The 109,367-nt window shown below is 62.3% G+C and carries 104 protein-coding genes and 1 tRNA gene; 31 read left to right on the top strand and 74 right to left on the bottom strand.

Annotation, left to right across the window (positions count from 1 at the left end; all coding sequences use genetic code 11):
- Positions 1 to 27 precede the first annotated feature (27 nt).
- The 11 genes from NKI61_RS06025 to NKI61_RS05975 form a co-directional block, all read right to left on the bottom strand.
- Entirely contained in the window at positions 28 to 1,620 is a 1,593-nt protein-coding gene (locus NKI61_RS06025) for a peptide ABC transporter substrate-binding protein (RefSeq protein ID WP_352839009.1), read from the bottom strand.
- A gap of 448 nt (positions 1,621 to 2,068) precedes the next feature.
- The gene (bglA, locus tag NKI61_RS06020) at positions 2,069 to 3,715 is read right to left on the bottom strand and encodes a beta-galactosidase BglA (protein ID WP_023732064.1); all 1,647 of its coding nucleotides are present in this window, start codon (positions 3,713 to 3,715) and stop codon (positions 2,069 to 2,071) included.
- A complete protein-coding gene (gene glgX, locus NKI61_RS06015) occupies positions 3,715 to 5,715 on the bottom strand; it encodes a glycogen debranching protein GlgX (RefSeq protein WP_023732065.1) in 2,001 nt (666 codons plus the stop codon). Before glgX ends, bglA begins: the two co-directional genes overlap by 1 nt.
- Before the next feature lie 157 nt (positions 5,716 to 5,872).
- Positions 5,873 to 7,501, bottom strand: coding sequence for an alpha-D-glucose phosphate-specific phosphoglucomutase (locus NKI61_RS06010; protein WP_023732066.1), 1,629 nt, complete (start codon positions 7,499 to 7,501; stop codon positions 5,873 to 5,875).
- 3 nt (positions 7,502 to 7,504) lie between these two features.
- On the bottom strand, positions 7,505 to 8,950 hold the full coding sequence (glgA, locus tag NKI61_RS06005) for a glycogen synthase GlgA (protein ID WP_352839008.1): 1,446 nt from the start codon (positions 8,948 to 8,950) through the stop codon (positions 7,505 to 7,507).
- A 19-nt stretch (positions 8,951 to 8,969) separates the two neighbouring features.
- The gene (gene glgC / locus NKI61_RS06000; RefSeq protein ID WP_023670729.1) at positions 8,970 to 10,235 is read right to left on the bottom strand and encodes a glucose-1-phosphate adenylyltransferase; all 1,266 of its coding nucleotides are present in this window, start codon (positions 10,233 to 10,235) and stop codon (positions 8,970 to 8,972) included.
- Positions 10,236 to 10,318: 83 nt separating this feature from the next.
- Positions 10,319 to 12,532, bottom strand: a complete 2,214-nt coding sequence (gene glgB, locus NKI61_RS05995; protein WP_023715697.1) for a 1,4-alpha-glucan branching protein GlgB — start codon at positions 12,530 to 12,532, stop codon at positions 10,319 to 10,321.
- A gap of 71 nt (positions 12,533 to 12,603) precedes the next feature.
- The gene (locus NKI61_RS05990) at positions 12,604 to 15,066 is read right to left on the bottom strand and encodes a glycogen/starch/alpha-glucan phosphorylase (protein WP_352824255.1); all 2,463 of its coding nucleotides are present in this window, start codon (positions 15,064 to 15,066) and stop codon (positions 12,604 to 12,606) included.
- A gap of 140 nt (positions 15,067 to 15,206) precedes the next feature.
- Positions 15,207 to 15,989 (bottom strand): ATP-binding cassette domain-containing protein, encoded by a 783-nt coding sequence (locus NKI61_RS05985; RefSeq protein ID WP_023670726.1) that lies wholly within the window; start codon positions 15,987 to 15,989, stop codon positions 15,207 to 15,209.
- Positions 15,986 to 17,047: an ABC transporter permease gene (locus tag NKI61_RS05980; RefSeq protein ID WP_023670725.1), complete on the bottom strand. Its 1,062-nt coding sequence runs from the start codon at positions 17,045 to 17,047 to the stop codon at positions 15,986 to 15,988. The genes NKI61_RS05985 and NKI61_RS05980 overlap by 4 nt, the downstream gene beginning before the upstream one ends.
- Before the next feature lie 150 nt (positions 17,048 to 17,197).
- Positions 17,198 to 18,175 carry a sugar ABC transporter substrate-binding protein gene (locus NKI61_RS05975; protein ID WP_081725578.1) on the bottom strand — a complete coding sequence of 326 codons (978 nt, stop codon included), beginning with the start codon at positions 18,173 to 18,175 and terminating at the stop codon, positions 17,198 to 17,200.
- A 264-nt stretch (positions 18,176 to 18,439) separates the two neighbouring features.
- Between NKI61_RS05975 and NKI61_RS05970 the strand changes: the two genes are divergently transcribed.
- The 4 genes from NKI61_RS05970 to NKI61_RS05955 all read left to right on the top strand — a co-directional run bounded on the left by NKI61_RS05970 (position 18,440) and on the right by NKI61_RS05955 (position 22,473).
- Positions 18,440 to 19,666, top strand: coding sequence for an ROK family transcriptional regulator (locus NKI61_RS05970; protein ID WP_023742688.1), 1,227 nt, complete (start codon positions 18,440 to 18,442; stop codon positions 19,664 to 19,666).
- A complete protein-coding gene (locus NKI61_RS05965) occupies positions 19,667 to 20,113 on the top strand; it encodes an RbsD/FucU family protein (RefSeq protein WP_023684581.1) in 447 nt (148 codons plus the stop codon).
- Positions 20,110 to 21,033, top strand: coding sequence for a carbohydrate kinase family protein (locus tag NKI61_RS05960; protein ID WP_023684582.1), 924 nt, complete (start codon positions 20,110 to 20,112; stop codon positions 21,031 to 21,033). The genes NKI61_RS05965 and NKI61_RS05960 overlap by 4 nt, the downstream gene beginning before the upstream one ends.
- Before the next feature lie 297 nt (positions 21,034 to 21,330).
- Complete coding sequence (locus NKI61_RS05955) at positions 21,331 to 22,473, top strand: DegT/DnrJ/EryC1/StrS family aminotransferase (RefSeq protein ID WP_352839007.1); 1,143 nt, start codon at positions 21,331 to 21,333, stop codon at positions 22,471 to 22,473.
- 1 nt (position 22,474) lies between these two features.
- Here NKI61_RS05955 and cysQ read toward each other — a convergent pair whose 3' ends face one another.
- From cysQ to cysD, 3 genes are read right to left on the bottom strand one after another with little or no spacing between them, the layout of a single operon-like run.
- The gene (gene cysQ, locus NKI61_RS05950) at positions 22,475 to 23,263 is read right to left on the bottom strand and encodes a 3'(2'),5'-bisphosphate nucleotidase CysQ (protein ID WP_352535856.1); all 789 of its coding nucleotides are present in this window, start codon (positions 23,261 to 23,263) and stop codon (positions 22,475 to 22,477) included.
- 10 nt (positions 23,264 to 23,273) lie between these two features.
- On the bottom strand, positions 23,274 to 25,211 hold the full coding sequence (gene cysN, locus NKI61_RS05945) for a sulfate adenylyltransferase subunit CysN (RefSeq protein ID WP_023687192.1): 1,938 nt from the start codon (positions 25,209 to 25,211) through the stop codon (positions 23,274 to 23,276).
- 2 nt (positions 25,212 to 25,213) lie between these two features.
- Positions 25,214 to 26,119, bottom strand: a complete 906-nt coding sequence (gene cysD, locus NKI61_RS05940) for a sulfate adenylyltransferase subunit CysD (protein WP_023670717.1) — start codon at positions 26,117 to 26,119, stop codon at positions 25,214 to 25,216.
- Positions 26,120 to 26,534: 415 nt separating this feature from the next.
- Here cysD and NKI61_RS05935 point away from each other — a divergent pair, with 415 nt between their 5' ends.
- Both NKI61_RS05935 and NKI61_RS05930 read left to right on the top strand, forming a co-directional pair.
- Complete coding sequence (locus NKI61_RS05935) at positions 26,535 to 27,821, top strand: O-antigen ligase family protein (protein WP_352839006.1); 1,287 nt, start codon at positions 26,535 to 26,537, stop codon at positions 27,819 to 27,821.
- On the top strand, positions 27,818 to 28,753 hold the full coding sequence (locus tag NKI61_RS05930) for an NAD-dependent epimerase/dehydratase family protein (protein ID WP_352839005.1): 936 nt from the start codon (positions 27,818 to 27,820) through the stop codon (positions 28,751 to 28,753). The genes NKI61_RS05935 and NKI61_RS05930 overlap by 4 nt, the downstream gene beginning before the upstream one ends.
- Here NKI61_RS05930 and NKI61_RS05925 read toward each other — a convergent pair.
- From NKI61_RS05925 to NKI61_RS05915, 3 genes are all read right to left on the bottom strand, one after another.
- Complete coding sequence (locus NKI61_RS05925) at positions 28,741 to 29,280, bottom strand: sugar transferase (protein WP_023752781.1); 540 nt, start codon at positions 29,278 to 29,280, stop codon at positions 28,741 to 28,743. The genes NKI61_RS05930 and NKI61_RS05925 overlap by 13 nt on opposite strands.
- Before the next feature lie 17 nt (positions 29,281 to 29,297).
- Positions 29,298 to 30,230, bottom strand: coding sequence for a glycosyltransferase family 2 protein (locus NKI61_RS05920; protein WP_023705481.1), 933 nt, complete (start codon positions 30,228 to 30,230; stop codon positions 29,298 to 29,300).
- 138 nt (positions 30,231 to 30,368) lie between these two features.
- Positions 30,369 to 32,378 (bottom strand): UDP-N-acetylglucosamine 4,6-dehydratase, encoded by a 2,010-nt coding sequence (locus NKI61_RS05915; protein WP_352839004.1) that lies wholly within the window; start codon positions 32,376 to 32,378, stop codon positions 30,369 to 30,371.
- A gap of 460 nt (positions 32,379 to 32,838) precedes the next feature.
- Here NKI61_RS05915 and NKI61_RS05910 point away from each other — a divergent pair, with 460 nt between their 5' ends.
- Positions 32,839 to 33,693: an ABC transporter permease gene (locus tag NKI61_RS05910; RefSeq protein WP_245259960.1), complete on the top strand. Its 855-nt coding sequence runs from the start codon at positions 32,839 to 32,841 to the stop codon at positions 33,691 to 33,693.
- A 37-nt stretch (positions 33,694 to 33,730) separates the two neighbouring features.
- A complete protein-coding gene (locus tag NKI61_RS05905; protein ID WP_245270990.1) occupies positions 33,731 to 34,456 on the top strand; it encodes an ABC transporter ATP-binding protein in 726 nt (241 codons plus the stop codon).
- Positions 34,457 to 34,541: 85 nt separating this feature from the next.
- On the opposite strand, the gene NKI61_RS05900 is transcribed toward NKI61_RS05905, so the two are convergent.
- The 12 genes from NKI61_RS05900 to NKI61_RS05845 all read right to left on the bottom strand — a co-directional run bounded on the left by NKI61_RS05900 (position 34,542) and on the right by NKI61_RS05845 (position 46,760).
- A complete protein-coding gene (locus NKI61_RS05900; RefSeq protein WP_023742698.1) occupies positions 34,542 to 35,456 on the bottom strand; it encodes a lysylphosphatidylglycerol synthase transmembrane domain-containing protein in 915 nt (304 codons plus the stop codon).
- Positions 35,443 to 36,432 carry a glycosyltransferase family 2 protein gene (locus tag NKI61_RS05895; protein ID WP_031244211.1) on the bottom strand — a complete coding sequence of 330 codons (990 nt, stop codon included), beginning with the start codon at positions 36,430 to 36,432 and terminating at the stop codon, positions 35,443 to 35,445. Before NKI61_RS05895 ends, NKI61_RS05900 begins: the two co-directional genes overlap by 14 nt.
- Position 36,433: 1 nt before the next feature.
- Complete coding sequence (locus NKI61_RS05890) at positions 36,434 to 37,132, bottom strand: O-methyltransferase (RefSeq protein WP_352839003.1); 699 nt, start codon at positions 37,130 to 37,132, stop codon at positions 36,434 to 36,436.
- Positions 37,129 to 38,865 (bottom strand): hypothetical protein, encoded by a 1,737-nt coding sequence (locus tag NKI61_RS05885; protein ID WP_352839002.1) that lies wholly within the window; start codon positions 38,863 to 38,865, stop codon positions 37,129 to 37,131. The genes NKI61_RS05890 and NKI61_RS05885 overlap by 4 nt, the downstream gene beginning before the upstream one ends.
- A gap of 168 nt (positions 38,866 to 39,033) precedes the next feature.
- Positions 39,034 to 40,026: a class I SAM-dependent methyltransferase gene (locus NKI61_RS05880; protein WP_352839001.1), complete on the bottom strand. Its 993-nt coding sequence runs from the start codon at positions 40,024 to 40,026 to the stop codon at positions 39,034 to 39,036.
- 200 nt (positions 40,027 to 40,226) lie between these two features.
- Positions 40,227 to 41,327, bottom strand: coding sequence for a rhamnan synthesis F family protein (locus tag NKI61_RS05875; protein WP_023752788.1), 1,101 nt, complete (start codon positions 41,325 to 41,327; stop codon positions 40,227 to 40,229).
- A 76-nt stretch (positions 41,328 to 41,403) separates the two neighbouring features.
- Complete coding sequence (locus tag NKI61_RS05870) at positions 41,404 to 42,402, bottom strand: class I SAM-dependent methyltransferase (RefSeq protein ID WP_023752789.1); 999 nt, start codon at positions 42,400 to 42,402, stop codon at positions 41,404 to 41,406.
- Positions 42,399 to 43,340: a dTDP-4-dehydrorhamnose reductase gene (gene rfbD, locus NKI61_RS05865; RefSeq protein ID WP_352839000.1), complete on the bottom strand. Its 942-nt coding sequence runs from the start codon at positions 43,338 to 43,340 to the stop codon at positions 42,399 to 42,401. Before rfbD ends, NKI61_RS05870 begins: the two co-directional genes overlap by 4 nt.
- Entirely contained in the window at positions 43,337 to 44,431 is a 1,095-nt protein-coding gene (gene rfbB / locus NKI61_RS05860; RefSeq protein ID WP_352838999.1) for a dTDP-glucose 4,6-dehydratase, read from the bottom strand. The genes rfbD and rfbB overlap by 4 nt, the downstream gene beginning before the upstream one ends.
- Positions 44,432 to 44,456: 25 nt before the next feature.
- A complete protein-coding gene (gene rfbC, locus NKI61_RS05855; protein WP_023698136.1) occupies positions 44,457 to 45,011 on the bottom strand; it encodes a dTDP-4-dehydrorhamnose 3,5-epimerase in 555 nt (184 codons plus the stop codon).
- A 1-nt stretch (position 45,012) separates the two neighbouring features.
- On the bottom strand, positions 45,013 to 45,894 hold the full coding sequence (gene rfbA, locus NKI61_RS05850; protein WP_023698135.1) for a glucose-1-phosphate thymidylyltransferase RfbA: 882 nt from the start codon (positions 45,892 to 45,894) through the stop codon (positions 45,013 to 45,015).
- A 272-nt stretch (positions 45,895 to 46,166) separates the two neighbouring features.
- Positions 46,167 to 46,760, bottom strand: coding sequence for a biotin transporter BioY (locus NKI61_RS05845; protein ID WP_352512872.1), 594 nt, complete (start codon positions 46,758 to 46,760; stop codon positions 46,167 to 46,169).
- Between the two features lie 117 nt (positions 46,761 to 46,877).
- Between NKI61_RS05845 and NKI61_RS05840 the strand changes: the two genes are divergently transcribed.
- Complete coding sequence (locus NKI61_RS05840; protein ID WP_352838998.1) at positions 46,878 to 47,786, top strand: MBL fold metallo-hydrolase; 909 nt, start codon at positions 46,878 to 46,880, stop codon at positions 47,784 to 47,786.
- A 4-nt stretch (positions 47,787 to 47,790) separates the two neighbouring features.
- On the opposite strand, the gene NKI61_RS05835 is transcribed toward NKI61_RS05840, so the two are convergent.
- Together NKI61_RS05835 and NKI61_RS05830 are read right to left on the bottom strand one after the other, a co-directional pair.
- Positions 47,791 to 48,573: a DUF1499 domain-containing protein gene (locus NKI61_RS05835; RefSeq protein WP_023684603.1), complete on the bottom strand. Its 783-nt coding sequence runs from the start codon at positions 48,571 to 48,573 to the stop codon at positions 47,791 to 47,793.
- A gap of 122 nt (positions 48,574 to 48,695) precedes the next feature.
- Complete coding sequence (locus NKI61_RS05830; protein WP_352838997.1) at positions 48,696 to 50,324, bottom strand: fatty-acid--CoA ligase; 1,629 nt, start codon at positions 50,322 to 50,324, stop codon at positions 48,696 to 48,698.
- 297 nt (positions 50,325 to 50,621) lie between these two features.
- On the opposite strand from NKI61_RS05830, the gene NKI61_RS05825 reads away from it, so the two are divergent.
- Complete coding sequence (locus tag NKI61_RS05825) at positions 50,622 to 50,981, top strand: hypothetical protein (protein ID WP_023670697.1); 360 nt, start codon at positions 50,622 to 50,624, stop codon at positions 50,979 to 50,981.
- A gap of 159 nt (positions 50,982 to 51,140) precedes the next feature.
- Positions 51,141 to 51,530 carry a DUF427 domain-containing protein gene (locus tag NKI61_RS05820; RefSeq protein ID WP_023731365.1) on the top strand — a complete coding sequence of 130 codons (390 nt, stop codon included), beginning with the start codon at positions 51,141 to 51,143 and terminating at the stop codon, positions 51,528 to 51,530.
- 165 nt (positions 51,531 to 51,695) lie between these two features.
- On the opposite strand, the gene NKI61_RS05815 is transcribed toward NKI61_RS05820, so the two are convergent.
- The 3 genes from NKI61_RS05815 to ppdK form a co-directional block, all read right to left on the bottom strand.
- On the bottom strand, positions 51,696 to 52,466 hold the full coding sequence (locus NKI61_RS05815; protein ID WP_050588131.1) for a polysaccharide deacetylase family protein: 771 nt from the start codon (positions 52,464 to 52,466) through the stop codon (positions 51,696 to 51,698).
- A gap of 89 nt (positions 52,467 to 52,555) precedes the next feature.
- Complete coding sequence (locus NKI61_RS05810) at positions 52,556 to 53,656, bottom strand: glycosyltransferase family 9 protein (protein WP_023747534.1); 1,101 nt, start codon at positions 53,654 to 53,656, stop codon at positions 52,556 to 52,558.
- A gap of 174 nt (positions 53,657 to 53,830) precedes the next feature.
- Entirely contained in the window at positions 53,831 to 56,536 is a 2,706-nt protein-coding gene (gene ppdK, locus NKI61_RS05805) for a pyruvate, phosphate dikinase (RefSeq protein ID WP_352838996.1), read from the bottom strand.
- A 218-nt stretch (positions 56,537 to 56,754) separates the two neighbouring features.
- On the opposite strand from ppdK, the gene NKI61_RS05800 reads away from it, so the two are divergent.
- Both NKI61_RS05800 and NKI61_RS05795 read left to right on the top strand, forming a co-directional pair.
- Positions 56,755 to 57,099, top strand: a complete 345-nt coding sequence (locus NKI61_RS05800) for a VOC family protein (RefSeq protein ID WP_352838995.1) — start codon at positions 56,755 to 56,757, stop codon at positions 57,097 to 57,099.
- A 108-nt stretch (positions 57,100 to 57,207) separates the two neighbouring features.
- Positions 57,208 to 57,282: transfer RNA gene (locus tag NKI61_RS05795), tRNA-Gln, on the top strand.
- Positions 57,283 to 57,400: 118 nt separating this feature from the next.
- Here NKI61_RS05795 and NKI61_RS05790 read toward each other — a convergent pair.
- The 4 genes from NKI61_RS05790 to NKI61_RS05775 all read right to left on the bottom strand — a co-directional run bounded on the left by NKI61_RS05790 (position 57,401) and on the right by NKI61_RS05775 (position 63,864).
- Positions 57,401 to 57,709 (bottom strand): hypothetical protein, encoded by a 309-nt coding sequence (locus NKI61_RS05790; protein WP_352838994.1) that lies wholly within the window; start codon positions 57,707 to 57,709, stop codon positions 57,401 to 57,403.
- A gap of 1,224 nt (positions 57,710 to 58,933) precedes the next feature.
- On the bottom strand, positions 58,934 to 62,392 hold the full coding sequence (gene smc / locus NKI61_RS05785) for a chromosome segregation protein SMC (RefSeq protein WP_352838993.1): 3,459 nt from the start codon (positions 62,390 to 62,392) through the stop codon (positions 58,934 to 58,936).
- Positions 62,393 to 62,461: 69 nt separating this feature from the next.
- A complete protein-coding gene (locus tag NKI61_RS05780) occupies positions 62,462 to 63,190 on the bottom strand; it encodes a DsbA family protein (protein WP_023692056.1) in 729 nt (242 codons plus the stop codon).
- Positions 63,191 to 63,357: 167 nt separating this feature from the next.
- On the bottom strand, positions 63,358 to 63,864 hold the full coding sequence (locus NKI61_RS05775; protein WP_023687168.1) for a DUF721 domain-containing protein: 507 nt from the start codon (positions 63,862 to 63,864) through the stop codon (positions 63,358 to 63,360).
- Positions 63,865 to 63,914: 50 nt separating this feature from the next.
- Between NKI61_RS05775 and mutY the strand changes: the two genes are divergently transcribed.
- Together mutY and NKI61_RS05765 are read left to right on the top strand one after the other, a co-directional pair.
- Positions 63,915 to 65,036: an A/G-specific adenine glycosylase gene (gene mutY, locus NKI61_RS05770; protein ID WP_023692057.1), complete on the top strand. Its 1,122-nt coding sequence runs from the start codon at positions 63,915 to 63,917 to the stop codon at positions 65,034 to 65,036.
- Between the two features lie 22 nt (positions 65,037 to 65,058).
- Positions 65,059 to 65,670: an HAD family hydrolase gene (locus tag NKI61_RS05765; RefSeq protein WP_352838992.1), complete on the top strand. Its 612-nt coding sequence runs from the start codon at positions 65,059 to 65,061 to the stop codon at positions 65,668 to 65,670.
- 48 nt (positions 65,671 to 65,718) lie between these two features.
- On the opposite strand, the gene NKI61_RS05760 is transcribed toward NKI61_RS05765, so the two are convergent.
- Complete coding sequence (locus tag NKI61_RS05760; protein ID WP_023716124.1) at positions 65,719 to 66,852, bottom strand: site-specific DNA-methyltransferase; 1,134 nt, start codon at positions 66,850 to 66,852, stop codon at positions 65,719 to 65,721.
- Between the two features lie 188 nt (positions 66,853 to 67,040).
- Between NKI61_RS05760 and NKI61_RS05755 the strand changes: the two genes are divergently transcribed.
- Entirely contained in the window at positions 67,041 to 67,727 is a 687-nt protein-coding gene (locus NKI61_RS05755; RefSeq protein WP_352838991.1) for an HAD family hydrolase, read from the top strand.
- Between the two features lie 5 nt (positions 67,728 to 67,732).
- Here the strand turns inward: NKI61_RS05755 and NKI61_RS05750 are convergent, their stop codons facing one another.
- The 7 genes from NKI61_RS05750 to NKI61_RS05720 all read right to left on the bottom strand — a co-directional run bounded on the left by NKI61_RS05750 (position 67,733) and on the right by NKI61_RS05720 (position 71,013).
- Positions 67,733 to 68,164: a DUF1801 domain-containing protein gene (locus tag NKI61_RS05750; RefSeq protein ID WP_023731299.1), complete on the bottom strand. Its 432-nt coding sequence runs from the start codon at positions 68,162 to 68,164 to the stop codon at positions 67,733 to 67,735.
- A gap of 13 nt (positions 68,165 to 68,177) precedes the next feature.
- Entirely contained in the window at positions 68,178 to 68,636 is a 459-nt protein-coding gene (locus NKI61_RS05745) for a DUF1801 domain-containing protein (protein WP_023735570.1), read from the bottom strand.
- A gap of 3 nt (positions 68,637 to 68,639) precedes the next feature.
- Positions 68,640 to 68,861 (bottom strand): hypothetical protein, encoded by a 222-nt coding sequence (locus tag NKI61_RS05740; RefSeq protein ID WP_023668396.1) that lies wholly within the window; start codon positions 68,859 to 68,861, stop codon positions 68,640 to 68,642.
- A 26-nt stretch (positions 68,862 to 68,887) separates the two neighbouring features.
- The gene (locus tag NKI61_RS05735; protein ID WP_023738493.1) at positions 68,888 to 69,280 is read right to left on the bottom strand and encodes a VOC family protein; all 393 of its coding nucleotides are present in this window, start codon (positions 69,278 to 69,280) and stop codon (positions 68,888 to 68,890) included.
- 56 nt (positions 69,281 to 69,336) lie between these two features.
- Entirely contained in the window at positions 69,337 to 69,762 is a 426-nt protein-coding gene (locus tag NKI61_RS05730) for an SRPBCC family protein (protein WP_352657872.1), read from the bottom strand.
- Complete coding sequence (locus NKI61_RS05725) at positions 69,759 to 70,082, bottom strand: ArsR/SmtB family transcription factor (RefSeq protein ID WP_023698528.1); 324 nt, start codon at positions 70,080 to 70,082, stop codon at positions 69,759 to 69,761. The genes NKI61_RS05730 and NKI61_RS05725 overlap by 4 nt, the downstream gene beginning before the upstream one ends.
- Positions 70,083 to 70,281: 199 nt before the next feature.
- The gene (locus NKI61_RS05720; protein WP_352838990.1) at positions 70,282 to 71,013 is read right to left on the bottom strand and encodes a hypothetical protein; all 732 of its coding nucleotides are present in this window, start codon (positions 71,011 to 71,013) and stop codon (positions 70,282 to 70,284) included.
- A 128-nt stretch (positions 71,014 to 71,141) separates the two neighbouring features.
- Here NKI61_RS05720 and thrC point away from each other — a divergent pair, with 128 nt between their 5' ends.
- The 4 genes from thrC to NKI61_RS05700 are packed head-to-tail and all read left to right on the top strand — an operon-like array spanning position 71,142 to position 77,349.
- Positions 71,142 to 72,539 (top strand): threonine synthase, encoded by a 1,398-nt coding sequence (gene thrC / locus NKI61_RS05715; RefSeq protein WP_352838989.1) that lies wholly within the window; start codon positions 71,142 to 71,144, stop codon positions 72,537 to 72,539.
- A gap of 14 nt (positions 72,540 to 72,553) precedes the next feature.
- Complete coding sequence (locus NKI61_RS05710; protein ID WP_352838988.1) at positions 72,554 to 73,846, top strand: M16 family metallopeptidase; 1,293 nt, start codon at positions 72,554 to 72,556, stop codon at positions 73,844 to 73,846.
- A 14-nt stretch (positions 73,847 to 73,860) separates the two neighbouring features.
- The gene (locus NKI61_RS05705) at positions 73,861 to 74,457 is read left to right on the top strand and encodes a GNAT family N-acetyltransferase (protein WP_023668403.1); all 597 of its coding nucleotides are present in this window, start codon (positions 73,861 to 73,863) and stop codon (positions 74,455 to 74,457) included.
- 3 nt (positions 74,458 to 74,460) lie between these two features.
- On the top strand, positions 74,461 to 77,349 hold the full coding sequence (locus NKI61_RS05700; protein WP_023706671.1) for an EAL domain-containing protein: 2,889 nt from the start codon (positions 74,461 to 74,463) through the stop codon (positions 77,347 to 77,349).
- A 186-nt stretch (positions 77,350 to 77,535) separates the two neighbouring features.
- Here NKI61_RS05700 and NKI61_RS05695 read toward each other — a convergent pair whose 3' ends face one another.
- Entirely contained in the window at positions 77,536 to 78,144 is a 609-nt protein-coding gene (locus NKI61_RS05695; protein WP_023668405.1) for a YqgE/AlgH family protein, read from the bottom strand.
- A 215-nt stretch (positions 78,145 to 78,359) separates the two neighbouring features.
- Between NKI61_RS05695 and NKI61_RS05690 the strand changes: the two genes are divergently transcribed.
- The 3 genes from NKI61_RS05690 to NKI61_RS05680 all read left to right on the top strand — a co-directional run bounded on the left by NKI61_RS05690 (position 78,360) and on the right by NKI61_RS05680 (position 80,327).
- Positions 78,360 to 79,166, top strand: a complete 807-nt coding sequence (locus NKI61_RS05690; protein WP_352838987.1) for a protein-disulfide reductase DsbD domain-containing protein — start codon at positions 78,360 to 78,362, stop codon at positions 79,164 to 79,166.
- A 111-nt stretch (positions 79,167 to 79,277) separates the two neighbouring features.
- Positions 79,278 to 79,760, top strand: coding sequence for a peroxiredoxin (locus NKI61_RS05685; RefSeq protein ID WP_023698522.1), 483 nt, complete (start codon positions 79,278 to 79,280; stop codon positions 79,758 to 79,760).
- An 87-nt stretch (positions 79,761 to 79,847) separates the two neighbouring features.
- Positions 79,848 to 80,327 (top strand): DUF2938 domain-containing protein, encoded by a 480-nt coding sequence (locus tag NKI61_RS05680; RefSeq protein WP_352519995.1) that lies wholly within the window; start codon positions 79,848 to 79,850, stop codon positions 80,325 to 80,327.
- A 72-nt stretch (positions 80,328 to 80,399) separates the two neighbouring features.
- On the opposite strand, the gene NKI61_RS05675 is transcribed toward NKI61_RS05680, so the two are convergent.
- The 13 genes from NKI61_RS05675 to coxB form a co-directional block, all read right to left on the bottom strand.
- Positions 80,400 to 80,984 (bottom strand): histidine phosphatase family protein, encoded by a 585-nt coding sequence (locus NKI61_RS05675; RefSeq protein WP_023698521.1) that lies wholly within the window; start codon positions 80,982 to 80,984, stop codon positions 80,400 to 80,402.
- Positions 80,985 to 81,013: 29 nt separating this feature from the next.
- On the bottom strand, positions 81,014 to 81,559 hold the full coding sequence (gene rnhA, locus NKI61_RS05670) for a ribonuclease HI (RefSeq protein ID WP_023698520.1): 546 nt from the start codon (positions 81,557 to 81,559) through the stop codon (positions 81,014 to 81,016).
- Positions 81,556 to 82,518, bottom strand: a complete 963-nt coding sequence (locus NKI61_RS05665; RefSeq protein ID WP_023698519.1) for a homoserine kinase — start codon at positions 82,516 to 82,518, stop codon at positions 81,556 to 81,558. Before NKI61_RS05665 ends, rnhA begins: the two co-directional genes overlap by 4 nt.
- 7 nt (positions 82,519 to 82,525) lie before the next feature.
- The gene (gene ispH / locus NKI61_RS05660; RefSeq protein WP_023692071.1) at positions 82,526 to 83,536 is read right to left on the bottom strand and encodes a 4-hydroxy-3-methylbut-2-enyl diphosphate reductase; all 1,011 of its coding nucleotides are present in this window, start codon (positions 83,534 to 83,536) and stop codon (positions 82,526 to 82,528) included.
- Positions 83,537 to 83,697: 161 nt separating this feature from the next.
- The gene (locus tag NKI61_RS05655) at positions 83,698 to 84,453 is read right to left on the bottom strand and encodes an SURF1 family protein (RefSeq protein WP_023692072.1); all 756 of its coding nucleotides are present in this window, start codon (positions 84,451 to 84,453) and stop codon (positions 83,698 to 83,700) included.
- The gene (locus NKI61_RS05650) at positions 84,450 to 84,836 is read right to left on the bottom strand and encodes a DUF983 domain-containing protein (RefSeq protein ID WP_023685423.1); all 387 of its coding nucleotides are present in this window, start codon (positions 84,834 to 84,836) and stop codon (positions 84,450 to 84,452) included. Before NKI61_RS05650 ends, NKI61_RS05655 begins: the two co-directional genes overlap by 4 nt.
- Before the next feature lie 13 nt (positions 84,837 to 84,849).
- Entirely contained in the window at positions 84,850 to 84,990 is a 141-nt protein-coding gene (locus tag NKI61_RS05645; protein WP_023668415.1) for a L,D-transpeptidase family protein, read from the bottom strand.
- A gap of 77 nt (positions 84,991 to 85,067) precedes the next feature.
- Positions 85,068 to 85,949 (bottom strand): cytochrome c oxidase subunit 3, encoded by an 882-nt coding sequence (locus NKI61_RS05640; RefSeq protein WP_023668416.1) that lies wholly within the window; start codon positions 85,947 to 85,949, stop codon positions 85,068 to 85,070.
- A 1-nt stretch (position 85,950) separates the two neighbouring features.
- Complete coding sequence (locus NKI61_RS05635; protein WP_023692073.1) at positions 85,951 to 86,577, bottom strand: cytochrome c oxidase assembly protein; 627 nt, start codon at positions 86,575 to 86,577, stop codon at positions 85,951 to 85,953.
- 8 nt (positions 86,578 to 86,585) lie between these two features.
- Positions 86,586 to 86,741 carry a cytochrome c oxidase system small membrane protein gene (locus tag NKI61_RS05630; RefSeq protein ID WP_023668418.1) on the bottom strand — a complete coding sequence of 52 codons (156 nt, stop codon included), beginning with the start codon at positions 86,739 to 86,741 and terminating at the stop codon, positions 86,586 to 86,588.
- A complete protein-coding gene (locus NKI61_RS05625; RefSeq protein WP_023692074.1) occupies positions 86,738 to 87,682 on the bottom strand; it encodes a heme o synthase in 945 nt (314 codons plus the stop codon). Before NKI61_RS05625 ends, NKI61_RS05630 begins: the two co-directional genes overlap by 4 nt.
- A gap of 71 nt (positions 87,683 to 87,753) precedes the next feature.
- Complete coding sequence (gene ctaD, locus NKI61_RS05620; protein WP_023668420.1) at positions 87,754 to 89,406, bottom strand: cytochrome c oxidase subunit I; 1,653 nt, start codon at positions 89,404 to 89,406, stop codon at positions 87,754 to 87,756.
- A gap of 38 nt (positions 89,407 to 89,444) precedes the next feature.
- Positions 89,445 to 90,341, bottom strand: a complete 897-nt coding sequence (gene coxB / locus NKI61_RS05615) for a cytochrome c oxidase subunit II (protein ID WP_050485823.1) — start codon at positions 90,339 to 90,341, stop codon at positions 89,445 to 89,447.
- A gap of 363 nt (positions 90,342 to 90,704) precedes the next feature.
- Between coxB and NKI61_RS05610 the strand changes: the two genes are divergently transcribed.
- The 5 genes from NKI61_RS05610 (at position 90,705) to NKI61_RS05590 (ending at position 93,987) form a co-directional block, all read left to right on the top strand.
- Positions 90,705 to 91,289, top strand: coding sequence for an invasion associated locus B family protein (locus NKI61_RS05610; protein ID WP_023754099.1), 585 nt, complete (start codon positions 90,705 to 90,707; stop codon positions 91,287 to 91,289).
- Positions 91,290 to 91,358: 69 nt separating this feature from the next.
- Positions 91,359 to 91,556 (top strand): hypothetical protein, encoded by a 198-nt coding sequence (locus NKI61_RS05605; RefSeq protein WP_155923284.1) that lies wholly within the window; start codon positions 91,359 to 91,361, stop codon positions 91,554 to 91,556.
- Complete coding sequence (tldD, locus tag NKI61_RS05600) at positions 91,553 to 93,256, top strand: metalloprotease TldD (protein ID WP_352838986.1); 1,704 nt, start codon at positions 91,553 to 91,555, stop codon at positions 93,254 to 93,256. Before NKI61_RS05605 ends, tldD begins: the two co-directional genes overlap by 4 nt.
- A 79-nt stretch (positions 93,257 to 93,335) precedes the next feature.
- On the top strand, positions 93,336 to 93,611 hold the full coding sequence (locus tag NKI61_RS05595; RefSeq protein WP_081725433.1) for an AbrB/MazE/SpoVT family DNA-binding domain-containing protein: 276 nt from the start codon (positions 93,336 to 93,338) through the stop codon (positions 93,609 to 93,611).
- Entirely contained in the window at positions 93,598 to 93,987 is a 390-nt protein-coding gene (locus tag NKI61_RS05590) for a type II toxin-antitoxin system VapC family toxin (protein ID WP_023687145.1), read from the top strand. The genes NKI61_RS05595 and NKI61_RS05590 overlap by 14 nt, the downstream gene beginning before the upstream one ends.
- A 66-nt stretch (positions 93,988 to 94,053) precedes the next feature.
- Here the strand turns inward: NKI61_RS05590 and NKI61_RS05585 are convergent, their stop codons facing one another.
- Together NKI61_RS05585 and NKI61_RS05580 are read right to left on the bottom strand one after the other, a co-directional pair.
- Positions 94,054 to 95,289 (bottom strand): class I SAM-dependent RNA methyltransferase, encoded by a 1,236-nt coding sequence (locus tag NKI61_RS05585; RefSeq protein ID WP_352838985.1) that lies wholly within the window; start codon positions 95,287 to 95,289, stop codon positions 94,054 to 94,056.
- On the bottom strand, positions 95,286 to 96,065 hold the full coding sequence (locus NKI61_RS05580; RefSeq protein ID WP_352838984.1) for a TlyA family RNA methyltransferase: 780 nt from the start codon (positions 96,063 to 96,065) through the stop codon (positions 95,286 to 95,288). Before NKI61_RS05580 ends, NKI61_RS05585 begins: the two co-directional genes overlap by 4 nt.
- 146 nt (positions 96,066 to 96,211) lie before the next feature.
- Between NKI61_RS05580 and NKI61_RS05575 the strand changes: the two genes are divergently transcribed.
- Entirely contained in the window at positions 96,212 to 96,613 is a 402-nt protein-coding gene (locus NKI61_RS05575) for a GFA family protein (protein WP_023687142.1), read from the top strand.
- Here the strand turns inward: NKI61_RS05575 and NKI61_RS05570 are convergent.
- The 8 genes from NKI61_RS05570 to NKI61_RS05535 all read right to left on the bottom strand — a co-directional run bounded on the left by NKI61_RS05570 (position 96,610) and on the right by NKI61_RS05535 (position 103,230).
- Complete coding sequence (locus NKI61_RS05570; protein WP_023668429.1) at positions 96,610 to 96,894, bottom strand: hypothetical protein; 285 nt, start codon at positions 96,892 to 96,894, stop codon at positions 96,610 to 96,612. The genes NKI61_RS05575 and NKI61_RS05570 overlap by 4 nt on opposite strands.
- A gap of 145 nt (positions 96,895 to 97,039) precedes the next feature.
- Positions 97,040 to 98,953: a 1-deoxy-D-xylulose-5-phosphate synthase gene (dxs, locus tag NKI61_RS05565; protein WP_023732098.1), complete on the bottom strand. Its 1,914-nt coding sequence runs from the start codon at positions 98,951 to 98,953 to the stop codon at positions 97,040 to 97,042.
- A gap of 101 nt (positions 98,954 to 99,054) precedes the next feature.
- Positions 99,055 to 99,975, bottom strand: coding sequence for a pirin family protein (locus NKI61_RS05560; RefSeq protein WP_352838983.1), 921 nt, complete (start codon positions 99,973 to 99,975; stop codon positions 99,055 to 99,057).
- Between the two features lie 10 nt (positions 99,976 to 99,985).
- A complete protein-coding gene (locus NKI61_RS05555; RefSeq protein ID WP_023668432.1) occupies positions 99,986 to 100,252 on the bottom strand; it encodes a DUF2277 domain-containing protein in 267 nt (88 codons plus the stop codon).
- A 38-nt stretch (positions 100,253 to 100,290) separates the two neighbouring features.
- Complete coding sequence (locus NKI61_RS05550) at positions 100,291 to 100,542, bottom strand: exodeoxyribonuclease VII small subunit (protein WP_023668433.1); 252 nt, start codon at positions 100,540 to 100,542, stop codon at positions 100,291 to 100,293.
- A 3-nt stretch (positions 100,543 to 100,545) separates the two neighbouring features.
- A complete protein-coding gene (locus tag NKI61_RS05545) occupies positions 100,546 to 101,472 on the bottom strand; it encodes a histone deacetylase family protein (protein ID WP_023747548.1) in 927 nt (308 codons plus the stop codon).
- Between the two features lie 71 nt (positions 101,473 to 101,543).
- Positions 101,544 to 102,527, bottom strand: coding sequence for a hypothetical protein (locus NKI61_RS05540; protein ID WP_352838982.1), 984 nt, complete (start codon positions 102,525 to 102,527; stop codon positions 101,544 to 101,546).
- A 94-nt stretch (positions 102,528 to 102,621) separates the two neighbouring features.
- Complete coding sequence (locus tag NKI61_RS05535; RefSeq protein WP_352838981.1) at positions 102,622 to 103,230, bottom strand: TetR/AcrR family transcriptional regulator; 609 nt, start codon at positions 103,228 to 103,230, stop codon at positions 102,622 to 102,624.
- Positions 103,231 to 103,348: 118 nt separating this feature from the next.
- Here NKI61_RS05535 and NKI61_RS05530 point away from each other — a divergent pair, with 118 nt between their 5' ends.
- Positions 103,349 to 104,572, top strand: coding sequence for an MFS transporter (locus NKI61_RS05530; RefSeq protein WP_352838980.1), 1,224 nt, complete (start codon positions 103,349 to 103,351; stop codon positions 104,570 to 104,572).
- Between the two features lie 319 nt (positions 104,573 to 104,891).
- Here NKI61_RS05530 and ribB read toward each other — a convergent pair whose 3' ends face one another.
- On the bottom strand, positions 104,892 to 105,992 hold the full coding sequence (gene ribB, locus NKI61_RS05525) for a 3,4-dihydroxy-2-butanone-4-phosphate synthase (RefSeq protein WP_023738482.1): 1,101 nt from the start codon (positions 105,990 to 105,992) through the stop codon (positions 104,892 to 104,894).
- A gap of 74 nt (positions 105,993 to 106,066) precedes the next feature.
- Positions 106,067 to 107,182, bottom strand: coding sequence for a chorismate synthase (gene aroC / locus NKI61_RS05520; RefSeq protein WP_352838979.1), 1,116 nt, complete (start codon positions 107,180 to 107,182; stop codon positions 106,067 to 106,069).
- Between the two features lie 184 nt (positions 107,183 to 107,366).
- Between aroC and NKI61_RS05515 the strand changes: the two genes are divergently transcribed.
- Positions 107,367 to 107,621 (top strand): DUF1344 domain-containing protein, encoded by a 255-nt coding sequence (locus tag NKI61_RS05515; protein WP_023685405.1) that lies wholly within the window; start codon positions 107,367 to 107,369, stop codon positions 107,619 to 107,621.
- Between the two features lie 84 nt (positions 107,622 to 107,705).
- On the opposite strand, the gene NKI61_RS05510 is transcribed toward NKI61_RS05515, so the two are convergent.
- Both NKI61_RS05510 and fabI read right to left on the bottom strand, forming a co-directional pair.
- Positions 107,706 to 108,293 carry a histidine phosphatase family protein gene (locus tag NKI61_RS05510; protein WP_023698506.1) on the bottom strand — a complete coding sequence of 196 codons (588 nt, stop codon included), beginning with the start codon at positions 108,291 to 108,293 and terminating at the stop codon, positions 107,706 to 107,708.
- A 46-nt stretch (positions 108,294 to 108,339) separates the two neighbouring features.
- Positions 108,340 to 109,161 (bottom strand): enoyl-ACP reductase FabI, encoded by an 822-nt coding sequence (fabI, locus tag NKI61_RS05505; protein ID WP_023727494.1) that lies wholly within the window; start codon positions 109,159 to 109,161, stop codon positions 108,340 to 108,342.
- Between the last annotated feature and the right edge of the window lie 206 nt (positions 109,162 to 109,367).

Below are 109,367 nucleotides of genomic sequence, written 5' to 3'. Positions count from 1 at the left end.
GCGCGGCGGTCCAGTCCAGGATGATTATCAGTCCTTGGAGACGAAGCGGGACGGATGGATGTCCATCACATTGTCATCGAAGCCATGCAGCTTCGAGGAAACGATATCGTGGAAGCTGTAATAGAGAAGCGGAATGTTGCCAACGTCATCGACAAGGATGCGCTCGGCCTCGGTGAGGTCCTTCATGCGCTCTTCCGGCTTGCCGCCGGCAGCCGCGGCCTTGTCCATGGCCGCCTCATATGCCGGGCTGACGTAGCTCGAATAGTTGTTGCCGCTGGCCTTGCGGGTGATGCCGAGGAAGGTCTCGGGATCCTTGTAGTCGGCGATCCAGGCGGCACGCGCCACGTCGTAGTTGCCCTTTTGCTCGAGGAAGGAATAGTGGGTCTTGGTATCGGTGTTGAGCAGCGTGATCTCGACGCCAAGCGGCTTCAACTGTTCCTGGATGGCAACCGCGGTGTTCTTGTGGTTTTCCGAGGTGTTGTAGCGGATCTCCATCTTCAGCGGATGCTCGGGCGTATAGCCGAGTTTCTCAAGGATCTTCTTGGCGGCGTCCTCGCGGTCGATCTGCGGCATGTCGGCGTATTTGGCCATTGCCGGCGTGTAGCCGGCGATGCCCGGAGGCACCATCGAATAGCCGGGCAGCATGGAATTCTGCCAGACCTTTTCGGCCAGGAAGTCGCGGTCGATCGCCATCGAGATGGCGTTGCGCAGCTCGACATTGTCCCAGGGCGCCTTGTCGGTCTTGATCGCGTAATAATAGGTGCCGAGATACGGTCCGACGCGGACCTGATCGCCGAACTTGGTCTTGAGGTCAGCGAGCTGTTCGGTCGGCAGGTCGCCGTAGCTGTCGAGTTCGCCTGCCTCGAAGCGCTTCATCGCCGAAGAGCGGTCTTCGGTCGGGATGTAGTTGACGACGTCCATCTTGACCGTCGCGGCCTCCCAGAATTTCGGATTCTTGACCAGCTTCATGTGGTCGTTGGGAATCCACTCGGCCAATGTATAGGCGCCGTTCGAAACGAGATTGCCCGCCTTGATCCAGTCGGCGCCGAGCTTGTCGATCGAGGCCTTGTTGACCGGATAGGTAGCTTGGTGGGTCAGCATCTCCAGGAAGTATGGCGTCGGCGCCTTCAGCGTCACTTCCAGGGTGTTGGCGTCGATCGCCTTGACGCCCATGTCCTCGGGCTTGCCTTTCTTGGTGTTGACTTCCTCGGCGTTCTTCACGGGATAGAGCATGGAAGCGTATTCAGCGGCGGTCGCCGGATCCTCCAGCCTACGGAAGGAATAGACGAAGTCGTCCGCCGTCACCGGGCTGCCATCCGACCACAAGCCGTCCTTGCGCAGCTTGAAGGTGTAGACGGTGCCGTCATCCGATACCGTCCAGCTTTCGGCGGCGCCCGGGATGAGGTTCGTCTTCTGATCGTGCATGACCAGTCCCTGGAACAGGTCGCGTATGATATCGGCTTCGTAGACGGTCGAGGTCTTGTGCGGATCGACCGTCTCCGCTTCGGCGGCGCTGCCTCTGTTATAGACGGTCTCGGCAAGGGCCGGCGTCAGGAACGTGCCTGCGGCAAAGGTCATGGTCGCGGCGACAAGCGTCGCCTTCAGCATATTTTTCAGCATGAAGTCTCTCCCTGTGGCGCTGCCCATCGGCTGCGCCTTACGAGTGTTGACGCCCCGGAACCGATTTCTGGCCCCTTCGAGCGCGCCGCCGGTTCCCGTTCCGGCAGCTGGTGGCAGGAGACTAGACAGACGGAAATATTATTTCAACCGAGTCTTGCTTGACGCTAAGTGAGCATCCTCACCCTAAACCAGCCATAGCTAATCTATATTACAAGGTCCAATTGGGTGCAGCTTGTGGTTGTCCTGAATTTTGGGTTTTGCCCTCAGCAGTTGTCATTAGCGCAACCATCTGGAAACATTTCAGGAATGCCGTTCGTGGCCAAGCTCGACGAAAGTACCGAAGAAGCCCGAAAATGAAAAACGTGGCGCCGGTGGCGTTGCACGGATCGCTCGGCATGGTTGCATGCGGACACGATCTTTGTTTACGCCGGACGGCGTCCCTGAAAGATCAGCCTACCTTGCCGACAAACCAGCCCAGGGCCTGCAGCGACAGCCCCTCCTCCTGCAGGACGGCACCGCCACCCAGAGCGATCGCCTCGACAAGCTGGAGATCCGGCAGCCGCCAGTCGGCCGGCTTGTCGGCGAAATTGAAGACGCAGAGCAATATCTCGTCCTCGCCCTGCCGGATGAAGGCAAGGACATCGCCGTCGGTATCGAGAAAGCGGATCGGGCCCTTGACCAGCGCCAGATGCGCCTTGCGCAAGGCGAGCATCGTCCGGTAGCCGGCGAGCACGGACTTGTCGTCGGCGTTCTGGATATCGACCGCCCGAGCGCGGTGGCTTTCCGGCACCGGCAGCCAGGGTTTTCCCGAGGAAAAACCGGCATTGTCGGCGCCCGCTTCCCAGACCATCGGTGTGCGGCAGCCGTCCCTGCCCTTTACCCCCGGCCAGAAACGGATGCCGACGGGATCGCGCAGATCCTCGAAGGTCAGTTCCGCCTCCTCCAGCCCAAGCTCTTCGCCTTGGTAGAGACAGATCGAGCCCCGCAGGCAGGAGAGCAAAGCGATAGCGAATGTCGCCACCGCATCTGGATCGCCGCCCGGCCGCGTCCAGCGGCTGACATGGCGCACGACATCGTGGTTGGAGAACGCCCAGCAGACCCAGCCGTCGGCGACAGCTGCCTCGAAGGCCTCGACGCATCCGCGCACATGGGCGGCTGAGAATTGCTGACCGAGCAGGTCGAAGGTGTAGCACATGTTGAGCTTGTCGCCGCCGGATGTGTAGGCGGCCAGCGTCTGCAGCGAACGGCCTTCGTCGCCGACCTCGCCGACACTGGCGCGGCCGTCATATTCGTCGAGCAAAGCGCGGAAGCGCCTGAGGAAACCGAGGTTTTCCGGTTGCGTCTTGTCGAACAGATGCTCCTGGAAGAGATAGGTGTTGGTTTCGCCATTGGTGCCGGCGACGCTCGACGCCAGCGGCGGATTGCTGCGCAGCCAGCGGTCGTGGACATAGTAGTTGACCGTATCCAGGCGGAAGCCGTCGACGCCGCGCTCGAGCCAGAACCGCACCGTCTGCAACAACGCGTCTTGAACCTCAGGATTGTGGAAGTTGAGGTCCGGCTGCGAGGCGAGGAAATTGTGCATGTAGTATTGCCGGCGGGTCGCGTCCCACTCCCAGGCCGGGCCGCCGAAGACCGACAGCCAGTTGTTGGGCGCGTTGCCGTCCGGCCTGGTGTCGGCCCAGACATACCAGTCAGCCTTGGGATTATCCTTGCTGGCACGGCTCTCTACAAACCATTCGTGCTTGTCGGAGGAGTGCGACAACACCTGATCGATGATCACCTTCAGGCCGAGCCTGTGCGCCTCGGCAACCAGCGCGTCAAAGTCGTCGAGCGTGCCGAACATCGGATCGACCGCCTGATAGTCGGAGACGTCGTAGCCCATATCGGCCATTGGCGATTTGAAGAAGGGCGACAGCCAGACGGCGTCGACGCCGAGCGAGGCGACGTGCGCCAGCCGTGAGGTGATGCCTGAGAGGTCGCCGCTGCCGTCGCCGGTGGTGTCCTGGAACGAGCGAGGATAGATCTGGTAGATGACGCAGCCGCGCCACCAGTCGGCGCTCTGTTCGGGTCCCGGCTGGGCATTGTCGTCGGCCATCACGGACCCTTCCTGGCGCGGGCCTTTGCGGTCCGGCGCTCGATCATGAAACTGACACTGCGGCCGGGCAGCGGCCACGCGAGGTCGACCGCTTGCGCTTCAACAGCCGGCTGCCATTCAAACCCTTGCCGCGCGGGCAGCGTGAAGACGCATTGGCGGCGATCGCCATTGACGATCACAGCCAGGCGGCCTTCCCCGCCATCGCCGAGCAGCATGACGAGGCGATGGCGCGAGCCATCGTTCCAGTCGGCTTCGCTGAGCAGCGCGCCGGTCTCGGTCAGCCAGGCGACGTCGGGCACATCAGAACCGTCCGGCGGCTCTCCGGTCAGGAAGCGCGTATCGGAAAGCGCCGGCACCGCGCCGCGCAGAGCTGCGAGCGCCGACACATGGGCTTCCAGCCCGACGTCGCGCCCGGCCCAGTCGAGCCAGGTGATGGCGTTGTCCTGCGCATAGGCGTTGTTGTTGCCCCCTTGCGTGCGGCCGAATTCATCGCCGGCCGTCAGCATGATGGTGCCGCGCGAGGCAAACAGAGTGGCGAGCAGCGCGAAGCGATCATGGGAACGGGCCTCGGCAATCACCTTGTCCGAGGTTTCGCCCTCGACGCCGTTGTTCCAGGACAGGTTCTCATTGTGGCCGTCGCGGTTCTTCTCGCCATTGGCTTGGTTGTGCTTGGCTTCATAAGCGACGATATCGGCCAGCGTCATGCCATCGTGCGCGGCGATGAAGTTGACCGTGCGGCTGGCGGATTGGCCCTCCCTGCCGAACACATCGGAGGAGCCGGCGAGCCTTGTCGCCAGCGCACCGACCGTGCCGGCATCGCCGCGCCAGAAGCGCCTGACGTCGTCGCGGTAGCGGTCGTTCCATTCGAGGTAAGGCGGCCGGAAATTGCCGAGCTGATAGCCATTCGGGCCGATGTCCCAGGGCTCGGCGATCAGCACCCTGTCGGCAAGGATGGGATCGGTTGCGATGGTTTCGAGCAACGGGGCTGCCGGATCGAATGCGCCATCGACGCGACCGAGGACCGGCGCCAGGTCGAAGCGGAAACCGTCGACGCCGGCTTGGCGGACGAAATGGCGCAGCGTGTCGAGTACCATGTCGCGAACGACCGGATGGTCGCAGGCGATGGTATTGCCGGTGCCGGTATCGTTGACCAACCTGCCGTCCGGCTCGCTGCGGTAGTAGGCTTGATTGTCGAGGCCGCGCAGCGACAGCGTCGGCCCGAGCCGGTCACTTTCGCCGGTATGATTGAAGACGAGATCGAGGATGGTGCCAATGCCAGCCTTGCGCAGCACCCCCACCGTATCACGCAATTCGGCGAGGCCGCCCGGCGCCAGCCGCGGATCGAGCGCCATGAAGGTGACTGGGTTGTAGCCCCATGCGTTGCTGAGGCCGAGCGGCGGTAGATGGCGCTCATCGATCCATGCCGTCACGGGCATTAGCTCAACGGCGGAGACGCCGATCTTTCTGAGGTGTTCGAGGATGGCCGGATGCGCAAGTGCGGCAATGGTGCCGCGCTGCGCTTCCGGTACGTCCAGATGCAGCCTGGTGAAGGAGCGGACGTTGAGTTCGTAGATCAGGCCGCCTGGCTGGAACAAAGGCGGCTTGGCCGGCAGCGGCTTCGGTTGAGCCCGCGCGATGGTCTTCGGCATCAGTGGCGCGGTGTCGGCGCCTTCGTTGCGCCGGGCGGCAAGCCGCCAATGATGCTGGTAGGGCCGGTCGATTTCGACGGCGTAGGGATCGGTGAGCAGCTTGTCGGGATCGAACCACAGCCCGCGCACCGGCGCATATTCGCCGTCGGCGCGAAAGCCGTAGCGCGTACCCGCGGCAAGGCCGGCGACGAACAGCGCATGGACGCCCTCGCTTTCCGGCTGGAGTTCGAGCCGGTCGATTTCGTGGGCGCCAGTGTCGTCGAAGATCGACACCCAGAGCCGCCGCGCCGAGGACGACCAGGCGGCAAAACGGATGCCTTCGGGAGTGACCGTTGCGCCGAGTTGGGTCATCGGCGCATCCTCCACCCTCCCCCTTGTGGGGAGGGTCGCGAACGAAGTGAGCGGGGTGGGGGTCGGCGCGGGGAAAGCGCTTTACGAGCACCCCCAACCCGATCCGCTGCGCGGATCGACCCTCCCCACAAGGGGGAGGGTAAAGACGTCACCACCCTCAAGTAATCACGCTCGGCTTGTTGCGCCCGGTGTGGCTCTTGATCCCGGCGATATCATCGGCAGCCGCGATCAGGTCAGCGAGCGCCTCTTGCGTGTCGAGATCATGCCGCGCTCTGTCCGGCTCGTAGCGCTCGATGTAGACGCGCAGCGTAGCACCCGACGTGCCGGTGCCGGACAAACGAAACACGACACGCGAGCCGCCTTCGAACAGGATGCGGATGCCCTGGTTCTTGCTCACCGAACCGTCGACGGGATCGTGATAGGCGAAGTCGTCGGCATTGGCGATCTTCAGTCCGCGCACGCTGGTGCCGGGCAGCGAAGCGAGCTTGGCGCGCAACTCGTCGACCAGGGCGTTGGCGCGCTCGGTTTCGACCTCCTCATAGTCATGACGTGAATAGTAATTGCGGCCGTAGGTCGCCCAATGTTCGGTGACGACGTCCTTGCAGCTTTCGCCGCGCACGGCCAGGATGTTCAGCCACAACAGCACCGCCCACAGCCCGTCCTTTTCACGGACATGGTTCGAGCCGGTGCCGGCGCTTTCCTCGCCGCAGATCGTTGCCATGCCGGCATCGAGCAGATTGCCGAAGAACTTCCAACCGGTCGGCGTCTCGTAGATGCCGATGCCGAGCTGTTCGGCGACGCGGTCGGCAGCGCCGCTGGTCGGCATCGAGCGGGCGATGCCTTTGAGGCCGTCCTTGTAGCCCGGCGCCAATTGCGCATTGGCGGCAAGCATGGCCACCGAATCCGACGGGGTGACGAAAATACCCTTGCCGATGATGAGATTGCGGTCACCGTCGCCGTCGGAAGCGGCGCCGAAATCGGGCGCATCCGGTCCCATCATCTCGTCATAGAGATGCTTGGCGTGGACCAGGTTCGGATCCGGGTGATGGCCGCCAAAATCCGGCAGCGGCTTGTAGTTGCGGCAGGTGCCATTCTCCGCGCCGAGCCGGCGCTCGAGGATTTCCTTGGCATACGGGCCGGTGACCGCATGCATGGCGTCGAAGCGCATGCGGAAGCCGTATTTGAAATTGGCGCGGATGGCGTCGAAGTCGAACAGGCTCTCCATCAATTCGGCATAGTCGGTGACCGGGTCGATAATCTCGACCGCCATGCCGCCGGCGGTCACCGTGCCGATCTTGTCGATGTCGATCTGGTCGATGTCAACGGTCTTGAAGCTCGAAATCGTCTTGGTCTTTTCGAAGATCGCGTCGGTCAGCTTTTCCGGCGCCGGGCCGCCATTGCCGGCATTGTACTTGATGCCGAAATCCTCGTGCGGGCCGCCCGGATTGTGACTGGCCGACAGGATGATGCCGCCGAAGGTCTTGTATTTGCGGATGACATGCGACGCCGCCGGCGTCGACAATATGCCGCCCTGCCCGACCATCACCTTGCCGAAGCCGTTGGCCGCCGCCATGGCGATGGCCTTCTGGATGACCTCGCGGTTGTAGAAGCGGCCGTCGCCGCCGATCACCAGCGTCTTGCCCTCAAAGCCCTCCAGCGCGTCGAAGATCGACTGGATGAAGTTCTCGGCATAGTGCTCCTGCTGAAAGACAGGCACCTTCTTGCGCAGGCCGGACGTGCCGGGTTTCTGGTCGAGATAGGGTTTGGTGGCGACGGTCCGGATCATGCTTCAGGCAACCCTTTTCGAAAGCAGCAGGCGGTAGAGTTCAACGTATTTGTCGGCGCTCTTGTCCCAGGAGACATCGGCCTTCATGCCCTGGCGCTGGATCTGTTCCCAGACGGCCGGGCTCGAATGCGCATCGACCAGCCGGCGGATGGCGTGCAGCATGGCGCCGCCACTATTGGGCGCGAACTGGAAGCCGGTGGCGACACCGGCCGAGATCGCTGCTTCATTGGCGTCGATGATGGTGTCGGCAAGGCCGCCGGTGCGGGCGACGACCGGCACGCAGCCATAGCGTAGGCCGTAAAGCTGGGTCAGCCCGCAAGGCTCGAAGCGCGACGGGATGACGATGGCGTCGCAGCCGCCCTGCATGGTGTGGGAAAGCCCCTCGTCATAGCCGACGACGACGCCGACACGGCCGCGATGGCGGGCGGTGGCAGCCAGCAGCGCGCCTTCCAGGCCGGCGTCGCCTGAGCCGAGGATCGCCAGCCGCGCGCCGGTGGCGACGACGCCGTCGACCACAGCCGCCAGTATGTCCATGCCCTTCTGCCAGGTCAGCCGGCTGACGACGCAGACGATCGGACTGTCATCGCGCTCGAGGCTGAAGCGGCCCTCGACAACCGCCCGGTTGGGAAGCCGAGCCTTGAGCGTCGCGGCGGAGTAGGCCGACACCAGATGCTTGTCGGTCTCCGGGTTCCAGATGTCGGTGTCGATGCCGTTGACGATGCCGTAGAGGTCGGAAGAGCGCATGTTGATCAGGCCGTCGAGGCCCATGCCGAATTCCGGCGAGCGGATTTCCTGGGCATAGGTGGGGCTCACCGTGGTGATCGCCCAGGCCGCCTGCAGGCCGGCCTTGAGGAAGCCGACGCCGCCATAATATTCGACGCCGTCAAGCGCCATCGCCGCGGCCGGCAAGCCGAGCTCGCCAAAAATGCCGGCGCCGAACTGACCCTGGAAGGCAAGGTTGTGAACCGTGATCAGCGACGGCACGCCGACCGCCTTGCCGTAGCGCATATAGGCCAGCGTCATCGCCGACTGCCAGTCATGGGCGTGGACGAGATCCGGCTGGTAGCCGGAAATGGCGCCGCCGGCGATATCGCCACCGACCTGGCTCAGCGCAGCAAAACGCCGCCAATTGTCGGGCCAATCGGCGCCGGCCGCATTGCCGTAAGGGCCGCCGGGACGGTCGTAGAGATGCGGCGCGTCGAGCACGAACAGGTCGAGCCCGGCGATCTTGACGGCATGGACCGAAGCCTTGCCGCCCTGCAGCAGCGGGTATTGGTAGACAGCCTTCTTTTTCTTGAAGGCGTCCATCACCTGGGGAAAGCCGGGGATGAGCGTGCGCATGGTCACGCCCTTGGCGGCCAGCGCGATCGGCAATGCGCCGGTCACGTCGGCAAGTCCGCCGGTCTTGATCAGCGGGAATATCTCGGGCGTGACCGACAGAACCTGCATGCGTTTATGGTACCCCGTCTTACAGCTTCAGCTTGTCGATCATGTCCTGCGTGACCAGGCAGATGCCCTTTTCCGAAACCCGGAAACGCTTGGCGTCGAGAACAGGGTCTTCGCCAACCACCAGCCCTTCCGGTATCCTTACACCGTGGTCGATGACGACGCGCTTCAACTTTGCGTTCCGGCCGACATGAACGTCGGGCAGCATGACGACCTCTTCCAGCGTCGAATAGGAGTTGATGCGCGCGCCGGTGAAGATCAGGCTGCGCTTCAGCGAAGCACCCGAGACGATGCAATCGCCTGAGACCAGCGAGGAGACGGCCGAACCGCGCCGGCCATCCTCGTCATGCACGAACTTTGCCGGCGGCTTCAATTCGGCATAGGTCCAGATCGGCCAGTCGCGGTCGTAGAGGTCGAGTTCGGGAGTGATGTCGGTCAGGTCGATATTGGCTTCCCAGTAGGCGTCGACCGTGCCGACATCGCGCCAATAGGCTTCGTTCTCGGCCGTCGAGCGCACGCAGGACTTGGCGAAACGGTGCGCGATCGCCTTACCGTGCTGTACGATGTAGGGGATGATGTCCTTGCCGAAGTCGCGGCTTGAACCCGGCTCGGCGGCATCGCGGCGCAGCTGCTCCATCAGGAACTTGGTCTTGAAGACATAGATGCCCATCGAAGCCAGCGCGAATTCCGGCTTGTCGGGAATGCCGGGCGGGTCGGCGGGCTTTTCGACGAACGCGATGATGTTGTCCTTGCCGTCGACATGCATGACACCGAAGCCGGTCGCTTCCATGCGCGGCACTTCGAGGCAACCGACGGTGACGTCGGCATTGGCGTCGACGTGCTGACGCAGCATCAGCTCGTAGTCCATCTTGTAGATGTGGTCGCCGGCGAGGATGACCATGTATTCGGGGCCATAGGCTTCGATAATATCGATGTTCTGGTAGACGGCGTCGGCGGTGCCTTCATACCACTGGGTTTCCGAGACACGCTGGCTGGCCGGCAGGATGTCGAAGCTTTCGTTTCGCTCCGGCCGCAGGAAGTTCCAGCCGCGCTGCAGGTGGCGGATCAGCGAATGCGCCTTGTACTGGGTGGCGACACCGAGGCGGCGGATGCCGGAATTCAGCGCATTGGACAGCGCGAAATCGATGATGCGCGTCTTGCCGCCGAAATAGACAGCCGGCTTGGCCCTGCGGTCGGTCAATTCCTTGAGCCGGCTGCCGCGGCCGCCGGCCAGCACATAGGCCATGGCATCGCGCGCCAGCGGCTGGGTTCTCTTCAAGTCTGCCATTTTTACCCTCCCAAATTACCAGTCTGGAGCATCGCCCGGTCCGCAACGAGTCGACGGACCTAATCCGAAACGAGTTGACGGACCTAGTCCGCAACGAGTTCAAGCATGATCGTCGACAGCGGCGGCAAAAGCATCGTTGCCGAAATGCCTCCTCCTTCCGCCCTGGCTTCGACCACACCGCCATTGCCCTTGCCCGAACCACCGTAGTCCGAAGCGTCGGTGTTGATGATTTCGCGCCATTTGCCGACCTTGGGCAATGGCACGCGATAATTGTCGCGCGGCACTGGCGTGAAGTTGGAAATGACGGCGATCGGGTTGCCGCCGGGCGCGCTGCGCAGCCAGGCGAAGACCGAGTTTTCCTTGTCGTCGACGATCAGCCAGGAGAAGCCGTCCGGCTCGCAGTCGCGTGCATGCAGCGCCGGGCGCGAGCGATAGAGATAGTTGAGATCGCGCACCGTCTGCCAGACGCCGCGATGCGGGTGGAAGTCGAGCAGGTTCCAGTCGAGCGCACGCGCCTCGCTCCACTCGCGGCGCTGGGCGAATTCCTGGCCCATGAACAACAGCTTCTTGCCGGGATACCCCCACATGAAGGCGTAAAAGGCGCGCAAAGTCGCGAACTTCTGCCAGTCGTCGCCGGCCATCTTGCCGAGCAGCGTGCCCTTGCCGTGCACGACCTCGTCATGGGACAGCGGCAGCACGAAATTCTCGGAGAAAGCGTAGGTCAATCCGAACGTCAGGTCGTTGTGGTGGTGCTTGCGGAAGATCGGCTCCCTGGCGAAATACTCCAGCGTGTCGTGCATAAAGCCCATGTTCCATTTGAAGCCGAAGCCCAGCCCGCCTTCATGCACCGGCGCCGAGACCTTCGGCCATGAGGTCGATTCCTCGGCGATGGTCATGACGCCGGGATGGTGGCCGTAGACCTCCTTGTTCATCTTCTGCAGGAAGGACACCGCTTCGAGGTTTTCGCGGCCGCCCTTCTCGTTGGGGATCCATTCGCCGGCCTTGCGCGAATAATCGAGGTAGAGCATCGAGGCCACCGCATCGACGCGCAAACCGTCGACATGGTATTTCTCGGCCCAGAACAGCGCGTTGTTGACGAGGAACGACACCACCTCGCGGCGGCCGAAATTATAGATCGCGGTGTTCCAGTCGGGATGAAAACCCTTGCGCGGATCGGCATGCTCATAGAGCGCCGTGCCGTCGAAATTGGCCAGGCCATGCGCGTCGACCGGGAAATGCGCCGGCACCCAGTCGAGGATGACGCCGACGCCGGCGCGGTGCGCACCGTCGACGAAACGCGCGAAGCCGTCGGGGTCGCCGAAGCGCGCCGAGGGGGCATAAAGTCCGGTTGTCTGATAACCCCATGACGGGTCATAGGGATGTTCGGAGATCGGCAGGAACTCGATATGGGTGAAGCCGGTCTCGACAGCATAGGGGATGAGCTGGTTGGCGAGTTCGTCCCATGACAGGAAGCTGCCATCATCGTGCTGCTGCCACGAACCGGCATGGACCTCGTAGATCGATATGGCTTCGCGCCGCGGATCGGCCTTTCGCCAGTAATTGCGATGCGCCTCGTCGCCCCATTCATGCGCCGGCGGCACCGCCGTCACCGATGCTGTGGCCGGGCGTAGTTCAGACTTGAAGGCGAACGGATCGGCCTTGAGCGGCAGGCGCACGCCGTCCGGGGCAATGATCTCGTATTTATAGGGGTGGCCGGCGCCGATATCGGGAATGAACAGTTCCCAGATGCCGGTGTCGCGGCGGTCGCGCATCGTATGGCGGCGGCCGTCCCATTCGTTGAAGTCGCCGACTACGGAGACGCGCCTTGCATTGGGCGCCCAGACGGCGAAATGGACGCCCGACGCGCCTTCATGGTCGAGGAGATGGGCGCCGAGCTTGTCGAACAGCCTGAGGTGCGACCCTTGCGCGATATAGTAATCGTCCATCGGGCCGAGCACCGGGCCGAAGGAATAGGGATCGGTCAGCCACCAGTCGCCGCCGGCATTTTTGGCGTGATAGCGCAGCGGCTGACGCTTCTTGATCGACAGTCTGCCTTCGAAGAAACCGGCGTCGTCGCGCCGCGTGAGTTCGCCGGCGTTCTTGCCGGCCAGCGTGTATGCGGTGACGAACTCGGCATTGGGGACGAAGCAGCGGGCAACCAGGCTCTTGCCGGCATCATGCACGCCCAGGATTGCAAAAGGATCGCCATGCGTGCCTGCAACAATTGCGGCGACATCGCCGGCTGACGCCAGCCCGTCCGACCCGCTCGTCGTCGCGGTCGCGCGCGGTTTCTTCATCAGGCGGTGTCCCTCCCTGGGAACCAGTTCTTGTGCACAAGACCCGTTGCTCGTGGCCTCATGCAATCATATCAGGCGGGCACGTTCCAGATTTCTTTCGCATATTGGCGGATCGTGCGATCGGAAGAGAACCAGCCGACGCGGGCAACGTTGCGGATAGCGCGCGCGTACCAATCGGGGCTGTTGCGCCAGACGGCGTCGACATCGCGCTGGGCGGCGGCATAGGCGTCGAAATCCGCCGCCACCATGAACCAGTCGCTGTTGTAAAGACCGTCGACCAGCTCGCGGTAGCGATCCGGCTGGTCGGGCGAGAACACGCCCGACGATACTGCGGCAACAGCCTGCGCCAATTCAGGGGAGCCCTCGATCACGGCGCGCGGGTTGTAGCCATTGCTGCGCCGCTCGGCGACTTCCGCCGTGCTCAGGCCGAAGATGAAGATGTTGTCGTCGCCGACGCATTCCTTGATCTCGACATTGGCGCCGTCGAGCGTGCCTATGGTCAAGGCGCCGTTCAGCGCGAACTTCATGTTGCCGGTGCCCGACGCCTCCATGCCGGCAGTCGAAATCTGCTCGGACAGGTCGGCGGCCGGCATCATCACCTCGGCCAGGCTGACATTGTAGTTCGGCACGAACACCACTTTCAGCAGGCCGCGCACCGACGGGTCGCTGTTGATGACCTTGGCGGCGTCGTTGGCCAGTTTGATGATCAGCTTGGCATTGTGGTAGCTGGGCGCCGCTTTGCCGCCGAAGAATTTGACGCGCGGCATCCAGTCCTGTTCGGGATGCGAGCGGATCTGGTCGTAGAGCGCGATCGCTTCCAGGATGTTGAGCAGCTGGCGCTTGTATTCGTGGATGCGCTTGACCTGGATGTCGAACAGCGCCGACGGGTCGAGCTTGATGCCGAGCCGGTCGGCGACCAGATTGGCGAGCTTGATCTTGTTGGAGCGCTTGACGGCGGCGAACCTGTCGCGGAAGGCGGCGTCACCGGCAAAGGCTTCGAGCCCCTTGATGGCGTCGATGTCGTCGAGGAAACGGTCCCCGATCGCCGCGCGGGCGAGCGCGGTGAGGCCTGGATTGCACTGGATCAGCCAGCGGCGTGGCGTGATGCCGTTGGTCTTGTTGTTGATGCGATCGGGATAGAGCTTGTGGAGATCGGCAAACACCGTCTCCTTCATCAGCTCGGTGTGCAACGCCGACACGCCATTGATCGAGTGCGAGCCGACAAAGGCCAGGTTACCCATGCGCACGCGGCGGTCGCCATTTTCCTGGATCAGCGAGATGCGGCTGATCTGCTCATTGGAAAACTGGTTGGTGGCGCGGGCCTCAAGCAAAACCTGCGCATTGATGGCGTAGACGATCTGCATATGGCGCGGCAAAAGCCGTTCGAACAGCGGCACCGGCCAGCTTTCCAGCGCCTCGGGTAGCAGCGTGTGGTTGGTGTAGCCGAAGGTGCGCTTGGTGATGTCCCAGGCCTGGTCGAAATCCATGCCATGGACGTCCATCAGCAGGCGCATCAGCTCCGGCACGGCGATCGCCGGATGGGTGTCATTGAGGTGGATCGCTGCCTTGTCGGGCAGCGAGGCGAGATCGCCATACTGGCTGAGATGGCGCTGGACGATGTCCTGCAGCGACGCGGTGGAGAAGAAATATTCCTGCCGCAGCCGCAGTTCCTGGCCGGCCTTGTGGGAATCGGCGGGGTAAAGCACGCGCGACAAGGCATCGGCCTTGTTGCTTTCGGCCAGCGCGCCGATGTGGTCGCCGGCGTTGAACTTGTCGAGCAGGATCGGATCGACCGGCATGCCCGACCAAAGCCGCAGCGTGTTCACGCGGTTGGCGCGCCAGCCAACCACCGGGGTGTCGTAGGCGACGGCCTGGACATGCTCGGTCGGCTTCCAGACGTGACGTTCCAGCCGGCCATCCTTGGAGGTGATCGATTCCACCGAGCCGCCGAAGCCGACCTCGAAGGCACGCTCCCGCCGCTCGAACTCCCAGGGGTTGCCGTGGTCGAGCCAGGTTTCGGGCAGTTCGACCTGCCAGCCATCATGGATCTCCTGGCGGAACATGCCGTTGGCGTAGCGAATGCCGTAGCCGTGGGCCGGAATGTCGACGGTCGCCATGCTTTCCATGAAGCAGGCGGCGAGCCGGCCAAGACCGCCATTGCCGAGCGCTGCATCCGGTTCGAGCCCGGCGATGAGGTCGAGGTCGACGCCCAGCGACTTGAGCGCTTCTCGCATATTGTCCATCAGGCCGAGATTGGAGAAGGCATCGCGCATCAGCCGGCCGATGAGGAATTCGAGCGACAGGTAATAGACGCGCTTTTCCTGCTGGGCGTAGGCCTCCTGCGTCGCCTGCATCCAGTGATCGACGATGCGGTCGCGCACGACCTTGATCGAGGCTGTCAGCCAATCATATTGCGTGGCAACGGAGGTGCCTTTGCCGACCCGGTATTTGAGAGCCAGCAAGACTTCGTCGGCCAGCGTCTTGGGATCGGGTATTTCGAGATCGGGGGCTTTGGCTGTCATTGTTCGCGTCATACTGCCTCTCGTGATCGTGCTGCGATCATACCGGCTTTCGCTCTCAGTCCCAGCCTATCCTAGTGCATCGCAACATACGTTCAATCGATTTAGACCAGCATGCCGCCAGTTCCCCTGCGGCAATTTATCCGTCGAGCGGATCAGGCAGCGAGTGCAGCCTCCGGCGGAACCTTCGCTCCCGTCATGAAGGCGACGGCGTCGGACATGGTATATTGCTTGGGATCGATGACGCAGAGGCGACGTCCCAGCCGATGGATATGGATACGGTCGGCCACTTCGAAGACATGCGGCATGTTGTGCGAGATCAGCACGATCGGCAGGCCTCTTTTCTTGACATCGAGGATCAGTTCCAGCACGCGGCGGCTCTCCTTGACGCCGAGTGCCGCGGTCGGCTCGTCCATGATCACCACGCGGCTGCCGAAAGCGGCGGCGCGCGCCACCGCCACGCCCTGACGCTGGCCGCCCGACAGCGTTTCCACCGCCTGGCTGATGTTCTGGATGGTCATCAGGCCAAGCTCGGTCAGCTTGTCGCGGGCGCGCTTTTCCATTGCCGGCCGGTCCAGCATGCGAAGCCAGTCGCCGAGGAAGCCGGGTTTGCGGATCTCGCGGCCGAGGAACATGTTGTCGGCGATCGACAGGGCCGGCGACAAAGCCAGGTTTTGGTAGACCGTCTCGATGCCCGCCTCGCGCGCCTCCATGGGCGATTTAAAAGCGACAGCCTTGCCTTCAAGACGGATCTCGCCTTCGTCGGGCACGGCGGCGCCGGAAATCGCCTTGATCAGCGATGATTTGCCGGCGCCATTGTCTCCGATGACGGCCAGGATTTCGCCGGGGTAGAGGTCGAAGTCGGCATTGTCGAGGGCGGTGACACGGCCATAGCGCTTGATCAGGCCGCGCGCGGTGAGGATGGGTTCCACGGTCATGCCGAAACCTTTCTGATCCATTGGTCGATCGCCACGGCGCCGATGATCAGCACACCGGTGAGCAGCACCTTCCATTGTGGATCGGCGCCCAGCATGTTGAGGCCCATCGAGACGACACCGACGATCATCGCGCCGAAAAGCGTGCCCAGAATTGAGCCGCGCCCGCCGAACAGTGAAATGCCGCCGATCACCGTCGCAGTTATCGCCTGCAGGTTGTAGTCGGTGACGGCGGCTGACGGTGAGATCGAGCCGTTGCGGCCGATGGAAACCCAGGCAGCGAAAGCTGCGATCAACCCGGCAAGGGTGTAGACCGTCATCAACACCTTCTTGGTCTGGATGCCAGACAGCTTCGCCGCCTCCTGATCATCACCAACGGCGTAGACGTGGCGGCCCCAGGCGGTGTGATTGAGCACGTACCAGAGGATCAAAACGAGCACGACCGTGGCGATGACGCCCAGTGTCAGCACCGCCGTGCCGATCTTGAAACTCAGGGCAAAGAGATGCAGCAGCGGCGCCTGGGCGTCGACGTCGGTATCGCGGATCGTCTCGTTGGCCGAATAGATGAAGTTGGTCGCCATGACGATGTTCCAGGTGCCGAGCGTGACGATGAACGGCGGCAGCTTCATGTAGGCGACCAGCAAACCGTTAAGCAGACCGCAGGCTGCGCCGGCGGCAAGCCCGATGGGCACTGCGAGCACGGCCGGCATGCCGTAGCTGACCGCGCAATTGCCCATGATCACGGCCGAAATCACCATGATCACGCCGATCGACAGGTCGATGCCGGCGGTCAGGATGACCAGTGTCTGCGCGGCACCGAGGATGCCGACGATGGCGATCTGCTGCAGGATCAGCGTCAGCGTATAGGATGAGAAGAAACGCCCGCCAATGGCGATGCCGAAAATTACGATCGACAGGACCAGCACAATCAGCGGCACCGCCGCCGGCGTGGAGTGCAGGAAATGCTGGATCCGCTTGACCGCCGATTTGTGCTCGTCAAAGGCGGCAACGCTTGTGTCGCTGCTCGAGAGAACCTTCTCGAATTCCTGTGCTTGAGCCATGTTTCCTCCCCTGGGCTTCAGCTCCATGCCGATACCCGCTCGCGCCTGTCCGGTCTGCTGCCGGGATTATTCGCGTGACGCATCGTCCACCCGAAGCGGCCGGGGATCAAGCCCCCGGCCGTCAGCTTGTCGCTGGCTGTCAGACAGCCATCAGCCCCAGCACTTGGCGAGGCCTTCCTTGGTGTCGATCGACTTCACGCCATTGGCCGGCTTGTCGGTGACGAGGTTGACGCCGGTGTCGAAGAAGTTCTTGCCTTCGGTCGGCTTCGGCTTGGCGCCGTCCTTGGCGAAGGCGGCGATCGCCTCGATGCCGAGTGCCGCCATCTGCAGCGGGTATTGCTGCGAGGTGGCGCCAATGACGCCTTCGGTCACCGACTTCACACCGGGGCAGCCGCCATCGACCGAGACGATCAGCACCTGGCTTTCGAGCCCGACCGCCTTGAGCGCCTGGTAGGCGCCGACAGCGGCGGGCTCGTTGATGGTGTGGATGACTGTGATGGAGTTGTCCTTCTGCAGAAGGTTTTCCATCGCCTTGCGGCCGCCCTCTTCATTGCCGTTGGTGACGTCGTGGCCGACGATGCGGGCATCGTCCTCATCGCCGATCTTGTTGGGATCCTTCACGTCGATGCCGAAGCCCATCATGAAGCCCTGGTCGCGCAGCACATCCACGGTCGGCTGTGAGGGGGTCAGGTCGAGGAAGCCGATCTTGGCGTCCTTGGCCTTGTCGCCGAGGGTCGCGGCTGCCCAGGCGCCGATCAGCTTGCCGGCTTCCAGATTGTCCGTCGCGAAGGTCGCGTCGGCGGCATCGATCGGGTCCAGCGGGGTATCGAGCGCGATCACCAGCAGGCCGGCGTCACGCGCCTTCTTCACCGTCGGCACAATGCCCTTGGTGTCGGACGCGGTGATCAGGATGCCCTTGGCGCCGTCGGCGATGCAGCTTTCGATCGCCGCCACCTGGCTCTCGCTGTCGCCGTCGATCTTGCCGGCATAGGTCTTGAGGTCGACGCCAAGTTCCTTGGCCTTGGCGGTCGCGCCCTCCTTCATCTTGACGAAGAAGGGGTTGGTGTCGGTCTTGGTGATCAGGCAGGCGCCGACGCCGGCGGCCGATGCTGTCGAAGCAAACGCCATCAGGCCGAGGCCCGCCGCGGCGAACACGGTGGACTTCAATAATGCTTTGGTCACGATCTTCCTCCCATGGAACCATGCGGATGCCGCCAACCGGCATCTCGAGCGCATCCACTGAAGTTCTCCCAGTGTGGACGCGCCCTCAAATGACACCAGCGGGAGCCGCCTGTCAATAATTAAATCACTCTTATTTATTATTGACAGCTTTGCGTGGTTCACTCATTCTGCCGCAAAAGCAGTAAGAATAGACCAAGGGAAGGAACAAGGGTGGAGACCGGCATTGCAAGGCACGGTTCGCCCGAGGCGGCCGCCAGCCGTCTCCACCGTGGCACCAACCAGAGCGGCATGCGCGACCACAATGAGCGGCTGGTGCTGTCGCTGGTTCGCCAGCATGGCAGCCTGGCCAAATCAGACATTGCGCGCATGACCGGGCTTTCAGCGCAGACCGTCTCGGTCATCATGCGCGAACTGGAGGAAGACAGCCTGCTGCTGCGCCAAGCGCCGTTGCGCGGCAAGATCGGCCAGCCCTCCATCCCGATGGCGCTGAACCCCGAAGGCGCCTTCTTCATCGGCCTCAAGATCGGCCGCCGCAGCGCCGAACTGGTGCTGATCGATTTCCTCGGAACTGTGCGTTCCATGCTGCAGCACTCCTACCGCTATCCGGCGCCGCGCGAGACGGTTGAGTTCGTCACCGAAGGCATGAAGACGATGCGCGCCGAACTGACACCTGCGCAGGACAAGCGCATTGCCGGGCTCGGCATCGCCATGCCGTTCGAACTGTGGAACTGGGCCGACACCGCCGGCGCGCCGCGCGACATCATGGACGAATGGCGCCATCGCGACATCCGTGCCGACATCCAGGCGCAGTGCGAATTCCCGGTCTATCTGCAGAATGACGCCACCTCCGCCTGCGGCGCCGAACTGGTGTTCGGCCAGACCGGCGGGGCGCGCGACTTCGTCTATTTCTATATCGGCGCCTTTGCCGGCGGCGGCATCGTGCTCAACGGCCGGCTGTTCGGCGGGCCAACCGGAAATGCCGGGGCGCTGGGTTCGATGCCGGTGCCGGGACCAGACGGCAAGCCGACGCAGCTCATCGACGTCGCCTCGATCGCCATGCTGGAAAAGGCGCTTAACGCACGCGGCATTGACGGCTCCTATCTCTGGACCTCGCCGCAGGAATGGGGCGAGATCGGCGCCGATCTGGACGACTGGATCGCCAGCGCCTCGCAGGCGCTTGCCTACGCCATTGTCGCGGCGTCCTCGGTGATCGACTTCGAGGCCGCGGTGATCGATGGCTGGATGCCGCTCGCCGTACGCCGCCGGCTCGTCGATGCCGTCGGGCAGGCGATCGGCACGATTGACGGCGAAGGCCTGAAGCTTCCGGTGGTACGCGAAGGCACCGTCGGCATCCATGCCCGGGCGCTGGGCGGCGCCAGCCTGCCGTTGTCCGAACGCTTCCTCATCGGTTCGAACACCATTTCCCGGAGCACCTGAATGCTGATTGGTATTCCGTCGCTGCTCGGTCCGGAGCTTCTGGCGACATTGCGCGCCATGGGCCATGGCGACGAGATCGCGCTTGTCGACGGCAACTATCCGGCGGAAGAACAGGCGAACCGGCTGATCCGCGCCGACGGTCTTCACCTCATACCGGTGCTTGACGCCATTTTGAGCGTGCTGCCGGTGGACGACTTCGTGCCGGAAGCGCTGTTTCGTGCCTCGGTAAAAGGCGATCCCTCGGTCGCCGATCCGGTCCACCATGAAATCGAAACGATCTGCACCAGGCGCGCGCCGGGCCGGAAGGTGGTTGCGCTGGCGGGCGCCGACTTCTATGCACGCGTCCGGTCGGCATATGCGATCGTCGGGACCAGCGAACCCCGGCTCTACGCCAACATCATCATCCGCAAGGGCGTGATCTATCCGCCGGAGAACAAGAAATCATGATCCTCTGCTGCGGCGAAGCCCTGATCGACATGCTGCCGCGCACCACGACACAGGGCGAGCCGGCCTTTGCGCCCTATGTCGGCGGCGCGGTGTTCAACACGGCGATCGCGCTTGGCCGCCTCGGCGCGCCCGCCGGCTTCTTTTCCGGCCTGTCGTCGGATCTGTTCGGCGGCCAGTTCCGCGAGGCGCTCGGCGCAAGCAAAGTCAGCTCCACCTATGCGCACACCTCCCCTCGCCCGACCACGCTCGCCTTCGTGCGGCTCACCAACGGCCAGGCGACCTACACTTTCTACGACGAAAACACCGCCGGGCGCATGCTGACGACAGAGGATCTGCCGAAACTGGGCGCCGAGATCGAAGCCATGCTGTTTGGCGCCATCAGCCTGATTTCGGACCCGGCGGGTGCTGCCTACGAAGAATTCATGAAACGCGAGCACGAACGCCGCGTCATGATGCTCGACCCCAACATCCGGCCGAACTTCATCCCCGACAAAGCCAAGCACCTCCGGCGCATCCGCTCGATGATGGCGATGGCCGACATCGTGAAGCTATCGGATGAGGATCTGCACTGGTTCGGCGAGGCCGGCTCGCATGAGGACGTCATCCGCAACTGGCTGGATCGCGGCCCGAAGCTGATCGTCGTTACCCACGGCAGCGAAGGTGCCGTCGGCTACAGCAGGGAACACAAGGTCACGGTGATGCCGCATAAGGTGGAGGTGGTCGACACGGTCGGCGCCGGCGACACTTTCAATGCCGGCATTCTGGCCTCGCTGCACGAGCAAGGCCTGCTCACCAAGGCCGGGATCGGCGGCCTTTCGGAGGACGCCATCCGTCAGGCGCTGGCCCTCGGCGCCAAAGCGGCGGCGGTGACCGTGTCGCGGGCCGGCGCCAACCCGCCCTGGCGGCACGAAATCGCCTGATCCACGCTTAGTCCGCCGCCAGCCGCTGCAAGCAGCCGATCACTTTATGTTTCCGCGAGCCGGAAAGACGCACCGAATCAGCCGGATTAATAGGCGGCGAAGCCCGGATTTCCGGCATCTTGCGGCAATGCAGGGAAAGCCTGAAGTAACAGGCTGCGACACCTAGACAATCCGTCCCGCGGCCGGTCCGGCTTTCTAGACCGGCCCAACTCTGGTACCAGCGGCCCGGTTAAGTTGTTGTTTCTGTGCGTGTCATTGTCCCCGGGGCAGCCCGCACCACACCGTTTTGAGGCCGACATGCAATTCATCGATCTTGGCGCGCAGCGCGAACGTATCCGCGACCGGCTGAAGGCCGCGATCGACAATGTCGTCGAGGAAGGCCGCTATATCCTCGGACCGCAAGTCACCGAACTCGAAAACAAGCTCGCAGCCTATATCGGCACCAAGCATGTCGTGGCCTGCGCCAACGGCACCGACGCGCTGCTGTTGCCGCTGTTTGCCGCCGGTATCGGCCCCGGCGACGCGGTGTTCGTGCCGAGCTTCACCTTTGCCGCCACGGCGGAAGTGGTGGCGCTTGCCAAGGCCGAACCGGTTTTCGTCGATGTGGACGCCGAGACCTACAACATCGACATCGCCAGCCTCGAGGCGGCGATCGCCATGATCAAGAAGGAAGGCCTGCTGAAGCCGAAGGCGATCATTCCCGTCGATCTGTTCGGGCTCTCCGCCGACTACGAGGCGATCATGGCGATTGCCAAGCGCGAAGGGCTGCTGGTGATCGAGGATGCGGCGCAGTCGATCGGCGGTTCGGCCGACGGCACAATGTGCGGCGCCTTCGGCCATGTCGGCTCGACCAGCTTTTATCCGGCCAAGCCGCTGGGCTGCTACGGCGATGGCGGCGCGATGTTCACCAATGACGACGCGCTGGCCGACCAGCTGCGCTCGTTTGCGTTCCACGGTAAGGGCGAGACGCAGTATGACAATGTCCGCGTCGGCATCAATTCACGCCTCGACACGATCCAGGCGGCGATCCTGATCGAGAAACTCGCCATCCTCGAAGACGAGATGGTCGCCCGCCAGGTGGTGGCCAAGCGCTACGCCGAAGGTCTCGGCGACATCGTCAAGGCGTCACGCAATCTGGGCGGTGGCCGCTCGGCCTGGGCGCAATACGCCATCGAGACGCCGAAGCGCGACGGGTTGAGGGCGCATCTCGGCGAAAAGGGCATCCCTTCGGTGATCTATTATGTGAAGCCGCTGCACGAGCAGGTCGCCTATCGCGACTATCCACGCACGCCGACCGGGCTTGCGGTTTCGGAGGAACTGCCGAAGCGCATCCTGTGCCTGCCGATGCATCCCTATCTCAGCGAAGCCGACCAGGACCGCATCATCGAGACGATCCGCAACTACATTGGCTCGAACTCGGCGCATGTAGCGGCGGCGTAAGTTACGCCGCGTCCGCCGCCTTCCCGCTCGCAATAAAATGCGGGTTGGCGAAATCCTCGTCGTCGCTCTGTTTGCGCTTGCCATAGGTGAGCGGCTCGCCGTCCAGCGTGCGCGTCATGCCGCCGGCGGCGCGCAGTACGGCGTCGCCGGCCGCCGTGTCCCATTCCATGGTGCGGCCGAAGCGCGGATAGATGTCGGCTTCGGCTGCGGCGAGCAGGCAGAATTTCAGCGATGAGCCGACCGAGACGATCTCGGCGGCGCCGAGATCCTTGATGAAGGCTTCGGTCTCCGGCGTGTTGTGCGAGCGGCTGGCAACGACCGCCAGCGGCGTGACCGCCCTCCTAACCGAAATCCGCCGGCGGCCGACGATACGGAAGTCGCCATCGACCTCGATTGCTTCGGCCCAGCCCGGCCGTCCAGAGAAGAACCGCCCGCTGCACGGTGCGAAGACGACGCCGATCTCCGGCGCGCCGTGCCGGACAAGCGCGATGTTGACGGTGAAATCGGTCCGGCGGTTGACGAATTCCTTCGTTCCATCGAGCGGATCGATCAGGAAGAAGGCGCCATCCAGATCGGGCGGCACAATGCCTTCGGCGACCTCTTCCTCGGCCACGCAGGGAATATCGGGATAGGCCGCACGCAGGCCGGCGAGGATGATCGTCTCGCTCTCGCGGTCGGCTTCCGTGACCGGCGAGGAGTCCGACTTGCTGTCGACCGCGCAGCCGGCCTTGAAGACCCGCATCACCTCGCGTCCGGCTTCGAGCGCCAGGCGCTCGAACACGTCGAGCATCACTTCGTCGTCAGATGCCGCCGCCGCTGTCATATTGGTCTTCGGCAATGTCGCGCTCATTCAGCCAGTGTTCCAGAGCCTCTACCATCTCCTCGGCCGTCTTGCCGAGTGTCTTGAGATGGATTTCGGGATTTTCGGGAGCTTCATACGGGGAATCGACGCCGGTGAAGTTCTTGATCTCGCCATTCAGCGCCCGTGCGTAAAGGCCTTTCGGGTCGCGTCGGGCGCATTCCTCGAACGGCGTATCGACGAACACTTCAACGAACTCGCCGTCGGCCATCAACTCCCTGGCCATGCGCCGCTCGGCGCTGAAGGGCGAAATGAAGGAGACGATGACGATCAGCCCGGCATCGGCCATCAGCTTTGCCACTTCCGCGACACGGCGGATGTTTTCGACCCGATCGGCGTCGGTGAAGCCGAGATCGCGGTTGAGGCCGTGGCGGACATTGTCGCCGTCGAGAATGTAGGTGTGACGCCCCGAAGCGAACAGCTTCTTCTCAAGCAGATTGGCGATGGTCGACTTGCCCGAGCCGGAAAGACCGGTGAACCAGAATACGGCGGGGCGCTGGCTCTTGAGGTCGGAGCGGCCGCGCTTGCCGACATCGAGCGACTGCCAATGGATGTTTTCGGCGCGGCGCAAGGAATGCAGGATCATGCCGGCGCCGACCGTGGCATTGGTGATGCGGTCGATCAGGATGAAGGCGCCGGTATCGCGGTTGTCGGCGAAGGTATCGAAGGCGATCGGCGCCCGGGTCGAGATATTGCAGATGCCGACTTCGTTCATCTCGAGCGACTTCGCCGCCTCGCGAGCGAAGTCGTTGACGTTGACGCGGTATTTCAGGTCGGTGACGGTGGCGCTGGTCTGGTCGGTCTCGGTGCGCAGTATATAGGAGCGTCCCGGCAGCAGCGCTGCCTCGTCGAACCAGACGATGTTGGCGGCGAACTGGTCGGCGACCTGCGGCCGTGCCGCCGGCGACACCAGCATGTTGCCTCTGGAGACCTCGACCTCGTCATCGAGCACAAGGGTGATGGCCTGGCCGGCCACCGCCTGGGCAAGATCGCCGCCTTGCGCGACGATGCGCTTGACCCGCGAGGCCTTGCCGGATTTGGCGACCACCACCTCGTCGCCCTGCGCGACGGAGCCGGACGCGATGGTGCCGGCAAAGCCGCGGAAGTCGAGATTGGGCCGGTTGACATACTGCACCGGAAACCGGAACGGCAGTTCGACCGCGGCCTCGTCGACCGATATGGTTTCGAGATGCTCGATCAGCGACGGGCCGGAATACCACGCCGTCTTGCCGGAGCGGCTGGTGACATTGTCGCCATAGCGGGCCGACATCGGGATCGGCACGATCGTCAGGAAGCCGAGCTCGTGCGAGAACTGCCGGTAATCCTCGACGATACGGTCGAACACCGCCTGGTCGAAATCGACGAGGTCGATCTTGTTGACGGCAAGCACGATATGGCGGATGCCGAGCAGCGAAGCGATGATCGAGTGGCGCCGGGTCTGGCGCAGCACACCCTGGCGCGCATCGATCAGCACGATGGCGAGATCGGCAGTCGATGCGCCGGTCGCCATGTTGCGGGTGTACTGTTCATGGCCGGGGGTGTCGGCGACGATGAACTTGCGCTTGGGCGTGGCGAAGAAGCGGTAGGCGACGTCGATGGTGATGCCTTGCTCGCGCTCGGCCTCGAGGCCGTCGACCAGAAGCGCGAAGTCGATGTCGTCGCCAGTGGTGCCGTGCTTGCGGGAATCGCGCTCGAGTGCGGCGAGCTGGTCCTCGAAGATCTGCTTTGTGTCGGACAGAAGACGGCCGATCAGCGTCGACTTGCCGTCGTCGACCGAGCCGCAGGTGAGGAAGCGCAGCAGCGACTTCTTCTCCTGCGCCGCCATGTATTCGCGCACGCCGTCGGTGGGAGCGAGGCTCTTGGCCAGGATATGGCGCATGCTCAGAAATATCCCTCGCGCTTCTTCTTTTCCATCGAGCCGGCTTCATCGCGGTCGATGAGGCGGCCCTGGCGCTCGGAGGTGCGCGCCGTCAGCATCTCGCCGACGATGGCTTCGAGCGTGTCGGCGTCGGATTCGATGGCGCCGGTCAGCGGATAACAGCCGAGCGTGCGGAAACGCACCAGACGGTTCTCCATCGTCTCACCGGGGCGCAATTGCATGCGATCGTCATCCTTCATGATCAGCATGCCGTCGCGTTCGACCACCGGCCGCTCCTTGGCGAAATAGAGCGGCACGATCGGGATGTTTTCCTGCAGAATGTACTGCCAGATATCGAGCTCGGTCCAGTTCGACAGCGGAAACACGCGGATCGATTCGCCCGGCGCGATGCGGGTGTTGAAGATCTTCCACATCTCGGGCCGCTGGTTCTTCGGGTCCCAGACATGCTGGGCGTTGCGGAAGGAAAAGATGCGCTCCTTGGCGCGCGACTTCTCCTCGTCGCGCCGAGCCCCGCCGAAGGCAGCGTCAAAGCCGTATTTGTCGAGCGCCTGGCGCAACGCCACCGTCTTCATGACATGGGTGTGGGTGTTCGAGCCATGGTCAAAGGGGTTGATACCGTCGCGCACGCCGTCTTCATTGACGTGGACCAGCAGGTCGAAGCCGAGCTTCTGCGCCATCTGGTCGCGAAAGGCGATCATCTCGCGGAACTTCCAGGTGGTGTCGACATGCAGGAAGGGGAAAGGCGGCTTGGCCGGATAGAAGGCCTTCATCGCCAGATGCATCAGCACGGAGGAATCCTTGCCGACGGAATAGAGCATCACCGGCTTGGAGAAGGAGGCGGCAACCTCACGGAAGATGTGGATGGACTCGGCCTCGAGCCGCTGCAGGTGCGTAAGCGCGATGTTCATGGACTGTGAGCGTTCTCTCGTGCAATCCAGACCTTGCATCAGATGGATCGGGCGTCCTTTTCAGCCGCCCGGTTCAAGCTTCACTGCTGGACACTATCGGTTCGTGCCGGCGTTCTAGCAGATCGCCACCTGATATAACAACGCTGGAAAGGCCGGCGGCCACACCCGATCGGCAACGAATTTTCCATGAAAAGCCTAGAATCCGAAAATTCCTGCCCGACGGAGCGATAGCATTCAAAGGCCGGGAAAAATCTTGCCTGGACCGAAAGAAACGCCGGCCCGACCTCGTCGCACTTTCGAAAACCGCACCCAGCCGCTATACCGGCTCCTGAACCTGCGCCGGGCGGCATGCCGCAAATGCCGCCGCCAAACATTGTCCGTCGCCAAGCGACCCAGCGCATTGTGAACCAGAGCATTGACCCCGATCTCCGCCATCAAGCAGCACGTTTCGCCGTCACGGATCAACGTCACCTTCTCCATTTTGTGCTTCTTTTTCCCGCCGGTACTGGGATCGGCGGTCAGCTTTTTGTTCAATGGCGGCGGCCTGTGGTCGGTGCTTCTGCTTGCGCTGAAAAGACGGCGTTTCAACATCGACCGGCCGATGACCGCGATGACGGTGGCCATCTATGCCTATTGCGCAGCCAGCGTGTTCGCCTCCATCGTCAACAATTCGATCGCCAGGGATGCGCCGCATCTGGCAGGGCTGATCACCTTCCTGTTTTTCCCTGTCTCATACGCGACCTGGAGCATTACCGAGAAAACCACGCTGACGCGCATCGTCGTGCTGGCGAGCGCCGCCGCCTGTTTTGGCGCCCTGCTGCTGGCGGTCGTGCAATATCACGGGCTGGGCATACGGGCCGAAGGCGGCGCCGGCAATCCGATCGTGTTCGCGACCGTCGCCTGCCTCAGCATGATGATGTGCCTGGCAGGCGCCTTATCTGGTGTCGAAAAGAACAGGGCGTTGCTGGCCTGCGCGACACTGGCCGGCGCGGTCGCCATTGTCTATTCGGGATCGCGGATCATCTGGCTGGCGATGCTGGTGGCCGGCATCGCGATCCTGCTGATCAACCGTCGCAAGCTCAACAACAGAAACGCTATTCGGCTTTTGCTGATTGCGGGGGCGACCGGCATCGTCATCGCTGTCATCGGTCTCCCCATCATTTCCGAGCGCGCGGCCTTCCTGTTCAGCGACTGGGATGCGCTCGCCACGAAGGGCGACCACACGACCGCGCTCGGCTTGCGCGCCGCACTTTGGCAGATTGGGCTGAGCGCCTTCCACGACATGCCGATTTTCGGTCACGGCATTGCTGCAAGCCGTGAGCTGATAAAGGATGGATTCCACAATCAGTTCCACATGCCGTCCACGGGCTTCAGCCATTTTCACAATGGCTTCCTGACTGCATTGGTGGAGGCCGGGCTGCTTGGAGCCGTAACGCTCGCGGCTGTGTTCTTCGTTGCCGCGAGAAACGCGGCCATCGTGCTGCGCACCAGCACGGACGCGATCGAGCGGTTCGGCGCCACGATGATTGTCGTCACTGCGATCACCTACCTCATCGGCGGCCTGACCGGCATCCTGGTCGGCCACGACATCCTCGATGCCACACTGATGGTGTTCCTGGTGTCCGGGACATATCTTGCATCGGGCCGGCAACAAATGCTGCCGGAACAACAGGCCCCGGCGCCCCAGGCAAGCCGGCCGTGAAAGTGCTGGTCACAGGCGCGACGGGTTTCATCGGCAGGCAGGTCGTCAACCAGCTGCGCGAAGCCGGGTTCGGGGTGCGCATGGCATCGCGCCACCCGAAACGGCTCGATCCCGTGAGCGATGCGGTTTTGTTGCCGGACTTCGACGCACCGGCTCAGGCATACCAGGCGCTGATGCGAGATATCACCCATGTCGTCCACTGTGCGGCGCTCAACAATGACCGCAAGGCGAGCGAAGCCGACTTCATGGCAGCCAACGCGACACTGACCGCGCAGCTGGCGCGCGCGGCCGCCTCGCGGACAAGCGGGCGCTTCATCTATCTGTCGTCGATCCGGGCAGTAGCCGGTCCCGGTTTCAGCGGAACGATCAGCGAGGCGACGCTCCCTGCCCCGCAATGCGCCTACGGGCGCTCGAAACGCGAAGGCGAGATCAAGACACTGGAAGCCTATGCGTCCAGGCCCTCCGATGCCACGGCGCTGCGCCTGCCGCCGGTCTATGGCGAAGGCATGAAGGGAAACCTGCGTGGAATGATGCGGGCTGCCGCCATTGCCTTACCATTGCCCTCAGGCGCTTTCACCGCAGTTCGTTCGCTGATATCGCGCGACGCGGTGGCTGGCGCCGTGGCGCATCTTTTGACTCGTCCCACGCCACCGCGCCCGACCTATGTCCTGGGCGATGCTTCCCCCGTTGCGATGTTCGAAATCTTGACTGCATTCAGGCACGGATACGACGTTCCGACCCGGCTCGTTCCTGTACCGGCCTGGCCATTCAGGCTGTTCGCCACACTGCTTGGCAGAAAAGCAGCGTACGACGCTTCCATGGCGACACAGATTTGCGACCCGTCACTGCTGATCTCGGAAGGCTGGATGCCGGAAACCGACACGCTCGGCCGGATTGAGGAACTTGCACGACAGGCCCGTCAGGTCCGGTAGATTGTGCCAAGCAGGATTTTGACGTCGAGTCCGATCGAGGCTCCCCTGAGATATTCGGCATCCGTTTCGGCGCAGAGTTTCGGATCCGACATGTCGATGCCTTTCATCTGTGCCAGCCCGGTAATGCCCGGAAGTGCGGCAAGCACCCCCAATTGCCTGCGGCGTTCGATCAATTCGGTTTGCGTGGGCAGGCATGGACGCGGCCCAACCAGGCTCATCTCGCCCTTGAGCACGTTCCAGAGCTGCGGCAGCTCGTCGATCTTGAATTTCCGCAGCACCTTGCCGACGGCAGTGACGGAAATTGCCGGCGCCTGATGCGAGGGCAGAGACGGCGTTCCCACAACCATCGTGCGCAGCTTGTGGCAGGCAAACGGCACCCCGTGCTGGCCGACACGGGTTTGAGAGAAGAGTGCCGGTCCAAGCGACGTCGTCCTGATTGCCAGCATGGCAAGCAGGACGAAAGGCGAGGCCAGTGGCAGCAGCAGCGCCGCCACCGCCAGGTCGAAAGCTCGCTTGGGTTCCCTCATGGCCGTGTCTGCATGCTCTAGATCCGCCGCCAGATGAACGCCAGATAGAGCCCAAGCGTCCCAGCCAGCGTCTGCCGGTAGACGCCGCTTTTCCTGAGAAGGCGCAGGCGTCGCAGGATACCGCCCTTTCGCGCCCTGATGAACAGGCCGAGACACGCGGCGGCATCCCTCGAGAGGATGTCGCGATTGACCGCCAGGCCACTCAGATTGTGATCGGTCCAGACGGCGAACTCGCCCCTGAACAGGCGCCCCAGCCGCGACAGCCTCGCCTTCCAGGACACGTTGGCGCCGACCAGATTTGCCTCATGCTGGCGGTAGCGCACCAGCGGTCGCGGGTCATAACGGACAATGCCGCCGGCAGCCGTGACGATCAGGTAGGTCCACCAGTCATGGCTGACGAACTCGGTCCTTGCCGATGCCTTTGCCAGCAACTTTCGCGCGGCGCGGTTGATCATCATCGTGTTGCCGCCGGCAATGCTTTGCACCAGCGCATTGCGAAATGCGGGTGGATGCTGGAACAGCGGCGAATACCCTTGCGCCGCTCCGGTTTCGGACATGGTCGCGGTCCTGGAGCAAAACAGCAGCGGCGTTGCGGCATCGTGCCCTTGCATCCAGGCAATAGCGCTCTCCAACCTATCCGGCTCCCAGATGTCATCCTGGTCGCAGAAGGCGTAGTAGTCGGCCTCGATGCGCGGATCGATGATCATCGCGCGGAAATTGGCGGCAAAGCCCTGGCGAGGACCATTCGACAGGGTCAACCGGCCCTTGGACCAGCGGCTCTGCCAGGCGCCGATAATGGCCGAAGTGCCGTCTGTCGAACCGTCGTCGGAAACCCAGAGGTCGACAACAGGATGCGATTGCGCAGCCAGCGACGCGAGCTGCTCGTCAAGGAAAGCCGCGCCATCTTTCGTGCCCAGCAGCACGGCCACGCGCTGATCTTGTCTGCTCACTGGTTCAGAATCATCTGCAAGCGCCTGGGAACGGCCATCGGATTGGTTTCAATAGCCAATCCCGGTCGATCAGGACAGCATGTTTGTTTTTACGCAATTCCTCAGGGAAAGCGCTACGCGATTTCCCGGGAAACCGCTTCACACTTTTCCGGGAATTGCTCTAACCCGCTGCCCGACTGTTTTCGCAATGGTTTCGCGGCGCGCGTCGGCTTGAGGCTCTTCCGCCTGATGAAGCCCGGCCATGACGGCGAGCGCGGCGGCCTTGTCCTGGTCGCGCATGGCCGCCTGCAGCGACGTCAGCGCCGCCTGGACCTTGGGCCATCCCACGACATCGGTCCTGAGGCCGAAGATCTTGGGGATATCCAGCGCGACGATCTCCTCATTGCCGCCATGCAGCACCTCGTGAAGCTTCTCGCCCGGCCTGATCCCGGTGAAACGGATCGGAATGTCGGTGTAGGGGCTTTTGCCGGCCATGCGGATCATGGTTTCGGCGACTTCGAGGATCGGCACCGGCTTGCCCATGTCGAGCATATAGATGGCGTAATCGTCCTTGCCCTGGCGCCGCTCGGCATCGGCTGCCGACATGATGACGAGGTCGACGGCTTCGGCCACCGTCATGAAGTAGCGGGTCATGCGGCGATCGGTGATGGTGACCGGACCGCCGGCCTCGATCTGCGCCTGGAAGATGGTGGCGACCGAACCGTTGGAGCCGAAGACATTGCCGAACCGCACGGCGATGAACTTGGTGCCGGAGCGACGGCCATTGGGTTCGGTGGCGTGCGTTTCGTGCAGCGAAGAGACGATCTGCTCGGCGGCGCGTTTCGTCATGCCGAGCACCGAAGTCGGATCGACCGCCTTATCGCTGGAAATCAGCAGGAACTGCGGCACCCCGCATTTGGCGGCAACCTCGGCGCAGACGAGAGTACCCAAAATGTTGGTCTGGATCGCCGATTCCCAGTTTTCCTCGAGCAGCGGCACATGTTTGAGCGCGGCGGCGTGGAAGATGATGTCGGGCTTGAAGTCGGTGACGGCGCGGGTGATCTGGCGCCGGTCGGTGACATCGACGATGCGGCTCTTGAGCCGGGCATGATCCTTTTCGTCAACCTGCTGGTCGAGCTGGAAAATCCCGAACTCCGAGATGTCGGCAACCAGAACCGCCTCGGCGCCGAGTTCCAGCGTCCGCTTGACCAGGATGCGGCCGATGGAGCCGGCGCCGCCGGTCACCAGGACGCGCTTGCCGCTGACGAAGCCGCCAATGCGCTCAACGTCCGACGGGACCGTGGAGCGGCGCAGGATCGTTTCCATCTCGACAGCGTCGAGAACCAGCTTTCCGCCCTGCCCGAGCTCCGAGACACCGGAGAACTGGACGACGGCGATGCCGCTGTGACGGGCGACACGGACCAGCTCCGAGTATTCCTCGATCTCGCGCTCGGTGCCATTGCCGAAAATCAGCATGTCGAGGCTTTTGGTGCCTCTTGCATATTCTTCGAGGACCTCGACCAGGCGGGGCCGCACGGCCACCACCGGAACGCCCTGTATCTGCGTGCCCAACGGCGCGCCGTTCTCGATGGCCATGATGCCGGCGATGGAATACTCGGCCGGCTGGGCCGTGCGCGTAAACCGGATGATGACGTCTGCTTCGCCGAGCCTGCCGACGAACAGCGCCTGCTTGATCGTTAGATTGTTTGCGTTGCGGCTCAGGATTCGCCAGCTCGCCCCGTCGCGCAGGAACCGGTAGTAAAGCCGGGGCGCCGATATGATGGTGAAGGAGACGAGGAAAAAGACGATGAACTGGCGCTCGTTGAGGCCGGTCACCGGCTGAAACGATCGAATCGCCAGCGAGACGACATAGAGCGTGACGGTCAGGATCGCGCAGCTCTTTAGGATGTTGAAGAAGTCCGGCGTCGAGGCGAAGCGCCACACGGTGTTGTAGAGGCCGCAATAGCGGAACAGCATATGGCTGAGAAGAACAATACTTGCCCAGCACGCCAAGCCGGCCGTGGAAAGCGCGTCGAATGAAAGTCTCGACTGCGAAAGCCCGAGACTCAGCGCCACCGCGACCAGGACCATGACCAGGTCCTGGATCATTATAATGGCGCGCCGCATCTTCGGCCGAAGTCCGGACACGGCTTCTACATAGGATGTCATTGGGTAGTACTGAACTCCAGGCGCAAGGATATGGATACTAACGTGGTGCGAGAGTGACGGAAACCCGTCACCGATCACCAGTTTAGAGTGCCAATCCCCAGCCCCCGCTGCTTTGTATCGCATAGCGTGGAGTTGCGGTTATCGCCACTAATTTTTTTGGCGGACCCTTTGGTTAAGGGATTGAAAATAATTGAACGAACGAGGTTTTCGCCAAGTATGGCAAAATATCGAGCCGCTGGGGTAAACGGCGCGCCTTGAGCCTCTGCCGGGATTGTAGCCAAGTGCCAGGATGCGCCTCTGCTCATAATCAGAGGCATGAACTTACGATTCGCGCAGTGCGCCGATTGCGATATCGAGGTAAGGGGCGTCGACCTGTCGCAAGCGATTCGTGGTCCATCGCGACTTCATTGCGACGCAATGCGTTGCCAAATGCGTGCCGCGGTGGCTATGAAGGGCGCCTTTGGCCGGTCCAACGGCCATGGGACGTGAATCACAACAACAAAAGACTGCGACACTAGGAACGATGATTGCGGCACTAAACGGCGCTGTCGACGATATCAGCAAGGCCATGAAGCTGCACCGGGTCTGGATTGCGCTTGCTCACGAAGACATCGGCGATCAGCATAGGCGCACGACGCTCGGCCCGCTTTGGCTGCTGGTCAACTACGTAGCGTTCGTCGGCACGTTCGTATTCGTGTTCCAGCCCGCCGGCAACGATGCTGCGGGCTATGCTGCCTATGTCGCCATCGGCCTTCTGGTGTGGTTCTACCTGATGGAGGTCATCAGCTTGAGCGTATCGCTCTTCAAACGCGAAGAGAGCTTCATAGAAGGTACCACGCTGCCGTTGTTTGTGTATGTGATGCGATTGGCGCTGCAATCAATTATCCGCGCGGGCTATGCGATCGTGGGTTGCGTTGTCATTCTGTTCCTGAGCGGGTCCGGGCTCAATGCTGGTTGGCTGTGGTCGCTCGCGGGACTGCTCATGATCCTGATTGCCACCCCAGCCGTTATCACGGTCTTCGCTTTTCTTGGCGCTTTCTTCCCGGACAGTGAGTTCATCGTCGGCAACATGATGCGGGTTGGCATGTTTTTTACGCCCGTTTTCTGGGTGTATGATGGGCAAGACGGCATTCAAAAATATGCCTATCACTGGAACCCGTTCACCTATTTTCTAGAGATCGTTCGAGTTCCGATCATCAGTGACGAATTGCCAATGCACGCTTTCGCTGTAACCGGCACCATCTCTCTGACTGTATGGGCGATTGCATTGCTGCTGCTTGGCCGGTATCGCAAGCAAGTCGTCTTCATCATCTGAGTTTTCGATGGTTTCCATAAAGTTGCACAATATTAGCTTGGTCTACAAACTGCATGAGAGGCTGACGCTTTCCGCGCCCGATCGGCGTGTGAGCGGGCCAGGAGGCAAAATTGAAGGCTCAGGCAGAAAGCAGTATGTGCAAGCTCTCGACGGCGTCAGTTTCGAGCTCAAGGCGGGCGACCGATTGGGCCTAGTTGGCCCAAACGGTGCCGGCAAGACAACACTTCTCAAGGTGCTTTACGGTATCTACGAGCCGTCGGCAGGAAGCATAGAGATTGAAGGCAAGGTCGACGCCTTGTTCAACATCAACATAGGCTTTCGCCGCGAGGCCACTGGGCGCCGGAACATCGTCTTGCGCGGATTGATCAACGGCTGGACGGAAGCCGAGATCGAAGAAAAAATGGAGGGCATCATTGCCTTCAGCGAACTCGGCGACTTCATTGACCTGCCGTTCAAGGCATACAGCCAGGGCATGGCCGCGCGGCTTGCGTTTTCAATGGCAACGTCGCTAGACCCGGAAATCCTTCTGATGGATGAATGGATCGGAGCGGGCGACGCCTCTTTTCAGGACAAGGCCAAAAGGCGTATGGACGAACTCGCGGAAAAGGCAGGCATCATCGTTCTGGCAAGCCATAATGAGAGCCTGATCGAAAGCGTGTGCACAAAAAAACTGACGCTCAAAAGTGGCCGGGTGGAATCGCTTACGACGAAGTCGGTCAAAACCTCACAAGTTGGAAAAACTGCTTTGTCGCGACCAAGATAAATTCTTGACGACAGGCTTCATCGCATCAAAAATCGCTGCCCCGCTAGCGCACCATGCCATGAAATTCGGTTAGCCACGTGTGAAGCTACTCTGGTTCTGCCATCCATTTTCGATACCCAAGCTCAAGACCTGACAGAAGAACATCGCCCAAAAGAGTGACAACCCGATGTGCAATTGCAACGGCAGTGGAGGTGGCCGCTGGTATGCCGATCGTCGTAAGGCCTGCGATGAAGACCGCCTCTCTAACACCCAATCCACCTGGCGCCCCTGGCACAACAAAACCAAGCAGCCAGCCAGCGGCTGACACGCCGATCACCATCTTCCACTCCATCGTGGGTCCGTACAGTACATGGACAAGGACGATGACGATTAAACCATTAGCAAGAAAAAAAAGAACATAAGAGGCGATACTTAGCGCCGCCATCGAAAAGGTGACGTGTCTGCGGCTCTGCTTGAAATATCGACCAGCAACAATAGGGGCCAGCACAAAAGCTGCTAGTCCACCTACAAGATAGGCTGCGGAGGCTAGATAACGATTTATTCCGTAATCCTCACCTGCCTGAAGCACAAAAGAGAATGAGAAAAGGAGTGCCACGCTTCCGGCAGCCAAGACCATCAAAACAATCTCCATCATCTGTGCGTAAGACAACGCTTCCTTTGAAGCACCCAATCGAGACGCCACGACAAAGCGGCCAACAAGGTGAACCACATTGGTTGGCAGATACTTATAGACTTGGGTACGCGCGAAAATACGCAGGGCAAGAAATGGAGCGATTGCCTTCTCTCCGACTGAGGCCAAGAGGGTGAACCAGGCCAGTCCAACAAGCTGTAGAACGAGCGCATAAAAAATCGCACCGGCCAAAACAACGGGGATGAACTGGGGTATCTGCAACATTTCGTAGAGCTGATCAGCGTACCCGTAGACGGAGCGCACAACAAAGAACATTGCGGCCACAGCAATGACAACACCGCCAGTACGAAGGATCTTAGCGCTTTGCATGAGCGTCGAACGGCTTCACAACCGATCTGCCGTCCGAATTCGTGACCTCAGCGATAATGTTCGGGTTGCGATCGTCGCCGCGAGTCGCAACGATCAACTCAGCCACCATGCCGAACAGAGTGAATTGCACTCCCACGATCATCAGGAGCGTCGAAACAAGCAGCAACGGGCGGCCGCCGATTGCTTCGCCGCCAAACCACCGTGCGCAGAGAAACAAGAAAATCATAAACCCGATCGCGAAGACGGCCATGCCGAGACCACCAAAAAGATGGCCGGGACGTGAATTGAACTTAGTGATGGTCACAACCGTCAGCAGATCCAAGAAGCCCTTCAGAAGGCGACCAATTCCGTATTTGGATTTTCCGAAGCGGCGAGGATGATGCTGGACGACGATCTCACTGACCTTGAAACCGGTCGCATGAGCTAGGGCTGGGATGAAGCGATGCAGCTCACCGTAGAGGCGAATGTTATTGAAAACCTCTCGGCGGTACGCTTTGAAACCGCAATTGAAATCGTGCAAGTCGACGCCGGAGACTTTCGCTGTCGCTCGATTGAAAAGCTTTGACGGCAGCGTCTTGCCGAGCGGATCATGGCGCACCTGCTTCCACCCCGAAACGACATCGGAACCAGCGCGGATTTCGTCCAGAAAACGTGAAATTTCCTTCGGGTCGTCTTGAAGGTCTCCGTCCATCGTGACGATGACGTTACCCAGGGCACTTGAAATGCCGGCCTGGAGCGCCGCTGCTTTGCCAAAGTTCCGCCGAAGGCGGATACCCTTTGCATGAGGATGGGCCTCAGTGGCGCTCAGAATCTCCTTCCAGGTATTGTCCCGACTCCCATCGTCTACAAAGATGATCTCTTTGAGCGAGGCTTCCGCCGCATCGATCTGCTCAAAGGCCGCCTCGATCTGGACAATGAGCTCCCGAACAGTGTCTTGCTCGTCCTTTACGGGCACCACTATCGATACAGTCTGCACGTCAGGCCCTCAATGTCAGAAGGGAGGTCTGGCTGGGGAATGGCAATGCCGGCGCCAATCCGCGCATCACCCGTTCCTGCAGGCCGCAGGAGTTGATGGCCTCGCGATATTCGAGCCTGTTGCTATTGTCGAACAGAATCATACCACCTGGCGACAGACGGCTGACCGACTTCGCCAGACAAGAGACCCTGGCTCGGCCATCGATCACAATAAGATCGAAGGTGCCTTCGACTTGATCAATCGATGACACGTAGTGATCGAACGAGCTTTCCGTATAGCCCTTGCGATTGGACCTGGCCTTGGTGGAAGTGGAAGTGGCTGTTGGTTCCACAACCCGAACGGCTATGTTCGGATAGGCGCCAAACATACTGCCCATGGTTCGCGCGAACGGAGCGTCATGCTCGACAGAATTAATTGAGGCGCTTCGTTTCGCCAGCCAAACGGTACTAGCGCCCGCACCAAATTCATAGACCCGGGCGCTGCGATTGCGTGAGGCCAGGAAAATGTCCACGGCATCAATCGCGGAGAACGTCCACCATGGCATGTCAAGTCGAACCAGGTCGGCGCTGTCGTAAATGCCAAATAGACTTCTGATCCAGAGTAAGCCGCGAATGTTCGATCGCTCCAAGCTTGCAAGTAGCCCACAGCAATCAGCAATCTTTCTCGCGAATCTTACAGCGCTTACGTAGGTATTTTTCAAAACTGAAGTCCGACTTCAATTGGTGTCTGCAATTTCGTCCATCCGGACGGCGTGACTAAACCTGCATATATCGATCGAAGGGCGGGCGGGCCAGACAGAAGTTGGAGATCGATGTACCCACTCCAGCCGTAGTCGTCACGTGGCCGTCCAAGGGCCTTTGCCACGTCCGGCCGGTGCATTCCTCCAAGTCCCAGCCCTACAACCGTTCCCTTGTCATCGAGGAAGGCAACGCAGCGGTAGGTGGAAAGGAGATCGCTGCCCAGTAATGGAGGCCGTTTGTCCGACTTGTCTGCGACCCAACCGGAGACGCGTGCCCACTGCGGATCTTGTGTTTTGGACACGGCATCTACAAAGCCCGTAATATTGTCCGGCTGGCTGGAGATAGCCATCTGCGTTCCCAGCGAGGGACAGCCAAAATCTCTTCCGTCGAATGGGACATGATTGAACTTCTTCAAATAGTCCTCAAGCGCATAGTACTGATCCGGCACTGGTGTAACGTACTGCATGAGGTCGGGGTCTCTGACACCGAGAGACAACGCCAACGTTGCGATGTCTTTTCCTTCAGCCCTTGCAAGAGCCTCCGCCAGCCGCGGCGTGCCATTCACCAGAATTATTGCGGCTGCGGTAGCAAATATCGCGATCGAGAAACGACGACCAAAAGCAGTATGCCGGAAGAGGCAAAGGCCTGCTCCAAACAATCCTACCCAGAAAAGTTCTGGAATGGTCGCATATCTGCTCGCCAGGGCTGCCGCGTCTCCCCACAAATTTGATCTACCAATTGCCGCCAGCCCACTCGTCATGGCCGCATACGCCATAACCGCAACCCAAAAGGCTGATCGAAAGCTGCTCTCGTCAGGCCGCAGAATGCGAAATCCCGCAATCAGGAAGGCTGCCACAATTGCGATTGCGCCAAGCGGAATTGCCGCGGATCCGGAAGTTACGATGCCACCACCGATGAACGTAAGGCAGAACAGAACAATCTGTACTGGATTGAAATTGCGTGAACCGTGTTGCGCGGGGACGTGCTGAAGCACCGCGATCATAATCACGTAGGCTACGCCTATCACGAAAATCGCGATACCAAGCCGCCTCGTTTTGTCTGAGCAAAATCCTTGGATGCCGATCGCGCACAATGCAGTGAGGCCAGTGCTGTAGAATTGCGCAGCAATGGCAGCCAAAGCTATCGCAACGACATAGCCATATGAATTATCGTGCTCGGCTGATTGCCAAAAAGCCAATGCAGCCAGGACCGTGAAGAGATTCGCGCCAATCCAGGCTACTCCGCTCATACCAAGAAAGAAGTTGTGTGCAGCGAGTGGACTGAAGACGAAAAGCGATACGGCTATCCCGATGACAAATGCTTCACACTTGGATTTCGTAGAGAGTGAGAGTGCATACGAAAGAGCGACAGCGATAAGAAGCGAGAAGACGGCGGTAATGGCTGAGAGGCCGAAATTGTCCCCGCTGGAGAGATGGAAATTCAGGAGATAGAAGAGCTTTGCGCCAGCAACGATATGCTCGTTCGATTTTGCATAGAGGTCCGATGCCGGTGGGAGCCCGTCCAGCGATCTGATCATCGGGGAGAAAATGTCCCAATAGTCATTGTCAGGAACCCCTCTCGCCTGCGCCGTCAGGATGAGCGCAACCAGGAAGAGCGCGATCGGCCCAAAGGAAGCAACCAGGAAAACGGGAACTGAGCGGCTGATAGAACCTGTACGAACGTCGGTCGACATCAATTCAATACCGTTGATCCTGAGATTACTGCATCTTGCCTTGTGGTAGTTGGCACCTCGCACAACACGCTGAGTTGCGCAACCACGAAGTCGACGCCTGGCCGGCGGAGCAACAGATGGGCCCGATGCGAAGCCCTACAAGCCGGCGCGGCCGAAACGCATCGATATTCACCCCATGCTGAGGTGCAGGAACGCCGATCGAATATATCGTAGCGGGGCAGTTACTTTCCACGATGTTGACTGCAGCAGGGCATCGTTCCTTGCTGTGAGGTACTGAATCTGCTGCTTGGCAGCATTGAGTTGTTTTGCGGCGTCGAAGTCGCACTTATCGTCTCGGCTTATGCGACTTTCACGCAACTCGCGCTCTGTCTCCTTGAGCAGATCGATGTCGGGTTTCTGCAGCGCTGGAGCGGCCTTCGAGAGGCTTATGTAGAATTCGTGCATACTTGGGCGGGGGGATTCATGCTTGTGAAAGGCCAGTTCGCCCGATTTGATGTATCCGAGTGAGCGAAGTTTCTTGATCAGATACCGGAACGACGTCGGCGTGAACTGCCATCCGTGCGCGTCGTGATAGTTGTCGCTGGCCTGTGCGCTTTCGAACATTGTCCTGGCTTCTTCGCCGCCTTGCACCAAATCGACGTCATCAAAGGTCGGCTCGATCCAGACGATCTGTTTCGCCTTGGTGCAAGTGTACGCGGCTTGGTCGAATATGATTCCGGGCGCGTGCCGTTTGCGTTGTTCTATGTACGCCTGCAGCGCCTGTCCAACAGTGGACAGAGGGCGCAATGCATCAAAGCAATAGCGTTTGTCCGGCACGGCCAGAACCAGCCGGCCATCGGGTTTCAGAAGGGTTTCACAGTCCTGGATAAACCGAACGATATCGGTCACGTGCTCGATGACATGCGAAGCGAAAATGAAATCGTACCGTTCCTTTTTGCCAATGACCTCAAGCAGGCTGCGTCCGTCCGAAACGTAGTCGACCTCTTCGATCTTTGATGCATTATCGCTATATTTCCTGCGCAGGGTCGCAGCATCGGCATGGTCGATCGTTTCGACGTTGAAGCCACCAGATTTTGGTAAGAGCGGGTTGTAGCTTGGACCGACCTCAAGGCCAAAGCCCCTCGAATCGAATAGTGAAAGCAGCAATTCTGTCCTGTCCATTTTTCCTCCCAATGCTAAGAGGCCGATGCCAATCAAATGTATTGATCAAACAAAGCCACGCATTTCTCTGCCTCCGGCTGATATGCATAGCATGCATATCTTCTGAAACAGGCGAGTGTTCAGCTTCTACCCTAGAAGGGGGCTACCATTGATCACAAGCCAGCCTTTGAAAATACATAAGAAACTCCATGAGCGATTCGTCATATGATTCCATCGCTGAACTGGATCCTCTTCAAGAACCCCATTTGAGTTCCAATGCCCTTCCGCCTCATGTCCGACAGAATTTCATCAATGTGGCCTTCATGACCGAGCTCCTGGAGACGAGCCTCAACATCATAGATTGAATACTGCAAGCGATATACGAGATCTCGTTTCAGAATCGGGCATCTCAGAAACTTCCGATATAGAAACCCGCCCGTGTGAATTTGGGAACGTCCCGATATTCGATTCAGTATCTCACCTTGTATCTCAATTCGCCGAGAGCCTTTGACTTCCTTCTTCTTGAAGCGAAGCGCGACCGGAATACTGGTGTTCATCGCAACCAATTCGCTTGACGTAAGATCCTTTAGGTGTGGTTTGATATCATTGGGTGAATAAATCAAATCTATTTCATTTGAACCCGGTATAATTGCTCTTGACAACCCAATTTCACCTGCATCTATAGCCCATTTTCTCGAATTAACAGGCAGATAATTTTTCCAGAACTTTATTGTTGCGGGGGAGTCCAGCACGCGGCGCGACATCGAAAAGCAGAACGATTGGATATGATAGAATATCTCCCAATTCTCGAATGCGGCGCATATGTCAGCTTTCGAGGTTGAGAGCCGCTGCATCATCTCTGTCAGACCTTCCCTGAAAAGATAGATGCTGTCGTTGAGATAGATCAGACGATCAATCTCAAAGTTCTCGCGCACGAAATGTGTTGCGTCCTGGAAACCGCCAATGTCGAATCCCGTATTATCTCGCGAGAGTATCCAACGACTTTGCGAAGAAAGCGCTGCCTTCATCGATTCGTTGAGGGCATGATTTGCAACCACAATGACATTTATTTCTGCTTCCGCAAACGCATCGAGAGCATTCCGGACGTACCATGGCAGACCATTTGGCTGCCAAATCAGAAAGATGGCAAATTTCCCATTCTCAAATCGACGACTGCCTTCAACGCTCTCCGTGATAAAGCTATTCTTCCCCGAAAAGCGACGCAGTAACGCAGAAACCACCTTTGGGTAGTGAAAGACGGCACGAGCACAATACTTGAGCGGAGTTGCGATCAACTTACCAATAAACTTTTTAATCGCCACGTTTCTACTTCCCCTTCACAATAATATTCCATGCCATTCTTGATCACCGGTGGCTCTTAGATCCAATCGCTAGTCGTCAACTACGCACGCTCCGCAGCAGCCAATTAATATATGCTGAAAGCGCTCGTAGTGGTCCGGTCACCCGCCAGCTTGTTGAGTCTCGCAATTCTCGAACGGCGAATTCGCTTCGCCTTAGCCTTTCCTCGATCGCGCTAGTGGCCTCTTGTGCTCGTGCAATCTCGTTGTCGCGGCTTTCGAGCTGTCGCACCCAATTCTCTCGGCTCAGCGCAAACTCCGCGTCGCGCTGTTCAATCTGTCGCTGCCACTCCTTGCGGCTCAGCGCAAACTCCGCTTCCGCCTGCCTTGCCGCCTGGACCGCAGTTCCGCGCTGGGCAACCGCTTGGCCAAGATGAGCGAAGGCGGATCGCACGGCCTCCCGCTCGCTATCCTGTTTGCCGGCAGCGAAAAGCGCTGCAATTGCCTTTGGATATTTCTTGCCAATTCCCAGAACGCCCAGTCCATGTCCATGCAAGAATTCGAAATGCGGCCGACCCGCCGAGACCTCGCTCCAAAGGCGAAAGACGCCGAAATCGCGCTCGTGCACATTCGTGTCGTGAAAGAGCACAATGGCGTTTTGCGTCAGTTTCGGCTGCCAGCTCTCGAAGTCACGGCGGACGGCGTCGTAGCTGTGCAGGCCGTCGATGTGCAGCAGGTCGATGCTACCGTCCTCGAAATCGTCGACGGCATCGTCGAAAGTTGACCGCATGAGGCGCGAGAAGTCAGCATATCTTGGTGCGTGGTAGGCGGCCAGATCGGAGTACACCGCTTCGTCGTAGAAGCCGGCATGCTCGTCACCCTTCCAGGTGTCGATTGCACAGCCGGTGCAAGGGAGGCTCAACAGCTCGATCGCCTGACAGGCTGCGCAATAAGAGACTCCGGTGTGCGTGCCAAGCTCGACAAACCGATTTGGCCGTAGCGCATCAAACAGCCAGAACATGAATGGAACATGCTCGATCCAGGCAGACGGAGCTACCTGGTCAGGGAACCGGAATGTCGTCGAGGTGAAGGGGATCATCGCTGCTTCACGATGCCAGACAAGCGCATGGTCTCAACAAGAGGAGGATAATCATCAACAAGGTTTTGCATCAGCCGGCGCACCACGGTCTCCGTCGATTGCCGCCAGTCCGGCGCGGTCCACCCAAGCGTATCAGCGAATTTCGCCGTCGACAGCCGTGAATTGGCGGGGCGCTTTGCCTTGGTCGGATAGTCGCTGGTCGCGATGTCGCGTATCCGCGCGTGCGGTCCACCAAGCGCCCGGCTTGTCTCCAGGATATGACGGGCAAAGCCGCTCCAGTTGGTCTCGCCGGTGCCGACGAGATGATAGATGCCGTAGCCGTCAAAGTCATCGCGCAACGTCGCCGCCGCATGCAGGATCGCGTCGGCAATATCAAGCGCCGACGTCGGATTTCCCCATTGGTCGGCGACGACAGCGATCTCGTCGCGGTCGCCGGCCAGCCGCAGCATGGTTTTCACGAAATTCTTGCCGAACGGGCTGTAGACCCAGGCCGTGCGCAGGACCAGGTGGCGCGGATTGGCAGCCGCCACCGCCAGTTCGCCGGCAAGCTTGGAAGCGCCGTAAACGCCGAGCGGCGCGGTGGCGTCGGTCTCGACATAGGCGCCGTCCTTGGTGCCGTCGAAGACGTAGTCGGTCGACAGATGGATGACGGGCACGCCGAGCCGGGCCGCCGCCTCGGCGACCTTGCCGGCGCCGACGGCGTTCACCGCGAAAGCAAGGTCTGGCTCGTCCTCGGCCCGGTCGACCGCAGTGTAGGCGGCGGCCGACACCACGATATCCGGCCGCGCGGCCGCGAGCGATTCGAACACCGTATCGGGCTGCGTGAGGTCGAGTGCCGGCCGGCCGACGGCGACGACCTCGATGCCATCGCGCCTCTGCCCGGCCTCCAGCAGGCTGGAGGCGACCTGACCGTCGCGTCCGGTGACAACCAGCCTCACGCCGCGCCCTTCCTGCCTTCAACCTGGCCATGGGACTGGACGTGCCCCAGCCGCTCGCCGGCATAGCACTGCTCGCGGATCGGTCCCCACCACCACTTGTTGTCGAGGAACCAGTCGACCGTCCTTGCCAGGCCGCTGTCGAAACTCTCCGCCGGCGCCCAGCCGAGATCCCTGCCGATCTTGGAGGCATCGATGGCATAGCGGCGGTCGTGGCCGGGCCGATCGGTGACGAAGCTGATCAAATCGCGGTAGCTCCTGCCGCCGCTGCGCGGACGCCTGATGTCGAGCAGGCCGCAGATCGTCTCGACGACGCCAAGGTTGGTACGCTCGGAATTGCCGCCGACATTGTAACTTTCGCCGGGCTGGCCCTTTGTGGCGACCAGTTCCAGAGCACGGGCGTGATCCTCGACGAACAGCCAGTCGCGCACATTGGCGCCAGCGCCGTAGACCGGCAGCGGCTTTTCGTCGAGCGCGTTGAGGATGACCAGCGGGATCAGCTTTTCGGGGAAGTGATAAGGCCCGTAATTGTTCGAACAGTTGGAGAGCACGACCGGCAGGCCGTACGTCTCGTGCCAGGCCCGCACCAGATGGTCGGATGCGGCCTTGGAGGCGGAATAGGGCGAGGATGGCGCGTAAGGCGTTTCCTCGACGAACATGCCGCCGTCGAAAGGCAGATCGCCGAACACCTCGTCGGTCGACACATGGTGGAAGCGGAAGCGGGCTTTCCTGTCGTCGCCAAGGCCACGCCAATATTCGAGCGCCGAATTCAGCACCCGGTAGGTGCCGACGATGTTGGTCTCGATGAAGGCGCCCGGTCCGTCGATCGAGCGGTCGACATGGCTTTCGGCGGCGAGGTTCATGACGACGTCGATCTCGTCGCGGTGGAGGATGTCGAGAACCGCCCGCTCGTCACAGATGTCGGCCTGCGCAAATTTGTAGTTGTGTGCATTCTCGATGGTGCGCAGCGAGGCCAGATTGCCGGCATAGGTGAGCTTGTCGAGATTGGTCACATGGTAGGCCGGATTGGCGCACAAATGCCGGCACACGGCCGAGCCGATGAAGCCGGCACCGCCTGTCACCAGAAAATTCATGGCGCTCTCCTCACATCGTCGCGCGTCATGCGAACACCTCGGCCTCAGCAAGCGCCGACGCCTTGAGGTCCTTGGCCGAGAGCTCGAAGGCGCCGGCCGGCGACGGCCAATCGATGCCGATATCAGGATCGTCGAAACGGATCGATCGATCATGCGCCGGCGAATAGGTGTCGGTGACCTTATACAGAACCTCGGTGTCCGGCACGAGCGTGACGAAACCGTGCGCGAAACCCTTCGGCACGAGGATCTGGTTGCCTTTCTCGGCCGATATCTCGAGCGCGACCCATTTTCCGAAGGTTTTCGAGCTGCGGCGGATGTCGACCGCCACGTCGAGAATGCGGCCTCTGATTACACGCAGCAGCTTGTCCTGCGCGCGTGGAGGCAGTTGATAGTGAAGCCCCCGCACGACACCTGCGGCAGCCGAATAGGAATGATTGTCCTGGACGAAACGCAGATCGATGCCGGCCTCGGCAAAGGCCTCGGCATTCCAGGTTTCGATGAAATAACCGCGCGCATCGCCGTGCCGCTTCGGCACGATTTCCAGCACGCCGTCCAAACCGAGCTGCCTGACTTCCAACACCCTATGTCTCCGTCAGCTCGGTGACACGCCGGCGCAGATAGGCGGCGTATTCGTTCTTGCCCAGGCGCGTGGCGCGCTCAAGCACCTTGTCGGCGGTCAGCCAGCCCTGCTCGAAAGCGATTTCTTCAGGACAGGCGACCTTGATCCCCTGGCGGTGCTCGATCGTGCGCACGAAGGAAGAGGCTTCATGCAGGCTGTCATGCGTGCCGGTGTCGAGCCAGGCATAGCCGCGGCCGAGCTGATGCACGTGCAATTTCCCGCGCTCGAGATAGACGTTGTTGACCGCCGTGATCTCGAGTTCGCCACGCGCCGAGGGCTTGATCGTCGACGCGATGTCGACGACCTCATTGTCGTAGAAATAGAGGCCGGTGACCGCCCAGTTGGACTTCGGCTCCCGCGGCTTCTCCTCGATCGTCAAAGCCGTGCCGCTGAGCTTGTCGAACGACACCACGCCGTAGCGCTGCGGGTCCTCGACATGGTAGGCGAACACCGACGCGCCGCTTTGGCGCTGCGCAGCAGTGCGGCAGAGCTGCGACAGGCCCTCGCCGAAATAGATGTTGTCGCCGAGAATCATCGACACATTATCCTTGCCGATGAAGTCGCGGCCGATGATGAAGGCCTCGGCAAGCCCGTTGGGCTGCGCCTGCTCGGCATAGGAGAATTCGACCCCGAATTCCGAACCGTCGCCCAGCAACTCCCGAAACACCGGCAAGTCGCGAGGTGTCGAAATGATCAAAATCTGGCGGATACCGGCGAGCATCAAGACGCTCAGCGGATAAAAAATCATCGGCTTGTCGTATATCGGCAGAATCTGCTTAGAGATCGCTAATGTAAGGGGATACAGACGCGTCCCGCTGCCTCCTGCAAGGATTATTCCCTTCAACAAGCTCTCCTTGAATTACCGGCCCCCGCCTCGAAATCAAGTTGCCCGTGCTTAGGTTTCGCGCAATGGCTTGTCAATTCAATCTCGGCCGTGGATCAGCGCCAGAATTGCTCTGCATCTGCCGCCTCGCGGCAATTTGACCGACCAGCACAGGCTGACGCTGCAATAGATGCGGCGATTTGGCAAACCGGCGTCCCGGCATCCTTTTGGATGCACAACAATAAAAAAGCCGGCGGGCCTTTGGCCCGCCGGCTCGTTGTGTCGTCCGGTTTTCAGGGCTGCTTGGGCAGCAGCGACCATACCGCCGGCACCAGGCTGGCGGCGAGCGCAACCTTGATCAGGTCGCCGAGGACGAACGGCAAAACGCCGAACTGCCACGCCTTTTCCGCGCCGATGAGGGTGGCCAGCCAGGCAAAGCCCATGGCCATCATGACGATTTCGGCGACCAGCATGGCGTTGAACAACTTGACCGGGTGGCGGTCCCAGCCGCGGTCGGCGGCCCAGCCGACAATGGCCGCCATGACGACGAAGCCGGCGAGATAACCGCCGGTGCCGCCGATCATGTAGGCGATGCCGATGCCCTTTTCAGGCGTGCTTTGGAAGACCGGGAAGCCCATGGCGCCTTCGGCCATGTAGAGAAGCAGGGTAGCGACGCCAAGCCGCAGGCCAAATGCGGTGGCGATCAGCAGGACGGCCAGCGTCTGCATCGAGATGTCGACCGGCCCGAGCACGACTTTCGTCTTGGCCGACAGGGTCAAAAGCAGCGTTCCGGCGATCGCGAGCAAAAGCTGGGTTGCCAGGCGCTGCGCGCCCTCCTGGGGCAAAGCGAGAGAAACAAGCGGACGCATCGTCGTTGCAAGTGCCATGGTCTTCCCCAATCCGGATTGCCGCAGATCGCGGCCTTGCGTTTTTCTATATTGGCTTCCGTGTTATGCGGCAATCAGTTTTGCCGTCTTCCTGAACAGAGATTCAACGACACCGCCATGGCGCTCAAATTCGACACCAGCTTCGATCCGGCCTATGGCGAGGGCGTCACCGTTGCGCCGGACGTCTTGCGCGTCACCGCCAAAAACCCCAGCCCGTTCACCTTTCACGGCACCAACAGCTACATCGTCGGGCGCGATACGCTGGCGGTGATCGATCCCGGCCCCGATGACGAGGCGCATTTCCAGACGCTGCTCAAGGTGATCGCAAACCGGCCGGTCAGCCATATCTTCGTCAGCCACACGCATCGCGACCATTCTCCGCTGGCCGCCCGGCTGAAAGCGCACACCGGCGCTATTGTACTGGCCGAAGGCCCGCACCGCCCGGCAAGGCCGCTGCGGATCGGCGAGATCAACCCGCTCGACGCCAGCGCCGACACGGTTTTCGTCCCGGAGATCGCGCTGCCCGACAATGCGCTGGTCGAGGGCGATGACTGGACGATCCGGACGGTGCTGACGCCGGGCCACACCGCCAATCACGCGGCATTTGCGCTCGAAGGCACCGGCATCCTGTTTTCAGCCGACCATGTGATGGCGTGGGCGACATCGATCGTGGCGCCGCCGGACGGAGCGATGGCCGATTACATGGCCTCGCTCGACAGATTGATCGCCCGCGGCGACCGCCTGCTGCTGCCCGGCCACGGCGGCCCGGTGACCGCGCCGCTCAGCTTCATGCGCGGGCTCAAGACCCATCGCAAGATGCGCGAACGGGCGATCCTCGAACGGATCCGGGGCGGCGACCGGACAATCCCGGACATGGTCAAGGCGATCTACAGGGACACCGACCCGCGCCTGCATGGCGCCGCCGGCCTGTCGGTGCTTGCCCATCTCGAAGACCTGGTGGCGCGCGGCCTGATTGCTACCCAGGGTGACCCGGCCATCGACGGCGTCTTTGTGCCGGTGGGGTAGAGAACTACTCGGCCGGAGCCGCACCCACCTGGCCCGCAACCTCCTGGTCGAGTTCGGCGAGGAACCCGACGATGCGCGCGGCATTGTCGCCGAGATCGTAGCGGCCGTAGCGGGAGGCCGAGCGCATGTCGACGACGATGGTGTCGCCATCATTGCTGACCCGGATGGCGACGTCGGCGGGCAGGCCGACGACGAAGCTCCGGGCCACGGCCGATATCGTCACCTCGTCTTGACCGTCGGTCACTGGGTATGGCGCGGTAAGTTGCCAATCGCGGCGGTCGAGCACGGTTTCAACGGCGTCGACGACGGTTTCGAAAGGCAGATTGTAGCTATGCCCGGTGACCAGCGGATAGGCGTCGGCCTGCAGGCGCGCTTCGCCCGGCGTTGGCAGCGCGAGCACGTTCATGTCCTTGGTGCGGTCGCTGGTGTCGAGCACTGGCGGATTGTCGAGGTCCGTCGTGATGTCCCTCAGGGGCGGCGTGGTCGCCGCCAAATAGGTGGCAAAGCCGTAGGGCGTCAGCACCAGCAGCGCCAGCAGGGCGCCGACCGAGAGGTCGCGGCCGCCACGGTCACCGAAATGCCACAGCCTGGACAGAGCGAGACCGGCAAACAGCAAAGCGAATGCGGCAAGCAGGGCGACGATCGCCAGCACCCACAGGAAGGCCGGCGTTTCCACCAGTTCGAAATGATGGCCGGCCAGCACGGTGAGCAGCAGGACCAGGGCAAAAGCGCCCGTGCGCCGCGACCAGCCGGCCGCCTTCGATGTCTGCCGCTCGTCAATTTCCATTGTCTTCAGCACCGCCCCAACCCGCACAGACGCTTAGAGCAAAGGATGCTCAAATTGAACATCCCCTGCCCTAACGTTTTTGCGGCCGGTAGCTTGAAGGTCAAGGAAACGCACGGTCCCGGTCAATCCGTCGGCAGGCGGTAGTCGCTGAACTGCTTGCGCAAGGTGATCTTCTGGATCTTGCCGGTGGCGGTGTGCGGGATTTCGCTGATGAAAGCGACGTCGTCGGGTATCCACCATTTCGGCACCTTGCCGTCCATGAACGCCAGTATATCGGCCTTGCTCGGCTCCTTGCCGGGCTTGGCGACCACGACCAGCAAGGGCCGCTCGCCCCATTTCGAATGATGGACGCCGATCGCCGCGGCCTCGGCGACATCGGGATGGCCGACGGCGAGGTTCTCCAGGTCGATGGTCGATATCCACTCGCCGCCCGACTTGATGACGTCCTTGGCGCGATCGGTGATCTGCATGTAGCCGCCGGAATCGATATGGGCGACATCGCCAGTGTCGAACCAGCCGTCCTTGTCGAACTGCTCGGCTCCGACGCCGCCATAATAGGCGCTGGCGACGGCTGGACCGCGCACCTTCAGCCGGCCGAAGGTCTTGCCGTCCCAAGGCAGTTCCTTGTCGTCGTCATCCGTCACCTTCATCTCGACCCCGAAGGGCGGGTAGCCCTGCTTGCCCTGGATATCGAGCCGGTCCTCGCCCTCGAGCGCTTGATACTGCGGCTTCATGGTGCACAGCGTGCCGAGCGGTGACATTTCGGTCATGCCCCAGGCATGGATGACTTCGACACCGTAATTGTCCTGGAATTTCCTGATGATGGCGCGCGGGCAGGACGAGCCGCCGATGACGACTTTGCTGAGATAGGGAAGCTTCTTGCCGGTGTCTTCCAGATGCTGCAGCAGCATCATCCAGACGGTCGGCACGGCGGCGCTGAAGGTCACCTTCTCGGTGTCGAGCAGCTCGTAGATCGAGGCGCCGTCCATCTTGCAACCGGGCATGACCAGCTTGGCGCCGATCATCGGCGCGCTCTGGCCAAGGCCCCAGGCATTGGCATGAAACATCGGCACGACGGGGAGGATCGTGTCCCGCGCGGAGAGGCCCATGGCGTCGGGCATGGCAGCAATCATGGCATGCAGCACATTCGAGCGGTGGCTGTAGAGCACGCCTTTGGGATCGCCCGTCGTGCCGGAGGTGTAGCACATGCCGGCTGCGGTGTTTTCGCCGAAAACCTTCCAGGCGAAGTCGCCATCGGCCTCGTTCAACCAGTCCTCATAGGCAACCACATTCGGCAGCGTCGTTTCAGGCAGATGCGCCTTGTCGGTCAGGACGATCACCTTTTTCAGCGATTTGACCGCGCCGGCGATCTTTTCCAGCAGCGGCATGAAGGTCAGGTCGACGAAGATCCCTCTATCCTGCGCATTGTTCATGATCCAGACGATCTGCTCGGGGAACAAACGCGGGTTGAGCGTATGGTAGATGGCGCCGATGCCCATGATGCCGTACCAGGCCTCTATGTGGCGCGCCGTGTTCCAGGCCAGGGTCGCGATGCGGTCGCCGAGCACAAAGCCATCGCGCTCCAACCGTTGAGCGACCTTGAGCGCGCGGCGATGAACTTCAGCATAGGTGGTGCGAACGACAGGACCTTCGATCGAGCGCGAGACGATCTCGCGCGTCCCGTGCTGCCGCTCGGCATTGTCGATCAGCTTGTGGCAGAGCAGCGGCCATTCCTGCATCAGTCCGAGCATCTGGTTCCTCCCATTGCTTCCTCGTTTTTCCCGTCTTTTGTTCCATTGTGGGACGAACGGACGGATTGTCCAGCCATGACGTCTCCAACCGTTAACGGCTGAAGCAAGCAGTGATCGAAAGGCGGGGAAAACCGCCACAATCCGGCCATCGTCGACGTTAAGGTTCGTTAACGGGGTAGGGGTGCGGATTGGCGACTGAAAGAGGTTCGCATGGACACGCAGCTCGACGGCAAGCAGATCGACGACAGGCAGATCGACGACAGGCAGCTGGCTGACACCGGGGCCGAAGACGTGCAGTTGGACGATATTCAACTCGACGACAAAGAGCTTGAAGACACGCTTGCCGCAAGTCTGGCCGATCTCGTGCCGGAGGCCAAAAAGGTTTCCGAAGACGAATTTGTCGAGGTGGTCGGCGGCGCCCTTGAGGCGGTCGGCGGCACGCTGCTGTTCAAAATGTGCGTCCAAAACGAAGGCGAAGGCCAGCATGTCGCCGCCGCATCGATCGGCGACGGCGGCAATCGCCAGTTCCTGCTGCTCACCTTGCCGACCGGCGGCGGCCCGCTGAAGGTCGAGACGACGTCAAGAAGCACCAACCCGGTAGCCGGTATTGCCGCGGCCTATGCCGGCCTAATGGACGTGTTCAAGACCGCAGCCTAGCATTCCACGCGGGATCGTTTTTAGTGATCGGAAGGCCAGCTCTGGCCTACTGGCGAAGGCTTGCGCAACGAGTTCTCCAGACACATTTTAGGGACATGGGAAGCAACCCCGCACGCTCTCAATCGGACTGTGCTCCCAATCGAACAAGGAGAACCCCGCATGGACCAGATCGCCAACCCCGCCCCCGGCTTTCAGAGCAATCCCGGCAAGGTCATCACCGTCGAACCCTATCGGGGTACCGTGGTCGTGCGTGCCGGCGATACGGTGATCGCCTCATCGACGCGGGCGAAGCTTCTGTCCGAACCGCCCTACCGCCAGGCATTCTACATCCCCTTCGAAGACATCGACTTCACCCAGCTCGGCAAAACCACCCTGTCGACCCACTGCCCCTACAAGGGCGACGCCAGCTACTGGAGCGTGCTGCCGGCCGGCGAGACCGGCAAGGACGCAATGTGGGGCTATGAGCAGCCCTTCGACGAAATGGCTGAGATTCGCGACCACGGCGCCTTCTATCCCGACAGGGTGACGATCGAAGCAGCACCGGCCTGAGCAAGCGACTCAAGCCGCCGTTGCTCGCTTCGTCATCCCAGGGTCTTCGCGACGGAGCTTCGCTCCTGTTTCACCCTGGGATGACGAAGCTCAGAGGCCTCGGCTAATCTCAAACGTCGGCGACGTCAGTCCAAAGGCGATGAAACTGCCTGCCGCCGCCTGATCCTAATCAGTCGTCCCGTCGTTGCCGACACCGTCGGCGTCATCCAGCCGCACGAACGTCAGCCCCTTGGCCTTCAGCGCGAGCAGACCTTGCACGACGCCCTCGCCGGCGGCGTGGGTCGGCTGGTTGATGTGGGCGATGATGACATCGCCATCCTTGGCGGCGGCGATGCGCCGGGCAGTTTCTGTTGCGCCGAGCAACGAGCCGCCATCGCCGTTGATCGAAAAGCCGGCGACCTTGAAGCCAAGCTTGCGGATCATGGCGATAGCCGACGGGCTGTATTCGGCGGTCGCGCCGCGAAACCATTTCGGCGCCGGCTCGCCGGTGCCAGCGAGAGCGGCAGCGCCCGATTCGACTTCGGCCTGCACCGCTTCCGGGCTGCCGGCGCTGCGGATGCCGTAGATCTTGCGCGGCGTGTCAACGGCCGGGATGTGATGGCCGCCATGGTTTTCCAGTTCGAACAGGTCCGGATGCGCGCGCATGATCTCGACGGCGGCGGCGTTGCGCTTCAGCCAGATACCGGTGACGAAGATCGTCGCCGGAATCCGGTTCTCCACCAGCGCCGACAGGATCCTCGTATCGGTCTGCCCGCCGCAGGCGTCGAGCGTAAGCGCGACGCGGCCGACACTGCTACCGTCCTCAGCCTTCAGATGCAGCGCCGGCTCGACAAGCGGCGCGGCCTGGGCCGAGGACACGGCCACGATAGATAGCGCCAAGGCGCAAAACAGCTTTTGCAAGGGATGCCTGTCTTGTCTGAGAATCGGCGCTGTCATAGCCGCATCCCAGGACCCGCAACAAGGCGGAAATCGGGATAGTGGCCGTGAGAAAGCTGATATCCAGACAATGTGACCGCCGCGCACCGTCAGACGGCGTGTTCCAGTTCCACATGCGTGCGTGACAGGACTTCGCGCACGGCCGCGACGACCGGTTCGACCTCGAGGCGCCAGACGCAGCAGGCCTTGCTGGGATCGAGCGGATTGCACAGGCTGCCCGCCACGCAATTGCACGGCATGGATGGCTGCAAGGCGAGGCTGGGCACGCCGACCGGTCCCCAGACGGCCGGGCTGGTCAGGCCGAACAGGCCGACAACCGGCGTTCCGGCCGCTGCTGCCATGTGCATGGGGCCGCTCTCATTGCCGACAAACAGCCGCGCCTGCTGCAACACCGCCAGCAGCGTTTCCAGCGACAGCGCGCCGACGAGGTTGACGATCGACGCGGCACTGGCGAGGATCTGCTCGGCCGGCTTGCGCTCGTCAGGGCCGCCGACGAGTACGAAATCCAGTCCGGTTTCGCGCGAAATCGTGTCGATCACGGCGGCAAAGCGTTCATGCTGCCAGCGCCGGCCGTGAAAACTGGCGCCGGCATGCACCGCGATAAAGCCATTTGGCCGCAGATGGTGTTTGTCCAGCAATGCCTGGGCCCTCGCCGTCTCCATCGGCAATGGCCGAATCGACGGCACCCGCACGCGCAGACCGACGCCGAGCGGCTCGAGCGGCGAAAGGTAGCGGTAGAGATAGTGACGTTCGCCAAAACCGAACGGCTCGGCAAAGACATTGGCGGGCTGGCGCTCATGCCAGCGCAGCGGCCTTTCCGGAGGATTGTAGCCGATGCGGGTGCTGGCGTTGAGGAACCTGACGATGAGCCGCGATGTCTTTGAATCGGTGAGGTCGATGGTCAGGTCGAAACGGAATTGGCGCAGCTGGCTGATCATCGAATAGAGCTCGCGTCCACGCTCCAGCGGGGTGCCGCGCATGGCGGCGCGGCGGAAGCTGACGACCTCGGCGGCGATGCCGTGCGCGGTGACGAAACTGGCGAGGCGCGCCTCGCAGAGAAAGACGATCCTGACACCGGGATATTCGAGCTGCAGGTTCTTGGCGAGCGTGGAGGACAGAACAACATCGCCGATGAACTTGGTCTGGATAATCAGGATCGAGCGGAAGGGTCTGGGCGAAATCTGTAACATCTTTTTCTCGGCACCGGGCGGGTTGGGGGGCCGTGAAATTGGGAAGAAACGATGTCGGGATTGCGTGTTGGGGCGCGCACATCAGCGTGAATTTGCTTACAAAATCGTAAGCTTAGCGCCAAACGGCCACGCAGGGGTGGCCGTTTCATCGATACCGAAAGGACTATGTCGAAATCAGGATGCCGCGGCGCTCTTTTTGGGGCGCGGCACTGCTGTTTTGGGAATCTGCACCGCGGCTTGGGCTGCGGCCAATCTTGCGATCGGCACCCGGTAGGGCGAGCACGAGACATAGTCGAGGCCGACCTCTTCGCAGAAGCGGATCGAGGCCGGATCGCCGCCATGTTCGCCGCATATGCCGAGCTTGATGTCGGGCCGCGTCGCCCTGCCCTTCTCGGCAGCCATGCGCACCAGTTCGCCGACGCCCTCGATGTCGAGCGAGACGAACGGGTCCTGCTCGATGATACCTTTCTGCCGATAGGTCTCGAGGAAGGATGCTGCGTCGTCGCGCGAGATGCCGAAAGTGGTCTGGGTGAGATCGTTGGTGCCGAAGGAGAAGAACTCGGCCGTAGCGGCGATGACGTGGGCGCGGATCGCCGCGCGCGGAAGCTCGATCATCGTGCCGGTGAGATAGTCGATCTTGACGTCGGTCTCGTCCATGACAGCCTTGGCGACCGCATCGATGCGCGCCTTGACGTAGTCGAGCTCCTTCACCAGGCCGACCAGCGGCACCATGATCTCGGGAACGACCAGCGCGCCGGCTTTCTTGCCGGCCTCGACGGCTGCCTCGAAGATGGCACGCGCCTGCATCTCGGCAATCTCGGGATAGGAGACGGCGAGACGGCAGCCGCGATGGCCGAGCATCGGGTTGAACTCGTGCAGGGCTTCTGTGCGCTGCCTGAGCTTGTCGGGCGAGACGTTCATGGCGGCGGCGACCTCCGCCACCTCCGCTTCCGTCTTGGGCAGGAATTCGTGCAGCGGCGGATCGAGCAGCCGGATCGTCACCGGCAGGCCGGCCATAATCTCGAACAGTTCGAGGAAATCCGAGCGCTGCATCGGCAACAGCTTGGCAAGTGCGGTGCGGCGGTCCTTCTCGGTATCGGCCAGGATCATCTCGCGCATAGCGACGATACGCTCGCCGTCGAAGAACATGTGCTCGGTGCGGCAGAGGCCGATGCCTTCGGCGCCGAAGGAGCGCGCCATGCGCGCATCGAGCGGCGTCTCGGCATTGGTGCGCACCTTCATGCGGCGCACCGCATCGGCCCATTCCATGATGGCGGCGAAATCGCCCGACAGTTCCGGCTGCAGCATCGACACGGCGCCCTTCAGCACCTGGCCGTTGCTGCCATCGATGGTGATGATGTCGCCCTTGCGGAAGGTCTGGCCCATCGACATCAGCGTGCCGGCCTTGTAGTCGACACGCAGCGAGCCGGCGCCCGAAACGCAAGGCTTGCCCATGCCGCGCGCGACCACGGCGGCGTGGCTGGTCATGCCGCCGCGCGTGGTCAGGATGCCTTCCGAAGCATGCATCCCATGAATGTCTTCGGGGCTGGTTTCGATGCGCACCAGGATTGCCTTGCGACCTTGCGTCTTCAGATCCTCGGCATCGCCCGAGGAGAAAACAATCTCGCCGGTCGCCGCGCCCGGAGAAGCCGGCAGGCCGACGCCGATGACATCGCGCGCGGCCTTGGGGTCGATGGTCGGATGCAACAGCTGATCGAGCGAGGCCGGATCGATGCGGGCGACCGCCTCCTCCGTCGTGATCAGCTTGTCGCGCGCCATCTCGACGGCGATCTTCAGCGCCGCCTTGGCGGTGCGTTTGCCGGAACGCGTCTGCAGCATCCACAATTTGCCGCGCTCGATGGTGAATTCGAGGTCCTGCATATCGCGGTAGTGCTGTTCCAGGCGGTCGGAGATGTCGACGAAGGAGCGAAACGCGTCCGGCATCAGTTTCTGCAGCGACGGCTTGTCCGAGCCGGCGGCAATGCGCGCCGCCTCGGTGATGTTCTGCGGCGTGCGGATGCCGGCTACGACATCCTCGCCCTGCGCGTTCACCAGGAACTCGCCATAGAGCATCTTTTCGCCGGTCGAGGGATTGCGGGTGAAGGCGACGCCAGTGGCCGACGTCTCGCCCATATTGCCGAACACCATGGCCTGGACATTGACCGCCGTGCCCCAGCTTTCCGGGATGTCGTGCAGGCGCCGGTAGGTGATGGCGCGGTTGTTCATCCAGCTGGAAAACACCGCGCCGATCGCCCCCCACAGCTGCTCGTGCGGGTCCTGTGGAAACGGCCTGTCGAGCTCCTCCTCGACCTTGGCCTTGTAGAGGGCAATGACGCTCTGCCATTCCTGCGCTGTCAGTTCGGTGTCGAGCTCGTGGCCGAGGCTCGCCTTCTGGTCCTCGAGGATCTCCTCGAACACTTCGTGGTCGAGACCCATGACGACATCGGAATACATCTGGATGAAGCGGCGGTAGCTGTCATAGGCAAAGCGGGCATCGCCGGAATCGGCTGCCAGCGCCTCGACCGTCTCGTCATTGAGGCCGAGATTGAGCACGGTGTCCATCATGCCCGGCATCGAGGCCCTGGCCCCGGAGCGGACCGAGACCAGAAGCAGCTTCGACGGATCGCCGAAACCGCGCCCGGTCAGTTGCCCGATATGGTCCAGCGCCTTGACGACATCGGCCTTCAACGCGGCCGGATAGCTGTTGCCGTTGGCGTAATAGGCGTTGCAGACTTCGGTGGTGAGCGTAAAGCCCGGCGGCACCGGCAGGCCAAGACTGCACATCTCGGCCAGATTGGCGCCTTTGCCGCCGAGAAGGTTGCGGTCGCCCGCACGTCCTTCCGCGGCGCCATCGCCGAAGGTGTAGACCCATTTGGTCATGCTCGCCCTCCAAGTTCTCGGAAGATTAGAACCCCGGGGCCAAGACCCGGTTCCCCCCGCGCTCCGACCCGAGCGTTATTATGCTGCAGTGCGAAAGGCAAGGTGTGGCAGCGAAGCCCGGCGACTACAATCGATTAAGCAAAAGCTGCGTCGAAAAGACTTGCCGGATCGCTGCCCCAGGATATAGAACATATAGGGAACAAGTTGGGAGCAGCGTGATGAAACTCAACGGAAAACTCGACTATCTCGAACTGCCCGCGACCGGCGCAACGCTGGACAGCGTCAAGGCTTTCTACAGCGCCGCCTTCTCGTGGTCGTTCACCGATTACGGGCCGACCTATTCGGCCTTCGGCGAAGGGCTCGATGGCGGCTTCCAGGCCGATGCAGCAGAGGCGCCGGCGAAACCATTGCCGGTGCTCTATTCGCAGGATCTGGAAGCAACGCTCGACGTTGTCGAAAGCGCCGGCGCCACGATCGTCAAGCCGATATTCTCGTTCCCGGGCGGCAGGCGGTTCCATTTCACCGATCCCGCCGGCAACGAGTTGGCGGTCTGGGGCGAATAGCGCGTCCCCGCGCCAAGCGGTGGATCAGTTTTGCACAGTGGCCAACTCGGCATTGAGCTTTCGTGCCGCTCGTCCTATAAGGCCGCGCAACGGGCAAAGCTCGCTTGCTGGGGCGTCGCCAAGTGGTAAGGCATCGGTTTTTGGTACCGACATTCCCAGGTTCGAATCCTGGCGCCCCAGCCAAATTACATGGCTTTTGGAATCAATGATTTACCGACCTTATGGATGGCTGCCGTCAGGAGCTATCTGACTCCCACGCGACCCCGACTCCGTCGACAGAGCCGGGGCCGTGCGGAGAGGATCAGTGATCGTTGTCGTCCTGGATGACGACGGGATGATGCCGATGATGTCGATAATAGCGATGATGGCTACGCTCGATCGAGCCGGTCACGATAACAGTATCCCGGCGATGATGTCTGCGGCCGTGGTCGTAGAAGGCAACCGTGCCGTGTCTGCGGTGATGAAGGCGTTGACCTTGGTCATTGATGATTCTGACGTTCCTGTGATGATGACGATGGTGGGTCGTGATGACCACGTCAGCTTCAGCTGCCGGAGCTACCGTTGGCACGGCAAGGAACAGCGCCAAGGCGCTCACGATCATTGTTTTCATTGTAATATCTCCATCTGCTAATTATCCCTTCGCGGGGATAACCGCGCCCCATCCCTTTGGTTCCGAGTAGCGTCGTTGGTCCACGGGCGCGATCAGTGACGGCTGCTCCCGCGCAACACGGCGTGTGAAGGAAGGAATTGCGACAACAGCTCTTGTTGGCAACTTCTGGTAAAGGCGCTCTTTCAAGCCGGCCACCAAGGTTACGCAACTCGACAAAGCAGCGCTGCGCACGACCATTCTATGTCGTCGCGTTCGATCTCCTGATCTGTGACGGGAAACACTTGTCTTGCGAGGAGGACTGTCGGCACAACTTTTCAGATTTACGAGAATACGACCAATCAGGCCATCTTAGATCGCCTAAGTCGGGCCGTCTCAGATCCCGTAAGAAAGTGCAAGGTAAACCACCGGCGCCAAGATCAGCAGAACCGCGATTCCGATAACCACTGCGATTGCCAGGCGCTCTGTTCGCCTGACAAGCTCAGCGACCTTGTCGTCGTCAGCCGATGGTATGAGGTCAAGAACGGAAGAAACTTCCGCAGGACTGTCGTTGTCGTTTGCGGGTCGGGTTGCGCCGTCACGCACAGATCTCTGGACAAAGGTCACTGTTAGCCTCGCTATTGAAACGCACGCCGTTGGCGGTGTCACGACAATCGGGTGCCCGCTAACCTCTCAGGAATGGCGGGCACCCGATTGACCACCGATGAAGGGACTCATGCTCGGCAGCCCGGTTCCAATGTATCGGGAGGGCATAGGTTGCCCGCCTTCGGGCCTATGGCTCCGACGTCAGGACTTCAGTCATACCCTGTTCGGACCTTGGTCTGGCAATCGACGAAGCGATGGCCGCCATTTTGTTTCGACGCAGAAAATGCGGGAACATTAGTAGGCTCTTACGAGTTCACTCCCAGCAACTAGTTCGGGAGAGATACGGTGAACAACATAATCTGGCTCATCGGAGCAGTCGTTATCGTGATTGCGATACTGAGCTTCCTTGGCTTCCGATAAACGTGGCAGCTGAATTGCTGTCGGAGCCTATTGCCATCTGTGCCTTTTAGGCATCGCTTTCGCGTTGGCCTGTGGGCTTTGGCGTTCGCTCTCAGGTGGTGCTTAAATTCCTTCTCTTCGAACCTTACAGAATGCGCGTCGCAAGCAGGTCGCAGGGGCGACGGCCCTGTTGCAACAGTTGGATCGAGGCCATCGCCGACGAAATCAACAAAGCATGCTGCGTCAGCTCGCCTCGCGCATCGCTTCGGCGGCCTGCAGATCGACCGAGACCAATTGGCTGACGCCCTGCTCGGCCATGGTCACGCCGAACAGGCGGTTCATGCGCGCCATCGTGATCGGGTTGTGGGTGATGATGACGAAGCGCGTCTCGGTGGTCGCGGCCATTTCGTCCATCAAATTGCAGAAGCGCTCGACATTGTGATCGTCGAGCGGCGCGTCGACTTCGTCGAGCACGCAGATCGGCGCCGGATTGGTCAGGAACACGGCAAAGATAAGCGACATCGCCGTCAGCGCCTGCTCGCCGCCGGACAGCAGCGTCATGGTCTGCGGCTTCTTGCCGGGCGGACGGGCCAGGATTTCGAGCCCGGCTTCGAGCGGGTCGTCGGATTCGATCAGCTGCAGTTCGGCCGTCCCGCCACCGAACAGATGCGAGAACAGCCGCTGGAAATGGCCGTTGACCACCTCGAAAGCGGCAAGCAGCCGTTCGCGGCCTTCGCGGTTCAGGCTCTGGATCGCTTGCCTCAGTTTGCGGATCGCCTCGATGATGTCCTCGCGCTCGGAAACGATGGCCTCCAGCCGGTCCGACAATTCCTTCTGCTCTTCCTCGGCGCGCAAATTGACGGCACCGAGCCTTTCGCGCTCGACCTTCAGCCGGTCGAGCTGGCGCTCGATCTCGGCCATTTCCGGCATCGGGCTATCGGCTTCCAGGCCGGTATGGCGGATGACCAGATGCGGCGGCGTGTTCAGCGTTTCCTGGATGCGCGCCTCGACCTCGAGCCGGCGCTCGTCGGCGGCGGTCAATCGCTCTTCGGCGCGGACGCGGGTTTCGCGGGAATCGGCCAGCGACTGGATCGCCGCGGTGGCGGCCTTGTCCAGCTCGGCCTGCTTGGTCTCGGCCTCCTGCAAGCGGTCGGCGGCTGCCTTGCGCAAGGTCTCGGCCTCGGTGAGCTGCGACAGCAGCGCGCGGCGCCTGGCGTCGATCTCATCGGGGGCGTCGGCCAACGTCTCGCGCTCGGCCTCGGCTTCAGCCCTGCGCTCGCCGAGCGAGGCGATCTGGGTCGAGGCGTTTTCGGCCCGCTGCAGCCAGTTGCTGCGCTCGGCGCCGATGGCGTCGAGCCGGCGCGTGCGCGCTTCGGCTTCGCGGCGCAGGCCTTCATGGACGGCGCGCGCGTCGGCCAAGGTTGCGCGGTCCCTGCCGACATTGGCGGCGGATTGTTCAAGCTGCAATTGCAGGTCGCCGAGATCGGGGGCGTCCTGCAGCAGCATTTCGGCCTCGGCGAAGGCGGCGGCCGTTTCTTCATGGCTGTCGACGATTCGTGCGCGCGCCTCGTCCAGGGCGGCGCGGCGGCTTGCCAGCTCGCCACCGGCCTTTTCGGCCTCGGCCAGCGCGCTGCGGGCGGCGTCCAGGCCGTGCTGGGCATCGCGCCCGGCCTGGCGGGCATTGCGTTCGGCCTCACTCGCCTGGCGGAGTGCCTGTTCGGCCTGGGCAAGGGCAGCCTCTGCCTCGCGCATGATCTGCGTCGCCTGCACCGCCTCGGCATCGAGCTCGGCCAGCCGGTTCTTCTGCGCCAGCCTTTGCGCGGCCGCGGTCGGTGCATCGGCGCTGGCGGTCAGCCCGTCCCAGCGCCACAGCGCGCCGTCACGGCTGACCAGCCGCTGGCCGGGGGCAAGCAGCGTCTGCAGGCGTTTGCCGTCGGCGGCATCGACGATGCCGATCTGCGCCAACCGGCGGGCAAGCTGCGAAGGCGCGCGCACCACGCTGGCGAGGCTCTTGAGGCCTTCCGGCAAGGCCGCATCGCCTGATTGAACCTGGCTTTCGCCCCAGTGCACCGGCGCGCTGCGGTCGAGCGGCACGTCGAGATCCTCGCCAAGCGCAGCACCAAGGGCCGTCTCATAGCCGCGTTCGACGCTGAGTTGCTCCAGCACCGACGGGAAAAGATCGCCGCTGGCGGCATTGAGGATCTTGGCCAGCGTGCGGGCTTCGGTCTCGATGCCGGCGAGTTCGGCCCTGGCATCCTGCAGCGGCGGACGGGCGGCACTCTCGGTGGCGCGCGCCTCGGCGACCGCCTGTTCGGCAGCAATGGCGCCGGCCTCGGCCTCCTCCAACCGGGCGAGCGCGTCCTCGACCAGAGCGCGCTTCTCGGCGGGATCGGGCAAGCCCGCAACCTTCGACACAATCTCGGACAATTCGCGGTCGACATCGGCCAGTTGGCGGGCAAAGCGATCGCGGCGTTCGGCGTTTTCGCGCAGCGTTCGTTCGATCTGATTGCGCGCGGCGGCGGCCTCGGCGCGTTCGGCGGTCAGCGCAGCGAGCTTGGCTTCGCTTGTGACAAGCGTTGCGCCGGCCTGCTCGAAAGCGGCCCGCGTCGTGGCCTCGCGCTCGGCGGCGCCGGCATTTTCGGAGTTGAGCGTGGCTTCTTCCTCGCGCAGGCGCTCAAGAATATCCGCATTGTCGCGGACCATGCGCTCCTCGCGGGCGATGTCGCCGTCGAGCTGCTGCAGCCGGCGCTCGAGTTCGGCCTGGCGGGCGCGGATGCGGCCTGCCTCCTCCTCGATCTGCGCCTTGGCGATCGACAGCCGCTGGAAGGCGGCGGCAGCCGCGGCCTCGGCGTCACGCAGATCGGGCAGCCGGTGGGCGCCGATGCCTTGCTCCCGGGCGGCAGCCATCTGGGCGGCGGCGCGGTCGCCGACCAGAGCTGTGGCAACCGCCAGCGCCGACCGCGCATCGCCCTCCTGGGTCTTGGCCAGCGTCCAGCGCAGATGCAAGAGCGTGGCTTCCGCCTTGCGGATATCGGCCGACAGGTTCTTGAAGCGCGATGCCTGGCGCGCCTGGCGCTTAAGGCTTTCGATCTGGCTCTCCAGTTCGCCGACGACATCGTCCAGCCGTTCCAGATTTTGTTCGGCCGCCTTCAGCCGAAGCTCGGCCTCGTGACGGCGCGTGTGCAGGCCGGAAATGCCGGCGGCCTCTTCGAGCAGCGCGCGGCGCGCCTGCGGCTTGGCCTGGATCAGTTCGCCGATACGGCCCTGTCCGACCATGGAAGGCGAGCGCGCGCCGGTCGACTGGTCGGCGAACAGAAGCTGCACGTCCTTGGCGCGGGCTTCCTTGCCGTTGATGCGGTAGAGCGAGCCGGCTTCGCGCTCGATGCGGCGCGACACCTGCAATTCATCGGCGTCGTTGAAGGCGGCGGGCGCGGTCCGGTCGCTATTGTCGAGGAACAGCGTGACTTCGGCGGTGTTGCGGGCCGGGCGCGTTCCCGAGCCGGAAAAGATCACGTCGTCCATGCCGGACGCGCGCATGTTCTTGTATGAGCTTTCGCCCATCACCCAGCGCATCGCCTCGACAAGGTTCGACTTGCCGCAGCCATTCGGCCCGACAATGCCGGTCAGGCCACGTTCGATGACGAACTCGCCGGGTTCGACGAAGGACTTGAAGCCGAGGAGGCGAAGGCGCGAAAACTTCATTCGCGCCTGCCTGGAAGGCACAAAGGTGCGCTGACGCCGAAGCGCAGTCGCTCCGGCGCCGCCTGGACGTCAGAGCAGAGGGTCGATGATGGCCGATATTTCCTCAATCGACATCGCACCTTTGTAGGTTTTCCCGTTGATGAAGAAGGTCGGCGTCGAGTCGACCTTGAATTCATCGGCGCCGCGCTTCTGGACCGATCTCACATCGTCCAGAAGTTTCTGGTCCGTCAAGCAGGCCTCGAAGGACTCCTGTGTAAAACCGGCGAGCTTGGAGATCTGCAGCAGCGCATCCTTGGTATTGTTGACGCCGACCCAGTTGGCCTGCTGCTTGAACAGCACGTCGACCATCGGGAAATAATTGTCCTTCGAACAGCGCGCCAGCATGAAACCGGCCTCGGCGCTCGGATCGAACGGGAATTCGCGCAGGATGTAACGCGCCTTGCCGGTGTCGATGTACTTGGTCTTCAACTCAGGGAAGGTGGTCGCGGCGAAATGCGCACAATGCGGGCAGGTCATCGAGGCATATTCGACGATGGTGACCTTGGCGTCATCCTTGCCGAGCTGCTTGTCGGGCAAAGCGCCGGGCTTCAGCAGTTCGGCCATGTCGACATTGCCGGAAGACTCCGGGACCTTGACGGCGGCCGGAGTGGCAGGCGTCGAAGCAGGCGCGGGAGCCGCAGGCTTCACATCCGCTGCTTTGGCATCCTCGCCTGAATCGCTGCATGCGGCGAGCATAGCCACTGCCGGAATGACGGCCAGCGAAGACAGGAGGTTTCTGCGGGACAAGCTACGGTTCATGCGAATCACCTGACTGTGGTTTGATTTTGCAACGCAAAGGCTAGAAAAGGCGAGAGTTGGCGGGAATTAAGGCATCGCCGTCCCCATTCCAATCGCCAAACTCTACATGCAGGATCACGAATGCGCGAGATAGATGACGCGTTCATGACCGACTGATTACCGGTTGATTACCTTGGCCGCTTCCTTTGGCCAAGAATTGTGGCGCCAAGACGCTCCAGCGAGGCGCGCAAGCCTTCATCCTCGATCTTGCCGACGGTATCCGACAATTTGGCCTTTTCGACAGAAGTCAGTGCTCTCGGCGTCGGTTTCGGCCGGGCTTTGTCCCTCAGCACCGGCTTTTGCACGATCCGGATCCTGCCGATCGCGTTGAAGCCGAGAAAGGCATTGACGCGGTTGATGATCTCGCCGGTCTCGTGCTGTAGGTGCAGCGCGGCCATGCCCTCGCAGGCGATGACCAGCACCGCCGGCTCGAACGGATCGTCCTCATGCATGCGGCGCGGCCACTGGATTTTTTCGGGGCGCGAATGGCCGGCGAGCCTGGGGCCGGCGATCTCTTCCCATGACTGCACCAGCCCGATCGAAATGCCGGCCCGCTTGCGCAGCACGGGGTCGAGGATCGCGGTCGCGAGATCGCTCACCGGAACGGGATTGCCGTAAGGCGTTCTCCCTGCCATGTACGTTCTCCAGCCACGCTCCTCACCAGCCTAGAGCCAGCCCGCGATCAATGGCACTGCACGAACAGACCCGCAAGGCCGCATCCGGACCAACTCTATCGGGAGAGATCGCCGCGCGTCTGCTTGCCTGGTACGACGCGCACCATCGCGAACTGCCGTGGCGGATCACGCCGCACGCCGCGGCCGGCGGTGCACGGCCGGACCCCTATCGCATCTGGCTTTCGGAAGTGATGCTGCAGCAGACCACGGTCGAAGCGGTAAAATCCTATTTTCGCGCCTTTGTCGAGAAATGGCCTGATGTGAAGGCGCTGGCGGCTGCGCCGGCCGAGGATGTGATGAAGGCCTGGGCCGGGCTCGGCTATTATTCACGGGCGCGCAACCTCAAGGCCTGCGCCGATCTGGTTGCGAGCCAGGGCGGCCGTTTTCCCGACAACGAAACGGGATTGAGGGAATTGCCGGGGATCGGCGCCTATACGGCGGCGGCGATCGCGGCGATCGCCTTCGACCGTCCGGCGGCGGTCGTCGACGGCAATGTCGAACGTGTCATCTCGCGGCTCTATTCGATCGCAACGCCGCTCAGCGAGGCAAAGCCTGAAATCCGCGCGCTCGTCGAAAGACTGGTTCCGCAGACAAGGCCGGGCGACTTCGCCCAGGCAATGATGGACCTTGGCGCCACGATCTGCACGCCAAGACGGCCGCGCTGCATGCTGTGCCCGGTGCGCGAGGATTGCAGCGCCATCCTGTCCGGCGACCCCGAGCGCTTTCCGGTCCGCCTGCCCAAGGTCGACAAACCACTCAGGCGGGGTGCCGCCTTCGTCGCCGAGCGCGGCGACGGCGCCATCCTGTTGCGCAAGCGGCCTGACAAGGGCCTGCTCGGCGGCATGACCGAGGTGCCGACCACAGGTTGGACAGCGCGGATCGACGGTGCAACCACTTCGGAGGCAGCGCCCTTCCCTGCCGACTGGCGGCGCGCTGGAGAGATCGCGCATGTCTTCACCCATTTCGCGCTCGAGCTCGAAGTCTTTCACGCTCAAGTGAAAAGTGATGCGCCGGAAGGGCATTTCTGGTCGCTGGCCCATGACATTTCCGGAGAAGCGCTGCCGACGGTCATGAAAAAGGTCATCGAAGCAGCGATACCGGGCGCAACCAAAAAACACCGCCCGATTGACTAGCATTCGCTTTGAAAGGCCAGAAATGACTGAAATCCGCCATATCGTGTTCGACATCGGCCGCGTCTTGCTCCACTACGATCCGAACATTCCGTTCAGCCGCCTCATTCCCGATGCCGAAGAGCGCAAGTGGTTCTTCGACAATGTCTGCACGCATGACTGGAACATCGAGCAGGACCGTGGCCGGACGTGGGAAGAGGCGGAAGCGCTGCTGATCGCGGATTACCCGGATCATGCTGAAAACATTCGCAATTTCCGACGCCATTGGAACGACATGGTGCCGCATGCCTATGAGGACAGCGTCGCCATCATGCTCGGCCTGATCGAGAGCGGCCACGACGTGACCATGCTGACGAACTTCGCCGCCGACACACTTGCCGAGGCGAGGCTGCGCTTCGATTTCCTTAGCCGCCCGCGCGGCGTGACCGTGTCGGCCGATATCCGTGAGATCAAGCCCGACCGCGCCATCTACGACCATCACGTCGCCGCGTTCGGTCTCGAACCGTCAGCCACGCTGTTCATCGACGACAGCCCCAGAAATGTCGATGGCGCCAGGGTGGCCGGCTGGAATGCTGTGCTGTTCACAGATGCAAAAACGCTCAAGGCGGACCTTGAGCGGTATGGCATCGCGGTATGAGCCGCGCAGAGGCCGGAAGGTAGCGCTCTACGACTTTACACCCTGAGATCAAGCCCCTGCCCGCTCCATGCCGAGCCTGGCGATGCGGCGCAGTTCGTCGATCGGGGTCAGGCCGCCCGAGCGCTCATAGTGCCAGAAGGTCCAGCCGTTGCAGGCGTCCAGGCCCTGCACTTCGGCGCCGATCTTGTGGATCGAGCCGGCGCTGTCGCCGATCGCCACCGTGCCGTCGGCGCGTACCTTGGCCGACCAGCGCTTCTTGGCGTCATAGAGCGTGGCGCCGGGCTGCATCAGACCGGTATCGATCAGGCTGACGAAGGCGACGCGCGGCTCGGCGCGCTTGCCGGTGAGCACGGTGAGATCGGCGCTTTCCAGCGGCCGCACGGCATCGATGCGCTCGTTGGCGGCGTCGATATAGACCTGTTCGCGCTCGATGCCGACGAAGTGACGGCCGAGCCGCTTGGCCACGGCGCCGGTGGTGCCGGAGCCGAAGAATGGGTCGAGCACGATGTCGCCCGGCTTGGTCGAAGCCATCATGATGCGGGCGAGCAGCGCTTCCGGCTTCTGCGTCGGATGCAGCTTGTCGCCATTGTCGTTCTTCAGCCGCTCGCCGCCAGTGCAGATCGGGAACAGCCAGTCGGAGCGCATCTGGATGTCGTCGTTCGATGCCTTCATGGCTTCGTAGTTGAAGGTATAGCCCTTGCCCTTCTGGTCGCGCGAGGCCCAGATCATGGTCTCATGCGCGTTCTGGAAGCGGCGACCGCGGAAATTAGGCATTGGGTTGGTCTTGCGCCAGACGACATCGTTGAGGATCCAGAAGCCGAGATCCTGCATCTTGGCGCCGACGCGGAAGATGTTGTGGTAGGAGCCGATGACCCAGATGGTGCCATTCGGCTTCAGCACGCGGCGTGCCGCCAGGAGCCAGGCGCGGGTGAAGGCGTCATAGGCCTCGAAACTCTCGAACTGGTCCCAGTCATCGTCGACGGCGTCGACCTTGGACTGGTCGGGCCGGTGCAAATCGCCGTCGAGTTGCAGATTGTAAGGCGGATCGGCGAAGATGACGTCGATGGATTTTTCCGGCAGCCGGTCGAGCGCGGCGACACAATCGCCCTTGAGGATCGTGTCCAGCCACTCGGATTGCTGGGGGGCGTGGGAGAGGTCGGCGAGAAGACGCACGGCAGACATTTTTACACCCAAGGCACGCGTTACTGTTTACTCCCCGTTATGGTTACCGATCAGCGTAAATATTCGGTGAAGGACGCAACGGTCCAGGCAGCCCTGACGTCGTCAATTTGCGCAGCCCGGCCCGTTGGTGTATGTCGCGCCGCTTGAGCCTTGCCGGGCCTCCATCACCCTCCCTCGTTCGGATTGCCATGCCCCAGCCAGATCTTGTCATCTTCGATTGCGACGGCGTGCTCGTCGATTCCGAAATCATCGCAGCCCGCGTCGAGGCCGAATTGCTGACCTTGGCCGGATATGAAATCTCGGCTGAGGAATACGCCGAAACCTATGCCGGACTGACCTTCAAGGACATCATGATGCGGGTCGAGCAAAAATCCGCCATCCCGTTCCAGGCCTCGATGATCGACCGGGCCGAAGAGCTGGTCGACCGCAAACTGCGCAGCGACGTGCGCGCCATCGACGGCGTGCGCGAGGCGGTCGCCGCGGTCACCGCGCCGCGCTGCGTCTGCTCGAACTCACGCTTGGAGCGGATCGAGTTCATGCTCGAGAAAGTGGGCCTGCTGCCGTTCTTCGCCGGCCGGATTTTTTCAGCGCTGGAAATACCAAGCAAGAAAACCAAGCCCGCGCCGGAGGTGTTCCTGATCGCGGCGCAGCAACTCAACGCCAATCCGGCAAACACCTTCGTCATCGAGGATTCGGTGCACGGCGTCACCGGCGCCAGGGCCGCTGGCATGCGCGTGATCGGCTTCACCGGCGCCGCGCACAGCTATCCCGGCCATGCCGATGTGCTGACCGAAGCCGGCGCCGAAACCGTCATCCGCCGATGGGCCGAACTGAAAAGTGTGATTGCCGCTCTGTCGGAGTGGTCGGACGCCTGAACCGATCAGTCCTTAGCTTTGGCCGACTTAGCCGGTTTCTTCTTAGCCCTGTTGTAGGCAATCGCGGCGCGGACGAGCGCTTTCAGCGCATCCGCATCGATCTCGTCGCCCTCCGACACATCGATGGCGCGCCACACCTTGCCGTTGAGCCCGTTGTTGAACAGCCTGTAGGGATCCGGCAGGCTGGCACCGTGAGAAAAGGTCAGCTTCACCTTGTCCTTGTGAGCGTTGCCGACGGCGATCATGCCGTCGCGTGACCATACCGGGCTGCCCATCCACTTCCACTCCTCGATGATTTCCGGGTCGGCGTCGAGGATGGTCTTGCGCAGGCTGGCCAACGTCTTGCCCCGCCAATCGTCCAGCTCCCGGATTCGGGCATCTATCCGCTCGGAGGCAGAGGCGCCTCCCTCATCCTTGCTCGACATGCTGATCTTCATGGTCTGCCTCCGTTCACATCTTATCGCCGGGCAATCGGCTGGCCTGCTTCACCCAGGAGGCGAAGCGGGCTTCGTCGATCTCTTCGCCTTCATGGATGTCGAGATAGCGCACTTCCTTTTGCCTGGAACCGCCGGGAGGCACAGGATCGAGCGACGTGCCGCGAAAGAAGGCGACTTTGACGTATCTGGTGAAGCAATGCAGGCTGAGGAACCAACCCTCGCCCTCGATGCCATAGAACGGTGAGTTCCACTTCACCGCCTTGTAGACGCCGGGGACGGCGCTGACGATAAGTGCGTCGATCCGGCGCCCGACATCGCTTTTCCAGCCCGGCATGGCAGCAATATACGCCTGCACCGGAGCGTCCCCATAGGCCTTCGGGATCTGCGGGTTGCCGCCCGAAAGCAGGACCGGCTTTTCCGGCTTGTCTGGGGCCGGTTTTGCGACCTTCGATTTTCCCAGCGCCTTGGCCATGTCCTACCCTTGCGCGCCCTGCTCGCCACGCGATCTCGCGACGTAAGGCAGCACGAACATGTAGAGGCCACTGAACAGCAGCAGGAAGAGCGGCAGCAGCGGCGAATAGACCACCCAGGCCGGAGGTTGCCCGAACGCCATGGTGATGAAATTGGCTGCCACGGTCAGCGTGAAGATGATCGACAGCCAACGATGGGTTTGACGTATCCATTTGCTCAAGTTCATTGCAACCCTCCTCTTGAAACCAGCGCCTACCAACGCGCCAGTTGGGTGATCTGGATGAGATTGCCGCAGCTGTCGTTGAGCTGGGCGATGGTCGAGCCGGTCACTTCTGTCGGCGCCGTGGCGAACGCACCGCCGCGTCCCTTGATGCGCTCGTAATCACCCTTGACGTCGTCGGTGAACAGCATGAGCGCGGGCTGCCCCTGCTTGAAGATGGCCTGCTGGTAAGCCTTGGCGGCCGGATTGTCGTTGAGCGCGAGTTGCAGTTCGGTTCCCTCGGGCTCATCGGGTGAGGTGACGGTCAGCCAACGAAAAGGCCCATTGCTGAAGTCGGCCTTCACGGCAAAGCCCAGCACGTCGGTGTAGAAGCGCAGTGCGTTGTCCTGGTTGTCCACATAGACGCTGGTCAGCTTGATCTTCATCGATTTGTCCTTTTTGCATTCGGTGTCCCGCGATCACGGCATGGTACCGACAGGCTTCAATCCGGCTTCGCCAGAAGCTGCTCCAGCTTGGTGAGGAATTGCTGCCACCCGGCCCTGGCTCCGCCATAGGCCTGCTTCTGGCTCGGATGGAAACCCGACTGCTCGACGCGCAGATGGGTCCCCTTGCTGGTGGGCGTGAGCGTGAACGTCACCACGCTCTTCAGATTGTAGGCGGCATCCTCATGCGCAAAATCCCAGCTGTAGGACAGCGTCCTGTTTTGCTCGATGGCCAGCACCTCGCAGTCGAGCACGCCGCCCCAGTCGCCGCGAAGATTGAAGCTGTGGCCGACGACAGGCTTGAAATCGTTCTTCATGAGCCAATCCTCCATCAGATGCGGCTGCGTCAACGCGCGCCAGATCTTCTCCGCCGGCCAGGATATTTCACGTTCGACGACGACGGTGCGCAGCTCGGGATTGCTCACTGGTCCATCCTTTTCAGCAGGTTCTCGAGATCATCGAAGCGGCTCTCCCAGAATCCTGTCATTTGAACTGTCCAGTTGGTCAGCGGACCAAGTGCCTCGGGCTGCGCGCTGTAGTGGGTTTGGCGTCCGGCGTGGCGGTCACGCACCAGGCCGGCCAGCTTCAGGACGCCGAGATGCTTCGACACCGCCGGTTGCGAGACCCCGGACTGCGCCGTCAGCGCCCCCACGGTCTGCTCACCTTGGCGGCACAAGCGCTCGAAGATGGCCCGCCGGGTCGGGTCGGCAAGCGTTCTGAACAAAGTATCGTGGGCGTCCGGCATCGGGATCAATAACCTGCGAGCTATTGATTGACGTATAACCGCCGGGATATGGATGAGTCAAGTGCGCTGGCGGAATGGATCGAGATTAAAGCGCAGACGCGACCTGCCGCAGGCGCACGCCTGCAGGATTACGATCGGATCGTTTGGATCTTTCAAAGAGTTGACCGGCACCGTCGCAGCAGCGACGGCGCCCAGGCGCTTAGTTCGTCACCGGAGCGCGCTTCTTTTTCTTGCCGGACTTCTTGTCCACGGCCGCCGGCGCGGTGTCGTCATAGCCGGCATAGACAGTGTAATCCCGGGCGGAGGGTTCGGGCACGACGACGTTGGGATCGGTGAACACGAACTGGGTGGCGGTCGAGGGATCGCTGACCTGGATCTGATAGGGGTGGATCTGCGAATAAAGTACGTCGGGGCCGTGCATGACGGCAATGCGGATCGGCATGGTGATGGTGCCGGGGGCGAACAGCGGTCCCGGCACGATCTTGCCGGCAACCCCAACCTTCATCGTCAACTGGCCGTTGGCACGGCTGCAATCGCGGCTCACATCGCTGATCGAGGCCTGGTAGATGATCTTGGCCGGATCCTTGTTCGGATCGACGATGGAGCCGTCAGGCGCCGTCTGCGCGGCGGCAGCGGCCTCGGCATCCTGTGTTGCATCAGCCTTTTTCTTTTTCGGCTGCGGCGCGCCCTTGGCGTAGGTATTGAAGTATGCGGTGCCGTCACGCACCGTCACTTTCGGGCAGTAGGCCTGCAACTGGCTGGCGAGAACCTTGGGATCCTGAGGCGGTATTGGCGCATTCGGGTCGGTCTTCTTGCCGAAACCGAGATTGAGGATGCCATTGTCGCTCGATTGGCAACCGGCGGCGGCAAGCATAAAGCCCGTCAGCACCAGACCCGCGACAAAGCGACGGTTGAACTTATGAAACGCCATGAAACTGCACTTCCCTCTCGCAAAGTTGGTGACGTATAGCAACGCCACGGCAAAAATGCGACTGAGGCGGCTCGGAAAATTAACCAATTGCCGTGGATGAAACCGGCGGCAGCAATGGACCTTTGACGATGCGCTATGTGAGTACCCGCGGGGATGCGCCCGTGCTTGGATTTGCCGATGCGGTGCTGGCGGGGCTGGCCCGCGACGGCGGGCTTTATGTGCCGCAGACATGGCCGCAGTTTTCGGCAGCCGAGATCCGCACCATGCGCGGCCTGCCCTATGCGGACCTCGCCATCCGCGTGCTGACGCCCTTCCTCGGCGGCGAGATCGCCGCACCCGTCTTCGAGCGCCTGGTGCGAGAAGCCTATGCCACCTTCCGCCACCGGGCCGTCTGCCCGCTGGTGCAGACCGGCGCCAACACGTTCATCCTCGAGCTCTTCCACGGTCCGACACTGGCCTTCAAGGACGTTGCCATGCAGCTGCTTGCCCGGCTGATGGACCATGTACTGACTGAGCGTGGCCAGCGCGCCACCATCGTCGGCGCGACCTCGGGTGACACTGGCGGCGCCGCCATCGATGCCTTCGCCGGCCGCGACCGAACTGACATTTTCGTGATGTTCCCGCATGGCCGCGTCTCGCCGGTGCAGCAGCGGCAGATGACGACATCGACTGCCGCCAACGTCCAGGCGCTGGCGATCGAAGGCAATTTCGACGATTGCCAGGGCCTGCTGAAGGATATGTTCAACGATCATCGTTTTCGTGATCGCGTGTCGCTGTCGGGCGTCAATTCGATCAACTGGGCCCGCATCATGGCCCAGATCGTCTATTATTTTTCCTCGGCGCTTTCGCTCGGCGCGCCGGACAGGCCGGTCTCCTTTACCGTGCCGACCGGCAATTTCGGCGATATTTTCGCCGGTTACGCCGCCAAGAAGATGGGCCTGCCGATCGAGCGGCTGATCGTCGCCACCAACGACAACGACATATTGGCGCGCACTTTCGCGACCGGTGAATACCGCACCAAGGGTGTGTTTGCGACGACGTCGCCATCGATGGACATCCAGGTATCGTCGAACTTCGAGCGACTGCTGTTCGAGGCCTGCGACCGTAACGCAGAGACGGTGCGGCGTTACATGGCCGGCCTCAAGCAATCCGGCGCCTTCACCATCGAGACCGCAGAAATCGACCGGATGCGGTCCGAATTCGACGCCGGACGCGCTGATATGGACGAGGTTGCCGCCACCATCCGTTCAACGCTCGAATCCAGCAATTATCTGCTCGATCCGCACACGGCCGCGGCCGTGCATGTCGCCGCCGGCAAGGCTGACGGTGCAGTGCCGATGGTGGTGCTGGGCACGGCGCACCCGGCCAAGTTCCCGGCCGCGGTCGAAGCCGCCTGCGGCGTGTCGCCGGCCCTGCCCGCATGGCTGGGGTCCTTGATGTCAGCCGACGAAAAGTACACGGTACTTCCATCCGACCTGAAAATGGTGGAAGATTACGTGAGCCGCCACTCAAGGGCAGCGCGTTAGGGAGTACTTGCCATATGGGTGTTGAGGTAAGCCGTCTGTCGAACGGCCTGACAGTCGCCACCGAAACCCTTCCAAGCCTCGAATCCGTTGCCCTTGGCGCCTGGGTCAAGTCCGGCGCCCGCAATGAGCGTGACGACGAGCACGGAATGGCCCATCTGCTCGAGCATATGGCCTTCAAGGGTACGAAAAGGCGGACGGCCTTCGAGATCGCCTCGGAAATCGAGGATGTCGGCGGCGAGATCAATGCCGCCACATCAGTCGAGACGACGTCCTATTACGCCAGGGTGCTGTCCGACGATGTGCCGCTGGCGGTGGATATCCTTGCCGATATCCTGCAGGAGTCCGAATTCGACCCAGAGGAACTGGAGCGCGAGCAGCATGTGATCCTGCAGGAGATCGGCGCCGCGCACGACACGCCCGACGACATCGTCTTCGACCGTTTCACCGAGACCGCCTTCCGCCACCAGACGATCGGCCGCTCGATCCTCGGCACGCCGGAAACCGTCAAATCCTTCACCTCCAAACAGCTGCATGATTTCATAGAGCGCCAGTATGGCGCCGAGAAGATGGTGATCGTGGCGGCAGGCGACATTAAGCACGACAATTTCGTGCGCGAGGTCCAAAAGCAGCTCGGCGGTTTCCGCAGCAAGTCCGACAGCACGATGCCGCAATATGCGCAGTATGTCGGCGGCGATTTCCGCGAGGATCGCGACCTGATGGACGCGCAGATCGTGCTCGGCTTCGAAGGCCGAGCCTATCATGTGCGCGATTTCTACGCTTCGCAGGTGCTGTCGATGATCCTCGGCGGCGGCATGTCGTCCCGGCTGTTCCAGGAGGTCCGCGAAAAGCGTGGCCTGTGCTATTCGGTCTATGCCTTCCACTGGGGTTTTTCCGATACCGGCATCTTCGGCGTTCATGCCGCGACCGGGCAGAGCGACATTGCCGAACTGGTTCCGGTCATTATCGACGAGCTGCAGAAGGCCGGCGAGAATATCCTTCAGGAAGAGCTCGACCGCGCCCGCGCGCAATACCGCGCCGGCCTGATCATGTCGGCTGAAAGCCCGGCCAGCCGCGCCTCGCAGATCGCCAGGCAGCTGCTTCTGTTCGGCCGGCCGATCGCCAAGGAGGAGTTGATGGAACGGCTGTCGGCGCTGACCGTCGAGCGGCTGACCGACCTTTCGTCCCGGCTGTTTTCGACCAAGCCGACGCTGACCGCGGTTGGACCGGTGGGTACGCTCGCGCCCTATGAGGCGATTCTCGATTCGCTTGCGGGCACGCACACCACGGCCCGCAAGCTCGCCGTCTAAGCCTTCAAGCGCCGGTGTTCGCGCTCCCTTTCTTTCGCCGTGACCTGCCGGCACTGAAAGGCGACCGGGTCATGCTGCGCGTGCCCTACACCAACGACTATCGCGAATGGTCGGCGGTGCGCGGCGAAAGCCGTGCCTTCCTCGAACCGTGGGAGCCGCGCTGGACGCCCGATGAACTCGACCGCACCGCCTGGCGGCTGCGCATCGGCCGCTACCGCGAAGACTATGCGCAGGGAACCGCCATCGCCTTCTTCATCTTCGAGAAGGCGAGCGGCAAGCTTGCAGGCGGCATTACGCTCGGCAATATCCGCCACGGCGTCTCGCAAAGCGGCCATGTCGGCTACTGGATCGGGGAGCGGTTCGGCGGCCGCGGCCTGATGACCGACGCGGTCAAGGTGGTCTGCCGCTTCGCCTTCGATACGCTGAGGTTGCACCGGATCGAAGCTGCCTGTATTCCCGACAATGTCCGGTCGATCCGCGTGCTTGAAAAAGCCGGATTCCGGCGCGAAGGACTTCTGCGATCCTACCTCAGGATCAACGGCATCTGGCAGGACCACTACCTCTACGCCCGGATCGCGGACGATCCGCCGGGCGCTGGAACGAAGGACTGATTTTTGACGAATTTCCTGCGAAACGGGTCGCTGTTGGCCTTTGTTCTGGCGGTTGTCGTCACGCTTTGCGCGGCGCTCCCGGCCTTCGCCGTCGAACCGATCAAGATTGCCCGCGACGATGTCGCGCTCGACCTGTCGCGCGCCGTCCAGATCTACGTCAATCAGGGCGAAAACTTCCAGGTGTCGACCGCGCCCGGTCCCGACGGCATCGTGCGGCGCATCGAGGTCGAGGCCAATGACGCGCGCTCGAGCGGCGACTGGGCGGTGTTCGCGCTCGCCAACACCACCGACCAGCAGCTCGACCGGCTGATCGTGGCGCCGCATTTCCGGCTGGTGAATTCCGGCATCTTCTGGCCCGATCTCGGCGCCACCCGCATCGCCGCGATCACCCCCAGCGAGGGCTTCGCGCTCGACCGCCAGTCAAGCTCCGACGCCGACGTGTTCCGGGTGACGCTGAACCCGGGAACGGTGATCACCTTCATCGCCGAACTCGCCTCGCCGAAGCTGCCGCAGGTCTATCTATGGGAGCCGGAAGCCTACAAGGACTCGGTCAATTCCTATACGCTGTTCCGCGGCATCGTTATCGGCATCGCCGGGCTGCTGGCGCTCTTCCTGACCATCCTTTTCGTCGTCAAGGGAACCTCGATGTTTCCGGCGACAGCCGCACTTGCGTGGGCGGTACTTGCCTATATCTGCGTCGATTTCGGCTTTCTAAACAAGATCATAGAGATATCGCCCGGGAACGAGCAGATGTGGCGGGCGGGAACGGAGGTGGCGCTTGCGGCGACCTTCGTGGTGTTCCTGTTCGCCTATCTCAACCTCAACCGGTGGCACGGCCATTTCAGCTATGGCGCGCTGGTCTGGATCCTCGGTCTGGTGCTGATTGCGGGTGTGGCCATCATCGATCCGGCCGTCGCCGCCGGTATTGCCCGGCTGTCCTTTGCCGCCACCGCGCTGACCGGGCTCGGCCTCATCATCCTGCTCGGTCTTCGTGGTTACGACCGTGCGATCATGCTGGTGCCCAGTTGGGTGATGGTGCTGCTATGGCTGTGCGGGTCGTGGATGGCAATCACCGGCATGCTCGACAACGACATCGCCCAGCCGGCATTGGGCGGCGGGCTGATCCTGATCATCCTTTTGATCGGCTTCACCGTCATGCAGCATGCCTTTGCCGGCGGCGCGCTGCATCAGGGCCTGTTCTCCGATCTTGAGCGCCAGGCGCTGGCCGTCGCCGGCTCCGGCGACACGGTGTGGGACTGGGACGTGCTGCGCGACCGCGTCGTCACTAAGCCCGACGTCAGCATCCAGCTTGGCCTGGCGCCCAACAGCCTGGGGGGTGCGGCCCGCAACTGGCTGCCGGTGCTGCATGCCGACGACCGCGACACGTTCCGCACCACCCTCGACGTGGTGCTCGAACATCGGCGCGGCCGGGTCTCGCAGAATTTCCGCCTGCGCGGCGCCGACGGGCACTACCACTGGTTCTTGCTTCGGGCGCGGCCGGTGATCGGCTCGGACGGCGAAGTGATTCGCTGCGTCGGCACCATGGTCGACGTCACCGAGCAGAAAAAGTCCGAGGAAAGGCTGCTGCACGATGCCGTTCACGACAATCTGACCGGCCTGCCCAACCGCGAACTTCTGATGAACCGGCTGGAAGCCATCATCTCGATCGCGCGCACCGAAGAGAAGGTGCGCCCCACCGTCTTCGTCATCGACATCGACCGCTTCAAGCAGGTCAATGACGGGCTTGGCATCTCGGCCGGCGACACCATCCTGCTCACCATTGCGCGCCGCTTGCACCGGCTGTTGAAACCGAAGGATTCGCTGTCGCGCTTTGCCGGTGACCAGTTCGCCCTGATGCTGCTCTCGGAACAGGAACCCTCCCGCATCGCGGCGGTGGCAGACGCCATCAAGCACGCCATCAACAACCCGATCACCTTCGCCAAGCGCGAGATCGTGCTGACTGCCTCGATCGGCCTGATCACCTGGACCTCGGCGCAGACTTCGGCAGAAGACATGGTCAAGGACGCCGAGCTTGCCATGCACCAGGCCAAGCGCTTCGGCGGCGACAGGATCGAGCCGTTCCGGCCGGCCTTCCGCACCGTCGGCACCGACCGGCTGCAATTCGAATCCGATCTGCGCCGCGCCATCGAGCGGCGCGAATTCACCCTTGCCTACCAGCCGATCGTGCGGCTGGAGGACGGCAGCATTGCCGGCTTCGAAGCGCTGCTGCGTTGGGACCATCCGCGCCGCGGCATGATCCCGCCCGGCGATTTCATTCCGGTCGCCGAAAGCTGTGGCCTGATCGTGCAGCTTGGGCTGTTTGCCATGCAGCAGGCGGCCGAAGACCTCGCCGGCTGGCAAAAGCAGATCGGCGACACCCCGCTGTCGGTGTCGGTCAATCTGTCCAGCCGCCAGCTGATCCGCCGCGACCTGGTCAGCGATGTCCGCTCGGTCATCGCCCGCGCCAATCTGAAGCCGCGCTGCTTCCGGCTCGAACTTACCGAATCGCTGGTCATGGACAATCCAGAGCAAACCTCGCATGTGCTGACCAAGCTCAAGCAGCTCGGCATCGGCCTGTCGCTGGACGATTTCGGCACCGGCTATTCCTCGCTCGCCTATCTGACCCGCTTCCCCTTCGACACCATCAAGATCGACAAGAGCTTCGTCGACGACGCGACGCCGAAGCGGGCGGTGCTGCTCAAATCCATGGTCAACATGGCGCATGAACTCGGCCTGTCGGTGGTGGCCGAGGGCATTTCCGACGAAAGCGATGCGCTGGAATTGCGCCAGATGGGCTGCGAATATGTGCAAAGCTTCATGTTCGGCGCGCCGATGCCAGGCGACCAGGTGCTGAAGGCGTTGAAAGAGCAGTACCCGATGACGCAGGCGTGACGGGTGAGGCATGCGTCGTGCAGGCGCGTGGTTACATTGGAATGAACCCCTGAAGCGACCGCGCCTTCGTCATCCTAGGGCGAAGCAAGGAGCGCAGCGACGCGGCGCAGACCTTAGGATGGCGAAAGTGGCGGGCGGCTTCGGCTAGTCGCGAAGGTTCGGCGGAACGTCGGCGAAGGCGAGGCCTCAGGCGTGCCCCGCGGCCAGGCTCAAATGCGCCAGATCAATCCCGATCGATGCCAGGATGCGGTCGTACTTCCGCTCGATGTCGGCGTCGAACAGCAGCTCCGGCGTGGCCGGACAGGTCAGCCAGCCATTCTCGGCGATCTCGGTTTCCAGCTGGCCGGCGCCCCAGCCGGAATAGCCGAGCGCCATCAACGCGCGCCGCGGGCCGCGGCCGGACGAGATGGCGCGCAATATGTCGACCGTCGCGGTCAGGCAGATATCGTCGGAGACGGTGAGCGAGGATTCCACCCGGTAGTCGCCCGAGTGCAGGACGAAGCCGCGGCTGCGGTCCACCGGGCCGCCATTGCGCACGACGAAGTCGCGGGCCTGCGCCGGCAGCCTGATCGCCTCCTGCTCGTTCATGATGCCGAGCTGCACCAGAAGATCGGGAAACAGCATCTGTTGCGTCTGGTTGATGATCAGGCCCATGGCGCCTTCATCGCTGTGCGCACAGATGTAGATGACCGAGCGCGTGAAGCGATCGTCCTTCATGCCGGGCATGGCAATCAGAAACTGGTCGTCAAGAAAGCCGCGTCCACCGGCCGTCTTTTTGTGGCGCAACAAGTCCATGGACTGGAGCGTAACGCGTTTCCGGGACGCCGAAAAGATGCGCCGCGTGCGATTCGGCCAAAGCCCAACGGTTGGAACAACGGAATCTTGACTGCGAACTTCACTCGGCCGATTGCTTGAAGCCAACTGTTCCTTGCCCGAAGGTCACGCAAATATGATACGCAGAGCGCCATGAAAACATTGCGCGGCCATGAACTGACGATCAAATCAACGCCATGCAAAGCTTGAATATCCTGCTGCTCGGTATTGCTATCGGATGCGGAGCAGTCCTGCCCGCCGCCGCCTCCTCGTCGGAATGGTACAACAGCGAAGGCGGCAAGGTGCGGCTGGTGACAACAGGCAAGGCCGACGAGGCCGGTCGCATACAGGGCGTGCTCGACATCGCGCTCAAGCCCGGCTGGAAAACTTATTGGCGCGATCCGGGCGACGCCGGCGTGCCGCCGCAGATCGACGTTTCGGCCAGCACCAACATCACCGATGCGGCGTTTTCCTTCCCGCCGCCGCAGCGCCATGACGACGGCTACGGCAAATGGGCCGGCTACAGCCATCCGGTCTCGCTGCCGGTGACATTCACTTTGTCGTCGCCTGGGGATGCGGCCGTCATCGATGCCGACATCTTTCTTGGCATCTGCGAGACGATCTGTATTCCGGTGCAGACGCGGCTGAGCGTCGATCCCGCCGCCGATCCCGACAATGCCGAGGATGCGGCGCTGGTGAAGGCTGCACTCGCCACCTTGCCCGCGCCTGCCAAGCCCGATTTCGGGATCAAGGTGCTGCCGGGCGACCATGAGACGCTGATGGTCGAGGCGACTTTTCCCGGAGATCCGGAGGCGGCGGATTTATTCGTCGCCGGGGGACGCGATTATATGTTCGGGGCGCCTGCACGCAGCGAAAAGGACGGCCGGCTGGTATTTACCATTCCGATCCTCGACCGGCCGTCGACGACACCGACCGATGGCGGGTTGTATTACACCCTGACAAGTGCCGAAGGCGCGGTCGAGGGCGTTCTGCCGTTCCCCTGATACCGAACCCGATCAGGGCTTTCCCTTGATCCAGGCCTTGTCGGCGGTTGCGGGAGATGCCCGATTTCGCTATCGCAAGAAACCTTCCCTGCTTTTCACACGAGGACCATCATGACGATTGCCGTTGGCGACAAACTGCCCGATGCGACCTTCAAGGAAATGACCGCCGACGGCGCCAAGGTGATCACCTCGGCCGAGATTTTCGCGGGCAAGAAGGTCGTGCTGTTCGGCGTTCCAGGCGCCTTCACGCCGACCTGCAGCAACAATCATCTGCCGGGCTATCTCGAGAACCACGATGCCATCCTGGCCCGCGGCGTCGACACCATCGCCGTCGTCTCCGTCAACGATGTCCATGTCATGGGCGCCTGGGCCAATTTCACCGGCGGTCAAGGCAAGATCCTCTATCTCGCCGACGGCAATGGCGACTTCGCCAGGTCGATCGGCCTCGACTCCGACTATTCCAGCGGCGGCATGGGATTGCGCTCGAAGCGCTTCTCGATGATCGTCGACAACGGCAAGGTCACCGCGCTCAATGTCGAGACCAAGCCAGGAGTCGACACATCGGGTGCCGCTCACATTCTGAGCCAGCTCTAAACCGCAGCGGCCGCGTCGGCTCATGAGCGCCATGGCCTGACGACCACGCGCTTCCAGCCGGATTGCCTGCTTTGGGGGACATCGACGATGTTTGACATCATCTGGCGCAGCGTTGCGATCGGCATCGGCGCCACGGTGCTGATGGATCTTTGGGCGCTGTTCCTGCATCTGGCGCTCAGCCAGCCGCGGCCGAACTGGGGGCCGCCCGGCCGCTGGGTCTGGCACCTTAGGGAAGGCAAGGTTTTCCACGACGATATCGCCCAAGCCGCACCCTATGCGCATGAGCAGGCGCTGGGCTGGGCTTTCCACTATGTCACCGGCATCGTCTACGGCTTCATCCTGGTGGCGCTGGTGGGCACGGCATGGCTGGACGCGCCGACCTTCCTGCCGGCCTTCATCCTCGGCATGGTCACCATCGGCGCCGGCTGGTTCCTGCTGGCGCCCGGCATGGGCGCCGGCTGGGCTGCCTCAAAGCGCCCCAACGCGATGCAGATCCGCGCCTTCAATGTGATCTCGCACACGGTGTTCGCGCTCGGCCTCTACGGCACGGCCCTGCTGATCCGCTGAGGACAGGTTCTATCCGCTGGTCGCCAGCGGCTTCATCGCCGCTACGGTGTCGATGATCTCCTGACATCCGCTTTAGCGCGGCGCCAGACTGTCTATCGGCCGCCATCCGTGGACGACGCGGCGCGTGCCGACATCATAGGCGAAGTAATTGCCGCCGCCGGCCGGCTGATCCGCCTCGCGGCTGATTGCGCGATCGCTGAGCGAGAGCAGCAAGAGCGTTCCGACGCCGCCATGGCCGACGAAGGCAATGTCGCCGCCATCGGCAGCACCCAGCACCGTTTCGACCTCGCTGACAATGCGTTGCTGGGCATCGATGGCCCGCTCCCAGCCGCGGATGCTTTTGTGCGGGTTGGCGAAGAACTGGTCGGCGACCGCCTCGAACTCCGGCGGCGGCAGGAAGCCGGTTGCCGACCGATCGTTCTCATGCATGCGCTCCCGCACCTCGACCGCGAGGCCGAGGTGTTTGCCAAGAATCTCGGCGGTTTCGATCGCCTTGCGTTCGGCCGACGAGACGACCCGCCGGATCGACCCGACCCATGGCTGCTCGAGCATGGCTGATGCTCGAGCCCGTCCGATCTCGGACAGCCCCCAGTGCGGCACGGGAACGTTGGCATCGATCTGAACCTGGGGATGGGTGATGTAGTATACGATCGGCATGAGTGAGATCCCCTGCCGATAGCTTGAGCTCAATAGCTTTGGGTCGAGCGCCGTGCCCGTGGCGCCGCAGGCTGCTTCTCGGATGCCGCCGGCTTCAGCGCCGCCGCAGGCTTCGGCGCCACAGGTTTTAACGGACTCTTCTTGAACGGCGCCATGCCTTCCCTTGCGAGTTCGTCGGCGCGTTCGTTCTCGGTATGGCCGGCATGGCCCTTGACCCAGTTCCAGGTCACCTTGTGGCGCCGATTGGCCTCATCCAGCGCCTGCCACAGTTCACCGTTCTTGACCGGCTTCTTGTCGGCGGTCTTCCAGCCGTTTTTCTTCCAGCCGTGGATCCATTTGGAGATACCGTCCATGACATATTTGCTGTCGGTGTGAAGCTCGACGGAGCACGGCTCCTTCAGCGCATTCAGCGCCGAGATGGCGGCCAGCAGCTCCATACGGTTATTGGTCGTCTCGGCCTCGCCGCCCGACAATTCCCTGGTCTTGCCGTTGAAGCGCAGGATGGCGCCCCAGCCGCCGGGACCGGGATTGCCCGAGCAGGCACCGTCGGTGAAGATTTCAACCTGCTTGGTCATGTCAGTCCGTATTCCGAAGGCGACCTGATCGCGCGGTGGAAGCGCATGCGGCGGATATATTCGGTCGGATCGCGCTTCATGACCAGCCCGCCCTCGGGAACCGTCAGCCAGTCATAGAGCCGGGTCAGCATAAAGCGCAGCGCCGAGCCGCGCGAAAGCATCGGCAGCGCTGCTTTCTCGCCCTCGCTCAAAGGCCGCACGCTCTGATAGCCGGCCAGCAGCGCCGTGCCTTTGGTCAGGTTGAAGGAGAAATCCTTCTCGAAACACCAAGCATTGAGGCAGGTGGCGACGTCATAGGCGTAGAGGTCGTTGCAGGCGAAATAGAAGTCGATGAGGCCGGACAGTTTCTCGCCGAGGAAGAAGACATTGTCGGGAAACAGATCGGCATGGATGATGCCTGCCGGCAGGCCTTGCGGCCAATGGCGTCCGAAGTCGGCGAAATCCGCGTCGACCTCGGCCGCCAGTCCCGGCTCGACCTCGTCGGCGCGGTCGCGCGAGGCGTTCCACAATTTGCGCCAGCCCTCGATGGCCAGTGCGTTGTCACGCGTCATCGCAAAATCCTGGCCGGCGAGATGCAGGGCGGCGAGCGCCTTGCCGACCTCCGCGCAATGCGCCGCTGTCGGCCGCCGGAGCGACAGGCCTTCGAGGAAGGTGATGATGACCGCGGGACGGCCGGCCAGCGTGCCGATGACGGTGCCGTCATGCGCGGTCACCGGCAACGGGCAGGAAATGCCTTTGCGGGCGAGATGGCCCATCAGGCCGAGGAAGAACGGCAGGTCGGCCTTGTCGACGCGCTTCTCGTAGAGCGTCAGTATGTAAGAGCCGCTTGAGGTGTGCAGCAGGAAATTCGAATTCTCCGTGCCTTCGGCGATACCCTTGTAGGACAAGAGTTCGCCGACCGGATATGCCCTCAGGAACGCGCCGAGTTCGCCCTCATTGACGTCGGTGTAGACCGCCATGGGCTGTTCACGCGGCTCCGTTGACGAAGGCCATGTCGGCCCGCGTCAGTTCGACATCGCGCAGAACCCGCATGACTGGAAAATCCTCCGTTTCGGTGGCCGTGATCGCCAGGTCGATGTTCACCTCGAAGCGCTGGCGGAAGGCGTCGATGATCTCGTCGACGATGATCTCCGGCGCCGACGCGCCGGCAGACAGGCCGAGCGTCGAGATATTTGTGATGTCATTCCACGGAATTTCGGCGGCGCGCTGTACGAGAAGCGACATGGTGGCGCCGGCGCGCTCCGCCACTTCGACAAGACGGCGCGAATTGGAGGAATTGGGCGCACCGACGATCAGATAGAGATCGGCGCCGGCGGCGGTTTCCTTGACCGCTTCCTGGCGGTTGGTGGTGGCGTAGCAGATCGATTCGGCGGCCGGTGCATGCAGTTGCGGGAAGCGCTCCTGCAGCACCCGCAATATGCCGGCAGTGTCTTCGACCGACAACGTTGTCTGGCTTACGAAGCCGAGCGCTTCCGGGTCGGCGGGGGCAAAGGTCCCAGCGTCGGCTTCGGTCTCGATCAGCGTGACGGCGCCTTCAGCCAGTTGGCCCATGGTGCCGATCACTTCGGGATGGCCGGCATGGCCGATCAGAAGCACATGGCGGCCGAGCCGCTGATGGCGCATCGCCTGCTTGTGCACCTTGGACACCAGCGGGCAGGTGGCGTCGAGATAGAAGAGCTCGCGTGCCTTGGCGTCGGCCGGCACCGATTTCGGCACGCCGTGGGCCGAGAAGACAACCGGCGACTTGCGGTGCTCGGCCGGGATTTCCGAGAGTTCCTCGATGAAAACCGCGCCAAGGCTTTGCAGGCCCTCGACGACATAGCGGTTGTGCACGATCTCGTGGCGGACATAGACCGGCGCGCCGTATTTCTTCAACGCCAGCACGACGATCTGGATCGCGCGGTCGACACCGGCGCAAAAGCCGCGCGGCTGGCAGAGCCGGATCGTCAGCGGTGGTTTTGTGGCGGTCTGCAGCATGATTCCAGATCGGTTGATCGTATCGTTTGGCGAAATGAGGTGTGCACCCCTGCCCTGTCAAGGGCAGTTGGATCAGGTTGAATGGTCAACCTGATCTAACTCTTTGTTGGAGCATGATCTTGTCCGAAACCGGTTCCCACTTTTCGGGATCATGCTCTGGATCATTCAGTCTTTGCCGGACGGCGCAGCCTGATGATCAGAACCGCGGCAAGAGCCGCCGCCAGGCCATACCAGGTGAAGGCATATTGCAGATGAGAATTCGGCAGGTCGATGATGGTGACGCCGCCGACCGGCAGCCCGCCCGGGTTCGGCGTCTTGTCGGCGTCGATGAAGATCGGCACCAGCACGGCACCGGCCGGCAGGCCGGCACTCGCCGCCATGACGTCACGATCCTTCCAGTAGAAGATGTTCTTGGCCACGTCATTGTCGGGCAGCATCATCGACGGCTTGGCCGGCAGCGGGTTGCGCGCCAGGCCGGTGACCGTGACCTTGCCGGTCACCTGCCCTTGCGGGCGCTTGGCGGCATCCTTGACATCATAGGGAACGAAGCCGCGGTTGATCAGGACATAGCGGCCATCGTCGAGGGCCAGCGGGGTATAGACGTTGAAGCCGGCGTCGCCGTCCCATGTGGCGTAGAAATGCCGCTCGCCGGAGTGCAGGAACGTCCCGCTGACGGTGACCGGCGTGTAGTCGACATCACCGGTGGCGGCGAATTCCTTCTCGACGTCCGCCAACGGCTGCGGCGCTGAATGGGTGCGCTGGTCGATGGTCTGCAGAAGGGCTTCCTTCCAGTACAGGCGCTGCACCTGCCATGTGCCAAGCCCGAGCAGGATGACGAACACCACCAGGCCGAGGCCGAGCAGCAATGCCGTCTTCGGCCGCGAGCGGCCGGCGGGCTTGGTCAGCGCCTCGCTCATTGCCCCTGGTCCAGGCGGCCTTCGGCCGCCTTGTTGGCGTATTGAAGCGTCAGCAGCACCCCCTTGATCAACCTCAGCGCCGTCAGGCACAGTCCCACGGCCAGCGGTATCCAGATGATGAAATGCAGCCAGAGCGGCGGGCTCAGCGTGACCTCCACCCACAGCGCCAGCCCCACGACGATGAAGCCGATGATCAGGATGACGAACACCGCCGGGCCGTCGCCGGCATCGGCGTAGGAATAGTCGAGGCCGCAATTGTTGCAGCGCTTGCCGACGGTGAGGAAGCCGGAAAACAGCCGTCCTTCGCCGCAGCGCGGGCAGCGTCCGTGCAGGCCGGCCGAGATCGGCTCAATGGGTGGCCAGATCGCCCTATCTTCACTCATGGATAGTCATGCTTTACGGCTCGATTTCGATCAGCGTTCCATCCGGCACCATAGTCCAGATTTCGTCCATGTCGCAGTCGGTAACCCCAATGCAGCCATCGGTCCAGTCGACCAATTGAAGCAGCCAGCCCGACCAGCCGAATCCGTTGGCCATTGATGGGGCGCCGAAAAGAAGAAAGGCGACCGCGTTGCCGCGACCGCCCTTCTGATTTGTCGGTTCGGTGAAAGCCGTCAGTGGCCTTCGATCACCGCGCCGACCGATCCCCAGACGTAGATCGATGCGAACAGGAACAGCCAGACCACGTCGACGAAGTGCCAGTACCAGGCAGCCGCCTCGAAGCCGAAATGCTGCTTGGGCGTGAAATCGCCTTTCCAGGCGCGGATCAGGCAGACCAGCAGGAAGATGGTGCCGATGATGACGTGGAAGCCATGGAAGCCGGTCGCCATGAAGAAGGTGGCGCCGTAGATGGAATCCTTGAAGCCGAACGGAGCGTGCATGTACTCGTAGGCCTGCACCATGGTGAACAGCATGCCGAGGCCGACGGTCAGCACCAGGCCGTTGATCAGGCCCTTGCGGTCGCCATGGATGAGCGAATGGTGCGCCCATGTCACCGTGGTGCCCGACAGAAGCAGGATGATGGTGTTGTAGAGCGGCAGATGGAAGGGATCGAGGACTTCGAGACCCTTCGGCGGCCAGACGCCGCCAGTGAAAGCGGTGCGGGCGTAATTCTGCACTTCGCTCGGAAACAGGCTGGCATCGAAATAGGCCCAGAACCAGGCAACGAAGAACATCACTTCCGAAGCGATGAACATGATCATGCCGTAGCGCAGATGCAGCGACACGACGCGCGTGTGGTGGCCCTCATGCGCTTCCTTGATGGTGTCCGACCACCAGGCAAACATCGTGTAGAGGACGATGACCAGGCCGATGAAGAACAGCCATGGGTTCGCGATGTTGTGGCCGAAAATCGGAAAATCGCCGTTCTTGAGATACTGCATCAGGGCGACGCCGCCGACTGCAGTCACCAGCGCGCCGATCGACCCCAGGAAGGGCCACGGGCTCGGGTTGACGAGATGGTAGTCGTGTTGTGGTTTTGCGTGCGCGTCTGCCATATCAACCCCCGAGATTTGCTTCGGTATCTGAAACTTTGCTGCTGCTGTCCGGCGTCGATGACGCCACCGGCTTGTTCTTTTGGACCGGGAACATCGTGTAGGACAGGGTGATCGTCTTCAAGTCCTTCAGTTCCGGCACGTTGACGATATCGGGATCCACATAGAACACGACCGGCATGTCCAGCGTCTCGCCGGGCTTCAGCGTCGTGTCGGTGAAGCAGAAACACTCGACCTTGTTGAAGTAGGGGCCCGCCAGTTCCGGCTGCACGTTGAAGGTGGCGCGGCCGGTAACGGCGCGGTCGAACTTGTTGGTGGCGCTGTAATGCGCCTGCGTGGTCTCGCCGATCTTGATGGTGACCGAACGGGCGACCGGCTGGAACTGCCACGGAATGCCGTTGGTGTTGGCGTCGAAGCGCACGGTGATGTCGCGGTCGAGGATGCGGCCGGCATATTGCTTTTCGGCGCGCTGCGTCGTGCCGCCATAGCCGGTGGCCTGGCAGAACATCTTGTAGAGCGGCACCGCGGCGTAGGCCATGCCGATCATGCCGCCGAAGAAGGCGACGCAGACGGCGGCGACGACGCGGTTGGTGTTCTTCTTCCTGGGATCGGTCACGGTCTGGCGGGTCATCATCGGCCTCATCCGGTATGGCCGAATTTCACGATGGTCGCGACGTAGAAGATGACGACCAGAATCGCCAGCGCGACGCCGATCGCCGCCGAACGGTTGCGCCGCGCCTTCTTCTGGCTTTCGGTCAGCGTGACCAGTTCAAGCTTCTTGTCGATCATGGTCATGCTCCACCGATGGCCAAAGCGCGACCGACGACACAGTCGGCAAGATAGATGGCGAAGATGGCGAAGAGGTAGAGCAGCGAATAGGCGAACAGAGCCTTGGCCGGCTTCATGACGCGGTCGCTATCGGTCATGCACAGCACTTTCCAGGCATACCAGACGAAGCCGGCGCCGAGAGCCACTGATGCGACACCATAGATGGCGGTGGTGAAACCGAGCAACCAGGGCAGCACGCCGATCGGCGCCAGGATCAGGGCGTAGGCAAAGATCTGGCGGCGGGTCGAGGCCTGGCCGGCAACGTTCGGCATCATCGGGATGCCAGCCTTGGCGTAGTCGTCGGACTTGAACAGCGCCAGCGCCCAGAAGTGCGGCGGCGTCCACAGGAAGATGATCAGGAACAGGACGAGGCTTTCCAGGCTCACCGTTCCGGTCACCGCGGCCCAGCCGATGACCGGCGGGATGGCGCCGGCGGCGCCGCCGATGACGATGTTCTGCGGCGTCGAGCGCTTCAGCCACATCGTGTAGACGACGGCGTAGAAGAAGATGGTGAAGGCAAGCAGCGCCGCCGACAGCCAGTTGACCAGCACGCCCAGCGTCATCACCGACAGCACCGAAAGCACAAGGCCGAAGCTCAGGGCTTCGCCGGGCAGGATGCGGCCGGAGGGTACCGGGCGGCCGGCGGTCCGGCTCATTACCGCGTCGATGTCGGCGTCGTACCACATGTTGAGCGCACCAGAGGCGCCGGCGCCGATGGCAATGGCCAGGATGGCGATCACCGCCAGCAGCGGGTTGATGGTCACGGGTGCAGCGACCATGCCGACAAAGGCCGTGAACACCACCAGCGACATGACGCGCGGCTTCAGCAGGGCGAAGAAATCGCCCGACGTGGCTTCCGACATGCGAAAGCCCGCTTCGTCAATCATTGGGTCGTCGACAAGGGCCATGCGTACATAAGTCCAATCATTCCGTTGGCCGAAAACCGCCGGCGGGCCGGCGGTTTCGTATTCGGGCTGCCTTACTTGATCTTCGGCAGTTGTTCCCACTGGTGGAAGGGCGGCGGCGAAGGCAGCTGCCATTCGAGCGTCGTTGCACCCTCGCCCCACGGATTGGCGCCGGCGACGCGCTTCTTCTGGAAGGCCTCGAACACGCCATAGAGGAAGATCACCACGCCGACGGCCGATATATAGGAGCCGTAGGACGACACCATGTTCCAGCCGGCGAACGCGTCAGGATAATCGATGGTGCGGCGCGGCATACCGGCGAGGCCGAGGAAATGCTGCGGGAAGAAGATCAAATTGACGCCGACGAAGGTGACCCAGAAGTGGGTGTTGGCGATCACCGGCGAGTACATATAGCCGGTCATCTTGGGGAACCAGTAGTACCAGCCGGCGAAGATGGCGAAGACCGCGCCAAGCGACAGCACATAGTGGAAGTGGGCAATGACGAAATAGGTGTCATGCAGCGAGCGGTCGAGGCCCGCATTGGCGAGCTGGACGCCGGTGACACCGCCGACCGTGAACAGGAAGATGAAGCCCAGCGCCCACAGCATCGGCGTCTTGAACGAGATCGAGCCGCCCCACATCGTCGCGATCCAGGAGAAGATCTTCACGCCTGTCGGCACGGCGATGACCATGGTGGCAAAGACGAAATAGCGCTGCGTGTCGAGCGACAGGCCGGTCGTGTACATGTGGTGCGCCCAGACGATGAAGCCGACGGCGCCGATCGCGACCATGGCGTAGGCCATGCCGAGATAGCCGAACACCGGCTTCTTCGAGAAGGTCGAGACGATGTGGCTGATGATGCCGAAGCCCGGCAGGATCAGGATGTACACTTCGGGGTGACCAAAGAACCAGAACAGATGCTGGAACAGGATCGGATCGCCGCCGCCATCCGGGGCGAAGAAGGTGGTGCCGAAATTGCGGTCGGTAAGCAGCATGGTGATGCCACCGGCCAGAACCGGAAGCGACAAGAGCAGCAGGAAGGCGGTGATCAGAACCGACCAGGCAAATAGCGGCATTTTGTGCAGCGTCATGCCCGGCGCGCGCATGTTGAAAATGGTGGTGATGAAGTTGATGGCGCCGAGGATCGAGGACGCGCCGGCAATGTGGATCGACAGGATCGCCAGATCCATGGCCGGCCCGGGCTGGCCGGAGGTCGACAGCGGCGGATAGAGCGTCCAGCCGCCGCCAACGCCATAGGCGCCGGGCGCGCTCGGCATGAAAGCCGAAGCGATGAGCAGCAGGAAGGCCGGCGGCAGCAGCCAGAACGAGATGTTGTTCATGCGCGGGAAGGCCATGTCAGGCGCGCCGATCATGATCGGCACCATCCAGTTGGCGAAGCCGCCGATCAGCGCCGGCATGACCATGAAGAAGATCATGATCAGCGCGTGCGCGGTGCCGAAGGCGTTGTACATGCTCTTGCCGCCGTCGATGGCGGCATCGCCGTTCATGCCATAGACCATCTGCGCCAGACCGGTGAAGATCTGGATGCCCGGCTCCTGCAGCTCCATGCGGATGACGACCGAAAGCGCGCCGCCGACGATGCCCGCGAAGATCGCGAAGATCAGGTAGAGCGTGCCGATGTCCTTGTGGTTGGTGGAGTACACCCACCGGACCCAGCCATGATAGGGCTTGTGGTCGTGGTCGTCGTGAGCTGCAGCTTCTGCCATGGTCGGCTCCGTTCCCTAATTCTTGCTAACCCGCGGCATCAATTGCCGGCGGCCGCTACCTTGTTGGTACCGTCGACCTCGGCCATCAGCGCCTTGTTGGCGCCGGGGAGGTCGGTCTTGGCTGCTGCCAGCCAGGTCTTGTACTGCGCATCGGATACGACGCGGACGGCGATCGGCATGAAGGCATGGTCCTTGCCGCAGAGCTGCGAGCACTGGCCGTAATAGATGCCTTCCTTTTCCGCCTTGAACCACGTCTCGTTGGTGCGGCCGGGAACCGCGTCCATCTTGATGCCGAAGGCCGGCACGGCAAAGGAATGGATCACGTCGGCTGCGGTAACGAGGACGCGCGTCATGGTGTTGACCGGCACGACCAGCTCGTTGTCGACCGCCAGCAGGCGCGGATAGACCTTGCGGTCTTCCTTGCCGATCGCGGCGCGGTCGGCGTCCTGCAGGATGGCCGAGTTGAAGGAGAGCGTGTTCTCGGTCTGGTACTCATAGTCCCAGTTCCACTGATTGCCCGTTACCTTGACGGTCAGCTTGGCCTCTTCCGGCGGCGTGTACTGCGCCGTCAGCAGTTGGAACGAGGGAATGGCGATGAACAGCAGGACGACGACCGGCCCGACTGTCCAGATGATCTCGATCAGCGTGTTGTGACTGGTCTTTGACGGAACCGGGTTTTTGCTGGCGCGGAACCTGAAGATGCACCAGGCGAGAAGCGCCAGAACCAAAGCAGTGATCGGGACGACGAACCACATCGTGTAGTTCCCGAACCACTCGATCTGCCGCATCATGTCTGTCGCCGGCGGCTGAAAAGTCATCTCCCACGGCTGCGGCTGGGCCGCATGGGCGGAGGCACCGGCGAAAAATGCGGCGGCGGCGCCTGCCGTTGCCATCAATTTGGCGCTTGCTGGGAATTTTCTCATCGCCCTCTTCATCTCCCGGTTCCTCGCGATCGCGACGCAAGAATATCGAACAATGCCGGGATGGGAATCCCGGACAGTCCCAAGGGTGGTTCAAACCATACTCTATTTCCCTCCGCAAGAAAGGAGCGGGCGAAACCGTGCGGCATTTTTGCGCGCAAGTGCTGCCGCGCTGTTTCGACGGCCTCGTGGCCCGCGCGGGTCGTTGACAGACAGGCTATGCGGGCTTGTGTCCGGAATGCGCCCGACGGTCGCAATTCGGGCGAATTTGCTAGGGAAAAGCGCATTATTGCGCCTGCCGGGGCTGACCGGCGGTCGCCCTATCCTTTACTTGGCCTTGGCGCGGCTTAAAGTGCCGTGATTCGCAATGGAGCCGTCATGACCTCTTGGCTTTCGAGAAACGCCTGGCATTCGAAGAGCGCCTGGCATTCGAAAAGCGCTTGGCTTTCGAGAAGCGGGGCGAAGGTCGTTTTTCTCGCCGCCCTGATCGGTATCGGCTCGTCCGCAACCGGCGTCGCCAATGCAGCGCAGCCCAGCGGCACGGTCAAGTCAACGCATGGCGCGTGGTCGATCATCTGCGACACGCCGGCCGGCGCCACCTCGGAACAATGCGTGATGATGCAGAACGTCGTTGCCGAGGATCGCCCGGAAATGGGACTGTCCGTCGTCGTCCTGCGCACCGCCGACAACAAGGCCGAGATCCTGCGCGTGCTGGCCCCGCTCGGCGTTCTGCTGCCCAATGGCCTGGGCCTCAATGTCGACGGCAAGGATATTGGCCGCGCCTATTTCGTGCGCTGCTTCCAAGACGGCTGCTATGCCGAGGTCATTCTCGAAAAGCAGCTGCTCGATACGCTGAAGACCGGGACGTCGGCCACCTTCATCGTCTTCCAGACGCCGGAAGAAGGCATCGGCATCCCCGTCGACCTCAAGGGCTTCGCCGACGGTTTTGCCGCCCTGCCCTGAGCTTGATGCTTGCGAAACCGTCTTTCCTCACAATTCCCACGGGTTTGATCTTTGGCTGTGGGGGTCATCATGCGTGCTTGTTCTTTGCTTTTGTCGACCGGTCTAATCCTGACCGGCGCCGTTTCCGTCGCCTTTGCCGAGGATTCCGAAATCATCACGGCGCCCGATCCGGCCGTCATTTTCGAGCTTGCGAAAGGCTATGGCTCGGCCAAGATGGACAAGGACGACGGGGCGATCCGATGGTCTCGGGCCGGCTTCAGGGCATGAAATATGTCATCTACTTCTATGGCTGCGAAAACCATGAGAAGTGCAAGTCGATCCAGTTCTCCTCGGGCTATACCGACCCCTTCACGGCCGACCAGGCCAATGAATGGAACAAGAAATATCGCTGGGTGAAGGCCTTTTCGGGTGACGGGTCGAACTTCAAGATGGATGTCATGTTCAGGGGCGGGGCTACCCGCTCCTACCTGCTGCGGATCGTCATTGCGGATTGTGCAGGCGCGTCTTCGCGCCTACATCGTGGCAACACCATTCCTCCTGTGAGCGGACCTGCCATGAACAGCCTGACCGGCCAATTCGACATTTCAGACGATCGCATCAAGCGGATCGTCGCCGACACACTGAACGGCGCCGACGACGGCGAACTGTTCCTCGAATACAGCGAGAGCGAAGCGCTGATGTTCGACAATGGCAGGCTGAAGACCGCCAATTTCAACACCGACCAGGGTTTTGGCCTGCGCGCCGTGGCCGGCGAGGCCAGCGGCTACGCCCATTCCAGCGATCTTTCGGAGGCGTCGCTGCTGCGCGCCGCCGACGCGGTCTCGACCGTCAAGGGCGGCTATTCCGGCACGCTTGCCGCGGCACCCGCGCGCACCAACCGCCATCTCTATGGCGAGGAGAACCCGATCCCCTCGCCTTCCTTCGAGGTCAAGGCCAAGCTGTTGCAGGAGATCGACGCATGGCTGCGTGCCGAGGACCCGCGCGTGCGTCAGGTGACGGCCTCGCTCGCGGCGTCCTGGCAGCATGTCGAGATCGTGCGCGCCGACGGCCAGATCGTGCGCGACATCCGCCCGCTGGTCCGCATCAACGTTTCCGTCGTCGTCGGCGACGGCGACCGCCAGGAAAGCGGCTCCTATGGCATGGGCGGGCGCAAGGCGTTCGGCGAGTTCCTGGTCGAGGAAGCCTGGAAGCATGCTGCCAGGGAGGCCCTCAGGCAGGCGCTGGTCAATCTCGAAGCCATTCCCGCGCCGGCCGGAACGTTCGACATCGTTTTGTCCAGCGGCTGGCCGGGCGTGATGCTGCACGAAGCCGTCGGCCACGGGCTGGAGGGCGACTTCAACCGCAAGAAGACCTCCGCCTTTGCCGGCCTGCTCGGCCAGCAGGTCGCCGCCAAGGGCGTTACCGTGGTCGATGACGGCACCATGCCGGAGCGGCGGGGTTCGCTGACCGTCGACGATGAAGGCACGCCTTCGGCCCGCAATGTGCTGATCGAGGACGGCAAGCTTGTCGGCTACATGCAGGACCGCCAGAACGCCCGGCTGATGGGCATGAAAGCCACGGGAAACGGCCGGCGCGAAGGCTATGCGCACCAGCCGATGCCGCGCATGACCAACACCTATATGACGGCAGGCGACATGGAGCCGGACGAGATCATCGCCTCGGTCAAGAACGGCATCTATGCCGTATCCTTCGGCGGCGGCCAGGTCGACATCACCTCGGGCAAGTTCGTGTTCGGCTGCACCGAGGCCTACATGATCGAAAATGGCAAGGTGAAGCAGCCGATCAAGGGCGCCATGCTGATCGGCAACGGACCGGACGCCATGCACCGCGTTTCGATGATCGGCAACGACATGAAACTCGACACCGGCATCGGCATGTGCGGCAAGGCCGGACAAGGCGTGCCGGTCGGCGTCGGCCAGCCGCATCTCAGGATGAACCAGATGACCGTCGGCGGCACCAGGGTTTGAGCGAGGAGACGTCGGCGGGCTTGAATAGTTCCCCTCACAGGGATATCTTACCTTTGTCTTACACAAGGGTAATACCGCAATGGGTGCAATAGAAAAGCTTATAACGACCGTCTCGACCAAGGGACAAGTCATCCTGCCCAGCGCTATCCGCAAACGGAGGGACTGGGGCGCGGGCACGCGCCTGCAGGTCGAAGACACACCGGACGGTGTACTTTTGAGACCGGCGCCTGCCTTTGCCCCGACACGACCAGAAGATGTCTTTGGTGTCCTGCCGCACAGTGGCAGACCGAAGACCTTGGAGGAGATGGACGCGGCCGTCCTTGCTGAAGCACGGCGGCGCCATGCTCGCGATTGATACCAACGTTGTCGTCAGGTATCTGACGAACGACGATCCCGAGCAGTCCCCGCGAGCCCGGCGGCTGATCGACGGTCAGCCCGTTTTCGTCGCCGTCACGGTGATCCTGGAGGCTGAGTGGGTGCTGCGCAGCGGCTATGGTTATGATCAGGCCTCGATCGTCAATGCACTGCGGGTGTTCGGCGGGCTTCCCACTGTCGAGATAGAGGATGCTGCGATGGTCTCTTCCGCGGTCGATCTAGCCGAGACGGGAATGGATTTCGCCGATGCGCTCCATCTGGGCAAGTCCTCGCACTGCTCAGCATTTGTGTCCTTCGACCGTAAGTTCATCAAGGCCGCACAAGCGGCCGGGTACGAAAGCGTTCGCGAAGGCTAGTTTGCCAGCCGGCTACGTCTTGCGGGGGGCGGCAAACTCAAGCACGGCCTTGTGAAAATCGGCGGATTAACGTCGCCGTTTCGGCTTCTCCAGCAGCGCCACGGCCTCGACATGCGGCGACCACAGGAACTGGTCGATGGGCGTGACGCTCTTCAAGATGTAGCCGCCGTCAATCAGGATGCGCAGGTCTCGTGCCAGCGTCACCGGATTGCAGGAGACGGCGGCGACGAACGGCACATCCGAGCGGGCGATCTGCTTCGACTGGTCCTCGGCGCCGGCGCGCGGCGGGTCGAAGACGACGCCATCGAAAGCATTCAGCTCCTTGAACGTCAGCGGCCGCCGGAACAGGTCGCGGCGTTCGCCGGTTACCCGCTTCAGGCCGGTGGCGAAGCGCGATCCGCGGTCGAGCGCCGAAAGGGCTGCCGCGTCGCCTTCGACCGCGTGGACTTCGGATTTGGCCGCCAGCCGAAGCGCAAAGCTGCCGCAGCCGGCGAAAAGATCCGCGACTTTCCTGGCCCGCTTCAGATGTCCGCCAACGAGATCGGCCATCGTCTGTTCGGCGGCTTGCGTTGCCTGCAGGAAGGCGCCAGGCGGTATGGCGACAGCGACGGTGCCGAACATGACCACCGGCTTTTTCGGCTCGATGACGATCTCGTCGTCGATCGAAAGCCGGGCAAAGCCATTGGCCATGATGAAGTTGGAGGCGACCCGGCGCTGGTTCTCGCCCAGCTTGCCCGACTCATAGACAGCGACGTCAAGCCCCGAGCCCGTCACAGTGACCGCCATCCGGAACGATTTGGTGGTGGCGCAAACCAGGTCGGCGACCGACCTCAAGCGATCGAGCGCGGCAACGATCTCCGGCAGCGAGATCGGACATTCCTCGATGGGGATGATTTCCGGCGAAAGATGGCGATGGAAGCCAAGCAGCATGCCTGTGTCGGCGCGCCTGGCGGCAAGCACGGCGCGGCGGCGTGTGTGTGGCGCACACGGCACCAGGGCGCCGATGTCGCCGGCAATGCCTTTCAAGGCATGCACGACCTTGTCGCGTTTCCATTGCTGGTAAGCGTCGGCTTGCAGATGCTGGACGGCGCAGCCGCCACATTCGGTGAAATGCCGGCAGGCCGGATCGATACGCAGCGGCGACGTCTCCAATACCGCCATCAGCATGGCGCGATCCCTCTCGCGCGCGGCGGTGACGGTCTCGCCGGGCAGGGTGAAGGGAATGAACAGCTCGCCGGTTTCCGTCTCGGCGACGCCGTCGCCCTGCGAACCCAGTCTCTTGATGGTGAAGCCCGTGCTCATCGGTCCTTGGTCCCGGCATCCTTGATCCCGGCAAGCAGGAATTCGCGGTTGCCGTCCCCGCCTTCGATCGGCGACATGTGCAAGCCCAATGTACGCCAGCCAGGGACGCCTTCGAGCCATTCCTGCAGCAAGCCGGCCACACGGGCGGCGTCATAAGGGTCTTTCAAAAGACCGCCCTTGCCGATCGCCTCGCGGCCGGCCTCGAATTGCGGCTTGACCAGAAACACCGCACGAGCGCCGTCCCGTGCCAATGCCAACGCCGGTGGCATCGCCAGTTTCAACGAGATGAAGCTGACATCGGAGACGATGAAATCGGGGATACGGCCGCCGAGATCGGCAGCCGCGAGCTCGCGAGCGTTGAGGCCCTCGATCACGGTGACGCGCGGGTCGGACGAGACACCGGGATGCATCTGGCCGTGGCCGACATCGATGGCAGTGACATGGGCCGCGCCGCGTTCGAGCAGCACCTGGGTGAAGCCGCCTGTCGAGGCGCCGATATCGAGAGCTTCACTACCCGCAGGATCGAGACCGAAATGGTCGAGCCCGGCGATCAGCTTCAGCGCCGCGCGTGAGACATAACCCTGCGCCGGATCGTCGATGACGATGAGACAGTGCGGCAGAACCATCTGGCCGGGCTTGCGGGCGACCACGCCGTCGACCGTCACGGTGCCGCGCTCGACCGCGTCGCGGGCGCGCGAGCGGCTCGCAAACAGGCCGCGCTGGACGAGCAATTCGTCGAGCCGCTGGCGTGTGCTGGCTGGCAGAGGGGAGTTCATCGGCCTTCATGGCGAAAGCCGGCCGCGAAGGCAAGGACATTGGCATGGGAGGACGTCGAGACCCGGGCCGCAAGCCAGTCCGCCCGGTTGAATATCGCAGCCAGTCCGGCAAGATGTAGAGGCTCAGGCAATGCGGAGGAAGACGAATGCTGACGGGAACCTGCCATTGCGGCGCCGCCCACTGGACCCTGGAAGGCGATCCCGGCCCGATCACGGCCTGCAATTGCACGCTTTGCCGCCGCTATGGCACGCTCTGGGCCTATGACTTTGTCGACGAGCGTATCCGGCTTGCGGGGCCTGTGCAGTCCTACACCCGCGCTGGCAAGGAGACGCCGTCGCTGGAAATTCTGTTTTGCCCGACATGTGCCTGTGTGCTTGCCTGGCGCGGTTTGCGCCGCAGCGACAGCGGCCGCACGCGTATCGCCGTCAATGTCAGGCTGGCACCGCCGGAGGCGGTCGCCGACCTGCCGATCGACCATTTCGACGGGCTGGACACTTATGACGACCTGCCGCGCGATGGGCGCTGCGTGCGCGATATGTGGTTTTAGAAGATCGTCCGTGAGACCTGCCGTTCAACGGCCGGCATCAGGCCGTCGCTTCCGTCATCTGAAGCCTGCTTGCGCGGGCGCTCGACAGCAACGACTGGTGCGTCCGGCACGACGACAAGCTGCGGCACCTGCTTGTAGGAAAAAGCGCCCCTGATATCGCCCATCTTGCGGGCGACGATGCCTGCCACCGCCTGTTCAAGCTTGCGGTCATAGCGCGTCTCGGCCATAGCCGGCGCGGCGATGACGGCCAAAAGGGCCGCGCCGCACAGAAGCGTTCGCATTGTTTTTAACTCCCTGCCTGGAGGCAGTTCTAGCAGGGCGGCGTTGAAAAACGGCCAAAAGAGACGGTAAGCGAAACGCCAAAGAGAAGCGTTAACAAAGTGTTAGGCTTGCACAGGCAACTGCTTCAGCTGCGTGAGGTTTGATTCAGGCCCGTTGCGCGCGCGCGGAATGGCCGAGCGCGACGAACACGGTGCGCACGATGCCGGCCGCGTCGAGCCCGGCATCGGCATACATTTTTTCCGGCTTGGCGTGGTCGGTGAACTCGTCCGGCAGCACCAGCGGCCGAACTTTCAGACCGCTTTCCAGCAAGCCTTCATGGGCGAGGAACTGCAGCACGTGGCTGGCGAAACCGCCGACAGCGCCCTCTTCCACCGTCACCAGCACTTCGTGCGAGCGGGCGAGACGGCGGATCAAATCCTCGTCGAGCGGCTTGGCGAAACGGGCATCCGCAACCGTTGTCGACAATCCGGCCGCGCCGAGTTCCTCGGCCGCCAGCAGGCAATCCTGCAGCCGCGTGCCAAAGGACAGAAGCGCCACCTTGGTGCCTTCCCTGACGATGCGGCCCTTGCCGATTTCGAGCACCGAGCCGCGCTCCGGCATGTCGACGCCGACGCCATTGCCGCGCGGATAGCGGAAGGCGATCGGGCCTTCGTCATAATAGGCGGCGGTGCGCACCATGTGGCGAAGCTCCGCCTCGTCGGCGGCCGCCATCACCACGAAGCCCGGCAGCGTCGCCAGGAAGGTGGTGTCGAAGGCGCCGCAATGAGTGGCGCCGTCGGCGCCGACGAAACCGGCGCGGTCGATCGGGAAACGCACCGGCAGTTTCTGGATCGCCACGTCGTGGACGACCTGATCGTAGGCGCGCTGCAGGAAGGTCGAATAGATGGCGGCGAAGGGCTTGTAGCCCTCGCTGGCGAGGCCGGCGGCGAAGGTCACGGCATGTTGCTCGGCAATGCCGACATCGAAGGTCCGGGTCGGAAACGCCTCGCCGAACAAATCGAGGCCGGTGCCGTTCGGCATGGCCGCGGTGACGGCGACGATACGGTCGTCCAGGCGGGCCTCCTGGACCAGGCTCTCGGCGAACACCTTGGTGTAGGCCGGCGCATTGGCCGGGGCCTTGGTCTGCGCGCCGGTGATGACGTCGAACTTGTTGACGCCGTGATATTTGTCGGCCGCGGCCTCGGCCGGCGCGTAGCCCTTGCCCTTCTGGGTCACGACATGGATCAGCACCGGGCCGTCGGCATGGTCGCGGACGTTCTTCAGCACCGGGATCAGATGCTCGAGATTGTGGCCGTCGATCGGGCCGATATGGTAGAAGCCAAGCTCCTCGAACAGCGTGCCGCCGGTGACGTAGCCGCGCGCATGCTCGACCGCCCGCTTGATGGCGCGATCGGCGCGTTTGCCGAGATAGGAGGTCAGCTTCTTGCCGAAATCGCGCAGCCCAAGATAGGTCTTGCCCGACGCGAGCCGGGCCAGATAGGCGCTCATGGCGCCGGTCGGCGGCGCGATCGACATGTCGTTGTCGTTCAGGATCACGATCAGGCGAGCATCGAGCGCGCCGGCATTGTTCATGGCTTCATAGGCCATGCCGGCAGACATGGCGCCGTCGCCGATGACGGCAATGACATTGTTGTGGCCGCCGGAGAGGTCGCGCGCCATGGCCATGCCGAGGCCGGCGGAAATGGAGGTCGAGGAGTGCGCGGCGCCGAACGGGTCGTATTCGCTCTCGGCGCGACGGGTGAAGCCGGACAGGCCGCCTTCTTGCCTGAGCGTGCGGATGCGGTCGCGGCGGCCGGTCAGGATCTTGTGCGGATAGGCCTGGTGGCCGACATCCCAGATCACGCGGTCTTCCGGCGTATTGAAGACATAGTGAAGCGCCACCGTCAGTTCGACGACACCGAGGCCGGCGCCGAGATGCCCGCCCGTATGCGAGACGGCATCGATCAGCTCGGCGCGCAGCTCCGAGGCCAGCTGCGGCAGCTCGCTTTCGTCAAGCTTCTTCAGGTCGGCTGGAATGCGGACCTTGTCGAGAAGCGGCGTATGCAGCGTTGCGTTCACTGTTAAAGGGCCTGCTCAGCTATGATGCGCGTCGATCATGGCGAAATATGCCTGCGTCGCCGGAATGTAAATGCGTGTCAGTGACGCGGGTGATGCTGACGTTAATTGTCCGGTAACGGAATGAACTCTTCCTCATCTCCGGGAACGATATCGAAGCGGCCGGTCTTCCATTCCTGCTTGGCCTGTTCGATGCGTTCCTTCGACGACGAGACGAAGTTCCACCAGATGTGGCGCGGGGAGCCGAGCGAAGCGCCGCCGAAGAGCATGAAATGGGCGCCGCGCTCTGACGACACGACGATCTCGTCGCCAGGCCGGAACACCAGCAGCCGTTCGGCCGGAAAGCGGTCGCCCGAGATCGAGACATCGCCGTCCAGCGTGTAGATGGCGCGTTCCTCGGCGTCGGCGGGAATTTTAACGCTGGCGCCGGGCGCCAGCCTCAGATTGGCGTAGAGCGTCTCGGTGTCGGCTCTTACCGGCGAGCGCAGTCCCTGGAAATCGCCGATCACCACACGGCCGGAAACGCCCTCGGCGTCGATTTCGGGCAGAAGGAGCGCGGCCGTGTTCTCGAACACCGGCGCCACTTCCTCCTTGCCGTCGGGCAAAGCCAGCCATGTCTGCAGTCCGGAGACCGACATCGGTGCGCCGCGCAGTTCTTCGGGCGTGCGCTCGGAATGGACGATGCCACGGCCGGCGGTCATCAAATTCACGTCGCCGGGCTGGATGACCATCTCGGTGCCGAGCGAATCGCGGTGCCTGATATTGCCGTCGAACAGATAGGTGACGGTGGAAAGCCCGATATGCGGGTGCGGACGCACATCCATCGCCTGGCCGGCACGCAAGATGGCCGGCCCCATGCGGTCGAAGAAGATGAAGGGACCAACCAGCCGCCGCTTTGCCGTCGGCAGAGCGCGGCGAACCTGGAAGCCGCCAATATCCTTGGCGTTTGGAATGACCATGAGCTCGATCTGGTCGCTGGCGAAGGCATCGCCAGGCTCAGGGTCCTTGCCGGGGAAGAAACTCATCTGGATGTCCTCAGGCGAAGCGGAGCGCCGATTTGGCTTTTGCCTTGGCCGCCACCTCTTCGCGATTGCGCGGATGATGCGTGGTTTCCAGCGAATGCAGCAATTCATGCGCCGATTCGGCGATCGCCTCGACGGCACGGTCGAAGGCCGCCTGGTTGCGCTGCGAGGGCCGCGTCGTTCCGCTCAGTTTGCGCACGAATTGAAGCGCGGCGTCGCGGATCTCGTCATGGGTCGCCGGCGGCTCGAAATTGAACAGGGTCTTGATGTTTCTGCACATGCTTGAACTCCTATCTGCTTTATGCCCGCCCCATTCCACTACTCCGCGTCGAGCGGCTCCGTTCCCACCGGTTTGCCATCACGCGACAGCCTGATCTTCTCGACCTTGTCTTCGGCGGCCTTCAGCAGCCGGTCGCAATGGGCCTTCAGCGCCTCGCCGCGCTCATAGATCTTGATCGACTGGTCGAGCGGCACGTCGCCGCGTTCCAGATCATCGACAATCTTTTCCAGCGCGTCGAGTGCCTGCTCGAAGCTCATCGCCTTGACGTCTTCGTTTGCTTCGCCAGCCATACTTTATCCCTTCATCAGCCGCCCGACATGGGCAGCGACCGAAAATGCCAATCCCTGCAGATCGTAGCCGCCCTCAAGCAGGCTGACGAGCCGGTTGCCGCTGTGGCGCCCGGCGCGTTCCAGCAACTGGCCGGTCGCCCAGTCGAAATCGTCCTCGCTGAGGTTGATCTCGGCCAGCGGATCGCGATGGTGGGCGTCGAACCCTGCGGAAATGATGATCAGATCGGGCGCGAAATTGTCGAGCGCCGGCAGGACGCGCGACAGCAAGGCATCGCGAAACATGTCCGAGCCGGTCTGCGGCGCCAGCGGGGCGTTGACGATGTTGCCGGCGCCGGTTTCGCTCTTGGCGCCGGTGCCGGGATAGAGCGGCATCTGGTGCGTCGAACAATAGAGCACCGAGGGATCGTCCCAGAAGATGTCCTGCGTGCCGTTGCCGTGATGGACATCCCAATCGACGATAGCGACGCGCTCGGCGCCGTGTTTCTTTTGCGCATAACGCGCGGCAATCGCCGCGGTGTTGAACAGGCAAAAGCCCATCGCCGTGGTCTTTTCGGCGTGGTGGCCGGGCGGACGTGAGGCGACGAAGGCATTGGCGACGCGGCCCTCGAAGACGTCGTCGACAGCGGCGTTGGCGGCACCGATGGCGGTCACCACCGCCTGCCAGCTTTTCGGGCTGGCGCTGGTGTCGGCGTCGATCGAGGCAATGCCGCTTTCAGGGATCGCGGCGCGGACGCGGGCGACGAAATCCTCGGGGTGGGCGTAGAGGATTGTGGCCTCGTCGCCTTGCGGCGCCGTTACCCGATCGAGTGCGGTGAAGGCCTCGTCGTCGAGCACGCGCTCGATAGCGCGCAAGCGGTCCGGCCGCTCCGGATGACCGGGGGGCGTCAGATGTTCGAGGAAGATCGGATGGGTGTAGAGCCTGGTGACCATGACCCGATATAGGCGCGCCCGGCCGCTTTGACCATGGTTTGACGCCTCACCGTCCCGACGTTCAACAGGGATTACACCCCGGGCGCGGGCTGCGTCCAGCGCGAGCCGCCGAAGGAGGCCAGCGCCTTATCCCTGAGTTCCCTGAACTTGGACGACCCCTCGGCCAGCCGCTGGTCCCATTCGGCGTTCGGCACCTGGCCTTCGATGGTCTTGAAATAGACCTGCATCAGGCAGGCTATGGCGAAGGGTTCGATGAAGGCCGCCTTGAAGGCCCAGGCAAGGAGGATGGCGAGCACGAAGGCCCAGCCGCCGAGCTGCCCCGGAATGAACCACATGATGGCGGCGGCCGGCGCCAGCATCAAAAGGAAGATGACGAAGGACACACCCCACATAATGACCGCCAGCCAGACGGCGTTCTTGACCATGGTCTTGCCGTTCTGGGCATAGAGCACGACGCCTTGCCGGGCGGTTTCGAAGGGCGACGACGAGTTGATACGGATGTTGTAGCCGAGGATGATCTCGTCAACATAGGTCAGCGACAGGCGGATGACCGTATTGATGAAAGCGACCAGGCCGCCGAGGCCCGGAATGGGCAGGAAGGCGGCGATGCCGCCGATCAGGCCGGTGATGGCGCGGATGGCGCCCTTGACCAGCTGGTCGACCACGAAAAGGATGTTGGCCTCGGCGAAACGTTCCTTCACCACACCCTTGGCGTAGGCGATCTGGTCCTGGCCATTGGGAATCTCGCGGCCATCGATCAGATGGACCATGACGGCGATATGGCCGGCCTTGACGACATAGAGGATGTATTCGCGGATCCAGTAGAGCGCGATCGAAACGACGCCGATGCCGACGATGCCGCCCCAGAGCGCAAAGGACAGCGTCCCGTCGGGATCGGTGGAGATGTGGCCGACGCCATAGCCGACGGAGGCGCCGCTGCCGGTCGCCACGATATAGACGAGCGTGATGCCGAAATAGACGATCATGCGAAGGGCAATGAAAGGCCATGTCCTGATCATGATGGACACCGACCTGCCGATTTCGAAATCCCACATGCGCCCGAATCTCCCCTCAGAGATGGACGGCGAGGATGAACCCGGGCCGGGAATTGTCAATCTCGGCAAATGCCGGGTCTCGGCCGACCAGATTTCAGGCCGGCTGCGAACCCTGTTTTTTGAGAAGGCCTTCAAGCAGTCGCTGGAAGGCTGCCACCACGGTCTTCGACGTCGCTTCGGGGTCGTTCGAATTGGCGATGCGCTGCGCCGCCTGGCTGCTGGCGCCGTTGATCAGCCGGGCGGCGGTTTCGGGGTCGACGCCGGGGACGACCACCCCCTCCTGCTGCAGAGCCGTCAGATGATCGGTCATCGAGCCGACGCAGGCATTGGCGTTCGGCCATTGCGCCGGATCGCCGAGCACAGCCGGACCGTCGCGAAACATGATGCGCTGGATTTCCGGCTCCAGCGCCATCTCGATATAGGTCGTGCATTCGTCGACGAAACGCTGCCAGCGGCTTGGTGCCCGCGACGCAATCTCATGGATGCGGACGGCCATCTCGCCATCGATTTCGGCGATGACGGCCTGCAGCAGGCCCTTCTTGTCGCCGAAATGATGATAGAGCGCACCGCGCGTCAGCCCGGCCGAGGCGGTGAAGTCGTCCATCGACGCGTCGGCATAGCCGATCGTGCCGAAAGCGTGGCGGGCCGCCGTGATCAGCTTGGCGCGCGTTTCGGCAATCATCTCCTTGCGGGGTCTGTGCATGGTTCTGGCCTTATTCACATACGCTTCGTATGCCAATTGACATACGCGGCGTATCGACTACCTATATTCATACGCATCGTATGTAATTGTCGAATTGGCCTTTGTCGAGGAACCAGCCATGCAAAACCCATACTCGGAAATCTTTCGTGCCCCTGGAGCCAAGGGGTTTGCCGCCGCGGGCTTCCTCGCGCGGCTGCCGATCGCCATGGCGCCGATCGGCATCGTGGCCATGCTCTCGCAGACGCGTGGCGAATACTGGCTGGCGGGAGCTGTCTCGGCGACGTTCGCGCTGAGCAACGCTTTCGTGGCGCCGCAGATATCACGGCTGGTCGATCGCCTCGGCCAGACGCGGATCGTGATTCCGACCACCATCCTCACCGTGCTCGCCTTCGCGGTGCTGATTGCCGCAGCCAATCGGGACTGGCCGGTGTGGACGCTGTTCGTGTCGGCGCTGGCGGCCGCCGCCATGCCCAGCATGCCGGCCATGGTGCGCGCGCGCTGGACAGAGATTTTCCGCGGCCGGCCGCAGATGAACACCGCATTCGCCTTCGAGTCGGCTGCGGACGAACTGGTCTATATCGCCGGCGCGTCGCTGTCGGTAGGCTTGAGCGCCGCGCTCTTCCCCGAAGCCGGCGTCCTGGTGAGCACGGTGTTCCTCGCCCTAGGCTCGACCGCCTTCATCCTGCAACGCTCGACCGAACCGCAAGTGCGGCCGGTGGACCATGTCTCGAGCGGCTCGGCAATCCGGCTCAGGCCGGTGCAGATCATCACCTTCGCCCTGATCTTCGTCGGCGCCACCTTCGCGACGACGGAAGTGAGCACGGTGGCGATCACCAAGGAACTCGGCCAGCCGGGCGCCGCCAGCCTCGTCATCGGCGTCTATGCGCTGGGATCGTTCGTGCTCGGCCTCGTCGTCGGTGCGCTCAACCTGAAAGCGCCGCTGCAGCGCCAGTTGGCCCTCGCGGTCGCCCTCGTTGCGCTCGGCACATTGCTGCCGCTCACCGCCGACACGGTGCCGCTGCTGGCGCTGACCGTTTTCATCAGCGGCGTGGCGATCTCGCCAACCTTCATCACCGCCTTCGGCCTGATCGAACGCCACGTGCCGGAAGCGATGCTGACCGAAGGCATCACCTGGGTGATGACAGGCATCGGCATCGGCATGGCGCTCGGTTCGTTTGCCGCCGGTGCGGTGGTGGATGAATTCGGCGCCCGCAACGGGTTCTGGGTCTCGGTGGCGGCCGGCGTCATCGCATTGGTCACGGTGTTGCTGGGCCAGCGCAGCCTGGCCACCCACACATGCGAGCTGGACGGATGCGACGCGGCCGCCGTTCCCGCGGAGTAAGGACGCGGCCTGACGTTCGCTTTGGAGACCACCGCAAACGTTCGGAATTAGGTGAGGCCTCTGGCGTCGTCATCACGGAGCGACGCGAAGCGAAGCGCAGACCCGAGGACCCATTCCATTACCTTGACCGAAGGGTGCAGCGGAGCAGAATTCTGCACCGTTGCAACGCGTCGAAGTCGCGGCATGGGTCCTATGTCTGCGCCGCGTCGCTTCGCTCCTTGCTTCGCCATAGGATGACGACCGCGGAAAGGCTTCGGCCAATCACAAACGCATGTGACCTGCCCGCGCAATCCTTCCGACGCGCCATCCACCTGAGAAACTAGATAATCTCAGTTTTCGCGATGTGAATCCCAAAGCCTTCAAGCCCGACATAGTGGCGCTCGCGCGAGGCGATCAGGTTGATCGAGGAAATGCCGAGGTCCTTCAGGATCTGGGCGCCGAGGCCGATTTCTCGCCACTCGTTCTCACGGCGGCGGGCCTCTTCGTGGTCCTCACGGTCGGCACTCATCGGCCGGTTGCGCTCCTGATGGGCGACGCCGACCGAACCCTCTCGGAGGTAAACGATGACGCCGCGCTTGCGTTCGCCCATCGCCTTCATAATGGCGTCGAGCCGGTGGCTGGTGCCGAACACGTCGGTCACCACATCCTCGGAATGCAGCCGCACCGGCACGTCCTCGCCGTCACGGATGTCGCCGAAAACGACCGCGACATGGTGCATGGAATCCCAGGGCAGCGTGTAGGTGAAGACCTGCGCCTTGCCGCCGAGTGTGTCGATTTCGGAGCAGGCGACGCGTTCGACCAGCGTTTCCTTGCGCTGCCGGTAGGCGATGAGGTCGGCGACCGAGACCTGCTTGAGGCCGTGTTCCTCGGCAAAGTTCGCCACCTGCGGGCCGCGCTTGACGGTGCCGTCGTCATTGACCAACTCCGAGATCACGCCAACCGGCGGCAGGCCGGCAAGTTTGCACAAGTCAACCGCGGCTTCGGTATGGCCCGAGCGCATCAGCACGCCGCCTTCCCTAGCGATCAGCGGGAAGATGTGGCCGGGCCGGACGAAATCCGAACCGCCGACATTGCCGTTGGCCAGGTTGCGCACGGTCAGCGTGCGGTCCTCGGCCGAAATGCCGGTGGTGGTGCCATGCTTGAAATCGACGCTGACGGTAAAGGCCGTGGTGTGGGCGGAATCATTGTCGGCGACCATCGGCTGCAGATTGAGCCGCTTGGCCTCCTCGCGCGGCATCGGCGTGCAGACGATGCCGGAGGTGTGACGGATGATGAAGGCCATTTTCTCCGGGCTGCAATGCACGGCGGCAACGATCAGGTCGCCCTCGTTCTCACGCCCGTCATCGTCCATGACGACGACGATCTCGCCGCGCTCGAAGGCGCGGATGGCTTCGACGATTTTCTTCTGATCGTATGGCATTGGCTCGCTTCGCTCGCAGGGAATAGGGGTTGGGCAGTAGGAGTTAGGGAAGGAAGGATGGGCTGGCCTATTGCCTAATCCCTACTGCCTAATCCCTGGCCTGTCTGTCCCCGGTGCCGCAGATAATGGTCGGCGATGGCGCAGGCAACCATGGCTTCGCCGATCGGCACGGCACGGATGCCGACGCAGGGATCGTGGCGGCCCTTGGTCATGACGTCGACGTCGTTGCCGTCCTTGTCGATGGATTTGCGCGGCGTCAGGATCGACGAGGTCGGCTTGACGGCAAAGCGGGCGACGATCGCCTGGCCGGTCGAGATGCCGCCCAGAATGCCGCCGGCATTGTTGGACAGGAAGACCGGCTTGCCGTCATTGCCGATGCGCATCTCGTCGGCATTCTGTTCGCCGGTGATGCGGGCGGCTTCGAAACCGTTGCCGATCTCGACGCCCTTGACGGCGTTGATCGACATCAGGCCGGACGCGATGTCCTGGTCGAGCTTGGCGTAGATCGGCGCGCCAAGTCCGGCGGGCACGCCGTCGGCGACGATTTCAATAACCGCGCCCACCGAGGAGCCGGATTTGCGGATGCCGTCGAGATAGCTGGTGAAGACCGGAACCGAGGCCGGATCGGGGGTGAAGAACGGGTTTTCGGCGTCACCGATGAAATTCCAGTTCCAGTTGGCGCGGTCGATCGATTTCTCGCCCATCGAGACCAGCGCGCCGCGCACCACCATTCCGGGCACCACCTTGCGCGCCAAGGCGCCGGCCGCCACACGAGCGGCGGTCTCGCGGGCCGAGGAACGGCCGCCGCCCCGATGGTCGCGCAGGCCGTATTTGACTTCATAGGTGTAGTCCGCATGGCCGGGGCGGTACTGGCGGGCGATCTCGCTATAGTCCTTGGAGCGCTGGTCGACATTCTCGATCAGCATCGAGACGGGCGTGCCGGTGGTGATCATCGTCTCGCCGTTCTCGTCGAGGATGAAGCCGGACAGCACCTTCACCTCGTCCGGTTCGCGGCGCTGCGTCACAAAACGTGACTGGCCGGGGCGGCGCTTGTCGAGTTCGGCCTGGATTTCGGCCCGTGTGAAGCGGATGCCGGGCGGGCAGCCATCGACGACACAGCCGAGCGACGGGCCATGGCTTTCGCCCCAGGTGGTGACGCGGAAGAGATGGCCGAACGTGTTGTGAGACATGAATTTTTAGCCCTGCCCGGCAGCGGACCGGATCAAAGGTGCGTTCTATTGGCGTTTTCCACAGCGGTCAAACTGTGATCCGGCGGTTTTAGTTTTGACACATTCGGTTGGTTTCTGCTCTCTTCCATCCGCCCGTTGAAAGCTCGCCGCCATCCGTGCAGGCGCAATGACAAAGAGGACGACGATGCGTACCCTGATTGGCGCTGCTGCCGCCATGTTGCTGATTTCCACCGCCGCCTATGCCGGCCAGACCGAAGGCCTGATCAAGAAGGTCGACAAGGACGCGCTGACGCTGACGCTGGAGGACGGTAAGTCCTTCAAGCTCAACGCCGAGACCGATCTCGATTCGCTGAAACCGGGCATGGATATCGTCATTGCCTATGACGTGACGAATGGCGAGAACGTCGTCACCGACATGGAACTGCCCGACACCGAGTAACACCGACATCGCACAGGCCCTTGCCGCTCGGCGGAGCCCTGCACGGATAAACAGGACAGTCGTCCTGTTTTTATCTGCTCGAACCTAAAGCCAATCCAGACGCCCGTCCTGCAGCCTGAGCACCCGGTCCTGCCGCACTTCCAGGTTTGCCGCTTCGTGTTCGGAAACACCTTCGACCATCCGAAACACGGTCCGCACGACGCCACCATGCGTGACGCAGACCGTCTGGCGGTCGAGCGCGTCGAACCACGGCTTCACCCGTTCGAGCAGCATCTGGTAGCTTTCGGCGCCCTCGCCCGGCGGCTGGAAATTCCATTTGTTGCGCCGTCGCGCCTTCGCCGAGCCCGGCATTCGCGCATCGAGTTCGGCATAGGTAAAGCCCTGCCAGTCGCCAAAGTGCACCTCGACCAGACGCGGGTCGATGCGGTAGGCATCGGGATCGAGCTGCATCGCCAAGCGTAGCCGCTGCATCGTCTCGCGCGTCCGCTTCATCGGGCTGGCGACAAAGTCGAAATCCTGAGGGTTCTGGATCAGTTCGGCCAGCCGCCGCCCATTGCGGGTCGCCTGCTCGCGGCCGAGCGCGTTGAGATCGGTGTCGGCCTGGCCCTGCAGCCGCGACTCGGCATTCCACTGCGTCTGGCCATGGCGCACGATGTAGACGAGCGGAACCATCAGGTCTTCCGGAAATCAGGACAGGCAGGCGGAAACCGCGGCAGATCTATTCCTTGACGGTCGAAATATCCGGCGCGTCGACCGCCTTCATGCCGACGACGTGATAGCCGGAATCGACATGGTGCACCTCGCCGGTGACGCCACGCGACAGGTCCGACAGGAAATAGACGGCGGAATCGCCGACTTCTTCCTGGGTGACGGTCTGCTTGAGCGGCGAGTTGTATTCGTTCCACTTGAGGATGTAGCGGAAGTCGCCGATGCCCGAAGCAGCCAAGGTCTTGATCGGCCCGGCCGAGATAGCGTTGACGCGGATCTTCTTGCCGCCGAGGTCGACGGCGAGATAGCGCACGCTGGCTTCGAGCGCTGCCTTGGCGACACCCATGACGTTGTAATGCGGCATAACCTTTTCGGCGCCATAATAGGTCAGCGTCAGCAGCGAGCCGCCATCGGTCATCAGCGCTTCGGCGCGCTTGGCGATGGTGGTGAAGGAATAGACCGAAATGTCCATGGTGCGCAGGAAATTGTCGCGCGTCGTCTCGACATAGCGTCCGGTCAACTCGTCCTTGTCGGAAAAGGCGATGGCATGGACGAGGAAGTCGAGCTTGCCGCCCCAATGCTTGGCGACATTGGCAAACACCTCGTCGAGGCTCGCCGGATCAGTGACATCGCAATGACCGGCGACAAAGGCGCCCAATTCCGCAGCCAGCGGCTCGACGCGCTTCTTGAACGCCTCGCCCTGATAGGTCAGCGCGATCTCGGCGCCATGGTCGACGCAGGCCTTGGCGATGCCGTAGGCAATCGATCTGTTGTTGGCGACGCCCAGTATAAGGCCGCGCTTGCCGGCCATAAGGCCCTGTCCACCCGCCATGTCAGCGCTCTCCGAAAGATTTTCTGCTTTGGAGTGCCTATCGCACAGGCAGAAAGGCGCATCAAGCGCAGACGGGGCGCGCGTTCAATTCAGACACTCGGCGTGACAAGGAATGGGGGATAATAACGTTGTTGTGAGATTTGAACGCCTCACTGCGGCCAGCGCGCCTTGATGACCCAGGCCCGGCCGACCAGCCGAATCGGCTG

The sequence above is a fragment of the Mesorhizobium sp. M0514 genome, from assembly GCF_040321145.1.
Lineage (GTDB): Bacteria > Pseudomonadota > Alphaproteobacteria > Rhizobiales > Rhizobiaceae > Mesorhizobium.
This window is presented reverse-complemented; position numbering and strand designations above follow the sequence as displayed.

Bases quoted from the DNA above. Each gene is read 5' to 3' on its own strand.
- NKI61_RS06025 (WP_352839009.1), bottom strand. From the start codon at position 1,620: ATGCTGAAAAATATGCTGAAGGCGACGCTTGTCGCCGCGACCATGACC.
- bglA (WP_023732064.1), bottom strand. From the start codon at position 3,715: ATGGCCGACGACAATGCCCAGCCGGGACCCGAACAGAGCGCCGACTGG.
- glgX (WP_023732065.1), bottom strand. From the start codon at position 5,715: ATGACCCAACTCGGCGCAACGGTCACTCCCGAAGGCATCCGTTTTGCC.
- NKI61_RS06010 (WP_023732066.1), bottom strand. From the start codon at position 7,501: ATGATCCGGACCGTCGCCACCAAACCCTATCTCGACCAGAAACCCGGC.
- glgA (WP_352839008.1), bottom strand. From the start codon at position 8,950: ATGCAGGTTCTGTCGGTCACGCCCGAGATATTCCCGCTGATCAAGACC.
- glgC (WP_023670729.1), bottom strand. From the start codon at position 10,235: ATGGCAGACTTGAAGAGAACCCAGCCGCTGGCGCGCGATGCCATGGCC.
- glgB (WP_023715697.1), bottom strand. From the start codon at position 12,532: ATGAAGAAACCGCGCGCGACCGCGACGACGAGCGGGTCGGACGGGCTG.
- NKI61_RS05990 (WP_352824255.1), bottom strand. From the start codon at position 15,066: ATGACGCGAACAATGACAGCCAAAGCCCCCGATCTCGAAATACCCGAT.
- NKI61_RS05985 (WP_023670726.1), bottom strand. From the start codon at position 15,989: ATGACCGTGGAACCCATCCTCACCGCGCGCGGCCTGATCAAGCGCTAT.
- NKI61_RS05980 (WP_023670725.1), bottom strand. From the start codon at position 17,047: ATGGCTCAAGCACAGGAATTCGAGAAGGTTCTCTCGAGCAGCGACACA.
- NKI61_RS05975 (WP_081725578.1), bottom strand. From the start codon at position 18,175: ATGGCGTTTGCTTCGACAGCATCGGCCGCCGGCGTCGGCGCCTGCCTG.
- NKI61_RS05965 (WP_023684581.1), top strand. From the start codon at position 19,667: ATGCTGATTGGTATTCCGTCGCTGCTCGGTCCGGAGCTTCTGGCGACA.
- NKI61_RS05960 (WP_023684582.1), top strand. From the start codon at position 20,110: ATGATCCTCTGCTGCGGCGAAGCCCTGATCGACATGCTGCCGCGCACC.
- NKI61_RS05955 (WP_352839007.1), top strand. From the start codon at position 21,331: ATGCAATTCATCGATCTTGGCGCGCAGCGCGAACGTATCCGCGACCGG.
- cysQ (WP_352535856.1), bottom strand. From the start codon at position 23,263: ATGCTCGACGTGTTCGAGCGCCTGGCGCTCGAAGCCGGACGCGAGGTG.
- cysN (WP_023687192.1), bottom strand. From the start codon at position 25,211: ATGCGCCATATCCTGGCCAAGAGCCTCGCTCCCACCGACGGCGTGCGC.
- cysD (WP_023670717.1), bottom strand. From the start codon at position 26,119: ATGAACATCGCGCTTACGCACCTGCAGCGGCTCGAGGCCGAGTCCATC.
- NKI61_RS05925 (WP_023752781.1), bottom strand. From the start codon at position 29,280: ATGAGGGAACCCAAGCGAGCTTTCGACCTGGCGGTGGCGGCGCTGCTG.
- NKI61_RS05915 (WP_352839004.1), bottom strand. From the start codon at position 32,378: ATGACATCCTATGTAGAAGCCGTGTCCGGACTTCGGCCGAAGATGCGG.
- NKI61_RS05900 (WP_023742698.1), bottom strand. From the start codon at position 35,456: ATGCAAAGCGCTAAGATCCTTCGTACTGGCGGTGTTGTCATTGCTGTG.
- NKI61_RS05885 (WP_352839002.1), bottom strand. From the start codon at position 38,865: ATGTCGACCGACGTTCGTACAGGTTCTATCAGCCGCTCAGTTCCCGTT.
- NKI61_RS05880 (WP_352839001.1), bottom strand. From the start codon at position 40,026: ATGGACAGGACAGAATTGCTGCTTTCACTATTCGATTCGAGGGGCTTT.
- NKI61_RS05870 (WP_023752789.1), bottom strand. From the start codon at position 42,402: ATGATCCCCTTCACCTCGACGACATTCCGGTTCCCTGACCAGGTAGCT.
- rfbB (WP_352838999.1), bottom strand. From the start codon at position 44,431: ATGAATTTTCTGGTGACAGGCGGTGCCGGCTTCATCGGCTCGGCCGTG.
- NKI61_RS05845 (WP_352512872.1), bottom strand. From the start codon at position 46,760: ATGGCACTTGCAACGACGATGCGTCCGCTTGTTTCTCTCGCTTTGCCC.
- NKI61_RS05840 (WP_352838998.1), top strand. From the start codon at position 46,878: ATGGCGCTCAAATTCGACACCAGCTTCGATCCGGCCTATGGCGAGGGC.
- NKI61_RS05835 (WP_023684603.1), bottom strand. From the start codon at position 48,573: ATGGAAATTGACGAGCGGCAGACATCGAAGGCGGCCGGCTGGTCGCGG.
- NKI61_RS05830 (WP_352838997.1), bottom strand. From the start codon at position 50,324: ATGCTCGGACTGATGCAGGAATGGCCGCTGCTCTGCCACAAGCTGATC.
- NKI61_RS05820 (WP_023731365.1), top strand. From the start codon at position 51,141: ATGGACCAGATCGCCAACCCCGCCCCCGGCTTTCAGAGCAATCCCGGC.
- NKI61_RS05815 (WP_050588131.1), bottom strand. From the start codon at position 52,466: ATGACAGCGCCGATTCTCAGACAAGACAGGCATCCCTTGCAAAAGCTG.
- NKI61_RS05810 (WP_023747534.1), bottom strand. From the start codon at position 53,656: ATGTTACAGATTTCGCCCAGACCCTTCCGCTCGATCCTGATTATCCAG.
- ppdK (WP_352838996.1), bottom strand. From the start codon at position 56,536: ATGACCAAATGGGTCTACACCTTCGGCGATGGCGCCGCGGAAGGACGT.
- NKI61_RS05800 (WP_352838995.1), top strand. From the start codon at position 56,755: ATGAAACTCAACGGAAAACTCGACTATCTCGAACTGCCCGCGACCGGC.
- NKI61_RS05790 (WP_352838994.1), bottom strand. From the start codon at position 57,709: ATGAAAACAATGATCGTGAGCGCCTTGGCGCTGTTCCTTGCCGTGCCA.
- smc (WP_352838993.1), bottom strand. From the start codon at position 62,392: ATGAAGTTTTCGCGCCTTCGCCTCCTCGGCTTCAAGTCCTTCGTCGAA.
- NKI61_RS05780 (WP_023692056.1), bottom strand. From the start codon at position 63,190: ATGAACCGTAGCTTGTCCCGCAGAAACCTCCTGTCTTCGCTGGCCGTC.
- NKI61_RS05775 (WP_023687168.1), bottom strand. From the start codon at position 63,864: ATGGCAGGGAGAACGCCTTACGGCAATCCCGTTCCGGTGAGCGATCTC.
- mutY (WP_023692057.1), top strand. From the start codon at position 63,915: ATGGCACTGCACGAACAGACCCGCAAGGCCGCATCCGGACCAACTCTA.
- NKI61_RS05765 (WP_352838992.1), top strand. From the start codon at position 65,059: ATGACTGAAATCCGCCATATCGTGTTCGACATCGGCCGCGTCTTGCTC.
- NKI61_RS05760 (WP_023716124.1), bottom strand. From the start codon at position 66,852: ATGTCTGCCGTGCGTCTTCTCGCCGACCTCTCCCACGCCCCCCAGCAA.
- NKI61_RS05755 (WP_352838991.1), top strand. From the start codon at position 67,041: ATGCCCCAGCCAGATCTTGTCATCTTCGATTGCGACGGCGTGCTCGTC.
- NKI61_RS05750 (WP_023731299.1), bottom strand. From the start codon at position 68,164: ATGAAGATCAGCATGTCGAGCAAGGATGAGGGAGGCGCCTCTGCCTCC.
- NKI61_RS05745 (WP_023735570.1), bottom strand. From the start codon at position 68,636: ATGGCCAAGGCGCTGGGAAAATCGAAGGTCGCAAAACCGGCCCCAGAC.
- NKI61_RS05740 (WP_023668396.1), bottom strand. From the start codon at position 68,861: ATGAACTTGAGCAAATGGATACGTCAAACCCATCGTTGGCTGTCGATC.
- NKI61_RS05735 (WP_023738493.1), bottom strand. From the start codon at position 69,280: ATGAAGATCAAGCTGACCAGCGTCTATGTGGACAACCAGGACAACGCA.
- NKI61_RS05725 (WP_023698528.1), bottom strand. From the start codon at position 70,082: ATGCCGGACGCCCACGATACTTTGTTCAGAACGCTTGCCGACCCGACC.
- NKI61_RS05720 (WP_352838990.1), bottom strand. From the start codon at position 71,013: ATGGCGTTTCATAAGTTCAACCGTCGCTTTGTCGCGGGTCTGGTGCTG.
- thrC (WP_352838989.1), top strand. From the start codon at position 71,142: ATGCGCTATGTGAGTACCCGCGGGGATGCGCCCGTGCTTGGATTTGCC.
- NKI61_RS05710 (WP_352838988.1), top strand. From the start codon at position 72,554: ATGGGTGTTGAGGTAAGCCGTCTGTCGAACGGCCTGACAGTCGCCACC.
- NKI61_RS05695 (WP_023668405.1), bottom strand. From the start codon at position 78,144: ATGGACTTGTTGCGCCACAAAAAGACGGCCGGTGGACGCGGCTTTCTT.
- NKI61_RS05690 (WP_352838987.1), top strand. From the start codon at position 78,360: ATGCAAAGCTTGAATATCCTGCTGCTCGGTATTGCTATCGGATGCGGA.
- NKI61_RS05685 (WP_023698522.1), top strand. From the start codon at position 79,278: ATGACGATTGCCGTTGGCGACAAACTGCCCGATGCGACCTTCAAGGAA.
- NKI61_RS05680 (WP_352519995.1), top strand. From the start codon at position 79,848: ATGTTTGACATCATCTGGCGCAGCGTTGCGATCGGCATCGGCGCCACG.
- NKI61_RS05675 (WP_023698521.1), bottom strand. From the start codon at position 80,984: ATGCCGATCGTATACTACATCACCCATCCCCAGGTTCAGATCGATGCC.
- rnhA (WP_023698520.1), bottom strand. From the start codon at position 81,559: ATGACCAAGCAGGTTGAAATCTTCACCGACGGTGCCTGCTCGGGCAAT.
- NKI61_RS05665 (WP_023698519.1), bottom strand. From the start codon at position 82,518: ATGGCGGTCTACACCGACGTCAATGAGGGCGAACTCGGCGCGTTCCTG.
- ispH (WP_023692071.1), bottom strand. From the start codon at position 83,536: ATGCTGCAGACCGCCACAAAACCACCGCTGACGATCCGGCTCTGCCAG.
- NKI61_RS05655 (WP_023692072.1), bottom strand. From the start codon at position 84,453: ATGAGCGAGGCGCTGACCAAGCCCGCCGGCCGCTCGCGGCCGAAGACG.
- NKI61_RS05650 (WP_023685423.1), bottom strand. From the start codon at position 84,836: ATGAGTGAAGATAGGGCGATCTGGCCACCCATTGAGCCGATCTCGGCC.
- NKI61_RS05645 (WP_023668415.1), bottom strand. From the start codon at position 84,990: ATGGCCAACGGATTCGGCTGGTCGGGCTGGCTGCTTCAATTGGTCGAC.
- NKI61_RS05640 (WP_023668416.1), bottom strand. From the start codon at position 85,949: ATGGCAGACGCGCACGCAAAACCACAACACGACTACCATCTCGTCAAC.
- NKI61_RS05635 (WP_023692073.1), bottom strand. From the start codon at position 86,577: ATGACCCGCCAGACCGTGACCGATCCCAGGAAGAAGAACACCAACCGC.
- NKI61_RS05630 (WP_023668418.1), bottom strand. From the start codon at position 86,741: ATGACCATGATCGACAAGAAGCTTGAACTGGTCACGCTGACCGAAAGC.
- NKI61_RS05625 (WP_023692074.1), bottom strand. From the start codon at position 87,682: ATGGCCCTTGTCGACGACCCAATGATTGACGAAGCGGGCTTTCGCATG.
- ctaD (WP_023668420.1), bottom strand. From the start codon at position 89,406: ATGGCAGAAGCTGCAGCTCACGACGACCACGACCACAAGCCCTATCAT.
- coxB (WP_050485823.1), bottom strand. From the start codon at position 90,341: ATGAAGAGGGCGATGAGAAAATTCCCAGCAAGCGCCAAATTGATGGCA.
- NKI61_RS05610 (WP_023754099.1), top strand. From the start codon at position 90,705: ATGACCTCTTGGCTTTCGAGAAACGCCTGGCATTCGAAGAGCGCCTGG.
- NKI61_RS05605 (WP_155923284.1), top strand. From the start codon at position 91,359: ATGCGTGCTTGTTCTTTGCTTTTGTCGACCGGTCTAATCCTGACCGGC.
- tldD (WP_352838986.1), top strand. From the start codon at position 91,553: ATGAAATATGTCATCTACTTCTATGGCTGCGAAAACCATGAGAAGTGC.
- NKI61_RS05595 (WP_081725433.1), top strand. From the start codon at position 93,336: ATGGGTGCAATAGAAAAGCTTATAACGACCGTCTCGACCAAGGGACAA.
- NKI61_RS05590 (WP_023687145.1), top strand. From the start codon at position 93,598: ATGCTCGCGATTGATACCAACGTTGTCGTCAGGTATCTGACGAACGAC.
- NKI61_RS05585 (WP_352838985.1), bottom strand. From the start codon at position 95,289: ATGAGCACGGGCTTCACCATCAAGAGACTGGGTTCGCAGGGCGACGGC.
- NKI61_RS05580 (WP_352838984.1), bottom strand. From the start codon at position 96,065: ATGAACTCCCCTCTGCCAGCCAGCACACGCCAGCGGCTCGACGAATTG.
- NKI61_RS05575 (WP_023687142.1), top strand. From the start codon at position 96,212: ATGCTGACGGGAACCTGCCATTGCGGCGCCGCCCACTGGACCCTGGAA.
- NKI61_RS05570 (WP_023668429.1), bottom strand. From the start codon at position 96,894: ATGCGAACGCTTCTGTGCGGCGCGGCCCTTTTGGCCGTCATCGCCGCG.
- NKI61_RS05560 (WP_352838983.1), bottom strand. From the start codon at position 99,975: ATGAGTTTCTTCCCCGGCAAGGACCCTGAGCCTGGCGATGCCTTCGCC.
- NKI61_RS05555 (WP_023668432.1), bottom strand. From the start codon at position 100,252: ATGTGCAGAAACATCAAGACCCTGTTCAATTTCGAGCCGCCGGCGACC.
- NKI61_RS05550 (WP_023668433.1), bottom strand. From the start codon at position 100,542: ATGGCTGGCGAAGCAAACGAAGACGTCAAGGCGATGAGCTTCGAGCAG.
- NKI61_RS05545 (WP_023747548.1), bottom strand. From the start codon at position 101,472: ATGGTCACCAGGCTCTACACCCATCCGATCTTCCTCGAACATCTGACG.
- NKI61_RS05540 (WP_352838982.1), bottom strand. From the start codon at position 102,527: ATGTGGGATTTCGAAATCGGCAGGTCGGTGTCCATCATGATCAGGACA.
- NKI61_RS05535 (WP_352838981.1), bottom strand. From the start codon at position 103,230: ATGCACAGACCCCGCAAGGAGATGATTGCCGAAACGCGCGCCAAGCTG.
- NKI61_RS05530 (WP_352838980.1), top strand. From the start codon at position 103,349: ATGCAAAACCCATACTCGGAAATCTTTCGTGCCCCTGGAGCCAAGGGG.
- ribB (WP_023738482.1), bottom strand. From the start codon at position 105,992: ATGCCATACGATCAGAAGAAAATCGTCGAAGCCATCCGCGCCTTCGAG.
- aroC (WP_352838979.1), bottom strand. From the start codon at position 107,182: ATGTCTCACAACACGTTCGGCCATCTCTTCCGCGTCACCACCTGGGGC.
- NKI61_RS05515 (WP_023685405.1), top strand. From the start codon at position 107,367: ATGCGTACCCTGATTGGCGCTGCTGCCGCCATGTTGCTGATTTCCACC.
- NKI61_RS05510 (WP_023698506.1), bottom strand. From the start codon at position 108,293: ATGGTTCCGCTCGTCTACATCGTGCGCCATGGCCAGACGCAGTGGAAT.
- fabI (WP_023727494.1), bottom strand. From the start codon at position 109,161: ATGGCGGGTGGACAGGGCCTTATGGCCGGCAAGCGCGGCCTTATACTG.